This window comes from Micromonospora chokoriensis (genome assembly GCF_900091505.1).
In the GTDB taxonomy this organism is placed as follows: domain Bacteria; phylum Actinomycetota; class Actinomycetes; order Mycobacteriales; family Micromonosporaceae; genus Micromonospora; species Micromonospora chokoriensis.
The window spans coordinates 3,346,513-3,461,286 of record NZ_LT607409.1; the positions used below are offsets into that span (position 1 = coordinate 3,346,513).

General features: G+C 71.4%; 98 protein-coding genes and 2 pseudogenes (2 of these 100 cut by a window edge). 53 read left to right on the top strand and 47 right to left on the bottom strand.

The window, feature by feature from the left end; translation table 11 throughout:
- Positions 1–869 carry the 5' portion of an ATP-binding cassette domain-containing protein gene (locus tag GA0070612_RS15830; RefSeq protein ID WP_088988590.1) on the bottom strand. 52 nt of this gene lie to the left of the window's left edge, so the window shows 869 of its 921 coding nt (coding positions 1–869); it begins with the start codon at positions 867–869; its stop codon lies off the left edge, out of view.
- A 158-nt stretch (positions 870–1,027) separates the two neighbouring features.
- Here GA0070612_RS15830 and GA0070612_RS15835 point away from each other — a divergent pair, with 158 nt between their 5' ends.
- On the top strand, positions 1,028–2,320 hold the full coding sequence (locus GA0070612_RS15835; RefSeq protein WP_088988591.1) for a sensor histidine kinase: 1,293 nt from the start codon (positions 1,028–1,030) through the stop codon (positions 2,318–2,320).
- The gene (locus tag GA0070612_RS15840) at positions 2,311–2,949 is read left to right on the top strand and encodes a response regulator (protein WP_088988592.1); all 639 of its coding nucleotides are present in this window, start codon (positions 2,311–2,313) and stop codon (positions 2,947–2,949) included. Before GA0070612_RS15835 ends, GA0070612_RS15840 begins: the two co-directional genes overlap by 10 nt.
- Before the next feature lie 74 nt (positions 2,950–3,023).
- Here GA0070612_RS15840 and GA0070612_RS15845 read toward each other — a convergent pair whose 3' ends face one another.
- Positions 3,024–3,212 (bottom strand): hypothetical protein, encoded by a 189-nt coding sequence (locus GA0070612_RS15845; RefSeq protein WP_088988593.1) that lies wholly within the window; start codon positions 3,210–3,212, stop codon positions 3,024–3,026.
- A gap of 19 nt (positions 3,213–3,231) precedes the next feature.
- On the opposite strand from GA0070612_RS15845, the gene GA0070612_RS15850 reads away from it, so the two are divergent.
- From GA0070612_RS15850 to pulA, 5 genes and pseudogenes are all read left to right on the top strand, one after another.
- Complete coding sequence (locus tag GA0070612_RS15850; RefSeq protein WP_088988594.1) at positions 3,232–4,035, top strand: hypothetical protein; 804 nt, start codon at positions 3,232–3,234, stop codon at positions 4,033–4,035.
- Positions 4,036–4,072: 37 nt separating this feature from the next.
- On the top strand, positions 4,073–4,462 hold the full coding sequence (locus tag GA0070612_RS15855; RefSeq protein ID WP_088991536.1) for a hypothetical protein: 390 nt from the start codon (positions 4,073–4,075) through the stop codon (positions 4,460–4,462).
- A 192-nt stretch (positions 4,463–4,654) separates the two neighbouring features.
- Positions 4,655–5,278: a hypothetical protein gene (locus GA0070612_RS31460; protein WP_157742486.1), complete on the top strand. Its 624-nt coding sequence runs from the start codon at positions 4,655–4,657 to the stop codon at positions 5,276–5,278.
- 79 nt (positions 5,279–5,357) lie between these two features.
- A complete protein-coding gene (locus GA0070612_RS15870; protein ID WP_231924576.1) occupies positions 5,358–6,050 on the top strand; it encodes a cellulose binding domain-containing protein in 693 nt (230 codons plus the stop codon).
- Positions 6,051–6,218: 168 nt separating this feature from the next.
- Positions 6,219–8,803: pseudogene (gene pulA, locus GA0070612_RS15875) on the top strand (pullulanase-type alpha-1,6-glucosidase); the annotation flags it as partial.
- A 164-nt stretch (positions 8,804–8,967) separates the two neighbouring features.
- Here the strand turns inward: pulA and GA0070612_RS15880 are convergent.
- The 3 genes from GA0070612_RS15880 to GA0070612_RS15895 all read right to left on the bottom strand — a co-directional run bounded on the left by GA0070612_RS15880 (position 8,968) and on the right by GA0070612_RS15895 (position 14,463).
- Positions 8,968–10,317 carry a hypothetical protein gene (locus GA0070612_RS15880; protein WP_088988598.1) on the bottom strand — a complete coding sequence of 450 codons (1,350 nt, stop codon included), beginning with the start codon at positions 10,315–10,317 and terminating at the stop codon, positions 8,968–8,970.
- Positions 10,318–10,774: 457 nt separating this feature from the next.
- Positions 10,775–12,058, bottom strand: coding sequence for a right-handed parallel beta-helix repeat-containing protein (locus GA0070612_RS15885; protein ID WP_167393633.1), 1,284 nt, complete (start codon positions 12,056–12,058; stop codon positions 10,775–10,777).
- Between the two features lie 923 nt (positions 12,059–12,981).
- Positions 12,982–14,463 (bottom strand): aminopeptidase P family protein, encoded by a 1,482-nt coding sequence (locus tag GA0070612_RS15895; protein ID WP_088988601.1) that lies wholly within the window; start codon positions 14,461–14,463, stop codon positions 12,982–12,984.
- A gap of 132 nt (positions 14,464–14,595) precedes the next feature.
- Between GA0070612_RS15895 and asnB the strand changes: the two genes are divergently transcribed.
- Positions 14,596–16,557: an asparagine synthase (glutamine-hydrolyzing) gene (gene asnB / locus GA0070612_RS15900; protein WP_088991537.1), complete on the top strand. Its 1,962-nt coding sequence runs from the start codon at positions 14,596–14,598 to the stop codon at positions 16,555–16,557.
- Between the two features lie 110 nt (positions 16,558–16,667).
- Here asnB and GA0070612_RS15905 read toward each other — a convergent pair whose 3' ends face one another.
- The gene (locus GA0070612_RS15905) at positions 16,668–17,753 is read right to left on the bottom strand and encodes a lytic polysaccharide monooxygenase auxiliary activity family 9 protein (RefSeq protein WP_231924577.1); all 1,086 of its coding nucleotides are present in this window, start codon (positions 17,751–17,753) and stop codon (positions 16,668–16,670) included.
- 351 nt (positions 17,754–18,104) lie between these two features.
- On the opposite strand from GA0070612_RS15905, the gene GA0070612_RS15910 reads away from it, so the two are divergent.
- The 3 genes from GA0070612_RS15910 (at position 18,105) to GA0070612_RS15920 (ending at position 22,228) form a co-directional block, all read left to right on the top strand.
- Positions 18,105–19,256: an XdhC family protein gene (locus GA0070612_RS15910; protein ID WP_088988603.1), complete on the top strand. Its 1,152-nt coding sequence runs from the start codon at positions 18,105–18,107 to the stop codon at positions 19,254–19,256.
- A gap of 112 nt (positions 19,257–19,368) precedes the next feature.
- On the top strand, positions 19,369–20,301 hold the full coding sequence (locus GA0070612_RS15915) for a PfkB family carbohydrate kinase (RefSeq protein WP_088988604.1): 933 nt from the start codon (positions 19,369–19,371) through the stop codon (positions 20,299–20,301).
- Between the two features lie 100 nt (positions 20,302–20,401).
- Entirely contained in the window at positions 20,402–22,228 is a 1,827-nt protein-coding gene (locus GA0070612_RS15920; RefSeq protein ID WP_088988605.1) for an alpha-galactosidase, read from the top strand.
- Positions 22,229–22,266: 38 nt separating this feature from the next.
- On the opposite strand, the gene GA0070612_RS15925 is transcribed toward GA0070612_RS15920, so the two are convergent.
- Positions 22,267–23,097, bottom strand: coding sequence for an MBL fold metallo-hydrolase (locus GA0070612_RS15925; protein ID WP_088988606.1), 831 nt, complete (start codon positions 23,095–23,097; stop codon positions 22,267–22,269).
- A complete protein-coding gene (locus GA0070612_RS15930; RefSeq protein ID WP_088988607.1) occupies positions 23,094–23,498 on the bottom strand; it encodes a thioesterase family protein in 405 nt (134 codons plus the stop codon). The genes GA0070612_RS15925 and GA0070612_RS15930 overlap by 4 nt, the downstream gene beginning before the upstream one ends.
- 138 nt (positions 23,499–23,636) lie before the next feature.
- On the opposite strand from GA0070612_RS15930, the gene GA0070612_RS15935 reads away from it, so the two are divergent.
- Complete coding sequence (locus GA0070612_RS15935; protein WP_088988608.1) at positions 23,637–24,716, top strand: phosphatase PAP2 family protein; 1,080 nt, start codon at positions 23,637–23,639, stop codon at positions 24,714–24,716.
- Positions 24,717–25,067: 351 nt separating this feature from the next.
- Here the strand turns inward: GA0070612_RS15935 and GA0070612_RS15945 are convergent, their stop codons facing one another.
- The 3 genes from GA0070612_RS15945 to GA0070612_RS15955 all read right to left on the bottom strand — a co-directional run bounded on the left by GA0070612_RS15945 (position 25,068) and on the right by GA0070612_RS15955 (position 27,569).
- The gene (locus GA0070612_RS15945; RefSeq protein ID WP_197699439.1) at positions 25,068–26,444 is read right to left on the bottom strand and encodes a PH domain-containing protein; all 1,377 of its coding nucleotides are present in this window, start codon (positions 26,442–26,444) and stop codon (positions 25,068–25,070) included.
- 130 nt (positions 26,445–26,574) lie between these two features.
- Positions 26,575–27,111 carry a PH domain-containing protein gene (locus GA0070612_RS15950; RefSeq protein WP_088991538.1) on the bottom strand — a complete coding sequence of 179 codons (537 nt, stop codon included), beginning with the start codon at positions 27,109–27,111 and terminating at the stop codon, positions 26,575–26,577.
- Positions 27,112–27,338: 227 nt separating this feature from the next.
- A complete protein-coding gene (locus GA0070612_RS15955; RefSeq protein ID WP_088988610.1) occupies positions 27,339–27,569 on the bottom strand; it encodes a hypothetical protein in 231 nt (76 codons plus the stop codon).
- A gap of 240 nt (positions 27,570–27,809) precedes the next feature.
- Between GA0070612_RS15955 and GA0070612_RS15960 the strand changes: the two genes are divergently transcribed.
- The 3 genes from GA0070612_RS15960 to GA0070612_RS15970 are packed head-to-tail and all read left to right on the top strand — an operon-like array spanning position 27,810 to position 30,843.
- Positions 27,810–28,916: an AAA family ATPase gene (locus GA0070612_RS15960; RefSeq protein WP_088988611.1), complete on the top strand. Its 1,107-nt coding sequence runs from the start codon at positions 27,810–27,812 to the stop codon at positions 28,914–28,916.
- Complete coding sequence (locus GA0070612_RS15965) at positions 28,895–29,896, top strand: DUF58 domain-containing protein (protein WP_088991539.1); 1,002 nt, start codon at positions 28,895–28,897, stop codon at positions 29,894–29,896. Before GA0070612_RS15960 ends, GA0070612_RS15965 begins: the two co-directional genes overlap by 22 nt.
- Positions 29,893–30,843, top strand: coding sequence for a VWA domain-containing protein (locus GA0070612_RS15970; RefSeq protein WP_088988612.1), 951 nt, complete (start codon positions 29,893–29,895; stop codon positions 30,841–30,843). Before GA0070612_RS15965 ends, GA0070612_RS15970 begins: the two co-directional genes overlap by 4 nt.
- Before the next feature lie 90 nt (positions 30,844–30,933).
- Here GA0070612_RS15970 and GA0070612_RS31860 read toward each other — a convergent pair whose 3' ends face one another.
- The 5 genes from GA0070612_RS31860 to GA0070612_RS15990 form a co-directional block, all read right to left on the bottom strand.
- A complete protein-coding gene (locus GA0070612_RS31860; RefSeq protein ID WP_167393634.1) occupies positions 30,934–31,089 on the bottom strand; it encodes a hypothetical protein in 156 nt (51 codons plus the stop codon).
- 122 nt (positions 31,090–31,211) lie between these two features.
- Positions 31,212–32,444: an acyltransferase family protein gene (locus tag GA0070612_RS15975; protein WP_088988613.1), complete on the bottom strand. Its 1,233-nt coding sequence runs from the start codon at positions 32,442–32,444 to the stop codon at positions 31,212–31,214.
- Positions 32,441–33,367, bottom strand: a complete 927-nt coding sequence (locus GA0070612_RS15980) for an alpha/beta hydrolase (RefSeq protein WP_088988614.1) — start codon at positions 33,365–33,367, stop codon at positions 32,441–32,443. The genes GA0070612_RS15975 and GA0070612_RS15980 overlap by 4 nt, the downstream gene beginning before the upstream one ends.
- 98 nt (positions 33,368–33,465) lie before the next feature.
- Positions 33,466–34,128, bottom strand: a complete 663-nt coding sequence (locus GA0070612_RS15985; RefSeq protein WP_088988615.1) for a response regulator — start codon at positions 34,126–34,128, stop codon at positions 33,466–33,468.
- Positions 34,125–35,354: a sensor histidine kinase gene (locus GA0070612_RS15990; protein ID WP_157742489.1), complete on the bottom strand. Its 1,230-nt coding sequence runs from the start codon at positions 35,352–35,354 to the stop codon at positions 34,125–34,127. Before GA0070612_RS15990 ends, GA0070612_RS15985 begins: the two co-directional genes overlap by 4 nt.
- A 156-nt stretch (positions 35,355–35,510) precedes the next feature.
- On the opposite strand from GA0070612_RS15990, the gene fabG reads away from it, so the two are divergent.
- The 4 genes from fabG (at position 35,511) to GA0070612_RS16010 (ending at position 38,937) form a co-directional block, all read left to right on the top strand.
- A complete protein-coding gene (gene fabG, locus GA0070612_RS15995; protein WP_088988617.1) occupies positions 35,511–36,215 on the top strand; it encodes a 3-oxoacyl-ACP reductase FabG in 705 nt (234 codons plus the stop codon).
- A gap of 30 nt (positions 36,216–36,245) precedes the next feature.
- Positions 36,246–37,013 carry an enoyl-ACP reductase FabI gene (fabI, locus tag GA0070612_RS16000; RefSeq protein ID WP_088988618.1) on the top strand — a complete coding sequence of 256 codons (768 nt, stop codon included), beginning with the start codon at positions 36,246–36,248 and terminating at the stop codon, positions 37,011–37,013.
- Positions 37,014–37,112: 99 nt separating this feature from the next.
- Complete coding sequence (locus tag GA0070612_RS16005) at positions 37,113–38,165, top strand: ferrochelatase (protein ID WP_088988619.1); 1,053 nt, start codon at positions 37,113–37,115, stop codon at positions 38,163–38,165.
- Entirely contained in the window at positions 38,158–38,937 is a 780-nt protein-coding gene (locus tag GA0070612_RS16010) for an HAD-IIA family hydrolase (protein ID WP_088988620.1), read from the top strand. The genes GA0070612_RS16005 and GA0070612_RS16010 overlap by 8 nt, the downstream gene beginning before the upstream one ends.
- Positions 38,938–39,247: 310 nt before the next feature.
- On the opposite strand, the gene GA0070612_RS16015 is transcribed toward GA0070612_RS16010, so the two are convergent.
- The gene (locus GA0070612_RS16015) at positions 39,248–40,042 is read right to left on the bottom strand and encodes a hypothetical protein (protein ID WP_088991540.1); all 795 of its coding nucleotides are present in this window, start codon (positions 40,040–40,042) and stop codon (positions 39,248–39,250) included.
- 375 nt (positions 40,043–40,417) lie between these two features.
- On the opposite strand from GA0070612_RS16015, the gene GA0070612_RS16025 reads away from it, so the two are divergent.
- Positions 40,418–41,230 carry a DUF3097 domain-containing protein gene (locus tag GA0070612_RS16025; protein ID WP_088991541.1) on the top strand — a complete coding sequence of 271 codons (813 nt, stop codon included), beginning with the start codon at positions 40,418–40,420 and terminating at the stop codon, positions 41,228–41,230.
- 337 nt (positions 41,231–41,567) lie between these two features.
- Here GA0070612_RS16025 and GA0070612_RS16030 read toward each other — a convergent pair whose 3' ends face one another.
- Entirely contained in the window at positions 41,568–42,881 is a 1,314-nt protein-coding gene (locus GA0070612_RS16030; RefSeq protein ID WP_088991542.1) for a serine hydrolase domain-containing protein, read from the bottom strand.
- A gap of 109 nt (positions 42,882–42,990) precedes the next feature.
- Here GA0070612_RS16030 and GA0070612_RS16035 point away from each other — a divergent pair, with 109 nt between their 5' ends.
- The 4 genes from GA0070612_RS16035 to GA0070612_RS16050 all read left to right on the top strand — a co-directional run bounded on the left by GA0070612_RS16035 (position 42,991) and on the right by GA0070612_RS16050 (position 47,900).
- Positions 42,991–43,464 carry an NfeD family protein gene (locus GA0070612_RS16035; protein ID WP_088988621.1) on the top strand — a complete coding sequence of 158 codons (474 nt, stop codon included), beginning with the start codon at positions 42,991–42,993 and terminating at the stop codon, positions 43,462–43,464.
- Between the two features lie 5 nt (positions 43,465–43,469).
- On the top strand, positions 43,470–44,576 hold the full coding sequence (locus tag GA0070612_RS16040; RefSeq protein ID WP_088991543.1) for an SPFH domain-containing protein: 1,107 nt from the start codon (positions 43,470–43,472) through the stop codon (positions 44,574–44,576).
- A gap of 153 nt (positions 44,577–44,729) precedes the next feature.
- Positions 44,730–45,497, top strand: a complete 768-nt coding sequence (locus tag GA0070612_RS16045) for a hypothetical protein (RefSeq protein WP_088988622.1) — start codon at positions 44,730–44,732, stop codon at positions 45,495–45,497.
- Between the two features lie 204 nt (positions 45,498–45,701).
- The gene (locus tag GA0070612_RS16050; RefSeq protein ID WP_231924578.1) at positions 45,702–47,900 is read left to right on the top strand and encodes a transglycosylase domain-containing protein; all 2,199 of its coding nucleotides are present in this window, start codon (positions 45,702–45,704) and stop codon (positions 47,898–47,900) included.
- Between the two features lie 280 nt (positions 47,901–48,180).
- On the opposite strand, the gene GA0070612_RS16055 is transcribed toward GA0070612_RS16050, so the two are convergent.
- Positions 48,181–50,028 carry a thiamine pyrophosphate-requiring protein gene (locus GA0070612_RS16055; protein ID WP_088988624.1) on the bottom strand — a complete coding sequence of 616 codons (1,848 nt, stop codon included), beginning with the start codon at positions 50,026–50,028 and terminating at the stop codon, positions 48,181–48,183.
- A 28-nt stretch (positions 50,029–50,056) separates the two neighbouring features.
- Here GA0070612_RS16055 and GA0070612_RS16060 point away from each other — a divergent pair, with 28 nt between their 5' ends.
- From GA0070612_RS16060 to GA0070612_RS16070, 3 genes are all read left to right on the top strand, one after another.
- Positions 50,057–50,968 carry a TrmH family RNA methyltransferase gene (locus tag GA0070612_RS16060; protein WP_408630571.1) on the top strand — a complete coding sequence of 304 codons (912 nt, stop codon included), beginning with the start codon at positions 50,057–50,059 and terminating at the stop codon, positions 50,966–50,968.
- Positions 50,969–51,014: 46 nt separating this feature from the next.
- A complete protein-coding gene (gene argG / locus GA0070612_RS16065) occupies positions 51,015–52,466 on the top strand; it encodes an argininosuccinate synthase (protein WP_088988626.1) in 1,452 nt (483 codons plus the stop codon).
- A gap of 107 nt (positions 52,467–52,573) precedes the next feature.
- Positions 52,574–54,289, top strand: coding sequence for a PucR family transcriptional regulator (locus tag GA0070612_RS16070; protein ID WP_456299243.1), 1,716 nt, complete (start codon positions 52,574–52,576; stop codon positions 54,287–54,289).
- Between the two features lie 85 nt (positions 54,290–54,374).
- Here GA0070612_RS16070 and GA0070612_RS16075 read toward each other — a convergent pair whose 3' ends face one another.
- Positions 54,375–55,718 carry a hypothetical protein gene (locus GA0070612_RS16075; RefSeq protein ID WP_088988628.1) on the bottom strand — a complete coding sequence of 448 codons (1,344 nt, stop codon included), beginning with the start codon at positions 55,716–55,718 and terminating at the stop codon, positions 54,375–54,377.
- Positions 55,719–55,800: 82 nt separating this feature from the next.
- Between GA0070612_RS16075 and murD the strand changes: the two genes are divergently transcribed.
- Positions 55,801–57,147, top strand: a complete 1,347-nt coding sequence (gene murD / locus GA0070612_RS16080; RefSeq protein ID WP_088988629.1) for a UDP-N-acetylmuramoyl-L-alanine--D-glutamate ligase — start codon at positions 55,801–55,803, stop codon at positions 57,145–57,147.
- A gap of 31 nt (positions 57,148–57,178) precedes the next feature.
- On the opposite strand, the gene GA0070612_RS16085 is transcribed toward murD, so the two are convergent.
- Positions 57,179–58,138, bottom strand: a complete 960-nt coding sequence (locus tag GA0070612_RS16085) for a hypothetical protein (RefSeq protein WP_088988630.1) — start codon at positions 58,136–58,138, stop codon at positions 57,179–57,181.
- Between the two features lie 82 nt (positions 58,139–58,220).
- Here GA0070612_RS16085 and GA0070612_RS16090 point away from each other — a divergent pair, with 82 nt between their 5' ends.
- The 5 genes from GA0070612_RS16090 to GA0070612_RS16110 all read left to right on the top strand — a co-directional run bounded on the left by GA0070612_RS16090 (position 58,221) and on the right by GA0070612_RS16110 (position 63,494).
- Positions 58,221–59,090, top strand: coding sequence for a hypothetical protein (locus tag GA0070612_RS16090; RefSeq protein ID WP_157742490.1), 870 nt, complete (start codon positions 58,221–58,223; stop codon positions 59,088–59,090).
- A 30-nt stretch (positions 59,091–59,120) separates the two neighbouring features.
- Positions 59,121–59,903 (top strand): hypothetical protein, encoded by a 783-nt coding sequence (locus GA0070612_RS16095; protein WP_088988632.1) that lies wholly within the window; start codon positions 59,121–59,123, stop codon positions 59,901–59,903.
- Positions 59,904–60,199: 296 nt separating this feature from the next.
- Positions 60,200–61,615, top strand: a complete 1,416-nt coding sequence (gene ngcE, locus GA0070612_RS16100; protein WP_088988633.1) for an N-acetylglucosamine/diacetylchitobiose ABC transporter substrate-binding protein — start codon at positions 60,200–60,202, stop codon at positions 61,613–61,615.
- Between the two features lie 68 nt (positions 61,616–61,683).
- Positions 61,684–62,592, top strand: coding sequence for a carbohydrate ABC transporter permease (locus tag GA0070612_RS16105; RefSeq protein WP_088988634.1), 909 nt, complete (start codon positions 61,684–61,686; stop codon positions 62,590–62,592).
- On the top strand, positions 62,589–63,494 hold the full coding sequence (locus tag GA0070612_RS16110) for a carbohydrate ABC transporter permease (protein WP_088988635.1): 906 nt from the start codon (positions 62,589–62,591) through the stop codon (positions 63,492–63,494). The genes GA0070612_RS16105 and GA0070612_RS16110 overlap by 4 nt, the downstream gene beginning before the upstream one ends.
- Positions 63,495–63,603: 109 nt before the next feature.
- On the opposite strand, the gene GA0070612_RS16115 is transcribed toward GA0070612_RS16110, so the two are convergent.
- Positions 63,604–64,356, bottom strand: a complete 753-nt coding sequence (locus GA0070612_RS16115) for an SDR family NAD(P)-dependent oxidoreductase (RefSeq protein ID WP_088988636.1) — start codon at positions 64,354–64,356, stop codon at positions 63,604–63,606.
- Positions 64,357–64,623: 267 nt separating this feature from the next.
- A complete protein-coding gene (locus GA0070612_RS16120; protein ID WP_088988637.1) occupies positions 64,624–65,613 on the bottom strand; it encodes an N-acetylglucosamine kinase in 990 nt (329 codons plus the stop codon).
- Between the two features lie 206 nt (positions 65,614–65,819).
- Between GA0070612_RS16120 and GA0070612_RS16125 the strand changes: the two genes are divergently transcribed.
- The 5 genes from GA0070612_RS16125 to GA0070612_RS16145 all read left to right on the top strand — a co-directional run bounded on the left by GA0070612_RS16125 (position 65,820) and on the right by GA0070612_RS16145 (position 70,900).
- Complete coding sequence (locus tag GA0070612_RS16125) at positions 65,820–66,773, top strand: MurR/RpiR family transcriptional regulator (protein ID WP_088988638.1); 954 nt, start codon at positions 65,820–65,822, stop codon at positions 66,771–66,773.
- The gene (locus tag GA0070612_RS16130) at positions 66,770–67,519 is read left to right on the top strand and encodes a sugar isomerase domain-containing protein (RefSeq protein WP_088988639.1); all 750 of its coding nucleotides are present in this window, start codon (positions 66,770–66,772) and stop codon (positions 67,517–67,519) included. The genes GA0070612_RS16125 and GA0070612_RS16130 overlap by 4 nt, the downstream gene beginning before the upstream one ends.
- A 25-nt stretch (positions 67,520–67,544) precedes the next feature.
- Positions 67,545–68,957, top strand: a complete 1,413-nt coding sequence (ngcE, locus tag GA0070612_RS16135) for an N-acetylglucosamine/diacetylchitobiose ABC transporter substrate-binding protein (protein WP_088988640.1) — start codon at positions 67,545–67,547, stop codon at positions 68,955–68,957.
- A gap of 32 nt (positions 68,958–68,989) precedes the next feature.
- Positions 68,990–69,931, top strand: coding sequence for a carbohydrate ABC transporter permease (locus tag GA0070612_RS16140; RefSeq protein WP_088991544.1), 942 nt, complete (start codon positions 68,990–68,992; stop codon positions 69,929–69,931).
- Positions 69,932–70,096: 165 nt separating this feature from the next.
- On the top strand, positions 70,097–70,900 hold the full coding sequence (locus GA0070612_RS16145) for a carbohydrate ABC transporter permease (RefSeq protein WP_231924645.1): 804 nt from the start codon (positions 70,097–70,099) through the stop codon (positions 70,898–70,900).
- Positions 70,901–70,946: 46 nt separating this feature from the next.
- On the opposite strand, the gene GA0070612_RS16150 is transcribed toward GA0070612_RS16145, so the two are convergent.
- Both GA0070612_RS16150 and GA0070612_RS16155 read right to left on the bottom strand, forming a co-directional pair.
- A complete protein-coding gene (locus GA0070612_RS16150) occupies positions 70,947–72,644 on the bottom strand; it encodes an ABC transporter ATP-binding protein (RefSeq protein ID WP_231924647.1) in 1,698 nt (565 codons plus the stop codon).
- A gap of 50 nt (positions 72,645–72,694) precedes the next feature.
- The gene (locus GA0070612_RS16155) at positions 72,695–74,425 is read right to left on the bottom strand and encodes an ABC transporter transmembrane domain-containing protein (protein WP_167393705.1); all 1,731 of its coding nucleotides are present in this window, start codon (positions 74,423–74,425) and stop codon (positions 72,695–72,697) included.
- Between the two features lie 120 nt (positions 74,426–74,545).
- On the opposite strand from GA0070612_RS16155, the gene GA0070612_RS16160 reads away from it, so the two are divergent.
- From GA0070612_RS16160 to GA0070612_RS16175, 4 genes are all read left to right on the top strand, one after another.
- Positions 74,546–76,255, top strand: a complete 1,710-nt coding sequence (locus GA0070612_RS16160; protein ID WP_088988643.1) for a bifunctional 3'-5' exonuclease/DNA polymerase — start codon at positions 74,546–74,548, stop codon at positions 76,253–76,255.
- Between the two features lie 218 nt (positions 76,256–76,473).
- Positions 76,474–77,067, top strand: a complete 594-nt coding sequence (locus GA0070612_RS16165) for a nucleotidyltransferase family protein (RefSeq protein ID WP_088988644.1) — start codon at positions 76,474–76,476, stop codon at positions 77,065–77,067.
- Between the two features lie 96 nt (positions 77,068–77,163).
- Entirely contained in the window at positions 77,164–77,643 is a 480-nt protein-coding gene (locus tag GA0070612_RS16170) for a hypothetical protein (RefSeq protein ID WP_088988645.1), read from the top strand.
- Between the two features lie 476 nt (positions 77,644–78,119).
- Complete coding sequence (locus GA0070612_RS16175; protein ID WP_157742491.1) at positions 78,120–79,559, top strand: S1 family peptidase; 1,440 nt, start codon at positions 78,120–78,122, stop codon at positions 79,557–79,559.
- An 84-nt stretch (positions 79,560–79,643) separates the two neighbouring features.
- Here the strand turns inward: GA0070612_RS16175 and GA0070612_RS16180 are convergent, their stop codons facing one another.
- The 12 genes and pseudogenes from GA0070612_RS16180 to GA0070612_RS16235 all read right to left on the bottom strand — a co-directional run bounded on the left by GA0070612_RS16180 (position 79,644) and on the right by GA0070612_RS16235 (position 96,260).
- Positions 79,644–81,047, bottom strand: coding sequence for a GH1 family beta-glucosidase (locus GA0070612_RS16180; RefSeq protein WP_088988647.1), 1,404 nt, complete (start codon positions 81,045–81,047; stop codon positions 79,644–79,646).
- Positions 81,044–83,275 (bottom strand): alpha-xylosidase, encoded by a 2,232-nt coding sequence (gene yicI / locus GA0070612_RS16185; RefSeq protein WP_088988648.1) that lies wholly within the window; start codon positions 83,273–83,275, stop codon positions 81,044–81,046. The genes GA0070612_RS16180 and yicI overlap by 4 nt, the downstream gene beginning before the upstream one ends.
- A complete protein-coding gene (locus tag GA0070612_RS16190; protein WP_088988649.1) occupies positions 83,272–84,150 on the bottom strand; it encodes a carbohydrate ABC transporter permease in 879 nt (292 codons plus the stop codon). The genes yicI and GA0070612_RS16190 overlap by 4 nt, the downstream gene beginning before the upstream one ends.
- 1 nt (position 84,151) lies before the next feature.
- Positions 84,152–85,120 (bottom strand): carbohydrate ABC transporter permease, encoded by a 969-nt coding sequence (locus GA0070612_RS16195; protein WP_088988650.1) that lies wholly within the window; start codon positions 85,118–85,120, stop codon positions 84,152–84,154.
- Between the two features lie 67 nt (positions 85,121–85,187).
- Positions 85,188–86,492: an ABC transporter substrate-binding protein gene (locus GA0070612_RS16200; RefSeq protein ID WP_088988651.1), complete on the bottom strand. Its 1,305-nt coding sequence runs from the start codon at positions 86,490–86,492 to the stop codon at positions 85,188–85,190.
- A 76-nt stretch (positions 86,493–86,568) separates the two neighbouring features.
- Positions 86,569–87,627 carry a LacI family DNA-binding transcriptional regulator gene (locus tag GA0070612_RS16205; RefSeq protein ID WP_231924649.1) on the bottom strand — a complete coding sequence of 353 codons (1,059 nt, stop codon included), beginning with the start codon at positions 87,625–87,627 and terminating at the stop codon, positions 86,569–86,571.
- 479 nt (positions 87,628–88,106) lie between these two features.
- A pseudogene (locus tag GA0070612_RS16210) lies at positions 88,107–88,364 on the bottom strand (amidohydrolase family protein); the annotation flags it as partial.
- Positions 88,361–89,170: a metal-dependent hydrolase gene (locus GA0070612_RS16215; protein WP_088988653.1), complete on the bottom strand. Its 810-nt coding sequence runs from the start codon at positions 89,168–89,170 to the stop codon at positions 88,361–88,363. The gene GA0070612_RS16215 and the pseudogene GA0070612_RS16210, both read right to left, overlap by 4 nt.
- Before the next feature lie 103 nt (positions 89,171–89,273).
- The gene (locus GA0070612_RS16220; RefSeq protein ID WP_088988654.1) at positions 89,274–90,911 is read right to left on the bottom strand and encodes a serine/threonine-protein kinase; all 1,638 of its coding nucleotides are present in this window, start codon (positions 90,909–90,911) and stop codon (positions 89,274–89,276) included.
- A 119-nt stretch (positions 90,912–91,030) separates the two neighbouring features.
- Positions 91,031–92,761: a serine/threonine-protein kinase gene (locus GA0070612_RS16225; protein WP_231924579.1), complete on the bottom strand. Its 1,731-nt coding sequence runs from the start codon at positions 92,759–92,761 to the stop codon at positions 91,031–91,033.
- Positions 92,762–92,844: 83 nt separating this feature from the next.
- On the bottom strand, positions 92,845–94,179 hold the full coding sequence (locus tag GA0070612_RS16230; RefSeq protein WP_197699387.1) for a glycosyltransferase family 4 protein: 1,335 nt from the start codon (positions 94,177–94,179) through the stop codon (positions 92,845–92,847).
- 137 nt (positions 94,180–94,316) lie between these two features.
- Entirely contained in the window at positions 94,317–96,260 is a 1,944-nt protein-coding gene (locus tag GA0070612_RS16235) for an amylo-alpha-1,6-glucosidase (RefSeq protein ID WP_088988655.1), read from the bottom strand.
- Between the two features lie 42 nt (positions 96,261–96,302).
- Between GA0070612_RS16235 and GA0070612_RS16240 the strand changes: the two genes are divergently transcribed.
- Complete coding sequence (locus tag GA0070612_RS16240; protein WP_088988656.1) at positions 96,303–99,008, top strand: MGH1-like glycoside hydrolase domain-containing protein; 2,706 nt, start codon at positions 96,303–96,305, stop codon at positions 99,006–99,008.
- Between the two features lie 280 nt (positions 99,009–99,288).
- Here the strand turns inward: GA0070612_RS16240 and GA0070612_RS16245 are convergent, their stop codons facing one another.
- The 4 genes from GA0070612_RS16245 to GA0070612_RS16260 form a co-directional block, all read right to left on the bottom strand.
- The gene (locus GA0070612_RS16245) at positions 99,289–100,341 is read right to left on the bottom strand and encodes an NAD-dependent epimerase/dehydratase family protein (RefSeq protein ID WP_088988657.1); all 1,053 of its coding nucleotides are present in this window, start codon (positions 100,339–100,341) and stop codon (positions 99,289–99,291) included.
- Between the two features lie 18 nt (positions 100,342–100,359).
- Complete coding sequence (locus GA0070612_RS16250; RefSeq protein ID WP_088988658.1) at positions 100,360–100,821, bottom strand: MerR family transcriptional regulator; 462 nt, start codon at positions 100,819–100,821, stop codon at positions 100,360–100,362.
- A gap of 234 nt (positions 100,822–101,055) precedes the next feature.
- Positions 101,056–101,358, bottom strand: coding sequence for a hypothetical protein (locus GA0070612_RS16255; RefSeq protein ID WP_157742492.1), 303 nt, complete (start codon positions 101,356–101,358; stop codon positions 101,056–101,058).
- 20 nt (positions 101,359–101,378) lie between these two features.
- A complete protein-coding gene (locus GA0070612_RS16260; RefSeq protein ID WP_088988660.1) occupies positions 101,379–101,762 on the bottom strand; it encodes a DoxX family protein in 384 nt (127 codons plus the stop codon).
- A gap of 196 nt (positions 101,763–101,958) precedes the next feature.
- Here GA0070612_RS16260 and GA0070612_RS16265 point away from each other — a divergent pair, with 196 nt between their 5' ends.
- Complete coding sequence (locus tag GA0070612_RS16265; protein ID WP_088988661.1) at positions 101,959–102,852, top strand: RNA polymerase sigma-70 factor; 894 nt, start codon at positions 101,959–101,961, stop codon at positions 102,850–102,852.
- 9 nt (positions 102,853–102,861) lie between these two features.
- Here GA0070612_RS16265 and GA0070612_RS16270 read toward each other — a convergent pair whose 3' ends face one another.
- Complete coding sequence (locus GA0070612_RS16270; protein ID WP_088988662.1) at positions 102,862–104,061, bottom strand: low temperature requirement protein A; 1,200 nt, start codon at positions 104,059–104,061, stop codon at positions 102,862–102,864.
- A gap of 177 nt (positions 104,062–104,238) precedes the next feature.
- Between GA0070612_RS16270 and GA0070612_RS16275 the strand changes: the two genes are divergently transcribed.
- Both GA0070612_RS16275 and GA0070612_RS16280 read left to right on the top strand, forming a co-directional pair.
- A complete protein-coding gene (locus GA0070612_RS16275; RefSeq protein WP_231924198.1) occupies positions 104,239–104,862 on the top strand; it encodes a TetR/AcrR family transcriptional regulator in 624 nt (207 codons plus the stop codon).
- A gap of 38 nt (positions 104,863–104,900) precedes the next feature.
- On the top strand, positions 104,901–105,614 hold the full coding sequence (locus GA0070612_RS16280) for an HAD family hydrolase (protein WP_088988664.1): 714 nt from the start codon (positions 104,901–104,903) through the stop codon (positions 105,612–105,614).
- Between the two features lie 312 nt (positions 105,615–105,926).
- On the opposite strand, the gene GA0070612_RS16285 is transcribed toward GA0070612_RS16280, so the two are convergent.
- The 5 genes from GA0070612_RS16285 to GA0070612_RS16305 form a co-directional block, all read right to left on the bottom strand.
- On the bottom strand, positions 105,927–106,202 hold the full coding sequence (locus GA0070612_RS16285; RefSeq protein ID WP_088988665.1) for a hypothetical protein: 276 nt from the start codon (positions 106,200–106,202) through the stop codon (positions 105,927–105,929).
- Positions 106,203–106,249: 47 nt separating this feature from the next.
- The gene (locus GA0070612_RS16290; RefSeq protein WP_088988666.1) at positions 106,250–106,681 is read right to left on the bottom strand and encodes a RusA family crossover junction endodeoxyribonuclease; all 432 of its coding nucleotides are present in this window, start codon (positions 106,679–106,681) and stop codon (positions 106,250–106,252) included.
- 184 nt (positions 106,682–106,865) lie between these two features.
- Positions 106,866–107,567, bottom strand: coding sequence for a VOC family protein (locus GA0070612_RS16295; RefSeq protein ID WP_157742493.1), 702 nt, complete (start codon positions 107,565–107,567; stop codon positions 106,866–106,868).
- 180 nt (positions 107,568–107,747) lie between these two features.
- The gene (locus GA0070612_RS16300) at positions 107,748–107,936 is read right to left on the bottom strand and encodes a DUF397 domain-containing protein (protein ID WP_408630503.1); all 189 of its coding nucleotides are present in this window, start codon (positions 107,934–107,936) and stop codon (positions 107,748–107,750) included.
- On the bottom strand, positions 107,924–108,724 hold the full coding sequence (locus GA0070612_RS16305) for a helix-turn-helix domain-containing protein (protein ID WP_088988668.1): 801 nt from the start codon (positions 108,722–108,724) through the stop codon (positions 107,924–107,926). The genes GA0070612_RS16300 and GA0070612_RS16305 overlap by 13 nt, the downstream gene beginning before the upstream one ends.
- Positions 108,725–108,897: 173 nt before the next feature.
- On the opposite strand from GA0070612_RS16305, the gene GA0070612_RS16310 reads away from it, so the two are divergent.
- The 7 genes from GA0070612_RS16310 to malQ form a co-directional block, all read left to right on the top strand.
- A complete protein-coding gene (locus GA0070612_RS16310) occupies positions 108,898–109,185 on the top strand; it encodes a hypothetical protein (protein ID WP_157742494.1) in 288 nt (95 codons plus the stop codon).
- Positions 109,185–109,439: a flavin reductase gene (locus GA0070612_RS16315; RefSeq protein ID WP_088988670.1), complete on the top strand. Its 255-nt coding sequence runs from the start codon at positions 109,185–109,187 to the stop codon at positions 109,437–109,439. Before GA0070612_RS16310 ends, GA0070612_RS16315 begins: the two co-directional genes overlap by 1 nt.
- Positions 109,440–109,748: 309 nt before the next feature.
- On the top strand, positions 109,749–111,038 hold the full coding sequence (locus GA0070612_RS16320) for an ABC transporter substrate-binding protein (protein WP_088988671.1): 1,290 nt from the start codon (positions 109,749–109,751) through the stop codon (positions 111,036–111,038).
- The gene (locus GA0070612_RS16325) at positions 111,035–111,991 is read left to right on the top strand and encodes a carbohydrate ABC transporter permease (protein WP_088988672.1); all 957 of its coding nucleotides are present in this window, start codon (positions 111,035–111,037) and stop codon (positions 111,989–111,991) included. The genes GA0070612_RS16320 and GA0070612_RS16325 overlap by 4 nt, the downstream gene beginning before the upstream one ends.
- 1 nt (position 111,992) lies before the next feature.
- Entirely contained in the window at positions 111,993–112,829 is an 837-nt protein-coding gene (locus GA0070612_RS16330) for a carbohydrate ABC transporter permease (RefSeq protein WP_088988673.1), read from the top strand.
- Between the two features lie 10 nt (positions 112,830–112,839).
- Positions 112,840–114,048: an ABC transporter ATP-binding protein gene (locus GA0070612_RS16335; RefSeq protein WP_088988674.1), complete on the top strand. Its 1,209-nt coding sequence runs from the start codon at positions 112,840–112,842 to the stop codon at positions 114,046–114,048.
- Positions 114,049–114,162: 114 nt separating this feature from the next.
- On the top strand, positions 114,163–114,774 hold the 5' end (the start) of the coding sequence (malQ, locus tag GA0070612_RS16340; protein ID WP_088988675.1) for a 4-alpha-glucanotransferase. 1,347 nt of this gene lie beyond the right edge of the window; 612 of the gene's 1,959 nt are visible here — the first part of the coding sequence; its start codon is at positions 114,163–114,165; the stop codon falls past the right edge of the window.

A 114,774-nucleotide genomic window follows, 5' to 3' on the forward strand; every position in this document is an offset into this window, starting at 1 on the left:
AGATCGATGAAGACTTCCTCCAGCGAGGCCTGCTGGGCGGTGAGCTCAAGCAGTGTGATGCCGGCGGCACCGGCGGCCGTACCGATCTGGTCGGTCGTCAACCCCGACACCGTCAGCGTGTTGTCCCGGTCGAACGAGACCTCGGTGTCAGGCCCGGACAAGCGGGCCGCGAGCGCGTCCGGATGGGTGGTGCGCACCCGGACCACGCTGCGGCTACCTGCCCGGACGAGCTCCGCCACACTGGTATCGGCGATCAGCCGGCCCCTGCCGATGACGACGAGGTGCTGGGCGGTGAGCGCCATTTCGCTCATCAGGTGCGATGAGACGAAAACCGTTCGGCCTTCGGCGGCGAGGCCCTGCAACAGCGCGCGCACCCAACGGATGCCGTCGGTGTCGAGCCCGTTGAGCGGCTCGTCGAGGATGACCGTGTGCGGGTCGCCCAGCATGGCCGTCGCGATGCCGAGCCGCTGCCCCATCCCGAGTGAGAACGTGCCGGCCCGCCGCCGCGCCACGCCGGCCAAGCCGACCGCCTCGATCACCTCGTCGACGCGTGAGCGGCGGATGCCGCTTGTGCGGGCCAGCGCCAACAGGTGGTGGTACGCGCTGCGGCCCGGGTGGATCGAGCGGGCCTCCAGCAGCGCGCCGACCTCACGCAGCGGCGAGGTGTGCGCCCGGTACGGCTCTCCGTTCACCAGCGCCGAACCGCTCGTCGGCGCGTCCAGCCCGAGGAGCATCCGCATCGTGGTGGACTTGCCGGCGCCGTTCGGTCCGAGGAAACCGGTCACCATCCCCGGGTTGACGGTAAAAGTCAGCCCGTCGACGGCGAGTTTGTCGCCGTACCGTTTCGTCAGCTCCCGTACCTCGATCATCGTCTTTGCTCCTCACCTCGTCCGACTGGCGTTTACGCTGCCAGCGCACGACGGCGCGGTAAGTGTGGCGGCCAGCCGGACCGCCCTGGGGTTTTCCCCACCCCTGACGGTGGGTCTGCCCGATGGTCGGCCGACGCCGGGATATCTAGCGTGAAGACATGACCTCAGCGGGAGCGGGAGCGATGCCGGACGAGCGGGCCACCGGACCGCTCGCCGTGCTGCGCCCGCTGTCGTCGGCGCGCACCTGGCAGGCGACCTTCCACGTGCTGGCGGGGATGGTCCTCGCAGCCACCACGGGCACGGTGGTATGGCTCGTGGGCGTGCTGTGGTGGGCCGCCGTGGACAGCCTCGTCGAAGGTCCGACCGGTCACCGGCTGCTCCCAGTGGTGTACGTGGTCGTCGCCGTCCTGAGCCCGCTGGCGCTGCCGGCGTGCGCGCGGTTCGTCAGCGCGCTGCAACGGGAACGGTTCCGTGCCCTCCTCGGTGTCGAGATAGCCGCGCCGAAACACGACCCTGGCACCGGCTGGCACCGGATCTACCAGCCGTGGACCCTCGGAACCACCTGGCGCCAACTCGCCTACCACCTGCTCGCCCCACTGCTGGGCGGCCTCGGCGGGGTGATCGTCGTGCTCTGCTGGTCGGCGCTCCCGCTCGCCGCCCTGTTGGCCGAGCGTGTGTCCGGGGTGGGGTACGGCCTGTGGTTCGGCGGCGCCACAGCCCTGCTGCTCGCCGCGCCGTGGGTCGCGCGCGGCATCGCCAGGGCCGACACGGCCGCGGCTCGACGCCTGCTCGGGCGCAGCCACGCCGAGGAACTTGCCGAGCGGGTCGAGTCGCTGGCGCTCAGCCGAGCCGACCTGGTCGAGGCCGCCGATACCGAACGGCGCCGGATCGAGAGGGACCTGCACGACGGTGTGCAACAGCGCCTCGTCTCCCTGGCGATGAACCTGGGCATGGCCCGCGCCGCCTTCGTCGACCAGCCGCCGGAGATTCTGGGGGTCGTCGCCGCGGCCCACGACGAGGCCACCGCCGCGCTGGCCGAACTGCGCGACTTCGTTCGCGGCCTGCATCCGGCCGTCCTCAACGACCGAGGGCTCGACGCGGCGCTCTCGGGCATCGTCGCGAGGGCGCCCCTGCCGGTGAAACTGCACGTGGACGTCGCGCCACGCTGCTCACCGAGCGTCGAAGCGATCGCGTATTTCGCCGTGTCCGAAGCGCTGACGAACGTTGCCAAACACGCGGACGCGAGCCGGGCCGAGGTCGTGGCGGAGCGCGTCGGCGACCGGTTGATCGTCACGATCACCGACGACGGCCGCGGCGGCGCGTCGGTCGACGGCGCCGGCACCGGCCTGCGCGGCCTGGCGCAGCGGGCAGCGGCGTTCGACGGCAGCCTGACCGTGGTGAGCCCGCCCAGCGGGCCCACAACCGTTACCGTTTATCTCCCATGCGAATAGTGTTAGCCGAAGACTCGGTCCTGCTGCGGGCCGGTCTCACCAAGCTGCTCACCGACGGTGGCTTCGAGGTTGTCGCCGCGGTGCCCGACGCCGACCAGCTGCTGACCGCCGTCGACACGCACCGGCCCGACGTCGTGGTGGTCGACGTGCGGATGCCCCCGACCCACACCGACGAGGGCATCCGGGCCGCGCTCGTCATCCGGCGGCAACACCCGACGATCGCTGTGTGCGTGCTCTCGCAGTACGTGGAGGAACGGTACGCCACCGATCTTCTCTCGGTCGCGACCAGCGGGGTCGGTTACCTGCTCAAAGACCGGGTGGCGCAGGTGTCGGACTTTCTCGACGCCCTGCGGCGGGTGGCCGCCGGCGGCACCGTGCTGGACCCCGAGGTTGTCGCCCAACTGCTGGTGCGTCGCAACGACCCGATGCAGCGCCTCACACCGCGCGAGCAGCACGTGCTGCGGCTCATGGCGGAGGGTCGGTCCAACACCGGCATCACTGAGGCACTGAAGGTCAGCCACAGCGCTGTCGAGAAGTACGTGGGCAACATCTTCACCAAACTCGACCTACCGCCCACCGACACGGACCACCGCCGGGTGCTGGCCGTGCTCAAGTACCTCGGCACCTAGGCCGACGTTGACCCAGCGCTCTTCTGTCTTCGACCTGCCCGGCCGCTGCGTCCATTGTCGCCAGGGACGGCTGGTCAGGCCGGGTCGGCGGGTTTTGCGGCGTCGCTGGCCTGGGCGTGCCGTTCCAGCAGTCGCTGCCGGATCTCCTCGGGGGTGTACGCGCGTCGGCGTCGTTCGGCCCGCGCGATGACCACGCCGGAGGCTGCGACGCCGGCGAGGCCGGCCAACCCGAGAACCTTCCACCACCGCATTCGTTGCGCCATCGGCCTAGGCTAGACCCTCATGAGCATCAGCCTGGATGAGGCCGTGGAGTTGACCCGCACCGGCGACGTGTGGGTGTTCCGGGGTCGCAGCGTGCCGGACCGGGCGATCCAGTTCACCACCAACAGCCCGGTCAACCACGTTGGCATGGCGGTGGTGCTGGACGACATGCCGCCGTTGATGTGGCATGCGGAGTTGGGCAGGTCGTTGCCGGACCTGTGGTCGGGTACGCACCAGCGTGGCGTCCAGTTGCACGACCTGCGGGACGCGGTCTGCGTCTGGGCCAACAGGTACGGGCAGCGGGCCTGGCTGCGGCAGCTCGATCCGCCGGCCGACGGGGAGATGGAGCGGGCGGTGCTGCGGACGATCGCCCGGTTGGACGGCACCCCGTTCCCGTCCACCGCTCAGTTGGCGTGGCGGTGGGTGCGTGGTCGGGTGCCGGCGCTGCCGCGCCCCGGCCGGCTGACCGCCCTGGCCCGTCCGATCAGGCTGCCCGCGCTGCCGCGCCCCGGCTGGCCGGCGCTGGCACCCCGGCCGATCCCCACCACCCCCGCCGACCCGAACGGCTCCGCGGGCGCCACCAGCCCTGCCAGCCAGGCCGGCCCGGCAAGCCCGGTCGGATCGGCGGGGGAGCGGGACCGGGCGCTGGAGACGGCGTACTGCGCCGAGGTCGTCGCGGTGACCTACGAGGCAATGGGTTTGCTGCCGGCGGGCCGGCGCCCCAACTGGTACGACCCGGGGCGGTTCTGGAGTGGGGACGACCTGGGTCTGGCCGCCGATGCCCGGCTGGGTTCGGAGATCGAGGTACGGGTGCCGCCTCGTTGAGGTTTGACCCGGGTGGTGACCGGCAATTGCTGTGGCCGTGAACGCCTCCACGGATCTTGACACGCTGGCCGACTTCTTCGACCGGTACGGCGTGGCGCTGACGTCCGGTGACCTGCCGGCCATCGCGGGCTGCTACGCCCTCCCGGGTCTGGTGGTGGCCGACACCTACAGTTTCTCGTTCACGTCACCGGCGGCGGTGGCGTTGTCCTTCGTGGGTGCCGCACCGGACTATCAGGACCGGGAGCTGATCGCGGCGAACGCCCGGATCGAGGATGTGCAGCCGGTGTCCGCGCTGTTGACGATGGTCGCGGTGGAGTGGGAGTTCCTGGACAGCCAGGGGCGGGCGGTGCCGGGGGAGCGGTACCGCTACCTGCTGCGGATCTCGGACGAGGGGCCGGTCATCTGCACCGTCGTCCGGACGGGCTGATCGAGCGGGACCGTCCACCAGGTCGGGCCGTTTTCCGTAGCGCGTCGGCTGCTCGGTCCGAACCGTACCCGCCCGATTCCCGAACGGGGCGGTGCTGGCTACGCTGTCGCGTCGGTGGGGACGAGGGGAGACCTGATGGCGGTGCGGCCGGATGGTGCGGCAGGGTCGCGGGCGGCTCGAATGTTGGCGTCGGTGCCGTGGATCGTGGTGCTGCTCGGTGTGTGTGCGCTGGTGGTGCTGCTGGTGGTCGCGTTGCTGTCGTTCCGGACCAGGGAGCGGGAGTCCGTACCGCAGGGTGCTCCTCCGGTTGTCGTGCCGACCGCGCCGGCAGCCGCGTCGGCGACGGGTGGGCCGACTCCGGCCGGCGTGGAGCGGCGCTCGGTGTCGCCTCGGCCGTCGCGTAGCAGTCGGACGCCGTCGCCACGGGCCACCGTGACCAGCTCTGCGACGCCGGGGCGGACGGCCGCTCCGTTGGTGTCGACGCCGTCGGCGGGGGCCACGGTCACCGCCCGCTACCAGGTCGGTTCGAACGGCTGGGACGGGGACGCGGCGGTGTTGTCGATCGCGAACGAGACGAGCCGGTCGGTGGACTGGTCGGTGGAGTTGACGTTCGACGACGACCTCTGGGCGTTGCGCCTCAGCGACGACTCGGGGATCTCGCTGCGGGGACGCGGGAACGGTGAGTTCGTGTTGCGGGGAACCCGTTCGCTGGAGCCGGGTGCTTCGCGGACGCTGCGTTTGCGGGTGGGCTGGGGTGAGTCGGCGCAACGGCCGCAGCGGTGCACCATCAACGGGGTCGACTGTCGGCTCGGTTGAGTGGACGGTGTGCGTGCCGGCGCTTCCCGGTCCGGCCGCTGATCGCTACGCTGCCCGGACGGTCCGCTGAGGGAGGTTCATGTCCGGCATGCGTCGTGCCCCGCGACTGACGCCCGGTCCGGCCGCGATCGTGTCGTCGCCCTGGGTCGTGGTGGGCGCTGGTGTGGTCGTGATGGTGGTCCTGCTCGTCATGACCCTGGGTGCGTACCGGGGGCGTAGTCCGGCGCCGGACGGGGCGTCGGCGCCGCCGGTGTTGCCGCTGCCGTCGGAGGTGACGCCGGGTCGATCCACGTCGGTGGCGTCGCCGGTCCCGGTGATGCCGGGGTTGTCCGGGCGTGCGAGCGGGTTGCCGCCGAGCGCCGTGACCGGTTCGCCGTCGCCGTCGGTCGCCCCGCCGGTCAGTCCGCCCGGTTCGCCGGTGGTGACGCGGTCGCCGACTCGTGCTCCGCAGGGGCAGCCGGCGTTCAGTGGGCGGTACCGGGTGGTGCAGAGCTTCGACGGGGGCTTCATCGGTGAGGTGACGATGGTCAACGTGTCCGCGCGGAGCCGTGGGTGGACGGCGCGGTTGGAGTTCTCCGGTGGGCGGTTCGTGACCGCCTGGGTGGAGGGTGTGCCCCAGGGGACGGTCCGGCAGTTCGACGGCGGCTTCACGTACGTCAGTGGGGTGGACGTGCGTCCCGGCGGGTCGGTGTCGTTGCGGTTCCACATGGAGCGGACGTCCAGTACACCGCGGTTGTGCACTGTCGACGGGGTGCGCTGCGGAGGCTTCTGAGTCGCGCTTGCGTGAGGATGCTGCTCCGGCGGGCCGGCGCGAGTACGTGGTGGCGGTGAACACCGTCCCACCGGTGCAGACTGTCACGGTGGACACCTGGTCGACCGCCACCGTGGGCACGCCGCCGCAGGGCGGGTCCCGGGAGTGGGCGGTGGTGCACTACCAGCGACTGTGGTGTGGCAGACCCCGCCGACCGACGGCAGGACGTGCGCGCTGGTCGTCGCCCCGGAGGGCGGCGTCGCTGTGGCCGACCGGGAGCTGACCGGGGCGTACACCAGCCTGCCGTTGCGGGCGCAGCGCAACGGGCTCACCGAGGCCCAGCGCACGCGGTTTCCGCACCTGTGGTCGTACCGCAGCTTCACGCTGGACCGCCGCGACCTGGCCGAGGTCCCGGCGGCGCTGCGGGGGCAGGTGCTGGTGACCGAGCGCGACGCGTCGGGGCCCTGCTCGCGGCGACCGGTGTGCAGATCCCCGGCGTGCTCGACGACGTGTACTCCCGGGCCACCGACGCCACCCTCGGGCCGACCTTCGCCGGACGGACGCCGAGCCTCGCGGTGTGGGCGCCGACCGCGCGGACGGTGACGGTGCAGGTGTTCGACTCGCCGACCGCCGCGCCGACGGCCGTGCCGATGCGCCGCGACGACCGCACCGGTGTCTGGTCGGCGCGCGGCGACCAGAGCTGGACGGGCAGGTACTACCGCTACCAGGTGCGGGCGTGGCAGCCGGCGGCGCAGAAGGTGGTCACCGCGTCGGTGACCGACCCGTACTCGGTGGCCCTCGCCGCGGACTCCACGCACAGCCTGCTGGTCGACCTGACCGACGCGGCGCTGGCCCCGGCGGGCTGGCGGACGCTGCGCAAACCTCCGCCGGTGCCGCCGGCGAAGGCGCAGGTCTCCGAACTGTCGGTGCGGGACTTCTCCATCGCCGACGAGACCGTGCCGGCCGAGCGGCGGGGGACGTTCCTCGCCTTCACCGACCCGGGAACCGCCGGGATGACCCACCTGAAGGCGCTCGGTGACGCCGGCGTCACCCACCTGCACCTGCTGCCGGCGTTCGACTTCGCGACGATCCCGGAGAAGCGGGCCGACCAGCGGCAGCCGGCCTGCGATCTGGCGGCGCTCCCGCCGGACTCCGCCGACCAGCAGCAGTGCGTGGCGGCGGTCGCCGAGACCGACGGCTACAACTGGGGGTACGACCCGCTGCACTACACGGTGCCCGAGGGCGGCTACGCCGTCGACCCGGTCGGCGCGGCGCGGACCACCGAGTTCCGGCGCATGGTCGCCGGGATCAACGGCGCCGGTCTGCGGGTGGTCATGGACGTGGTCTACAAGCACACGGCGGCGGCCGGCACGGACGACGCCTCGGTGCTCGACCAGGTGGTGCCCGGCTACTACCACCGGCTGGTGGACGACGGTACGGTGGCCGACTCCACCTGCTGCGCCAACACCGCCCCCGAGCACGCCATGATGGGCAGACTCGTCGTCGACTCGGTGGTCACCTGGGCGCGGCAGTACAAGGTGGACGGTTTCCGGTTCGACCTGATGGGTCACCACCCGAAGGCGAACATCCTGGCCGTACGCGACGCGCTGGACCGGCTGACCGTCGCCCGTGACGGTGTGGACGGCAGGTCGATCCTGCTCTACGGCGAGGGCTGGAACTTCGGCGAGGTCGCGGGCGACGCCCGTTTCGTGCAGGCCACCCAGGCCAACATGGCCGGCACCGGCATCGGCACCTTCAACGACCGGCTCCGCGACGCGGTGCGCGGCGGCGGACCGTTCGACAGCAACCCTCGCGCGCAGGGCTTCGCGTCCGGGCTCTACACCGACCCGAACGGCGACGATGTCAACGGGTCGCCGGCCGAGCAGAAGGCGGGCCTGCTGCGCGCCCACGACCTGATCAAGGTGGGGCTGACCGGCAACCTGCGCGACTACCGCTTCACCGACACCACCGGGCGGCAGGTCACCGGGGCGCAGGTGGACTACAACGGCTCCCCGGCCGGCTACACCGACGCGCCGGGGGAGGCCGTCACCTACGTCGACGCGCACGACAACGAGATCCTGTACGACGCGCTGGCGTACAAGCTGCCGCAGGCCACCTCGGCGGCGGACCGCTCCCGGATGCAGGTGCTGGCCCTGGGCACTGTGGTGTTGGGGCAGGGCACCGGGTTCGTCACCGCCGGCAGCGAACGGTTGCGGTCGAAGTCGCTGGACCGCAACTCGTACAACTCCGGTGACTGGTTCAACCAGATCCGGTGGGGCTGCGAACGGGGCAACGGGTTCGGCGCCGGCCTGCCGCCCGCGGCGGACAACGAGGACAAGTGGCCGTACGCGAAGCCGCTGCTGGCCGACCCGGCGCTGGTGCCCGACTGCGCGGCGATCAACACCACCGACGCCCGGTACGCCGAGCTGCTGCGTATCCGGGCGTCGTCGCCGGTGTTCGGGCTGGCCACCGCCGAGCAGGTGCAGCGGCGGGTGGCGTTTCCGCTGTCCGGGGCGCAGGAGACGCCGGGAGTGCTGACGATGACGCTGGACGCCCGCGGGCTGGGCGGGCGGTGGACGTCGGTGACCGTCGTCTTCAACGCCACCCCGGAGACGACCACGCCGACGGTGACCGGTCTGCGCGGGGCGGACGTGGCGTTGCACCCGGTGCTGGTCGACTCGGCCGACCCGGTGCTGCGTACCGCCTCGTTCGACCGGGCCGCCGGGACGTTCACCGTGCCGGCGCGCAGCGTGGCGGTGTTCGTCCAGCGGTGACACGTGAACCGGCCCCCTTCCGCTGGTGCGGAAGGGGGCCGGTTCACGTGTCGGCCGGCGGAGGTGTGCGGCGGCCCCGCCGGATCCGGTTCTTCGACCGTTCCCGACGGGGCCGCTTGTCTCTCCTTCTGTGTTGCTTACTCCCTGAGCCGGTGGTAATCCCGTCAGCCGAAGCAGTTGGGGACGGGGTTGCCGACGCAGTTGGTGGGTCGGTTGCCGACGATCACGGTGTGTGGGTCGGTGGTGACCGCTCCGGTGTTGAGGATGCCGCCTGCGCCGCCGGGTGCGGGGGCGAGGGCGGTGTTGTTGGTGATCTTTGTGGTGGTGAGGCGGAGGATCGCGGTGTTGAGGATGCCGCCGCCGTTGGTGGACTGGTTGCCGTTGACCTCGGTGTTGCGCAGTGTCACGGTGCTGTCGAGGATGGTGTTGAGGATGCCGCCGCCGCCCGCGCCGTTGCTGGTGTTGCCGACGATCTTGCTGTCCTCGACGGTGGTGGTGCTGGCGGTGGTGTTGGTCAGGCCGCCTCCGCCGCCGGCGGCGGCGTTGTTGGCCACGGTGACGTTGCGCAGGTTGGTGCGGGCGCCGGCTGCGGTGAAGATGCCGCCGCCGAACCCGACTGCGTTGTTGCCGGTGACCTGGCTGTCGTGCAGGTCGATGATGCCGCCGGTGGTGGCGATGGCGCCGCCGCCGCCGATGGCGCGGTTGCTCTTGAATTCGACCTTGTAGCCCTGGACGGTGCCGCCGAAGTTGTTGATCGCGCCGCCGGCAGCGCCCGCGCTGTTGCTGTCGAAGCGGGATTCCTTGAGCTTGAGCAGGCCGGTGTTGTTGATACCACCGCCGGCGACCACGGAGATGTTGCGGTCCACGGTGCTCTTCTCCAACTCAGTGGTCCCACGGTTGTCGATCGCGCCGCCAGCGTTGACGCCAGTGGTGGAGTTGTCGACCAGGTGGGTGTCCTTGAGGCGGGCGGTGCCGCCGGGGGCGACGAAGATCGCGCCGCCACCCTGGTTGAACAGAGTGGCCTGGCCGCCCTTGACGGTGACGTCCTCCAGTCGCAGGTCACCGCCGCCGTCGACACGGAAGATGCCGAACTGGGCGGCGGCGGCCGCCCGGACGATCGTGGACTTCTCACCCTTGATGGTGATCTGCTGGGTGATCGGCGGCAGGCCGAGACCGCTCTGGGTGGTGGTCAGGCTGTAGGTGCAGCCGGCGGCCAGCTTCAGCGTCGCGCCCTGCTCGGCGTTGGCCAGCGTGATCGCCGCGATCAACCGGTTCGGGTCACACGGCACCTCCCGCACCCGACCGTGCTCGCGACCGTCCTTGTCCCGGTCCTCCTTGCCACGGTCGTCCTTGCGATCATCCCGGCCGTGCTCCCGCTCGTACTGGTCGCCGCGGGCGTCGTCCTGCGTGACCTGCTCGGCTGACGACCACTTCAGGTGAGTGAGGCCGGCGGCCCCGGCCGAGGTGGCCACGCCGACCCCCGCGAGGCTGACCACGCCGGTCAGACCGGCCACGCCGGAAGCGAGCCACACCTTGCGAAGGCGCCTGCGCTTTGCGGTGCCCTCGCCATCGTTCTTCCGAAGGTAGTTGGACATCGGAGTTTCTGCCCTCTCCTCGTATGAAAGTCCGCTCCGCCAGGGCGAGGCGCACTTCGCTACAAATCGGTTGTAGCTCCTGAAGAACACCGTATGAGAAGCATCTTCACTATGGGGCGTTATCCGAAGAAGCCCCACATTCGGTGCAGGGGATGCCTTGCGCGCCCTGTCCGGGACTGAGAGACCTGGGTGTGGCCAGCCGGACACGGAACGCGCGGCCGCGCCGCAACGGGCCAAGAAGGCCGATAGGGCGCTTCGTCGGACTGGGGCCTGACGGTGAACGGGCCGTGGAGCTCCGCCGCGGAGCCCTGATGGTCGAGCACGCGAACAGGGGCTCCTCCCGATCGGGGGAGGAGCCCCTGTTCATCTATGTGTTTCAGCCGAAGCAGTTGGGGACGGGGTTGCCGACGCAGTTGGTGGGTCGGTTGCCGACGATCACGGTGTGTGGGTCGGTGGTGACCGCTCCGGTGTTGAGGATGCCGCCTGCGCCGCCGGGTGCGGGGGCGAGGGCGGTGTTGTTGGTGATCTTTGTGGTGGTGAGGCGGAGGATCGCGGTGTTGAGGATGCCGCCGCCGTTGGTGGACTGGTTGCCGTTGACCTCGGTGTTGCGCAGTGTCACGGTGCTGTCGAGGATGGTGTTGAGGATGCCGCCGCCGCCCGCGCCGTTGCTGGTGTTGCCGACGATCTTGCTGTCCTCGACGGTGGTGGTGCTGGCGGTGGTGTTGGTCAGGCCGCCTCCGCCGCCGGCGGCGGCGTTGTTGGCCACGGTGACGTTGCGCAGGTTGGTGCGGGCGCCGGCTGCGGTGAAGATGCCGCCGCCGAACCCGACTGCGTTGTTGCCGGTGACCTGGCTGTCGTGCAGGTCGATGATGCCGCCGGTGGTGGCGATGGCGCCGCCGCCGCCGATGGCGCGGTTGCTCTTGAATTCGACCTTGTAGCCCTGGACGGTGCCGCCGAAGTTGTTGATCGCGCCGCCGGCAGCGCCCGCGCTGTTGCTGTCGAAGCGGGATTCCTTGAGCTTGAGCAGGCCGGTGTTGTTGATACCACCGCCGGCGACCACGGAGATGTTGCGGTCCACGGTGCTCTTCTCCAACTCAGTGGTCCCACGGTTGTCGATCGCGCCGCCAGCGTTGACGCCAGTGGTGGAGTTGTCGACCAGGTGGGTGTCCTTGAGGCGGGCGGTGCCGCCGGGGGCGACGAAGATCGCGCCGCCACCCTGGTTGAACAGAGTGGCCTGGCCGCCCTTGACGGTGACGTCCTCCAGTCGCAGGTCACCGCCGCCGTCGACACGGAAGATGCCGAACTGGGCGGCGGCGGCCGCCCGGACGATCGTGGACTTCTCACCCTTGATGGTGATCTGCTGGGTGATCGGCGGCAGGCCGAGACCGCTCTGGGTGGTGGTCAGGCTGTAGGTGCAGCCGGCGGCCAGCTTCAGCGTCGCGCCCTGCTCGGCGTTGGCCAGCGTGATCGCCGCGATCAACCGGTTCGGGTCACACGGCACCTCCCGCACCCGACCGTGCTCGCGACCGTCCTTGTCCCGGTCCTCCTTGCCACGGTCGTCCTTGCGATCATCCCGGCCGTATCCGCTCCCACTGCTCCAGTCGCTGGACCACTCGTCCTCGTCCCTGCCCTCGGCGCTTTCGGGGCCGTCGTCGCCCATGCTGGCATCGCTGACGTTTTGCTTCGGAGTCGACGCCTGGGCGTCCGCCAGGCGATCCGTGCCGCCGTGCTTGTCGTCCCGAGCTGCGATGCCGCCCAGGGCCGCCAAACCGACCATGCCAGTCAACCCGGCGACGCTTGCGGCTACCCAAAGTTTCCGCCGCCCTGTTCTCGGTGGGGCCGGCGCAGCCCCGCCCTCGGTACTCGTTACGTCGTTGGACATCAGAGCCTTCCGCCCTTTCCTGCTACAGACGGGATCGCACCGCCCGAGGCGCCACGACCAGCTACAAATGGCTTGTAGCCAACTGATACCCACCGTATGAGAACCATCTTCACACTGCGGACGTATCCGAAATATCCACGCATACGGCGTAGCACGGACAGGGGCGATCAACCGCTCCGGGTCGATAGGAGAAGGGCTCTACCAGCACAAACGTCGACGGAGGGCGGGGTTGGTTCACCCCAGACGCTGCTGCGCCCACGTCGTTCACTCGGCTTGCTGACACTGCGGTGTCGGAGCGTGGGGGACAGCGCGACTTCGAGGAAAGCGAGTGGATCACCACAGTGACCCGTGGCCGGAAGGGTCTGACCGAGGGGCGCTGCCGGCGGACGCGGCCCGTAGCGGGCTGGCCCGAGGTCGATGCCGAGGCGAGAGGGCTGGTGGCGACAGCGGGTCGCATGACGACGACGTCAGGGGACGGCGGCGCGGCTGTCGCTGTCGCCGTCGCGGACGCGGACGCGGACGCGGACGTTTCAGTGTGCGGATACGACATAACGCTCGCCTCGGGAGCGTGATCCACTCGGCTTTCCTAATAACGCGGCATCCGGGTGATGCGGATAGCACGAATTCCAGAAAGCCGAGTGGATCATGGCCGAAGCTCAACCAGCCAGCCCCCGGGCGAGAGCCAGGCGGGCCAGGGCGGGTCAGCCGGGCAGGCGGGGGCCGGCCTCGCGCTGCTCGGCCAGCCAGGTCTCCACCTCGTCGGAGGTACGCGGCAACCCGGCCGAGAGGTTCGTCGCGCCGGACGCGGTGACCAGCACGTCGTCCTCGATCCGGATGCCGACGCCGCGCAGCTCGGCGGGGACCAGCTCGTCCTCGGGCTGGAAGTACAACCCGGGCTCGACGGTGAGCACATAGCCCTCGCCCAGCGCGCCGTCGCGGTACGTCTCCTTGCGGGCGTTCGAGCAGTCGTGCACGTCGATGCCGAGCATGTGGCCGAAGCCGTGCAGCGTCCACCGCCGGTAGACGGTCGACTTCTCGTCCATCGCCTCGTCGACGCTCACCGGCAGCAGACCCAGGTCGGACAGGCCCTCGGCGAGGACCCGCATGCAGGTCAGGTGGACGTCCTTGAACGTCACGCCGGGGCGGATGGCCTCGATGCCCGCCTGCTGCGAGGCGTACACGATGTCGTAGACCTGGCGTTGCAGGGCGGTGAACCGGCCGTTGACCGGGAGTACCCGGGTGACGTCGGCGGTGTAGAGGTTGCGGCCCTCGACGCCCATGTCCATCAGCAGCAGGTCACCCGGTCGGGTGGCGCCGTGGTTGTGCACCCAGTGCAGGATCGTGGCGTGTTCGCCGGCGCCGACGATGGAGCTGTACCCGACGTCGTTGCCGTCGTGACGGGCCCGCAGCGCGAAGACACCTTCCAGGAGCCGCTCGGAGACGGCGCGGTCCGCCGGGAGGATCCGGGCTACGTCCTCGAAGCCGCGCACTGTGGCGTCGATGGCGTCCTGGAGCTGGCCGATCTCCCACTCGTCCTTGACCAGCTTCATCTCCGAGATGGCGATGGCCAGCTCCCGGTCGCGGGCGGGCTGGCCCTCGGCGCGGGGCCCGTCGTACTGGCGCACGGCCGCGTCCACCTGGGCGTCGAAACCGCGCAGCACCCGGGTACGCCCCGGCGCCAGGTCGGCGAGCGTCGCCTCCAGGCCGGTGAGGTCGGCGGTGGGCAGGCCCAGCTCGGTCGACTTCTCGGCGAGGGTGTGCCGCCGGCCCACCCACAGCTCGCCGTTGCGGCTGCGGAAGAACTCGTCGGTTTGCCGGGAGGACCGGGGCCGCATGTACAGCGTCGCGTCGTGCCCTGAGCCGTTCGGGCGTAGCACCAGCACGCTGTCGGCGTCGTGGTCGCCGGTCAGGTAGGCGAAGTCGCTGCCGGGCCGGAACGGGTAGTCGGTGTCGTTGGCCCGGACCTTCTCGGTGCCGGTGGGGATGACGAGCGTCTCGCCGGGGAACGCCGCCGAGAGCGCGGCCCGCCGCTTGGCGTAGTTGGGTGTCTCCGGGCGGGGCGTCACGGGGAGCGCGGTGTCGCGCCAGCCCTGCCGCATGAAGGACAGGAACGCCTCCGGGAAGTCCGGATCGTGTGATTCCGTACCGTCCGTCGGCGTACCGTCGGTGCGTCCCTCGGTCATTGCGCCGCTCCCTCCGCTTCGTTGCTGGTCCCGACGGTACCGCGCGTCCGGTTCGCGGTGACGCCCACCGGGAGTGGGCGGATCGACGGACGGCTGCGACGGGTCGACGGGGCGCGTGGAAAGATGGCCACCATGTGCGGACTTCTGGCCTTCTTCAGCGCGAACGGTAACGCCGCCGCGCATCGCGACCACATCGCCGGAGCGTTGGAATGCCTGCACCACCGCGGCCCCGACGAGACCGGGGTCGAGGTGGTCGGCGACGCTTCCGGCCGGTACGCGGACGGCGTGTTCGCCCACAAGCGGCTGGCCATCATCGACGTCGCGTCGAGCCACGAGCCGCTGCCCTACGCGAACGGTCGTTACCTGCTCACCTTCAACGGTGAGATCTACAACTACATCGAGTTGCGCGAGGAGTTGATCAGGAACTTCGGCGCGCAGTTCGCCACCGCCGGCGACGGCGAGGTGATCGTGGCGGGCTACCACTTCTGGGGCGAGCAGGTGCTCACCCGACTGCGGGGCATGTTCGCCTTCGTCATCTGGGACCGGCAGGAGCGGCGCGCCTTCGGCGCCCGCGACTACTTCGGCATCAAGCCGATGCACTACCTGGAGACCGCCGACGGCCTCTACCTGGCCTCAGAGAAGAAGGCGCTGCTGCCGTTCGCGCACAGCAACTACCAGGGCGACGCGGGTGTCGACCCGGCCAACCTGAGCCACTACCTGACTCTGCAGTACGTCCCGGAGCCGGGCACGCTGCACAAGGGCATCAGCCGGATCGGGTCGGGGGAGTACCTGAACTGGACCCCGGGCGGGCGGATCGACGTGCGCCGGTGGTACCGGCCGGTGTTCCGGCCGGCGCCGGTCGACGACGAGCAGAAGCTGTACCACGAGATCCGGGAGACGCTGCGGGAGAGCGTGCGCATGCACATGCGCTCCGACGTGCCGGTCGGCTCGTTCCTGTCCAGCGGCATCGACTCCACGGCGGTGGTGGCGTTGGCGCGGGAGTTCAACCCGAACATCCTGACCTTCACGGTGGGCTACGACGTGCCGGGTTACTCGGAGATCGACGTCGCCCAGGAGTCGGCGCGGCACCTGGACGTCACCACGATCCCCACCAAGATCGGTCCGCAGGACATGATCGATGCGCTGCCGAAGATCGTCTGGCACCTGGACGACCCGGTGGCCGACCCGGCGCTGGTGCCGCTCTACTTCGTGGCCAAGAAGGCCGCCGAGCACGTCACGGTGGTGCTGTCCGGCGAGGGCGCGGACGAGTTCTTCGGCGGCTACACGATCTACCGGGAGCCGCTGTCGTTGGGCACCGTCAACGGTCTGCCCGGCGGGGTGCAGAAGGGCCTGCGCGCGGTCTCCAAGGCGATCCCGCAGGGGGTCAAGGGCAAGAGCTTCCTGGAGCGCGGCACGACTCCGATCGAGGAGCGTTACTACGGCAACGCGCGGATGTTCACCGAAGAGGAGAAGCGGCACCTGATGCGCCGCTACGACCCCTCGGTGCGCTACACGGACGTCACCGCCCCGATCTACGCCGAGTGCACCGAGCTGGACGACGTCACCAAGATGCAGTACGTCGACCTCTACACCTGGCTGCGCGGCGACATCCTGGTCAAGGCCGACCGGATTTCGATGTCGCACTCGCTGGAGGTGCGGGTGCCGTTCCTCGACCGTGAGGTCTTCGACGTCGCGGCGACGATCCCGGTCGACCTGAAGCTGCCGCCGCGCTCCGACGCGACGAAGTACGCCATGCGCCAGGCGTTGCAGGGGGTCGTGCCGCCGGCCATCGTCAACCGCAAGAAGCTGGGTTTCCCGACCCCGACCCGGGTCTGGCTGCGCGGCGAGATGTACGAGTGGGCCCGGCACGTGCTGAGCACGTCGGGTGCGGGTGACCTGCTCGACCTGTCGTACGCGCTGCGGCTGCTCGACGAGCACAAGCGGGAGGAGGCCGACCACTCCCGCAAGGTGTGGACGGTGCTGATCTTCTGCATCTGGCACGCGATCTTCGTGTCGAAGACGCTCGACCCGGGCATCCAGCGCAACCAGTCGGCCCTGCTGACGAAGCCGGTCGTGGGTTCCATGGTCCGCTGACCACGACTCTGCCCCTGTCAATGGCTCCATCCCTGTTGATCAAGAGGTTTGCGTCACCGGAATGACTCCGGATGACGCAAACCTCTTGATCAACTATTCACGGGAGGGGCTCAGCGAGCGGCGCAGGTCACCGCGGGGACGCCGTTGGTTCCTGTGTAGCTGCCCAGGAAGCCGAACGTCGCGGTGCCCGACGGTGCGACGGTGCCGTTGTAGTTGACGTTCGTCGCTGTCACCGACGAGCCGGACGACGTCTGGGTGGCACCCCAGATCTGGCTGATCGACTGCCCGTTGGGCCAGGTCCAGCTGGCGGTCCAGCCGGACAACGCCGAACTGCTGCTGTTCGTGATCGTGACCTCGCCCTGGAAGCCACCCTGCCAGGAGCTGGTCACCTTGTAGCTGGCCGTGCAGGCGCCACCGGCCGGCGGCGGGGTGGTCGCCGGCGGCGGGTCGGTCGGCCCGGGCGGCGGCGTGGTCGGCGACGTCGTGCCGCCCCGGATGCCGGTCACCTGTCCGTTACCACCGTCGAAGACCACGTCGGAGCAGCCGAAGAAGTTCTCCTGCGAGTCCGACCGCACCCAGCGCGAGTAGATGATGTGCTGGCCGCTCTTGCCCGACGGCAGGTTGCCACTGAAGTAGTAGTGACCGTCGTTGGTGCCGACGCCTCCGCGCTGCGGCGGGTTGGTCACCGTGAGGAACGGCTGCTCCTCCAGGTCACTCCAGGCCAGCGCCCGGTTCGGGCTCCAACTGTTCTTGGTGATGTAGAAGTAGAACGTGCCCGGGTGGTGTGCCCAGTTGCTGTACTTGAAGTCCAACCGCGCGCCGGCGGTCAGGTGGGTCAGCGGCCAGTCGGTACGCGGCAGGTCGTACCCGCGGAAGCCGGTGGCGCCACCGCTGCACAGCTGGCCGTCCGGGATGAAGCCGGTGGTCCGACCCCCGGCGTCGGAGCGGAGCACGCTGAACCAGTTGTAGAGCGAGTTCGCGCCACTCGTCGCGACGGCGGCGGAGCACGCGGGGTTGGTCGGCCGGATCTCGCCGGTCTGGCTGAGGCCGTCCTGCCAGCACAGGTAGGTGCGGCTGCCGGGCGTCATCGCCGCACCGTGCGCCTCGGCGGGCTGCGGATTGGACGCCAGGGCGACGCCGCCCAGTGCGAGTGTCACGGACGCGATGAGCAACGCGGCCGTACGGGAACGATTCACAGGTTCTCCTGACTCGCGAGGCGCGCCGCCCGCGCCGCCCCGCTGACATCGGGTGGGATGTGGCATGATCGCCCGCCTCGGTGAGCGGTGCGACGATCACGGCGACGTGCCCGGCGAAGAATCAGCCGGTGGACACGCGCCATCGTCGGTCCAGCCCTGGACCGGTGCCCTCGCGTCGAACGAACCCGGCAACCGGCGGCACGGCAGCCCTCGCACCGCCCGGTACGCGTCATCCCACCATGCCGAGCGGCTCCACCGCAATAGCCGATCCTCGATGCGTCAATTGACCCGTCGACCGCCGCTCGACGCCATATCCTGCCTGGGGGTGAGGAAGCCGAAAGGTGGCGGTCGGTGCCGGACGTGTTCGACGAGGCACACCGCCGTTGCCGCGGTGGCGAGCCGGTCGCCCTCGCCACCGTCGTGGCCACCTGGCGGTCCGCGCCGCAGCCGCCCGGCGCGACCATGCTCGTCGCGGCCGACGGCACGGTCACCGGCAGTGTCTCCGGCGGCTGCGTCGAGGCGGACCTCTACGAACGGGCCCGCCGTGTGCTGGACACCGGCGTACCCGAGCTGACCAGGTACGGAATCAGCGACGACGACGCGTACACCGTGGGCCTGACCTGTGGTGGTGTCCTCGACGTGTTCGTGGAGCGCGTCGACGCCGACGCCCTGGCCGGGCTGGACGCGATCGCCGCCGCCCGCCGAGACGGCCGACCGGCGGCGGTGGTCACCTGCGTGGCGGCGGACGCCGGTGACCCGCCGGGTCCGGTGCCGGTCGACCCGGCCGGGCGGCTGGGTCGGCGGCTCGTGCTGACCGGCCGGCAGCCGACCGGCTCGCTCGGCGACGACCGCCTCGACGCCGCCGCCAGCGCCGACGCTCTCGGGCTGCTCGCCGCCGGACACAGTGGAATGCTCCGGTACGGGTACCACGGGCAGCGCCGCGGCTGCGGCGTGAGCCTCTTCGTGACGGCGTACGCCACACCGCCCCGGATGATCGTCTTCGGGGCCATCGACTTCGCCGCCGCGGTGGCCCGGATCGGCGCGTTCCTCGGCTACCGGGTCACCGTCTGCGACGCCCGGCCGGTCTTCACCACCGCGCGACGCTTCCCCGAGGCGGACGAGGTGGTGGTGCAGTGGCCGCACCGCTACCTGCGTACGGAGGTGGACGCCGGTCGGGTCGACGAGCGGACGGTGGTGTGCGTCCTCACCCACGACCCGAGGTTCGACGTGCCGTTGCTGGAGGTGGCGCTGCGCCACCCGCTGGCGTACGTCGGCGCGATGGGCTCGCGACGCACCCACGACGAACGGCTCAAGCTGCTACGCGAGGCGGGGGTCGGCGCGGCGCAGCTCGCCCGGCTCGCCTCCCCGATCGGGCTGGACCTCGGTGGGCGTACCCCGGAGGAGACCGCGGTGAGTGTGGCCGCGCAGATCGTCGCGGCCCGCTGGGGCGGCACGGGTCGGCCGCTGGTGGCGCTCGACGGGCCGATCCACCAGCCGGGGTAGCGGTTGCGCGGCTTCGGTGCCTGCCGGACGGCCCGCTGTGCCAGCCTGGTGCCACGGCGATCGGTTCGGCGTACGTGGGTCGGTGGCGGGTGGCGAGGACGAGAGGACCGGCATGGGATACGCGGTGGTGCTCGGCGAGGCGCTGGTCGACCTGCTCGACAGCGAGCGCGACGGTGAGCGGGTCTACCGGCAGGCGATCGGCGGTGGGCCACTCAACGTGGCCGTCGGTGTGGCGCGCCTCGGCGGCGCGGCGCAGTTTGTCGGCTCGCTCGGCGACGACGTGCTGGGTGGTCGGATCCGCGCCTTCCTGAGCGCTGTGGACGTCGGAGTGGCCGGTGCGGTCACGGTGCCGGCGCCGACCACGCTCGCGGTGGTCACGTACGCCGGACCGGAACCGGACTTCCGCTTCTACGGCGAGCCGGCCTCCTACGGGCTGCTCGGCCCCGACGACCTGGATCTCGCGTTGCTGGAGGGCGCGGACGTGCTCTACTGCGGCTCGATCGTGCTCCTGCAACCCGGCGCGCTCGCCGCCGCCCGACGCGCCTGGTCGCTCGCCACGGGTCTGCGGGTCTTCGACCCGAACGTGCGCCCCCGGCTGTTGGACGGGCCGACCGCGCTGGAGGGGCTGCGCGAGGTGGTGGCCGAGTTCGCCGCCGGCGCGCACCTGGTCAAGCTGAGCGCCGCCGACGCCGGGCTGCTCTACCCGGGTGAACCGGTCGAGGGGGTCGCGGCGTACCTGCGCGAGCTGGGTGCCTCCACGGTGGTGCTGACGCTCGGCGCGGCCGGTGCGGTGCTGGCTGCCGCCGACGCCGACCCGGTCCGGGTGCCGGCCCCGACTGTCGAGGCGATCGACGCCACCGGCGCGGGTGACTCGGTGATGGCCGCGTTGATCGCCGATCTGCTCGTCGCCGGGGAGCCGGTCACCCCGGACGGGTGGGTGGAGCGGGTCGGGTTCGCGCTGCGGGTCGCCGGCCTGGTCTGTGAGTCACCGGGTGGCGCCACCGCCATGCCCACGCGTGCCGACGTGGAGCGCCGCTTCGGCTGAGTCCTCAGCGGGAGCGCGCCGTCTTGACGCCTCCTTCATGTGAGCGTTAACATCGAGGCCTTGCGATGGAAACATCCCTGCGCTCTCGCCGGAGGCTTCGATGTCACCAGTCCTGGTACCTCCGTCGTTCCGCCCCGTCGCGGCCCTGCTGATCATGCTGCTCGTGGCCGTGGGAGGCATCTTCGTCAGCCCGCCCGAACGGGCGCTCGCCTGGGACAACGACGTGGCCGACACCCCACCGATGGGCTGGAACAGCTACGACTCGTTCAACTGGAGGGTCACCGAGGCCGACGTCCGGGCCAACGCCGACTACATGGCCACCAACCTGCGGCAGTTCGGCTGGCAGTACGTGGTGATCGACTGGGCGTGGTACTACCCCGGTCAACACAACAACAGCCCCAACCAGGACGCCAACCTGCAACCCCGGCTCCGGATGGACGCCAACGGGCGGCTGCTACCGGACACCACCCGGTTCCCCTCCGCCGCCGGTGACAACGGGTTCAAGCCCCTCGCCGACTACGTCCACGCGCAGGGGCTGAAGTTCGGCGTCCACCTGATGCGCGGCATCCCCCGCCAGGCCGTCGCCGACAACGTCCCGATCCTCGGCACGAACTGCCGCGCCAACCAGATCAACAACAGCACCACGGCGAACTGGCTCAACCTGATGTGGGGCCTCAACATGTCCAACCCCTGCGCCCAGAGCTACCTGGACTCGGTGTTCCAGCTGCTGGCGTCCTGGGGGGTCGACTTCGTGAAGGTGGACGACATCGCCGCGCCGACGTACCGGCAGTCGGAGGTCGAGGGGTACCGCACCGCCATCCAGCGCAGCGGCCGGCCGATGGTGCTGAGCCTGTCGCCCGGCGCGACCCCGCTGGCCAGCGGGCCACACGTGCAGAACAACGCGCACATGTGGCGCATCGTCAACGACCTGTGGGACAACTGGTCGTCGGTGGACGCCCTCTTCGACCAACTCCGCAACTGGACCCCGTACCGCGCCACCGGCGCCTGGCCCGACCCGGACATGATCCCGATCGGTCGGCTCTCCAAGTACGGACCGGTCGGATCGCCGCGCTACTCCAACCTGACGGCGGACGAACAACGCACCCTGATGTCGCTGTGGGTGATCAACCGGGCGCCGTTGATGTGGGGCGGCAACCTGGTCGAGAACCGCGCCTCCGAGTTGGCGTTGATGACCAACGCGGCGGTGCTGGCCGTCGACCAGAACAGCACGAACAACCGTCAACTCACCGGCGGTACCCGGCAGGTGTGGACCGCCGACGTGCCCGGCAGCGACCACCGGTACGTCGCCCTCTTCAACCGGGAGAGCAGCGCGGCCCCCGTGTCGGTCAACCTGGCCGACCTGGGCATCGGATCCGCCGGCGCGACAGACCTCTGGTCCGGTGCGGCCCTCGGCACGACGAGTGGCACCTTCACCCGCACGCTTCCGGCCCACGGCGCCGGGCTCTACCGGCTCGCGCCGGAGACCACGGTGCCGGTGCCGACCACGTCCACCCTCACGGCACGGCACAGCGGCAAACTGCTGGACGTGTCGAACAACGCGACCACCGACGGCGCCGACGTGGTCCAGTGGGCCGCGAACGGCCAGGCCAACCAGCGGTGGCGGTTCCAGGACGTGGGCGGCGGCTACCAGACGGTGGTCAGCGTGCACAGCGGCAAGTGCCTCGACGTGTACGGCGGCGCGGGCGCCACCGCCGACGGGGTCCGGGTGACCCAGTGGACCTGCAACGGCGGCACCAACCAACAGTGGCGCGTGCAGGACCTCGGCACGGGCTACGTGCAGCTCGTCGCCCGACACAGCGGCAAGTGCCTGGACGTCCTCAACGCCGCCACCACCGACGGTGCCCGCGTCGTGCAGTGGACGTGCGGCACCGGCAACCAGCAGCAGTGGCGGCGTACCTCGGCATAGGCAGGTGAGCTGACCCGCCGCTCCGGGCGGGCCGCGGGTCAGCTCTCGCCGTCGAGTTCCAGGTAGCCGCGCCGGGCGGCGATCAGGGCGGCGCGCGCACCGAAGGGCGCCTCGGCGGCCACCCGCTCCGCCGGGGCGCTGCCGGTGTGCGCGGCCCGGATCAGCCAGGCCAACCTGGCCAGCTCGGCGTGCTGGGCGCGGACGAAGTCGACGTCCACCGGGTCACCGTGACCCGGCACCACCGTCGTGTGCGCGGTGGTCAGCCGCAACAGGTCCGCGACCGCGTCCGGCCACTTCAGGGGGTACGAGTCCTCGAAGGCGGGCGGGCCGCTCTGCTCCACGAGGTCACCGGCCACCAGCACGTCGGCGTCCGGCACGTGCACCACCAGATCGGCCTCGGTGTGCCCCCGGCCCGGGTGCCGCAGCAGCACCCGCCGGCCACCCAGGTCGAGCGTCGTCTCCGTCTGCACGGCGTGCGTCGGGGCGAGCAGGGGCGTGTCGGCCAGCTGGGCGGCGAGCGTCGGGTGCTCCGTGCGCACCTCCTCGTACGCCTCCCGGCGCAGCCGCTCCGGCTCGTCGCGCAGGGCCGCGACGGCCAGCTCGTGCGCGTACACCGGGCGGGGTGGCTCGCCCGCCAGGACGGCGTTGCCGAAGCAGTGGTCGTAGTGGTGGTGGGTGTTGACGAGCGTCAACGGTCGGTCGGTGACCGCCCGGACGGCGGCGGCCAGGTCGCTGGCCTGCGCGGCCGACGAGAGCGTGTCCACCAGCAGGGCCTCGTCGTCGCCCACGACCAGGGTGACGTTGACCCGCAGCATCGGCTCGCGTCGCACGTACACCCGGTCGGCGACCTCGACGAAACCGGCGGTCACGACACCCGCCCGGCGCGTTCGACGAAACGGTGCCGGTCCACCATGATCCGGTCGACCCGGCCCCGAGCCACCGTCTGGTCCCCGTCGCTGACCGTGACCTCGAACGACAGCCGCCGACCGTCGACAGTCGCCAGCAGGGCCTGCGCCCGGACCGTCCGGCCGACCACGGTCGGCGCCAGGTGTTCCAACTCGACCCGGGTGCCCACGCTCGTCGACCCGGGCGGCATCCCGGTCGCCGTCGCCGCGACGGTCGCCGCCTCGACGAGCGCGAGGACCCGGGGAGTGCCCAGCACCGGTACGTCCCCCGAACCCACCGCCCGGGCGGTGTCCGCGTCGGTGACTGTCAACTCGACCTGGGCGGTCAGACCCGGCGCGAAGGCCGGCTCGGGCTGCTCCTGCATGGTCGTCAGCCTAGGTGCTCACCGAGCCCGTCGAGCACGCCCCCGGGGATCCCGACGCCCACCGTCTCCCACCTGTGCGCGGCCCCGCCGGGTGGTCCCCGTCGGTCGATGCCGTACCCGTCGTTAACCTTGACGGCGATGGCCGTCGTGACTGACCCCCAGCCCCCCGCCCGGACCGACCCGCCCGCGTCCCCGGACGGTGGTCGTCGGCGCGTCGTCGCCATGACCGTCTGGGCGGTCACCTTCGTCGCCGCGTGGCTGGCCATCGGGCTGCCCACCGACCCCGCGTACGCCTTCGTCTGGATCTGGGCGGCGACGATCGCCTGGAACAGCGAGCGGCCGTGGCGCAGCCACCTGCGCTTCGCCCGAGACTGGGTGCCGGTGGTGCTGCTGTTCGTCGTCTACAACCTCTCCCGGGGGTTCGCCGACAACGGGGCCACCCCGCACGCGATGGAGTTGATCGTCGCCGACCGGTTCATGTTCGGCTGGGCCACCGGCGGGGAGGTGCCCACCGTCTGGTTGCAGCAGCACCTCTACCACCCGCAGGTGCACTGGTGGGACATCGCGGCGAGCTGGGTGTACTTCTCCCACTTCGTGGTGGCGCTCGCCGCCGCCGCGGTGCTCTGGCTGCGCGACCGGCACCGCTGGGCCGCGTACATGCGGCGCTGGGGTTTCCTCTGCGCCGCCGGCCTGGTCACCTACTTCCTCTACCCGGCCGCCCCGCCCTGGTGGGCCGCGCAGAACGGGCTGCTCACCGAGGTCGCCCGGATCTCCACCCGGGGCTGGAAGGCGTTCGGCATGCACGGCGCCGGCAACGTCCTCAACGCCGGTCAGATCGCCTCCAACCCGGTCGCCGCGATGCCGTCGCTGCACACCGCGTGGGCGCTGTTCGTGGTCCTGTTCTTCCTCGCCGGCACCCGCCGCCGCTGGTGGCCGCTGCTGCTCGCGTACCCGTTGGCGATGACCTTCACCCTGGTCTACTCGGGTGAGCACTACGTGATCGACGTGCTGGTCGGCTGGGCGTACGTGGGGTTGACCTTCCTGGTGGTCGGCCTGGCCGAGCGGGGCTGGGCCGCCTGGCGGGCCCGTCACCCGAAGGCCGGAACCCCACCGCCCCCCGAGCTGACGGACGACCCCGAGACACCACCCACCGAACCCCCGTCCCCCCGCACACCCACCACCCCCAGCACAACCCCCCAAGTCCCCGCCGACCACTGACCCCCGGCGCCCCCGCCCTGCCCCCGCCCCTGCTGCCCCCGCCCCCGCCCCCGCCCCCGCCCCCGCCCATGTCCCTGCCCCTGTCCCTGCGCCCGGCCCCGCCCCCGTGCCCGTGTTGATCAAGACGTTTGCGTCACCCCACCCCCGATCCCTGACGCAAACCTCTTGATCAACACCGGTAGCGCGGGGGTGCCGGGTGCGGCGTCGCGTTGATCATGACGTTGTCGGCCTTCCGGTCGGCTGTCGGGGGGGACAACGTCATGATCAACCCGGGTGGGCGGGTGGGCGGGTGGATGGGCGGTTGGGTGGGGGTGGGTGGGTGGGTGGGTGGGTGGGGGGGGAGGGGTGGGTTTAGGGGCGGTGGTGGGCTTGGTGGGCTCGGTGGGTCAGGTCGGCGGCCAGGGCCCAGGCTTCGGCCAGGTCGCGGTCCTGGGCCGTGGCACCGGAACCGCCGGCGGTGTCCGCGTGCACCGAGGCCAACCCGAGGCGGCGCTGGATCGGCCCCTGCACCACCCGCACGCTCTGGATACGGGCGTACGGCACGATCACCAACTGGCGGGTGAGCCGCCCGGAGCGAGTGGCGAACACCTCCTCGAACAACCCCGCACCGAGGGCGCGACGGCCCAGCGGGTGCAACCACCGCGTCCGGGCCGGCGGAGGGCTCAGCGTCAGGGCGTCGAGGCGTACCCCCGGAAGCACCTCCGCGACGATCATCGTCGCGGTCGGCAGGTCACCGACCGGCAGCAGCCGGTCGGGTCGGTTGCGATCGTCGGCCTCCGCGACGGAGAACCCGGCCACCTCCAGGCGCAGCCGCAGCCAACCGTTGACCCGCCACAGCAGCGGCCAGGTGGCGCGCACGGTCTGCACCCGGGCCAGCGGTACGGTCTGCGAGCGCGTCTCCAGCAGGCCGTTGTGCACCCGCAACGTGCCGCCGTCGCGGGCCAGCCGGAAGTTCCAGTCGTCGAGCACCCGGCGCACCGGTTGCAGCAGCACACCGGCCATCGCGGTCAGCGTGCTCGCCACCGCGACGAACGACCACGACCCCGCGGTGAGGAACTGGATCACGACGAACGCCACACCGAACGGGAGCAGGAACGCCTGCGGTGTGAGTAGTTGACTGATCAGCAGACTCTCGTTGCGTACCGCGTGCAGTGGCCGGCCCGGCGCGGCGACCGTCGGCGCGGGCGCTCCCGGGGTCACCGCGGACGTCGCGTCCGCCGGCTCCGGTGCCGGTGCCTGCGCCACCCGCCCGGCCAACGCCAGCAGCCGGTCGCGCAGCCGGGCCGCGTCGGCCACCCCGAGGTACGCCAGGGGCGCCTCCGTCTTGCCGCCACCGACCACCTCCAGCCGCAGCTCGGCCAGGCCGGTGAGCTGGGCGAGCAGTGGCCGCACCACCTCGACGGCCTGCAGACGCTCCAACGGAATGGCCCGGGTACGACGCCAGAGCAGGCCCTCGTGCACCCGGAGTTCGCGGCCGACCACGTGGTAGCCGGTGTTGTACCAACTCACCACCGACAACACCGTCGCGCCCAGCGCCAGCACCGCCACCATGGCGGCGAACCAACCGAAGCCCACACGGGACAGCGTCGACCAGGACAACCCGGCGATCACCACGACCAGTGACTTGGCACCGTGCAGGACCGGACTGAGCGGGTGCAGCCGCTGCCGGGGCTCGCCGTCGCCACCGCCCGCCGGCACCGGCCACGGGGCCGACGCGTCCGGTGGCATCGGCACGTGCGGCGTCGGGCTGGCCGGCGGCACGGTGCTCGGCTCGGCGGGCCCGTCGCTCATCGCGCCGGTCCTCGCGACTGCGGCCCTAGCGACTGCGGGGCTCGCAACCCCGGCTCACTCCTCGCGCTCACAGGCCCTCCGCCCGGTCCTCGCCGAGCGCGGTGAGCCGGTCGCGCAGCCGGGACGCCTCCGCCGGCCGCAGCCCGGGCACCCGGGCGTCGCTCGCCGCCGCAGCCGTGTGCAACTGCACGGTGGCCAGGTCGAAGGCGCGCTCCAACGGCCCGGCGCTGACGTCGACGAACTGCATTCGCGAGTACGGAACGATGGAGAGCCGCCGGACCAGGAGCCCGTGCCGGACCAGCAGGTCGTTCTCCCGTTCGGCGTACCCCCAGGCGCGCACCGCCCGGACGATCGCGATGGCTCGCCAGCCGCCGAGCAGCGCGACGACGGCGACGGCGAGCCCGAACAACCAGTGGCCGCTGAGGGCCCAGCCCACCGCCGTCACGGCCAGCCCGATGGCGACCACGACCGCCAACCGGATCAGCTCCACCCAGATCAGGTCGGTGGAGATCGGCTGCCAGTTGACGGTGCTCGGCCAGGGATCCAGCGGCCCCCGCCCCAACGGCGGCAGAGGAGCGGCCGGCAGGAGCCCGGGTGCGGGCAGGTCGGGTGCGCGCTGGTCGGCGTCGGGCGTCGGGCGGTGACCAGGCGGCGGCAGCGCGCCCGGCGGCAGCGGCGCGGGCCACGAGGCGTCGGGCGCGACGGGCTCCGGGCCGAGCGTGCCCGGTGCCGGGAACGCGCCGGGCGGTGGGTCGACACCGGGTGGTGCGGAGGCCGGGGTGGGCGGCCGGGACGGGGAGGTGGGGCCGGGGGAAGCCGGTGGGTCGCCGCTCACGTGTCGAGCGTAGGCGATCCGGGCACCGGAGTGACGGCACGCAGGAAGCCCCGGGCGTCCAGGAAGTCACCGAGGCTGCCCCGGTGCTCGGCGCAGGCCAGCCAGGTCTTGCGCCGGTCGGCGTCGTGCAGCCGGGGATTGTTCCACTTCAGGGCCCAGACCGCGGCGGCCCGGCAACCCCGGGCCGAACAGACCAGGGCTTCGTCGGCGGGGGAGGGGATGCTCATCCCGGCCAGTCTAGGGCGCGGGACGGGAAGTTTGAGCGCCGGGCGACCACGGGGGGAGCCGCCCGGCGACGGGATGAATCGTACACGCGGCGGGCCGATCCGTGCACACCCGCGTTGCGCGGTTCGGCCGCCGGGGACGGCGCGGCGAAAATCGGGTTCTCCCCACCTCGACACTCAGCAAGGCATGCGAGTCTTGATACCGCACCAGCCGCGACGACCGAATGATGCTGTGGAGGACCGGTGGCCCAGCCGACCATGCCCGACGCCCCGACGCCGAACGGGGCGGCACCACAGACGCCCGCGCCGGTGACCACACCCGCGCAGGACGCCACCCTGCTGGAGAAGGCGCTGTTCGAGATCAAACGCGTGATCGTCGGGCAGGACCGGATGGTCGAGCGGATGTTCGTCGCGCTGCTCGCCCGTGGTCACTGCCTGCTCGAAGGGGTGCCCGGGGTCGCCAAGACCCTGGCCGTGGAGACCCTCGCCACCGTCGTCGGCGGGTCCTTCGCCCGCGTGCAGTTCACCCCGGACCTGGTGCCGGCCGACATCATGGGCACCCGGATCTACCGGCAGTCGAGCGAGAAGTTCGACGTCGAGCTGGGCCCGGTCTTCGTCAACTTCCTGCTCGCCGACGAAATCAACCGGGCCCCGGCGAAGGTGCAGTCCGCGCTGCTCGAGGTGATGAGCGAGCGGCAGGTGTCCATCGGTGGGGAGAGCCACCGGGTGCCCGACCCGTTCCTGGTCATGGCCACCCAGAACCCGATCGAGCAGGAGGGCGTCTACCCGCTGCCGGAGGCGCAGCGCGACCGGTTCCTCATGAAGATCGTGGTGGGTTACCCGACCGACGCGGAGGAACGGGAGATCGTCTACCGGATGGGCGTGGCACCGCCGGAGCCGGTCGCGGTGTTCGACACCCCGGAGCTGATGGCCCTGCAACGCAAGGCCGACCAGGTCTTCGTGCACAACGCCCTGGTCGACTACGCGGTGCGGCTGGTGTTGGCCACCCGCGCCCCGGCCGAGCACGGCATGCCCGACGTCGCGCAGTTGATCCAGTACGGTGCCAGCCCGCGCGCCTCCCTGGGCCTGGTCCGGGCCACCCGCGCGTTGGCGCTGCTGCGGGGGCGCGACTACGCGTTGCCGCAGGACGTGCAGGACATCGCGCCGGACATCCTGCGGCACCGGTTGGTGCTCAGCTACGACGCGCTCGCCGACGACGTGCCCGCCGACCACATCGTGCACCGGGTGATGTCGACGATTCCCCTGCCGGCTGTCGCGCCCCGGCAGCAGGCCACCCCGACGTCGAGCGTGCCCCCGCCGGGCGCCGGCTGGCCCGGGCAGCGCCCGTGACCTCACCCACCCCTCGTCCCGCCCCCCTCGCCGACCGGAGTGAGGCCGTGCTGTCCCGGCTTCAACTGCTGGTCACCCGCAAGCTCGACGGTCTGCTGCAGGGCGACTACGCCGGTCTGCTCCCCGGGCCGGGCAGCGAGGCGGGGGAGTCCCGGGAGTACCGCCCCGGCGACGACGTGCGCCGGATGGACTGGCCGGTCACCGCCCGGACCACCACCCCGCACGTGCGGCGTACGGTGGCCGACCGGGAGTTGGAGACCTGGCTGGCGCTGGACCTCTCCGCCAGCCTGGACTTCGGCACCGGGCAGTGGCTCAAACGCGAGGTGGTGGTCGCCGCGGCGGCGGCCATCACCCACCTGACCGTACGCGGTGGCAACCGGATCGGCGCCGTGATCGGCACCGGTGGCGGCGCTCCCGTGCCGGCCCGACGCCGGCGGAGCGCACCGCCGCCGGCCGGGCCGGGAGTGCTCACCCGTCTGCCGGCCCGCTCGGGTCGCAAGGAGGCGCAGGGTCTGCTGCGTACCGTCGCCGGCACCACCATCCAACCCGGCCGTGGTGACCTGGGTGCCCTGATCGAGATGCTCAACCGCCCGCCTCGACGGCGCGGGGTGGTAGTGGTGGTCTCGGACTTCCTCGCGCCGCCCGAGCAGTGGGCCCGGCCGTTGCGCAAACTGCGGGTCCGCCACGACGTGCTGGCGATCGAGGTGGTCGACCCGCGTGAGCTGGAACTGCCCGACGTGGGCGTGCTGCCCGTGGTCGACCCGGAGAGCGGCGAGCTGCACGAGGTGCAGACCGGCGACCCTCGGCTGCGGCAGCGCTACGCCGACGCCGCCGCCGCCCAACGCGCCACGATCGCCGCCGCCCTGCGCGGCGCCGGCGCGGCCCACCTGCGCCTGCGTACCGACCGAGACTGGCTGCTGGACATGGTGCGATTCGTGGCCGCGCAGCGGCACGCCCGCACCAGGGGGACGACACGATGATCCGTTTCATGCAACCGTGGTGGCTGCTGGCCGTGCTGCCGGTGCTCGCGCTCGCCGCGTTCTACATCTGGCGGCAGCTGCACCGCCGGGCGTACGCGATGCGGTTCACCAACGTGGACCTGCTGCGGACGGTGGCGCCGAAGGGGCTGGGCTGGCGTCGGCACGTCCCGGCGACCGCGTTCCTGCTCTGCCTGCTGGTGCTGGCCACCGCGTTGGCCCGGCCGGCGGTGGACACCAAGGAGCCGCTGGAGCGGGCCACCGTGATGCTCGCCATCGACGTGTCGTTGTCGATGCAGGCCGACGACGTGGCGCCGAACCGGTTGGAGGCGGCCCAGGAGGCGGCCAAGCAGTTCGTCGGGGAGCTGCCGGAGAGCTACAACCTGGGCCTGGTGTCGTTCGCCAAGGCGGCGAACGTGCTGGTGCCGCCGGGTAAGGACCGGGACGCGGTGACGAGTGCCATCGACGGGCTGGTGCTGGCCGAGGCGACGGCGACCGGCGAGGCGGTGTTCACCTGCCTGGAGGCGATCCGATCGGTGCCGGCCGACGGCGCGGCGGGCATCCCGCCGGCCCGGATCGTGCTGCTCTCGGACGGTTTCCGCACCTCCGGGCGTGCGGTGGAGGAGGCGGCGGCAGCCGCGCAGGCCGCCAACGTCCCGGTCTCCACCATCGCGTTCGGCACCGACACCGGTCAGGTCGACATCGGCGGGCAGTTGCAGCGGGTGCCGGTGGACCGGTTGGCGCTCGCCGACCTGGCCGAGACCACCGAGGGCTACTTCTACGAGGCGGCGACGGTGAGTGAGCTGAAGCAGGTCTACCAGGACATGGGCAGCTCGATCGGGTTCCGCACGGAGCCGCGCGAGGTGACCCAGTGGTACGCGGGGATAGCGCTGCTGCTGGCGCTCTGCGCCGGTGCCCTCAGCCTGCTCTGGTCGTCCCGGATGCTCTGAGCGGTGGGCTGGCGGCGGGCAGCGGTGGGCCGGCGGCGGGCAGCGCCGCCGGCCGTCCGTAGCGGACGACCGACACGAGTGAACAGCCGGTCAGTGACCGCCGCCGGCCAGGACGAAGACGACGGCCACCCAGACGGCGGCGAGGGTGAAGCCCAGCGGGGCGACGTAGCGGCTCATGGACGGCTCCGGGTGGCGGCAGGACGGTCCGCGATGCGGGGGCGGACCGCAGGGGGTGGGGACGCGCACACGAAGTCGTGACCGGGCAGCTCCCGGCGACCACCCGGAGTCGGGCGGCGCGGCACACACCTCGGCGTGGACCGAGGTGGTCGGGAGCGAAGCGGGGTCAGCTCACCGGACTGAGTCGTGGCTCAGCGGGACTGACCATCGGCCCGGCCACGACTGGGAGGATCGCTATCTCGCACAGCGATCACCTCCTGCAAGTCGGGCCGGCCGGAACGTCGATGATCGTACACCGGCGACGCCGCCGGGGCGTACTCGGCCGACCGGCCAGAAACCCCTCCACCACCCGGGCGTCGCGGTGCCCGTGGTCGGCCGGTCCGCACCACGGTCACCAGCACCGCGGCCAGCAGCGGAAGCCAGCCGAACCGCGCCAACACCCAGCCCGTGCTGTCCGGTGCGGTGTGCAGCCCCGGCAGGGTCAGCCCGCCGCGCGCGGTGAGCGCGGTCACCGTCACCAGGACCGGCTGATGCCACAGGTAGATCCGGACCGCCTGCCGGTTCACCCTTGACACCGCTCGGCCCGGTAGCGGCCGGGTCAGCAGCCGCTCCAGCGTCGGCCGCTCCAGCAGACCCAACCCGACCTGGGTGACCGCCAGCGCCACCGCCAGCAGCGACGGCGGGTTCAGGTTGGACACCCCGGCCCCGGGCACCCCGACCGCGCTCACCGGATATCCCAGCGCCAGCAACGCCCCGAGCGCGGCGGCCCCACCCGCCGCCAGCGTGCCGGCCACCCGCCCGTCGCCCAACCGCCCGTCGGCGTGCGCCACCCCGAGCAGGTACGGCACCGACCAGGCCGCCAGCACGGTGACCGGTGGCAGGTCGGTGCCGGCCGGTAGCAGGCGCACGGCCAGGTCGACCGCCGCGACCACCGCCACCGCCGGGGCGACGACCCGGGCCACCCCCCAACGTTGTACGGCGGCGCGCAGTGGGCTGGTCACCGCCACCAGGAACACCAGCGGCACCAGAAACCACAGTGGACTGACCGCGAGTCGGAGCGCGACGGAGAGCATGTCGTCCGAGGTCCCGGCGACGGTGGCGGCGAGCAGCACCGCCGCGCCCACCCCGAGCAGCGCCACCGTCGGCAACAGCAGCCGGCGCAGCCGACGGGCCAGCCAGCCGCCCGCGCGTCCCCGATGGCTCGCCAACGACCGGGTCGACCCGAAACCGGCGGTGAAGAAGAACAGCCCGAGCGTCTGCAACACCCAGGTCACCGGGGCCAGGCCGGGTAGGGCCGTCAGAGGGCTGGCCTGGTGCAGCCCACCGTCATCGGTCAGCACCAGTCCGGTCACCAACCAGTGCCCCAGCACCACCCCGCCGATCGCGTACGCCCGCAACGCGTCGACGGCACGGTCCCGGCTCACCGGGCGTCCCCGCCCCGACCGGCAACGGTGCCGAGCACCCCCGCGTCGGAGCCGCCGAGCACCACCGTCGCCGCCGCGACCAGCGTGGCGCTGCCGGACACGAGGTAACCGTCGTGCCCGGCCACCCCGCCCACCGGCAGGGGGCGCGCGCCGAACGCCTCGTCACCCGGACGGCGGCCGAAACCCAGGCCGAGCAGTCGCACCGACGGCACCCGGCGGATCCAGTCGGTCGGCGCCTCCGCCGCCCAGAACCGCCGCCGACCGGGCAGATCGTCCGCGTGCTGCACCCCGGCACCGACACCGCCGAGGGTGACCACATCGGTGACCTGGGCGGGGGCGTCGGCCGCCGCCAGCGACACCACCAGCGCCCCGTAGCTGTGCCCGACCAGCGTGATCGTCGCCGCCGGACGTCGAGCGGCCAGTTTCCGCAGCAGCACGACCAACCCGGCCGCGCCGCGCCGGGCGCTGCCGCCACCGGCGGCGGTCAGCACCCCGTCCGGCGGGTCGTAACCCAGCCAGGCCAGCACCGCCACCCGCGCCGTCGGCGCGGTCGCCACCAGCTCCCGGTAGAGCCGCCCGGCCTGCACCGCCGGCGCGCGGCGAGCCACCCCGCCCAACCCCCTGTCGAAGTCGGCCAGGGTGCTCCCCACCCCCGGCACCAGCACCGCGATCCGATCCGCGCCGGCCAGGTCGCCGAACACCTCCACCGCGCGGCCGTCGCCACGCGTGTCGAACGTCAAGAACCGGCGTCCGTCGGCCGCCCAGTCCGCGTACGGGGGGCCGGCCGCGCGCATCGCCGCCGCCGTGACGGGGTACGCCTCGACGAACCCCGCCGCCGCGACCGGCTCGGGTCGGGTCGGCAGGACCAGGTTCACGCCCAGCAGCGCGGCCACCGCCACCCGACCGGCACCTCGTCGTCGCATCAGTTCTCCCTCCGGAATGTCGTCCGGAGGGAGAGTGCGTGCACGGCCGGCGCTCGGTCGTCATCCCGGGGAGCCGTCTGTGGACTGGCTCCCCGGGGCTACTCCCCGGCGGCCACCAGACCCGTCTCGTACGCCAGCACCACCGCCTGGGCCCGGTCGCGCAGCCCCAGCTTCGCCAGGATCCGCCCGACGTGCGTCTTCACCGTCTGTTCGGCCACCACCAGGTCGGCGGCGATCTCCGTGTTGTTGCGGCCCCGGGCGATCAACCGCAGCACCTCGGTCTCGCGCGGAGTGAGCCCGGCCAGGTCGGTGGGGCGCGGACGGCGGCGCTCCGGTCGGGCCGCGAACTCGGCGATCAACCGGCGGGTCACCGCCGGGGCGAGCAGCGCGTCCCCGGCCGCCACCACCCGCACCGCCTGCACCAGATCGGCCGCCGGAGCGTCCTTGAGCAGGAACCCGCTGGCCCCGGCGCGCAGCGCCTCGTACACGTAGTCGTCCAGGTCGAACGTGGTGAGGATGAGCACCCGGGGTCGCTGCGCCGAGCGGTCACCGAGCAGCTTGCGGGTGGCCTCCAGCCCGTCCATGACCGGCATCCGCACGTCCATCAGCACCACGTCCGGGTCGAGGTGGCGGGCGGCGGTGACGGCCTGCGCGCCGTCGGCGGCGTCCCCCACCACCAGCAGGTCCGGTTGGGCGGCGAGCAGCGCGCCGAAACCCTGTCGAACCATCGCCTGGTCGTCGGCGATCAACACCCGGATCATCGGTCCCCGCTCTCCGCGTCGTACGGCAACTCGGCTGCCACCGCGTAACCTCCGTCGGGCAGCGGCCCGGCGGTGAACGTACCGCCCAGTGAGGTGGCCCGCTCCCGCATACCGGTCAGACCGTGTCCGGGATCGCCGGCGGCAGTCGGCGGGGCGTCGGCCGGGGAGTTCTCGACGCGTACCGTCAGACCGCAAGGACCGACGCGGACGGTGACCCGCACCGCGGCGCCGGGCGCGTGCCGGGCCGCGTTGGCCAGCCCTTCCTGCACGATGCGGTAGGCAGCCAGCCCGACCGGCGCGGGCACCCGCCCGTCGTCCGCCGGCCCGGCGTCCACTGTGACCGGCAGCCCGGCCCGGCGTGCCGTGTCGACCATCGTGCCCAGGTCGGTCAGGTCCGGCTGCGGCGCGGTCTCCGGCCCGGTCGTCTCGCTGCGCAGCACCCCCAACAGTCGCCGCATGTCGGTCAGCGCGTCGCGGGCCGAGGCGGCGATGGCCACGAACTCGTCAGCCGTCGGGGCCGGCACGCCCGTCAGCCGGTACGGGGCCGTCTCCGCCTGCACCGCGATCAGCGACATGTGGTGGGCCACCACGTCGTGCATCTCCCGGGCGATCCGGGTGCGTTCCTCCAGCACCGCCCGGCGTTCCTGCTCCCGCTCGTTGCGCTCGGTCTGCACGGCCAGCTCCCGGCGGGACAGCCGGTTGCGCCGGATCAGGTCCCCGACGATCGCCAACGCGCCGATCAGCAGCAGGACAGGCACCCGGTTGTCGGGGTGGACCAGCGTGAACACCGGCACCGTGCTGATCGCCACCACCCAGGCCAGCACCGGCCGGTCGACCCGCGTGACGACCACCGCCAGCACCGCCACCGACCCGAGCGCCAGCGGTGGTGTCCACGGCCAGGACCGGTCGGCGGGCGCGTTGAACGTGCAGGTCAGCAGGGCCAGCACCGTCAGCCGCCACGCCAGCAGCGGACGCCGGGGCAGCGCCAGCAGTGGCGCCACGGTCATCGCCGAGAACAGCAGCGCGACCGGCAGCGGCAGGCCCCACTCGCTCTCCACGGTCAACGTGATCAGGAAGAGGCCGAGGGCGGCCAGCAGGCCGACCGGGGCGGCGTACCGGGCCGGGCCGGGCCACCGCGCCAACAGGTGCCGACCGGGCGGGGCGTCGCGGCCCCACAGGGTCTGCCGGAGGCCTACGAGGGCCAGGGTGATCGGTCGCCGGTTCACCACCCGGAGGCTACGTGCCGACCTCGCCACGAGGCGTGCCACCAGGGGTTGATCCCGGTGTCGTACCCCGGTGTGACACGCGACTCCCGTTAGCGCTTACCTGTGGGTAACGCCTAGGCTCGCCTGCGACTGAGATCAGCTGAGCAAGGGGGAACAGTGGCCCGTACCGTGCTGGTGACCGGGGGCAACCGGGGGATCGGCCTCGCCGTCGCGCAGGCCTTCGCCAAGCAGGGCGACCGGGTGGCGGTCACCCACCGCAGCGGCGACGCACCCGAGGGGCTGTTCGGCGTACGCGCCGACGTCACCGACGCCGCCTCCGTCGACGCCGCGTTCGACGCCGTCGAGGCCGAGCTGGGCCCGGTCGAGGTACTGGTCGCCAACGCCGGCATGACCGCCGACACGCTGCTGCTGCGGATGACCGAGGAGCAGTTCACCGGTGTGGTCGACACCAACCTCACCGGCGCGTTCCGGGTGGCCAAGCGCGCCTCCGGCAAGATGCTCCGCGCCAAGTGGGGCCGTATGATCTTCATCTCGTCGGTGGTCGGTCTCGCCGGTGGTGCCGGGCAGGTCAACTACGCCGCCAGCAAGGCCGGCCTGGTCGGCGTGGCCCGCTCGATCACCCGGGAACTGGGCAGCCGCAACATCACCGCGAACGTGGTGGCGCCCGGCTTCATCGACACCGACATGACCTCGGGCCTGTCCGAGGACCGCAAGGCGGAGATCCGCAAGTCGATCCCGGCCGGCCGGATGGCCAGTCCGGACGAGGTCGCCGGGGTGGTCACCTGGCTGGCGTCCGACAGCGCCGGGTACGTCTCCGGCGCCGTGATCCCGGTCGACGGCGGCCTCGGCATGGGCCACTGACCCCCCATCTACGTACGGAGGAACCCCCGGATGTCCGGACTGCTCGCCGGTAAGCGGCTGCTCGTCACCGGTGTCATCACCGACGCCTCGATCGCCTTCTCGGTGGCGAAGCTCGCCCAGGAGAACGGTGCGCAGGTCGTGCTCACCGGCTTCGGTCGGCTCTCCCTGGTCGAGCGGATCGCCAAGCGGCTGCCCGAGCCGGCCCCGGTGATCGAGGTCGACGTCACCAACACCGAGCACCTGGCCAGCCTCGCCGACCGGGTCCGCGAGCACGTCGACGGCCTCGACGGTGTCGTGCACTCGATCGGTTTCGCCCCGCAGAGCTGCCTCGGCGGCGGCTTCCTCGACGCGCCGTGGGAGGACGTGGCCACCGCCCTGCACGTCTCCACCTTCTCGTACAAGTCCCTCGCGATGGCGGCGCTGCCGCTGATGTCGCCGGGCGGCGCGGTGGTCGGCCTGACCTTCGACGCGACGAAGGCGTGGCCGGTCTACGACTGGATGGGCGTGGCCAAGGCCGGCCTGGAGTCGGCGTCCCGCTACCTGGCGCTGCACCTGGGCAAGCAGGGCATCCGCAGCAACCTGGTCGCCGCCGGGCCGCTGCGCACCATCGCCGCGAAGTCGATCCCCGGCTTCGACCAGTTCGAGGACGCCTGGACCGAGCGTGCCCCGCTGGGCTGGAGCCTCACCGACCAGGAGCCCGCCGCGAAGGCCTGCCTGGCGCTGCTCTCCGACTGGTTCCCCGCCACCACCGGTGAGATCGTGCACGTCGACGGCGGCTACCACGCCATCGGCGCCTGACGCTCCCCGCGACGCCCCCTGGTCGCCGTCCGCGTGATCCACGCGTCCGGACCAGGGGGCGTCGCCGGCACGTCCGGGCCGAGGGGCGAGAATGACACCATGTCGTACGACGCGGTGGTGCTGGTGTCCTTCGGTGGGCCGGAGCGGCCCGAGGACGTGATGCCGTTCCTGCAGAACGTGACCCGCGGCCGAGGTGTGCCGCCCGAGCGGCTGGCCGAGGTCGCCGAGCACTACCAGCACTTCGGTGGGGTGTCCCCGATCAACCAGCAGTGCCGGGACCTGCTGGCCGCCGTCCGGGCCGACTTCGCCGCGAACGGCATCGACCTGCCGGTCTACTGGGGCAACCGCAACTGGGACCCGATGCTCGCCGACACCGTCACCCGGATGCGCGACGACGGGGTCACCCGGGCGTTGGCCTTCGTCACCAGCGCGTACGGCGGCTACTCGTCCTGCCGGCAGTACCAGGAGGACATCGCCGCCGCCCGCGCCGCCGTCGGCCCGGACGCCCCGGTGATCGAGAAACTGCGTCAGTTCTGGGACCACCCCGGCTTCGTCGAGCCGCACGTCGACGCGGTCCGGGCGGCCCTGGGCCAGCTCGACCCGGCGTTGCGGGCCACCACCCGGCTCGTCTTCACCGCCCACTCCATCCCCACCTCGATGGCGGCCAACGCCGGGCCGCACGGCGGCCGGTACGAGGCGCAGCTCCGCGAGACCGCCCGGCTCGTGGCCGAGGCCGCCGCACCGGACCTGGAGTACGACCTCGTCTGGCAGAGCCGCTCCGGCCCACCGCAGGTGCCGTGGCTGGAGCCGGACGTGAACGACCACCTCGCCACCCTCGCCCAGGGCGGCACCACCGGCGTGGTGGTCAGCCCGATCGGGTTCGTCTCCGACCACCTCGAGGTCGTGTGGGACCTGGACACCGAGGCACTGGAGACGGCCAAGCAACTCGGCCTGGACTTCGTCCGGGCCGCCACCCCCGGCGTCGACCCGCGCTTCGTGGCCATGGTGCGGGAACTGGTCACCGAACGGACCGACCCGGACGGCGCGCAACTGCGCCGCCGCCTCGGCGAGCTGCCGATGTGGGACACCTGCCCGACCGTCTGCTGCGTACCGACCCGTCGCCCGACGCCTGCTGGGGGCACCGATGCATGACCGTAAGCCCGTGCAGAGTTGGCTGACCGACATGGACGGCGTGCTGGTGCACGAGGGCCAGCCGGTGCCCGGCGCGCCGGAGTTCATCAACCGGATGCGCGCCTCCGGCAAGCCGTTCCTGGTGCTGACCAACAACTCCATCTACACCCCACGCGACCTGACCGCCCGGCTCAGCCGGATGGGACTGGACGTGCCGGAGGAGTCGATCTGGTCGTCCGCCCTGGCCACCGGCCAGTTCCTCGCCGACCAGCGGCCGGGCGGCACCGCGTACGTCATCGGTGAGGCCGGTCTGACCACGGCCCTGCACGCCGTCGGCTACGTGCTCACCGACTTCGCCCCGGACTACGTGGTGCTCGGCGAGACGCGCACCTACAGCTTCGAGGCGATCACCAAGGCGGTCCGCCTGATCAACGACGGGGCCCGGTTCATCTGCACCAACCCCGACGTGACCGGCCCGTCCGTGGAGGGCGCCCTGCCCGCCGCCGGCTCGGTCGCCGCCATGATCTCCAAGGCCACCGGGGTGGAGCCGTACTTCGTCGGCAAGCCCAACCCGATGATGATGCGCTCGGCCCTCAACACGATCAACGCGCACTCGGAGAGCACCGCGATGATCGGGGACCGGATGGACACCGACATCCTGTGTGGCCTGGAGGCCGGGCTGGAGACGATCCTGGTGCTGACCGGGATCAGCAGCCGTACCGAGGCGGAGCGCTACCCGTACCGCCCGTCTCGGATCGTCAACTCCGTCGCGGACCTGCTCGACGAGATCTGACCGGTCGGCCGCGCTGCCCCCGCCGAGCGTGATCATGCAAGGCGGGCGCGCGGGGGCCCGTCGGCGGTGTGGTGCGCCGGGGCCGCCGCACTCGTGCTGGGTCCGATCGCCGCCGTGAACACGGGCGTACCGCACGAATCTGCCGGTGGAGCTGCGGTCCGCGACGGTTGACGCCTTCGAGCGATATACCTCTGAGTCAATATAAATACCTCTGAGGTGTGTCGCTCGCGAGCAACCGGCCGTCGACCCGGAGCGTCACCCCGGCGAACGCCGGTACGGTGCTCGGCAAGCGGCCCGCGCGGGTGACCGGTCAGGGGCGGAGTGGGGCGTTGCAGGCTGCCACCAGCGCCTGCCGGCAGGCCGCGGTGAGCGGACGCAACGCGGCGTCGCGTTGCTGGGCCTCGTAGTTGTTGATCGCACCACCGGGGGCGGCGTGCCCGGCCAGCGCGAGCACCCGGTCGAGCACCGCAGCCCGGGCGAAGAGCCGACGGGCCCGCGGGTCGAAGCCCGGCGGCAGGTCGGTCGCGCCGTCGGGGCGGCGCAGCGCGGCCAGCGCGCCGGCCAGCTCGGGCCGCCACTGGGCCACGTCGAGGCGGGTCAACGCGGCGGTCGTCTCGGCGAGCGCGGCGGCCAGCTCGGCCTCCGCCTCGGCGGCGCCGGGCAACGAGAGTGACGCGGCGGGGGCGTTGGCGGGCAGCGGGTACACCCGCCACAGCACCGTCTCGAAGCAGTCCCCCGAACCGGAGGTGTGCGAGCGGACCTCCGGGATCAACCCGAGCCCGCCGGCCACCACCGCCTCGCCCGCGACCAGCGCCGCACCGGCGAAGTCGCCGGGCCCGGGCAAGCCCCGAGGGTCACCGGGCGCGGGCAGCACCAGGCGGATCTCGTCCGGGGAGAGCTTGGCCAGGGTGGGCAGCGCGGCGCCCAGCGGGACGTCGGTCCAGGTGCCGGGGGCGTCCGCGACGAGGTGCTCCTCGTCGCCGGCGATGGCGTCGGCGACTTCGTCGTACGGCACCAACCCGGCGCGCCACGCGCGCACCCAGGCAACGAACCGGCTCGACCGGCGCGGCGCGAGTGTGGCCGCGCCCGTTGCGGGGGTGGACATGCCGAAAGGGTACGTGGTCACCACCGGCCCTGTCTCGACTGCCGCTCGGGCCGCCCGCCCTGCCCCGAACTGCTCCCTTCACCCCATTCCCCACCCCGGGCCCCGCGCCCCCGCCCCGCCCCCCGCCCCCGCCCCGCGCCCCCGCCCCGGCCCCGCTCCCCGCCCCGGCCCCGGCCCCTGCCCGCCCCGCCGTCCGCCCCCCGTTTGCGTCGATCATGGAGTTGTGGTGGGCGATACTCGGCTCTTGCGGGGGTTTGTGGGGCACCACAACTCCATGATCGACGAGGCCAGGGCTCGCGGGGTCGGGTGTGGTGGGGAAGCTGGGGGCGGTGTGTCGGGAGGTGGGGTGGAGGTCGGGGAGTTAGCGTGATCGACATGGCGGGGCGATACGGCGAAGACGTGTTGGCGGGGGACTGGCGGCGACGGAAGGTCACCCCCGAGGTGGACGCCGAACCGGACCTCGTGGTCGAGGACGCCGACTCGGGGTTCTGCGGCGCGGTGATCGGCTTCGAGGCCGGCGCGGTCGTGTTGGAGGACCGGCACGGCAAACGGCGCAACTTTCCGTTGCTACCCGCGGCGTTCCTGCTGGACGGTCGCCCGGTCACCCTGCGCCGGCCCGCCCGCGCGCCGGTGCCGGCGGCCCGTCGACGCACGGCGTCCGGCTCGGTGGCGGTGGACAACGTCTGGGCGCAGGTCGCCAAGGCGAGCCGGATCTGGGTGGAGGGCATCCACGACGCCGCGCTGGTCGAGCGCATCTGGGGCGACGACCTGCGCATCGAGGGCGTCGTCGTGGAGCCGCTGGACGGCATCGACGCCCTCGACGCCGACGTACGCGACTTCGGCCCCGCCCCGACCCGACGACTCGGCGTCCTCGTCGACCACCTGGTGCCGGGCAGCAAGGAGAGCCGCATCGTGGCCCGGGTGACCTCGCCGTACGTGCTGGTGACCGGCCATCCCTACGTGGACATCTGGCAAGCGGTCAAGCCGACGGCGCTGGGCATCGCGGCGTGGCCGGTGGTGCCGCCGGGACGACCGTGGAAGGAGGGGGTCTGCGCGGCCCTCGGGGTGGCCGAGCCAGCCGACATGTGGCGGCACATCCTGTCCCGGGTGAACAGCTTCGCCGACGTGGAGACCCCACTGATCAACGCCATGGAACGCCTCATCGACTTCGTCACCGAACCAGCCTGACCCACCGCCCCGCCCCGCCCCGCCCCGCCGCCGCCCGCCGCCGCCGCCCGCCTCCCGCCGCCCGCTCGCCCGCCCTGATGTTGCTGTCTCATCGCGCGCGGAGGCAGCAACGTCCCTGATGTTGTGCGGATCTTGCAGGCAAGGCGCGCCAGGGCAAGGCGCGCCAGGGCAAGGCGCGCCAGGGCAAGGCGCGCCAGGGCAAGGCGCGCCAGGGCAAGGCGCGCCAGAGCAAGGCGCGGCGGGTCGGGCCAGGGCGGGTCGGGCCGGGGCGCGGTGGGTCGGGCGTGGTTCGGATCGGGGTGGACGCGGGCGAGGCGCGGGCCAGGGCGGCTCGTGCTCAGGGCTCCTGGTCGGGGGTGCGGGTGTAGACGAAGGTGGCGATGTCCAGCGCGACCGCCCGGCCCTGCTCGTCGCGGCGCACGGTGAGGATCTCGCCGTCCTGTCCACCGGCTCGTCCACGCCAGCGGTCGGGGCCCTCGGCGACGAAGTGGAGGTTCGGTGCGCCGACCGGGCCGGCGCGCAGATCGCCGTCGGCGTCCGCGTACACCTCGATGGTGGTGCCCATCCACCACCAGCGGCCGGTCAGCTCGGCGAGTTCGGCGGGCGGCGGGGTGGTGGCCGGCCGCCACGGGGCGACCGGCGCGGGTTCGGTGTCCACCACCATCGTGAGCAGCCGCCGTCCGAGCGCGCCGAGGTGCACGTTGCGCAGGGTGTACGCGTTGACCAGGCCGACCACTGCGGTACGGCTGGGCCGGTGCACGGCCAGCGAGGCGCCGTAGCCGGGCATCGATCCGCCGTGTCCGACGTACACCCGGTTGCCTTCCCGGAACAGCTCCAGGCCGAGGCCGTGCCCGTGGGTCCAGGCCTCGTGGTCGCTGATGACGACGGGGGAGCACATCTCGGTCAGTGTGTCGGCGGCCAGCACCGACGGGTCGGGGTCGGCCAGGAACGCGGCCCACCGGCCCAGGTCCTCGATCGTGGACCAGAGTTGCCCGGCGGGGGCCATCGCGCCGGTGTCGGTGCGCGGCTCCTCGCGCAGGGTGTCGTGCCAGGGGTGGACGACGTAGCCGCGCGCGTACGGCTCGGTCGCGTCGTACGTGGTGCGACCCATGCCCAGCGGAGTGAGGATCCGCTGGGCGAGCAGGTCGACCCAGGGAGTTCCGGTGAGCGCTTCGAGCACTCCGCCGAGCAGACCGTACGCCAGGTTGGAGTAGTGGTACGTGGCGTGCGGCGGGTAAGCGATCTTGTCGGCGGTGACCCCGGCGAGCAGGGTGGGCAGGTCGACGCCTTCGGTCCGCTCCCACCAGTCGCCGTCGGGTTCGCGTTGCAGGCCGCTGGCGTGCCCGAGGAGTTGGCGCACGGTGAGCGTGCCGAGGCCGGTGCCCGGTAGGTGCCTCTCCAGCGGGTCGTCGAGGGCGAGCCGGCCGGCGTCGCGCAGCTGCATGATCAGGGTCGCGGTCATCGTCTTGCTGATCGAGCCCAGCCGGTACTGCAGGTCGACGTCCGGGCGGGGGTGCTCGCCGGCGGTGGCCACGTGCGTCAGGGTGCCGTCGCGGACGACGCCCACCACCAGCGACGGGGCGTGCCCGTCGCGCTGTGCCTGGGCGACCTGGTCGTCGATCTGTCGGGCGGTCTCGGGCAGCAGTGACAACGGTGTCTCCTCGGGGTCGGGCGCCCGGATCACGGTCAGAGAGGGCCCCGCCGAGCCTACTGATCTTCGCGGGGAGGCCGCGCGTGCATGTGCGTGTCACGATCGTGGGGTGGACGCGGTGGTGTGGATCGTATTGGGTGTGTTGCTGGCGGTCGCCGAGATCTTCACGACGACGCTATTTCTGATCATGTTCGGGGTCGGTGCGTTCGCCGCCGCCGGGGCTGCCGCTCTGGGCGCGCCGGTGGCGGTGCAGGCGCTGGTCTTCGCTGTGGTGTCGGCGTTGAGCCTGGTGGTGGCCCGGCCGGTCATCCGGCGGCACCAACGTTCCGCGCTGGACAGCGGCGAGCAGCCGTTCGGCGTGGAGGCGATCGAGGGCTCCACGGCGTTGGTGCTGGAACGGGTGGACGCCGAGCACGGTCTCGTCAAGATCGACGGCGAGCTGTGGACCGCCCGGTCGTACGACACGACGCAGGTTCACGACCCCGGCCAACGGGTTCGGGTGATAAAGGTCCGGGGCGCGACCGCCCTGGTGTGGCAGGACGATGTTTCTTCCCCCGGCGAGCTGCCGGAAGCGAGAGGGTGAACGGGATGACAGTCATTGGGGTGCTGATCATCGCGGTGGCGTTGATCGCCGTGATAACGCTGGCGAAGGCGGTGCGGATCGTGCCGCAGCAGCGCCAGGACGTGGTGGAACGGCTCGGTAAGTACAAGCGCACCCTCAGCCCCGGCCTCAACCTGCTGGTGCCGTTCATCGACGCGGTTCGTACCAAGGTCGACATGCGGGAGCAGGTGGTCAGCTTCCCGCCGCAGCCGGTGATCACCTCGGACAACCTGGTGGTCTCGATCGACACGGTCCTCTACTTCAAGGTGGTCGACTCGGTTCGCGCGACCTACGAGATCTCCAGCTTCCTGCAGGCCATCGAGCAGCTCACCGTCACCACGCTGCGTAACGTGATCGGTTCGCTGGACCTGGAGCGGGCGCTGACCAGCCGCGACGAGATCAACCGGCACCTGTCCGGGGTGCTGGACGAGACCACCGGCCGCTGGGGCATCAAGGTGACCCGTGTGGAGATCAAGGCGATCGAGCCGCCGGCCAGCATCCGCGACTCCATGGAGAAGCAGATGCGCGCCGAGCGGGACCGCCGCGCGGCGATCCTGACCGCCGAGGGGCACAAGCAGTCGCAGATCCTCACCGCCGAGGGTGAGAAGCAGTCGGCGGTGCTGCGGGCCGACGGTGACCGGCAGGCCCGCATCCTGCAGGCCGAGGGTCAGGCGAAGGCGATCCGCACGGTCTTCGACGCGATCCACCAGGCGAACCCGAGCCAGAAGGTGCTCGCCTACCAGTACCTCCAGGCCCTTCCGCAGATCGCCCAGGGCAGCGCCAACAAGGTCTGGATCGTCCCGGCCGAGCTGACCAAGGCCCTGGAGGGGATGGGCGGTGCCCTCGGTGGGTTGAGCCAGATGGTGGGGGACCTGCCGGCGCCGGAGGCCGCGGACCACGCGAGCCAGGTGGAGCGCGAGGCCGCGGAGGCCGCCGAGGCCGCAGCCGCGGCGGCCCAGCAGATCCACGACGAGGTACGCGTCGCCGAGGCGCAGGCCACCGGCGCAAGCAAGCCGCAGGGGCTGCCGGCACCGGAGCCGGTGTCTCCGCTGAGTCTGGTCGAGGACCCGGCCGACGAGCGTGAGCGCGGCTGATCCTGGTACACAGGCCGGCAATCCGGCGTTAATACGAGAAATGCTCATGGGGCGCTCCGACGCCTGCCACGATCGGTCCTAGGACGGGTGGTGACCAGGCAATCGGGGCGCCCCGGCGCGTCTCGCACCGCTCGTGGACGAGCGAGGTGACGCATGAAGGATCCGGCGAATCGGATGTGGTCCTCGGCCCGGGTGCGGGGCGCGCACGACCCGGTCGCCCCGCTGGGGTCCCGCCGCACCGGTGGCGGTTTCGGCGTACTGCCCTTCGTCGGCGAGCCGACCCCGGGCGCTCCGGCCACGAACGCCAGTTGGGCCTGGTCGGTGCGGAAGTTCGCGCGCGCCGCCGTGTGGCTGCTGCCCGCGTACGCCATCCTCTACGGCGCGGTGGCGATGGCCAGCGACGGCGGGGTGGGCAACGACCCCTATCCGGCCGACGGCCGGGCGGTGTACCTGATCGGTTGGGTGGCCGCGGTGTGGCTCGGCCTGCTCGCGCTGCTGGCCCTCGCCGGGCTGCTCGCCGCGACCCGCAGCCGCCGGGTGGCGGCTGCCGGGCTGCTGGTCAGCATCGCCGGTACGGTGCTGATGCTGCCCTTCGCCGGGCTCGCCGAGCAGACACCGGTCTTCGGCACCACCGCACGCTCGCTGGTCCTGCTCGGGGCGACCTTCTACAGCGTGGGCTGGTTCCTCACCGGGTGGGCGGTAGCCCGCTCGGGCACGTTCAGCCTCGGCGACGGCATCATGTTGATCATCGCTGCTCCGCTTCTCGGCCTCGGTGGCGCCCTGATCGGTTCGCTCCAGACGTTCGGCGCGATCTTCGTGCTGATCGCCGGCATCGGCATCGGCTACCGCTCCGGCCGCCTGATGCCCCGCGAAACCGCACGAGACGCCGCCAGCGCCAGCCTGAGCACCCCGGCCCCCTGACCGGTCCCCCTGACCGGTCCCCCTGACCTGTCCCCGGTGATCAAGAGGTTTGCGTCAAGAATCGGCCCTCATCTGACGCGAACCTCTTGATCACCGAGCTGAGGGTGGGGGCGTTGGGGATTGGCTGGTGGGGGGCCGTGAAGTTGCTGACAATCGTTCTGCTCGGCTGGTCGGTTAGCGGTTTTTGTGGCAATGCTGGGGAGCATGGCCGCCTCCCGCTCGCCGCTGTCGCGGCTGTTCACCGTGCTGCTCGCCGGCGTGCTGGCCGGGCTCGTCCTGGCCGTCGCCGCGCTCCCGGGCAACCTGCTGCTCGGGCTCAGCGCCCGTGCCGCCCTCGGTTCGTACGCCGCGTTGCCGGCATCGCTGAAGACCCCGGCCACCCCGCAGCGCTCGTACCTCTACGCCAACGACGGCAAGACGCTGCTCACCACGTTCTACGACGTGAACCGTACCGACGTCCCGTTGGCGGACATCGCCCCGGTGATGCGGCAGGCGATCGTGGCGGCCGAGGATCGGCGCTTCTACGACCACGGTGGCGCTGACCTGCGCGGCCTCGCCCGGGCGCTGGTGGCCAACGTCAAGGGCGGCGGCACCGAGCAGGGCGGCTCGACGCTGACCATGCAGTACGTCCGCAACGTGCTCAAGACCGACCCCACCCGCACCGCCGAGGAGCGCGCCGCCGCCACCGACCCCACCGTCGGCCGCAAGATCCAGGAGATCAGGTACGCGAGCGCGTTGGACAAGAACCTCGGCAAGGACGAGATCCTCGACCGGTACCTGAACATCGCCTACTTCGGCTCCGGCGCGTACGGGATCGCGGCGGCCAGCCAGCGGTACTTCGGCAAACCGCCGGCACAGCTGACCCTCGCCGAGTCGGCCCTGCTCGCCGGCCTGGTGCAGTCCCCGGACGCGTACAGCCCGATCGACGGGGACAAGAACGAGGCGCTGGCCCGCCGGTCGTACGTACTGGACTCGATGGTCGCCACCAACGCGATCACCGCGGCGCAGGCCGCCCAGGCCAAGACGGAGCCGCTGACCCTGCACCCGACCGCCCAGCCCAACGGCTGCACGGCTGTCGCCCAGGGTCACGACGACTGGGGATTCTTCTGCGACTACCTGCGGCAGTGGTGGCGGAGCCAGCCGGCGTTCGGCGCCACCGTCGCGGAGCGCGAGCAGGCCCTGCGCTCGGGCGGCTACACCGTGATCACCACGCTGGACCCGAAGATCCAGGCCACCGCGCAGCAGCAGGCCACCAAGGTGTACGGGTACGACAACAAGCGCGCCCTGCCGATCGCGGCGGTCCAGCCGGGCACCGGACAGGTGCTGGCGATGGCGGTCAACCGGCACTACAGCCTGGCCGACAACCCGGCCGGGCAGGCGAACCACCCGAACACCGTGAACCCGTTGATCTCCGGTGGGGCCAGCGTCGACGGGTACCAGGCGGGTTCGACGTTCAAGCTGTTCACCATGCTCGCCGCGTTGGAGTCGGGCCGTACCCTCTCCACCGGCTTCGACGCGCCGGCCAAGCTGCCCACCCGGTACGCCGCCGAGGGCCCGGGCAGTTGCGACGGCCGCTGGTGCCCGGCGAACGCCAACCCGGACTGGATGGACGGGTACCGGATGATGTGGGACGGCTTCGGCCGCTCGGTGAACACCTACTTCGTCTGGTTGGCCGAGCAGGTCGGCCAGGACAAGGTGGTCGAGATGGCGCAGCGGCTGGGCATCACCCTCCGCGCCGACTCGGACGCGGCCTTCGCGAAGAACAACGCCGCGAACTGGGGTTCGTTCACCCTCGGCGTAGCCGCCACCACCCCGCTGGACCTGGCCAACGCGTACGCCACGGTGGCCGCCGAGGGCACCTACTGCACCCCGGTGCCGGTGGTATCGGTGAAGGACGCGAGCGGTGCGACGGTGCCGGTCGGTCAGCCGTCCTGCAAGCGGGTCCTCTACCCCGACGTCGCCCGGGCCGCGACCGACGCCGCTCGCTGCCCGGTGGGTCAGCAGTCCGCGTTCGGGCAGTGCAACGGTGGCACCGCCACCGGTGTGAACGGCATCCTCGACGGCCGGCCGGTGGCGGGTAAGACGGGCAGCTCGGAGCAGAACTCCACCGAGACGTTCGTCGGTTTCACCCCGCAGGTCGCGGTGGCCGGCATCGCCGCCAACCCGGACGACCCGGCCGACTCGGTGGGTTCCGCGGTGCAGACCAAGGTGATCGACGCGGTCGCCCGGGTCATCGCCACCGCCGTCAAGGGCCAGCCGGAGAAGGCGTTCGCAGCGCCCAGCAAGAAGCTGGCCGGCGACCCCCACCGCCCGGTCGAGCGGCCGACGGTCCCGCAGACCCCGCAGAACCAGGACGAGGACCGCCTGTCCCCGCTGGAACGCTGGCTGAACCGCCGAGGCTAACCCCACCCCCCACCCCGCCCCGCCCCGCCCCACCCACGCCGCCCCACCCACGCCGCCGCCCACGCCGCCCCACCCCGCCCCACCCCGCCCCGCCCCACCCCGCCCCGCCCACGCCGCCCCGCCCCGCCCCCGCCCCCGCCGCCCCGCCCCGTCGATCATGGACTTGTGGTGCCCGTCGTGCACCTAATTGCGGCCTTCATCCACCACCACAACTCCATGATCGACGGCCTGGGGGGCGGGGGGTGGCGGGGGCGGGGGGCGGGGGTGGGGCGGGGGCGGGTTAGCGGTCGCGGCGGCGGGGGCGGTAGCTGGCCAGGGTGGCCGGTAGGCCGCGGCGGATGATTCCGGCCCAGTCGGTGTCGCCCCGCAGCACCGCCGCCGCGGTCTTGCGGGCCTGCTCGGCGGTGAAGTGCGGCGGGAGCATCAACTCGGCCGGGTCGACCAGGGCGTTGATCACCACCGGCCGGTCGGCGGACAGCGCCCGGTCCCACACGCCGGGCACCTGCTCCGGTGAGTCGACCAGCTCGCCGCGCAGCCCGAGCACCTCCGCCCACTGGTGGTAGGCGATGTCCGGTAGCTGCTGGCTGTCCGGGAACATCGGCGTCCCCTCGGTGGAGCGTTGTTCCCAGCTGACGAACGCCAGGTCCCGGTTGTTGAGCACCAGCACCACGAACCGGGGGTCGGCCCAGCTACGCCAGTACTTGGCCACGGTGATCAGCTCGTTGACCCCGTTCATCTGCATCGCCCCGTCGCCGATCATCGCCACCAGCGGCCGGTCCGGGTGGGCGAACTTGGCGCTCAGCGCGTACGGCATGGCGCCGCCCATGGACAGCAGCGTGCCGGACAGGCTGGCCAGCATCCCGGGACGGACCTGGATGTGCCGGGCGTACCAGGCGGTGGTGGTGCCGCAGTCGACGGCGAGCAGCACGTCGTCGGGCAGCCGTTCGTTGAGGGTGTGGAAGAGCAACTGCGGGTTGACCGGGTCGGCGGACTGCTCGGCAAGGTCGCGTTGCACCCGACGCCAGGCCGAGGTCGCCTCGGCGATCTCCACCCGCCAGGCGGTCGGTGCGGGGCCGGGGCCCAGCTCGTTCAGCAGTGCCCGCACTGTGGGTCGGGCGTCGCCGGTGAGGTTCACCTCGGTCGGGTACCGCAGCCCGAGCTGGGTGCCGTCCAGGTCGATCTGCACCGCGCGGGCCTGCCCGGGTTTCGGGTAGAACTCCGAGTACGGCATGTTGCTGCCCACGATCAGCAGCCGGTCGCAGTCGCTCATGAGCTGCCAGCTGGGTCGGGTGCCGAGCAGCCCGATCGCGCCGGTCACCCACGGCTCGCGGTGGTCGACAGCGGTGAAGCCGAGCAGGGCAGTGGCCACCCCGGCACCGAGCCGGTCGGCGATCTCGCGGACCTCGTCACGCGCGCCGAGCGCGCCCTGCCCGACCAGCATCGCCACCCGTTGCCCGCCGCGCAGCACCTCGGCGGCCCGGCGTACGTCCGCCTCCGGCGGCACTGTCGGCGTGCTGCTCGGCGCGTTGCTGGTCTGGTAGTAGCCGTGCGCGTGCGGCGGGTCCACGACTGCCGGCTCGTCCTGGATGTCGAGGGGAAGGATGAGGGCGGTGACGGTGCGTCGGGCCAGCGCCGTGCGGCACGCGCGGTCGACCAGGTGCCGGACCTGCGCGGGGTGGTCGAGCTGGGCCAGGAACGCCGCTGCCACGTCCTTGTAGAGGGCGAGCAGGTCGACCTCCTGGTAGTAGCCGCCACCCTCGGCGGTGGTCGCGGTGTGTCCGACCAGGGCGATCACGGGCTGGTGGTCGAGTTTCGCGTCGTACAGGCCGTTGAGCAGGTGGATCGCACCGGGTCCGCTGGTGACCAGGGCGCAGCCGAGTGGCCCGCCACCGTACTTGACGTGGGCGGAGGCGGCGAAACCGGCGGTCTCCTCGTGGCGTACCTGGATGAACTGGGCGCGCTCGCTGGTGCGCTGCAGGGCGGAGGTCATGCCGTTGATGCCGTCGCCGGGGTAGCCGAAGTAGCGGTGCACACCCCAGCTGAACAGTCGCGACACGATGTGGTCGGCGACCGTCGGGTGCCGGGGCAGAGCGCCCGGTTGGTGTGGTGCCGTCTGGTCGGTGCTCACCTGACTGGTCCTTCCCGTCGGATCACTACTGCGCCGGTCATTCCCCTTCTTATCCGGACAAAACAACGCACCTGAGAGGTGTCGGAGTGCGGGTCTCGGCGTCCGGCAGAATCGTCGGGTGCCCGTCCACCAGATCACCGACCCTGACGACGACCGGATCGCCGACTACCGAGCGCTCACCGACGTCGAGCTGCGCACCCGCTGGGAACCGCCGCACGGACTGTTCATCGCCGAGGGGGAGCTGGTGCTGCGCCGGGCGCTGCGCGCGGGCTACCCGGCCCGGTCGTACCTCGTCGACGCCAAGCGGATCGACCAGCTCGCCGACCTGGACACCGGCGACGCGCCGGTCTACGCCGCCACGCCCGACGTGTTGCAACAGGCCACCGGTTTCCACGTACACCGTGGGGTGTTGGCGTCGTTCCACCGCCGGTCGCTGCCGACGGCGGCCGAGGTGCTCGCCGCCGCGCGCCGGATCGTGATCCTGGAGGACGTCAACAACCACACCAACCTCGGGGCGATCTTCCGGGGTGCCGCCGCGCTCGGCGTCGACGCGGTGCTGCTGTCGCCGACCTGCGCGGACCCGCTGTACCGGCGCAGTGTGCGGGTCAGCATGGGGGAGGTGTTCGCGGTGCCGTACGCCAAGCTCGATCGCTGGCCGGCGGGCCTGGACCAGGTGCGCGAGGCGGGCTTCACGGTGCTCGCCATGACGCCCGCGCCGGACGCCGTACCCATGCAGCGGTTGACCCCGGCGCAGCGCGAGCGGGCGGCGTTGCTGCTCGGGGCCGAGGGGCCCGGTCTGACCGCGGCGGCTCAGGCGGCCAGCGACGTGCGGGTGGTCCTCCCGATGCGGCGCGGGGTGGACTCGTTGAACGTGGCCGCCGCGGCGGCGGTGGCGTTCTGGGAGTTGGGCCGCGACGACGCGCCGAGCGACAGCGAGTAACCCCTTCGACTTGCATGGCCATGCGTTCTATTGCATAATTTTCCCCGTGTCCAAGGTTCTCACCTCCCTGCCCACCGGCGAACGTGTCGGCATCGCCTTCTCCGGCGGCCTCGACACCTCTGTAGCTGTCGCGTGGATGCGCGACAAGGGCGCGATTCCCTGCGCCTACACCGCCGACATCGGCCAGTACGACGAGCCCGACATCGCGTCGGTGCCCGGTCGCGCGCTCAGCTACGGTGCCGAGTTGGGCCGCCTGGTCGACTGCCGCGCCGCCCTGGTCGAGGAGGGCCTCGCGGCGCTGACCTGCGGCGCGTTCCACATCCGTTCCGGCGGGCGGGCGTACTTCAACACGACCCCGCTGGGCCGCGCCGTCACCGGAACGCTGCTGGTGCGGGCGATGATCTCCGACGACGTCCAGATCTGGGGCGACGGCTCGACGTTCAAGGGCAACGACATCGAGCGGTTCTACCGGTACGGCCTGCTGGCCAACCCGATGCTGCGGATCTACAAGCCGTGGCTCGACACCGCCTTCGTCACCGAACTGGGTGGCCGTAAGGAGATGTCGGAGTGGCTGCAGGAGCGCGGCCTGCCCTACCGGGACAGCACCGAGAAGGCCTACTCCACCGACGCCAACATCTGGGGCGCCACGCACGAGGCGAAGACCCTGGAGCACCTCGACACCGGCATCGAGACGGTCAACCCGATCATGGGTGTCCGTTTCTGGGACCCGGCGGTGGAGATCCCGACCGAGGACGTCACCATCGGCTTCGACCAGGGCCGCCCGGTGACGATCAACGGCAAGGAGTTCGGCAGCGCCGTCGACCTGGTGCTGGAGGCCAACGCCATCGGCGGCCGGCACGGCCTGGGCATGTCCGACCAGATCGAGAACCGGATCATCGAGGCCAAGAGCCGGGGCATCTACGAGGCGCCCGGCATGGCGCTGCTGCACTACGCGTACGAGCGGCTGGTCAACGCCATCCACAACGAGGACACCCTGGCCAACTACCACAACGAGGGTCGCCGTCTCGGCCGACTCATGTACGAGGGTCGCTGGCTGGACCCGCAGGCGCTGATGCTGCGCGAGTCGTTGCAGCGCTGGGTCGGCACCGCCGTCACCGGCGAGGTGACGATGCGGCTGCGCCGGGGTGAGGACTACTCGATCCTGGACACCACCGGTCCCGCGTTCAGCTACCACCCCGACAAGCTGTCCATGGAACGCACCGAGGACTCGGCGTTCGGCCCGTCCGACCGGATCGGCCAGCTCACCATGCGCAACCTGGACATCGCCGACTCGCGGGCGAAGCTGGAGCAGTACGCCTCCCTGGGCATGGTCGGCGGCGCGGCCCCGCAGCGGGTGATCGGCGCCGCGCAGGCGGCCTCGACCGGGCTGATCGGCGCGATGCCGGAGGGCGGCGCGGAAGCCATCGCCTCCCGGGGTGTCGCCTCCGCCGAGGACGAGGCGCTCGACCGCGCCGCGATGGAGTTCGGCGTCGACTGAGTTCGTCCCACCACGCCGCCGAGCCGGGGCAGCCCACGCCGCCGCCCCGGCTCGCGTCGCCGGCCGCTGTTTCGAGATCCGGCGTCACGGACGGTAGCGTGGCGGCCGTGTTCCCTACCGTCCGTGAGGTCCTCGCCCTGGACCCCGTCCGCCACGGCGCGCCGCGCGTGGTCGCCGGAGACGCGGAGCTGGACCGGCCGGTCCGGTGGATACACATCGCCGAGGTGCCGGACATCGCCACCCTGCTGGGCGGCGGCGAGCTGGTGCTCACCACCGGCATCGGCCTTCCCGGCGACGACGCGGGGCTGCGCGCGTTCATCGGCGACCTCGCCGACGTCGGCGTCTCCGGACTCGTCGTCGAGCTGGGCCGCCGCTACCTCACCGGGGTGCCCCGGGTGATGGTCGCCGCCGCCGAGCGGCGCGGGCTTCCCCTGGTGGAGCTGCGTCGGGCCACCCCGTTCGTGCGGATCACCGAGGCGGTGCACGCGCTGATCGTCGACGCGCAGCTCACCGAGCTGCGCGCCACCGAGGAGATCCACCAGCGCTTCAACGACCTGTCCGTCGAGGGCGCCGACACCGCCGAGGTCATCCGACAGGCCGCCGAACTGTCCGGGTGCCCGGTGGTCCTGGAGAACCTCTCCCGGCAGGTGCTCGGGTACGACCCGGCGGGCGAGAGCGCCGAACTGCTGCTCGACGGCTGGGAGCAACACTCCCGGCGGATCCCCCTGGCCGGGCGTACCGCGTACGACAGGGACAGCGGTTGGCTGGTCACCGCCGTCGGCGCGCGGGGTCAGGACTGGGGGCGGCTGCTGCTGCGCTGGCCGGCCAGCGGCGACGTTCCCAGCGCCCAGGCCGGCGAGCCGACCGCCGGCCCGCCCACCCGGCTCACCATCCTCCTCGAACGGGCCGCGTCCACCCTCGCGTTGGGTCGGCTGATCCGCCGCGACGCCGAAGGGCTGGAACGGCAGATCCACCGCACCCTGCTCACCGCGCTGCTCGACCACTCCCGGCCGGTGGACGAGGTCGCGCTGCGGGCCAAGGCGCTCGGTGTGGTGCTCGACCGTCGGCACCTGGTCGGAGTGATGGTCCGACACCGGGCCGAGGACCTGGTCGGGGAGAACGGCCCGGAGGCGGGGCAGGCCCGGCTGCGGGACCTCTCCGAGGCGGTCGGTCAGGCGCTGCGGGAGGCGAAGCTGACCGCGCTGACCAGCGCGGTCGACGACAACTCGGTGGGCGTGCTGCTGGCTCTGACCGACCCGGCCGCCGAGGACCGCGCGCTGTCCGCGTTCGCCACCGCACTCCGTCGGGTACGCCTCGACTCCGGCACGGGCCGGGCGGCATCCGGTGCCGATCCGGCCCGGGGTGTCGGGGCGGGCGCGGTGATCGTGGCCGCCGGTTCCGGGGTGGCGAGCGTGCGGGAGGCCCGACGCTCGCTGGTCGAGGCACGGCAGATCGCCGAAGCCGCCCGCCGGGACCGGCGGGACCTGCCGGTCTTCCGTCTACCGCACGTCGGACTGGCCGGGCTGCTGCACCTGCTGCGCGACGAGCCCCGCCTGCAGACCTTCGTGGAACGTGAACTCGGCGCACTGTTGGAGTACGACGCCCGGCACCCCCGGGAGCAGTTGCTCGACACCCTGCGCGCGTACCTCGAACAGGGCCGCAACAAGACCGCCGGCGCCGCCGCCGCCCACCTGTCCCGCCCCGCGTTCTACGAACGCCTGGCCCGCATCGCCCGCATCCTCGACGTCGACCTGGATTCGGTAGAGGCCAGCCTCTCCCTCCACGTGGCCCTGCTGGCCCTAGAAGCAGTCCGCACCCCCTGACCCCGGCCTTCTCGTGGTGATCAAGAGGTTTGCGTCACCAGAAGCGCGATTTCTGACGCAAACCTCTTGATCACCACGGTGGGGGTTAGAGGTTCAGGGTTTTTGCGTAGGTCGGGGGGATGTGGTGGGGGCCGCCGGGGGTGAAGACGTCAGTCGACGCGACCGCGGACCAGGCTGTTGCGGGGACGGCCTCCACCAGGGCGCGGATCACCGGGGCGTCGCGCCACTGGTCCTGCTCGGCGAGCAGGCCGAGGGCCACCACCGACTCCTCGACCTCGCCCACGCACTCGAACGGCTTGTGCCCGTCCACGCCCAGCAGCTCCCGGTAGCCGGGGATCTGCTCCGGGTCGGCGAGCAGGTCACCGCCGAAGATGTGCGTGACCCGCTCCCGCGACATGAACGGCGCCATGGCCAGGAAGACGAAACGGCACTTCGGGCAGTCGCGGCACCAGCGCTCGCTCGCGTCGTGCAGCTTGAACGCGGCGTTGCAACTGGTCACCACGTCGTCGTACCGGGTGGTCTCGGCGAACAGCCGGGCGATGTGCAGCTCCGACAGCGACCGCAGCAGCGAGAAGTACGGGTCGGTCAGGCCGGCGTGCTCGGCCAGCGCCGACCGCAGCAGCCCTTCCGCCTCGACGCCCTTGGACCACTGGTGGTTGATCTCGTGGCCGTCCCAGACCAGGTTCGGGTCGGACGCCGAACGCTCGTTGGACATCACCACCGGGCCCAGCCCGTGCAGCACGGCGGTGGCCACCGCGATCAGCGAGTTGATCGCCGTGACCGGGATGTGCCCGTTCAGCGCGCCGGCCTTGTTCAGGTCGAACAACACCGGGTCGATCCGCCGCCGGGCGGCCAGCGGGGTCAGCCCGGACGCCTCGTTGACCGCCACGATCACGTGGTTCGGGTTGACCGAGAACGGCACCGGGTCCAGTTCGGCGCGACGCAGCGCCTCCAGGCTGACGATCGAGTCCTTGCCACCACCCACCGCCGAGAGCGGGCGACGGTCGGAGTCGTCGTACACCCGGGGCGGCTCCGGCGAGCCGGCCGGCACCTCCGGGCGCAGCTGGAGCACGTGCGGCAGCTGGTTGCGGTACGCGTACTCGGCGAGGCCCTTGGTGTAGATGGCCGTGACGTAGTCGACGACGGCCGCGCCCAGCGGCGCCGGCAACACCAGCCGGGGCGGCGCTGCGGCCTTGTAGTAGCTGACGCCGGCGACGAGGTGCAGCACCTCCAGCACCCGGTTGAGGGTCGCCACGGTCTCGTCCGAGGGCGGCTCCGCCGGCAGCGGAAGGGTGATCACCTCGGTGAACCGCTGCTCACCGGCCGGACCGGTCAGGGCGTAGTCGAACAACACCTCGCCGGTGGCGAAGTCGATCGAGTAGGACGGAAAGGTGAAGGCGTCCATCCGCCGTAGCTGCTCGTTAGGCACACGCCATACTAGGCCCTGGTTCGTCCGGCCGTGTCCGGACCGGGCCTGCCCCGCCGCCACCGTAACCCCCGAGGAGAACCCCGTGCGCCTGTCTGACCTGCGCGGACGTACCGTCGCCGTCTGGGGCGCCGGTCGGGAGGGTCGGGCCGCTGTGACCGCGATCGCCGCCCACGGCCCGGCCGACCTGGTCGCCGTCGACGACAGCGCGAACTTCCTGTCGCTGCCCTGGGAAGGCCCGCTGGCCGAGGCGGCGCCGCTGGTGACCGGCGAGGCGGGCTTCGAACGGCTGGCCGCCGCGGACGTGGTGGTCCGCTCCCCGGGCGTGCCCCAGACCCACCCGTGGCTCGTCGAACTGCGTCGACGCGGGGTCATGGTGACCCAGGGCACCGCGCTGTGGATGGCCGACCACGCGGCCCGCACCGTCGGGGTCACCGGCAGCAAGGGCAAGAGCACCACCTCCAGCCTGATCAGTCACCTGCTCACCGCGATGGGCCGGCCGAACGTCTTCGGTGGCAACATCGGGGTGCCGACCCTGGACCTGCCCGAGGCGGAGCTGTACGTGCTGGAGCTGTCCAGCTACCAGTGCAGCGATCTCGCCGACTCGCCGCGGGTGGCGGTGGTCACCGCGCTCTTCCCCGAACACCTGGACGCGCACGGTGGGGAGCGGGAGTACTACCGGGACAAGCTGAACCTGCTCGCCCACGACCCGCAGACGATCGTCGTCAACGGTGGCGACCCGAGGCTCGCCGCCGAGTTGGGGGAGATGCCGGCGGTACGGGCAGGTCGCCCCGACAGCACCCACGTCGCCACCGGCGCCGACGGCACTCCGTGGTTCCACCTCGGTGACCAGCCACTCTTCCCGCGTGCCGTGCTCCCGCTGGTCGGCCGGCACAACGAGGGCAACCTGTGCGTCGCGCTCGCCGTCCTCGACGCGCTCGGCGTCGACGTGGTGGCCGGCAAGGACCACCTCGCCATCGCGGTCGCCGAGTTCCAGGGGTTGGCCCACCGGCTCACCGAGATCACCGACCCGTCCGGGCTGACCTTCGTCGACGACACGCTCGCCACCAGCCCGTACGCGGCGATGCACGCGATCGACGCGTACGACGGGCGGCCGTTGACGGTGATCGTCGGAGGCAACGACCGAGGGCTGGACTACACGCCGTTGGCCGAGCACCTGGCCGAGCGGGAGCTGACCGTGATCGGGATCCCGGACAGCGGCGTACGCATCGTCGAGGCGCTCGCCAACCTGCCGAAGGTACGGACCGAGGTGGTCGACGACCTGGTGGACGCGGTACGGCTGTCCCGGGAGGTGACCCCGGTCGGCGGGGTGGTGCTGCTGTCGCCGGCCGCGCCCAGCTACGGCCGGTTCCGCAACTTCGAGCACCGCTCCGAGGTCTTCGCCCAGGCGGTCGCCGACACGGCCGGCTGAGCCAGGCGAGCCGATCCGGCCGGCTGATGCCTCAGTCGGATCGCAGCCCGCTGTGCAGGGCACGCATCGAGCGGATCGCCGAGCGGATCTCCTGGAGGTAACGGCCCGGGGTGAGCGTCTGCTCGGGTAGGACGGCCAGGTCCGCCACCGCCGGGTCCACCCCGACCGTTTCGATGTCGCAGCCGTAGGGCACGGCCAGGGTGCGCAGCGCGTCGCAGTGCTGGAACGGCACGTAGATCGGCGCGGTGACCGTCAGCACCTCGTCGCCCGGGGCGAGTCGGACGTGCCCGGCCCAGAAGCGTTGCGTGTCGGCGGTGTGCGCCCGGCGGCGGTCCGGTTCGCTGGACGGCGCGGCCAGCACCCGCACCGGTGGGAGGCCTGCCGGTCGGTAGGTCCGCGACGACCAGGAGTGGTGCGGGTGACCGGCGTCGACGCCGGCCTGCTCGGCCGGGCCAGCCACCTCGAACACCCGCCGGACGGCGGTGTCCAGCACGTCGACCTCGGTGGCGTCGGCGGGCAGGCCCGCGTCGGCCAGGATCCGGCGTTCTGCGTCCGACAGCGGCCGGAAGCTGCCCAACACGGCGACCTCGCCGGTCACCGTGAGGCCGGCGCGGAGCAGGTGCGCGGCGTACCCGACGCGGCGGACACACGCGTGCGCCAGGCCGCCGAGCACCACCAGGTGGGCGTACGCCGGGCGGGCCGGCGGCGCCGGGTGGATCAGCCCGAGCGCGGCGGCCGTGTCGAGGACCAGGGCCGTGGTGGCGGGATCGAGGTCGGGCTCGCGAGCGTCGGGTCGTTCCCGACCGCCCCGGAAATCCCAGTGTCGGGCGGAGAAGTCGTCCAGGAACCGCAGCACCTCGGCCAGATCGCCGGCGGGCCAGTCGCCGCCGAAGTGGCGGACCAGACCGCGCAGCGCGGTGGAGCAGACCCAGGCCCGGACGTCCTGCGTGATCCGCTCGGTGACCGTCGGGGAAGCGTCCGCTCTGTGCACCCGCCGGATGCTACCGGTGCGCCACCTCGGGCTGTTGTTGCCGGTGTTTACGCTGGTGGCAGCCGGTGATTGGGGGAGTTCGATGACCCGTGACGTGGTCCATCCACGCCGACGAGGCGGCACGTCGTCCGGCGGGTTCCTCCGCCTGGTGGCGCACACCGACCCGGTGGCCCTGGTCGGCATCACGCTGTCGATCACCCTCAGCATCGCGCTCGACCTCAGCAACGCCGCCTCCGGTGTGGAGTCGCTGCTGGCCGGTCTGATGGGCATCACCATCTCGCTGTTGGTGGATTCGCTGGCCCGCGCGGAGCGCCGGTTCCACCTCCGCACCCTGCTGGAGGGGCCGCCCTGGATCGCGCAGACCACGACGGAGCTGGCCGGGGCCATCCGGGACGCGACCGAGCAGCACGCGGGCACCCGGGTCGCGGTGGAGGCGCAGCGGCGCTACGAGCAGTTCCGGTTGGAGGCCGAGCAACTCGCGTACGGGCGGATCATCCGGCGGGGCGACGAGGACGAGGACCTGGCCGGCGCGACGCGTGCCTGCCTGCACCGGTTGGACGGCCTGACCAACGTGATGCCCCGGGTCAGCGGGGAGCTGAGCTGGTGGCGCAGTGAGATCGGCCGGCGCTACTGGGAGGCCAACGTGGAGGCCCTGCAACGGGGCGTCCAGGTCACCCGGGTCTTCGTCTACGCCAACCTGACCGACGAGCTGACCGCCCTGGTCGAGGAGCAGCGCGCGGCCGGAGCCCGGGTGGGCCTCCTGCCCCTCGGCGTGGTCAGCCCTCACCTGCACGTCAATCTGACGCTGTGGGACCTGTCGAGCTGTTGGGAGGCCCGCATGACCGCCCACGGTGAGATCGGCGAGAACCAGTTCTCCGTCAACCGGACGGACGTCGCCCGGCTCACCCGTGTGTTCGACCTCTGCGCGAGCGCCGCGACCTTCCAGGACTGACGGCCCCGACGGGGCGGAGGCGGGTGCGCCGTGACGTGGAGTGGGGTCCTGCTGGTGACGGCAGTGGTCTGGGCGGTCAGCCTGATCCGTTCGGTCCGGCTCCGAGCGCTGGTCTACAGCCTGCCTCTGCCGATGACTCTCGCCCTGGTCAGCAGCGGTCACCGGGTGGAGGGCGCGCAGGTGGTCGGCGTCCTCGGGCTCAACCTCTTCTTCGTCACCGTGGCGTTCACCCATCAGCGGCTGCGGTGGCCGATCCTGCTCGCCGACGGGGCGGGGATCGTCGTCTACGTGGCGCTCAGCGCCGGCCTGCTGGCCGTCGACATTCCGTTCGGGGTGGCGCTCACCGGCACGCTCGTGCTGTGGCTGGCGGCACTGCTGGCGCTGCGCCGACGTGCCCCCGCGCGACCCGCCCCCGTGGATGCGCGGCCCGTCGCCGACGCCCGCCGGGACGGGCTGCCGGCGCTGCTCAAGCTGATGGTGATCTTCGTTGGGGCGGTGCTGACCACCCTCCTCGGTGCCGTGCTGCGCGGCATGGTGGTGACCTTCCCGTACTCGGGGGTGCTGGTCGCTGTCGAGGCCCGCCGTCAGTTGGTCGAGTTCAGCCGGCACTTCGCCCGCAACAGCCTCGCGCTCGTCGGTTTCCTCACCGCGTACCACTACCTCCAGGACGTCTCCTCGACCGTGGCGCTGGGCGCCGGTTGGGCGGCCTTCGCGGTGGTCGTCGCCGCGCTGCACCTGCCGTTGCGCCTTGGCCGACCGGTCCGGGCCGTTGACCCTGACGTGCGGGCGGACGGGGTACGAGAGTCCCCGTGAACGGTCGCGGCGGTGTCCGATAACGACCATTGCGGTGATGGACGTACGGAGCGCGTCGACGCGCTGCTTGCGGCCGGCCGGGGTGCGGCTGACCGGCCGGCGTGCGAGGGCGCGTCGGCACCTCGGTGGCCGCTGGTGGCGATAACGGTTCGGCAGTCAGGACTTGAAGTCCGGGCCCGGCTGTCGTAGAAATTCTTCAGCAACAGAGCATGAACTGAAGAGAATCAACGCGCCTCGCGCGGCGGTCGCCTCCCCCTGACACCGGCGGCCCGCCCGACCCGACCCGAGGAGACCCCATGAACAGGCGTGACATCCTGCGGCGTACCGCTGCCGCCGGCGTGCTGGCCACCCCCGCCGCCGGTCTGCTGGCCGGCTGCGCCACCAGCGGCGGTGGTGACAAGAGCGGTGCCGACACCTACCAGGGCACCAAGAGCGCCGAGAACCCGCTCGGCGTGAAGGAGGACGCCCCACTCGACGTGGTGATCTTCGGCGGCGGGTTCGGCGAGGAGTACGCCAAGGCCCACGAGGCCATGTACACCGAGAAGTACCCGAAGGCGAAGGTCAAGCACACCGCCACTCAGGAGATCAGCAAGACCCTCCAGCCCCGATTCGTCGACGGCACCCCTCCGGACGTGGTCAACAACTCCGGCGCGGGCCAGATCGACTTCAACGGCCTGGTCAGCCAGAACGCTCTCGCCGACCTTGGTGAGCTGCTCGACGCGCCGAGCCTCGACGTCCCCGGCAAGACGGTCCGGGACACCCTGCTGCCCGGCGCTGTCGAGGTCGGCTCCTACGACGGCGCCTTCCTGGTCCTGAACTACACGTACACCGCCTACGGCATCTGGCACTCCGACAAGCTGTTCGCCGACCGCTCCTGGGAGTACGCGAAGACCTGGGACCAGCACATCGCGCTCTGCAAGCAGATCAAGGCCGCCGGGATCGCCCCGTGGACGTACGCCGGTCTGCACCCGCGTTACATGAGCTGGCCGGTGATCGCCACCGCGATCAAGCTCGGCGGCCCGTCGGTCGCGACCGCCATCGACAACCTGGAGCCGAACGCCTGGAAGTCCGACTCGATGCGGACCGCCGCTGACGCCTGGTACCAGATCGTCAAGGACCGGTACATCCTGGACGGCTCGTCCGGTTTGGATCACAAGCAGTCGCAGACCGCCTGGTGTCAGGGCAAGGCGGCGTTCATCTCCTGCGGTTCCTGGTTGGAGAGCGAGCAGAAGGACGTCACGCCGGCCGGGTTCAACATGACCATCGCGCCGACGCCGAGCCTGGGCAGTGGTGACAAGTTGCCGTTCGAGGCGATCCGGGGCACCGCCGGTGAACCGTTCATGGTGCCCGCCAAGGCCCGCAACCGCGCCGGTGGCCTGGAGTACTTCCGGACCATGCTGTCCAGGAAGGGCGCCCAGGACTTCACGAGGAAGGTCGCCAGCCTCACCGTGGTCGCCGGCTCCACCGAGGGCGTCGAACTGCCGTACGGGCTGAACAGCGTGGTCAAGGCCCTCGACGCGTCCGGCGTCAACGGCTTCAACTGGGTCTACAACAACTACTACCGCAAGTTGGAACGCAACCTCGTCGACGCCGCGTGCGGCGAGTTCTTCAGCGGCCGGACGAGCCCCGCGGAATTCCTGGACCAGTGCCAGAAGGGTGCCGACTCGATCGCCCAGGACAGCTCGATCAAGAAGTACAAGCGAGCGGTCTGACGGTCCGACCGGCCGGTGGGGGAACTGTCGACCCCACCGGCCGCACCCCAACGGAAGAGGTCCTCCTCGTGAGACATGGCAAGTGGCCGCTGATCGTCGTGTTCCTGGTGCCACCGGTGCTGCTGTACGTGTTCTTCGTCGTCTCGCCGTACCTGCAGGCGTTCCAGATCTCCACCACCGACTGGCTGGGCTACTCCGCCGAGGCCAACCCGGTGGGCCTGGCGAACTTCAGGACGCTGTGGCACGACGGCTACGTGTGGAACGCGCTGAAGAACAACGCGATCCTGCTGGGCCTGGTGCCGGTGCTGACCATCCTGCTCGGGCTCTTCTTCGCCAGCATGCTCGCCCTCGGTGGGCGCAAGGGCCGTGCCGGCGTGACCGGGGTACGCGGTGGAGCGCTCTACCGCACCGTGTACTTCTTCCCGCAGGTGCTCTCCGTGGTGATCATCGCGCTGCTGTGGAAGGAGGTGTACCACCCCAACCAGGGGCTGCTCAGCGGAGTCATGCACGCGGTGGGGCTACCCGCGCCGACCTGGCTCGGCGACCCCGCGACCGCGTTCTGGTGCGTGCTGGCGGTGATGGTCTGGAGCAACGTCGGCTTCTACGTGGTGCTGTTCGGGGCCGCGATGTCCGCCGTGCCGAGGGAGATCTACGAGGCGGTCCTGCTCGACGGAGCGTCCCGCTTCACCACGCTGCGCCGCGTCACCCTGCCCCTGCTCTGGGACACCATCCAGGTGGCCTGGGTCTACCTGGCCATCTTCGCCCTGGACGGGTTCATCCTCGTGCAGTTGATGACCAACGGAGGCCCGAACTTCTCCACCGACGTGATCGGCGTGCGGATGTACGACACCGCCTTCGGCAGCGAGACCAAGTTCGGCTACGCCTCGGCGATCGGCGTGGTGATGTTCTTCCTGACCCTCACCGTGGCAGTGCTGTCGCTGCGGGTCGGCCGGCGCGATCGGATCGAGTACTCGTGACCACTCTTGATCAGCCCACCAAGCCCAGCCCCACGCCCACGACGGTCGCCGCTCGGGACCGCCCGGTGCGCCGGGAACTCGGCATCGGAAACACCCTCTCGCACGGGTTCCTGCTGCTCTGGGGCCTGCTGACCGTACTGCCGCTGCTGTGGATGTTCGTCAGCTCGTTCAAGTCGAACGGTGAGATCCTGGCCGACCCCTGGGGGCTGCCCGCCACGTTGCACCTGGACAACTGGGCGCGGGCCTGGACGGGCGCGCACATCGGCCGGTACTTCCTCAACAGCCTGGTGGTGGTCACCGGCTCGGTGACCCTGACCATGCTGATGGGCGCGACCGCCGCGTACGTCTTCGCCCGCTACGAGTTCCGTGGCCGGCAGGTCGTCTACTACCTGTTCGTCGGCGGCCTGATGTTCCCGGTGTTCCTCGCCCTGGTGCCGCTCTTCTTCGTGGTCCGCAACGCCGGCCTCTTCGGCACCTGGAAAGGGCTCATCCTGGTGTACGCGGCGTACTCGCTGCCGTTCACGGTGTTCTTCCTGACCGCGTTCTTCCGAACCCTGCCGACCGCCGTGGCCGAGGCCGCCATGGTCGACGGCTGTGGGCACTTCCGGCTCTTCTTCCGGGTGATGCTGCCGATGGCGCGTCCGGGATTGATCAGCGTCGCGATCTTCAACTTCCTCAGTCACTGGAACCAGTTCCTGCTGCCGCAGGTGCTGATGCAGGGCGACGACTCCAAGTGGATGCTGGCGCAGGGGCTCTTCGCGCTGTCGGTGAGCCAGGGCTACGCGGGTGACTACGCCCGGCTCTTCGCCGGGCTGAGCATCGCGGTGCTGCCGGTGCTGGCGGTCTATGTGGCGTTCCAGCGTCAGGTGCAGGCGGGCCTCACCGCGGGGCAGCTCAAGTAGGGCCTGTCCCCGCCGCCCACTCTCGCGGTCGGTGTCGACCCTGGCGGCGGATTCCGGGTGCGGTAGTGCCCGGTCCGCCGCCACGGGTCTCACTGTGACCGGCCCGTCCTCAGATCGCGAGCGCCCCGCCGTCGACGGGGAGGAGCACCCCGTGGATGTGTGACGCTTCGTTGCTGGCAAGGAAGATCACGGCTGCGGCGGTGTCCTGCACGCTACCCGTGTGCCGATCGGGGTTGTTCTGGGCGAGCTTCTCCAGGAGAGGGCGGAGGTCTTCGTTGCTCTCCGTGATGGTGGGTCCGGGGGCGACGGTGTTCACCCGCACGCCGTCGGCGGCCAGCTCCGCAGCCCACGACCTCGTCAGCGAGTGCAGGGCCGCCTTGCTGGCACCGTACAGCGAGGTGAACGTGATGCCGTCGACGCCGCCGATCGAGCCGATGTTGATCACCGAGCCGCCGCCGTGCTCCACCATGCCGGGCACCAGGGCCGCCGTCAGGAGGAACGGGGCCTTGATGTTGACCTCCAGCACCTTGTCGATCTGTTCCTCGGTCGACTCCGTCATGGGGTGCGGCGGCACGAGGAAGGCGGCGTTGTTGACCAGGATGTCGATCGGCCGCCCCGCGAGGGCGGTCGCCTCCTGCGCAAGGCGGCGGACCTCGGTGCCACCTGCGGAGAGGTCTGCCTCGACGAAGTGGGCGATGCCGCCCTCCGCGACGATTCCGTCGACGACCTGAGCCCCCTGTTCCGGGCCAAGTCCGGTCACGACGACGATGGCGCCCTCGCGGGCCATCGCCTCCGCCACGCCGCGCCCGATTCCGCTCGTCGAGCCGGTGACCAGTGCAGCGCGCCCTTCGAGGCGATTCATGGCAATACCTCCGGTTGTTGCGGTGCTGTCAATGGACGCGTACGGCTGACCCTCTCGTCGAACTCATCCATACTTGCTTGAGCAAGCAAGCACTTCCGATGGTAGCGCGACATCCGGCGGGCCCGAGCGCCATGCCACCGCCGCAGACGTGGGCTTCGACACCGCATCCCCCGGGATCGGCCGTCCACGCCGGCCCGACGGGTATGGCTGTCGACCCGGACGCCGGGGTGGGGGAGTGGGTAGGGCGTGGGGTGGCGGCGTCGGGCTTCAGCGGGTGGTCGGGAAGAGGTGGGCGTGCAGGGCGCCCGGGTCGGTGACCTCGGGGAGTTCGCGGGCGGCCAGCCAGGCTGCGGCGACCGCCCCGTCGCCGGCGGTACGGAGTGGCGCCTCGGGCCAGTGTCGGCCGACCTCGGCCCGGACGGCGGTGGCCAGCGGGGTGTCGCCGGTGAGCAGCCCGCCGCCGAGGACGACCGGTGTCCTCGCCTCGGCCGGGCGGATCCGGCGCACGCTCGCGGCCAGGTGCGTCGCCGCCTCGGCGATCAGCGCGGTGGCGACCGGCTCGCCCTCGGCGGCGGCGGTGCTGACCAGTGGAGCCAGGCGGGCCAGCTCGATCGGAGGCCGGCGGGTCACGGCCTGGATCGCGGCGTCGACGGTGTCCCGTGGGCGGGCGGCGATCTCGGTGCCGCCCATCAGCTCGGCGAGGACGGCCGTGGTCAGCGGGCCGAGGGCGTGGCCGGAATCCAGGTCGGCGAGCAGTCGGCGTACCGCTTCGCGACCGAGCCAGAAGCCGGACCCCGCGTCGCCGAGGAGCCAGCCGTGCCCGTCGGCGACCCGGTCGAGGCGCAGGTCGTGGACCTGCGCGGTGATCGCCCCGGTGCCGGCGATGAGCACCGTGCCGTCCGGTTCGGCGGTGCCGGAAGCGTACGCGACGAGGGCGTCGCCGTGCACGGCGTACGCGCAGCGCAGGCCGGCGTCGTGCCAGGCCTTGTCGAAGGCGGCGCGCCCGGCGGGATCGGCGAGTAGTCGGGCCGCGCCGGCCAGGCCGATCGTGCCGGCGACCACCCGGGCGGGGTCGAGGTCGACGAGGGCGGCGCGGAGTGCGGTCAGCAGTTCGACGGCGGCGCGTTCTGCGCCGTGACTGGTCGGGTTTCCGCCGCCGGCGCGGCCGGAGCCGACGCGTCGTCCGGTGAGGGTCAGGGCGGTCGCCCGGGTGGACGTACCGCCGATGTCGAGGCCGACCACGACGGTGTCGGACATCGGCACGGTTCTCCTTGCGCTGGACGACGTTCGGGACTGTTCATGCTGGTCGGCCCCGTCGCGCGGGGCAAGATCCGACGGGCCCGGCGGCTTGTGCGCCAGGTAACAGTTTGAAAACTTCGCCCACAGTCTTGACACAGAGGGGCCTTCAGTAAGAACTTTTACCACTAACAGTTAACAGTCTTTTCGGAAAGGCGAGGCGACCCATGGTTGATCACGAGGTGGACACCGCCGCGGGGACCGCGGTGGTCGACGCCGACGTGGTCGACCGCAGGAGCTCCGCCTCCGACGGGGTGCTGGCCCGCGTCCGCAACGGACTCGGCGAGCTGACCGGCGCGCTCCGCCGGGTCGCCGAGCACGTGCTGAGCGACCCGGAGGCCGCCGCCCGATCCACCATCGTGGAGCTCGCCGAGCGGAGCGGCACCTCACCGGCGACCATCACCCGGTTCTGCCGGGCGATGGGCTTCGAGGGGTACGCCGACCTGCGGCTGGGCATCGCCTCCGAGACCGGTCGGGCCCGCTCGGCCGGCTGGACCGTCGACATCGGACGCGAGATCCAGCCGAGCGACCCGCTCGGCCGGGTGCTCGACCAGATCATGGCGGCCGACACCCGCGCCATGCACGACACCGCCACCCTGCTCGACCTCGCCGAGGTGGAGCGGGCCGCGGTGGCCATCGCGCGTGCCAACCGGGTGAACATCTTCGGCGCCAGCGGCAGCGCGTTGGTCGGCGAGGAGATGCAGTTCAGCCTGCACCGCATCGGCGTGGCCGCGTGGGCGTGGAACGACGTGCACGAGGGCCTCGCCAGCGCCGCGTTGTTGCGGTCCGGGGACGTGGCGCTCGGCATCTCGCACACCGGGCAGACCCGGGAGACGATCGAGATGCTCGCCGAGGCCGGCAGCCGGGGGGCCACCACGCTCGCGCTCACCGGCTTCCCCCGCTCACCGTTGGCCGAGCTGGCCGACATCGTGCTGCTCACCGCCAGCCAGGCGACGACGTTCCGACCGGACGCGCTCTCCGCCCGGCACCCGCAGCTCGTCGTGCTCGACCTGCTCTACATCGCCGTCGCCCAACGGACGCACGACCGGGCGCACGCGGCCTTCCGGCGTACCGCGCAGGCCGTCGACGGGCACAAGGCAGCGAAGGGAAGCGTGTCATGATCAGCGCCCAGGGGTACGCGGACGCCGTCCGCCCGGTGCTCGACCGGCTGCTCGACTCGGAGGCCGACGGGATCACCCGGGCCGCCGACCTGATCGCCGACAGCCTGCGCGACGGTGGTGTGCTCCAGGCGTTCGGGGCCGGGCACTCCGAGGCGTTCGCCGCCGAGTTGGTGGCCCGGGCCGGTGGGTTGGTCCCCACCAACCGGCTGTCGGTACGGGACCTGGTGATGCACGGCGACGCCCCGCGTGACGTGCTCGCCGATCCCAAGCTGGAACGCGACCCCTCCATCGCCCACCAGATCTACGCGCTCGCGGCGCCCCAGCCGCGGGACGTGTTCGTGGTGGCATCCCAATCCGGCATCAACGGCTCGGTGGTCGAGCTGGCGGCGCTGGTCACCGAGCGCGGTCACCCGTTGATCGCGGTCACCTCGGTCGAGCACACCGCACGGGTCGCACCACGGCACCCGTCCGGGCAGCGGCTCGCCGACCTCGCCGACGTCGTGCTGGACAACGGCGCGCCGTACGGCGATGCACTGCTGCCGCTCGAGGGCGGCGGCGCGGTCTGTGCGGTCTCCTCGGTCACCACGGCGCTGCTGGCGCAGCTGTTGACCGCTGAGGTCGTACGACGGTTCCACCAGGCCGGGGAGGTACCCCCTATCTACCTCTCCGCCAACGTCCCCGGCGGGGACGAGCACAACCTCGCCCTCGAGTCGCGGTACGCCGGGCGTCTCCGGCGAACCGCCTGACCCGACACCACAAGGAGAGTCGAAGATGTCGGATTCCCCCGAGAACATCGGTGACCTGAGCCGTCGGACCCTGCTGCAGCGCGCCGCGGCTGCCGGTCTGCTCGCCGTTCCGGCGGCGGGCATGTTGAGTGCCTGTGCCGGCAGCGAGCCGTCCAAGTCGGAGGACAGCGGTGCCGCGAAGAGCAAGGACAACCCGTTCGGTGTCAAGGACGGCAGCGCCGTCAAGGTGGTCGTCTTCAACGGCGGTCTGGGCGACCAGTGGGCCAAGGAGGACAAGGTCCTCTTCAACGCCAAGCACCCGAACATCACCGTCAACATGAGCTCCACCCAGAAGATCAAGACCGAAGAACAGCCGAAGATGGCGACCCAACCGAGCGACCTGGTGATGAACTCGGGCGCGGACATCATGGATCGCAGCACGCTGATCAACGAGGGTGCGATCGAGCCGCTCGACGACCTGCTCACCGCCCCCGCGTGGGACAGCGAGGGCACGGTTGCCGACTCGCTGCTGCCGGGCACGGTCACCGACGGCACCCAGAACGGCAAGTTCTACGTGGTGAACGTGGCCTACACGGTCTGGGGCAACTGGTACAACGCGGCCCTGTTCAAGCGTGAGGGCTGGCAGGCGCCGACCACCTGGGACGACTTCTTCGCTCTCGCCCCGAAGATCAAGGCCAAGGGCATGGCGCCGTACGTGCACGACGCCGCGCACGGTTACTACCCGCGCTGGGCGCTCTTCGCCAGCATCTGGAAGGCCGTCGGCAAGCAGCCGATCATCGACATCGACAACCTGAAGGACAACGCCTGGAAGGCCGACGGCATCGTCGCGGCGCTGGAGCCGTGGGAGAAGCTGGTCAAGGACAAGCTGCTGCTGCCGGGCAAGCTCGACCACACCCAGTCGCAGCAGGCCTGGCTCGACGGCAAGGCGGCCTTCATCCAGGTCGGCACCTGGCTCAAGAACGAGATGTCGGCGACCATCCCGCCGGGCTTCGAGATGACCCTGTCGGACTACTGGTCCAAGCCGGGCGACAAGGCCGCCAAGGACGTCTTCGCCTCGTCCGGCGAAGGCTTCGTGGTGCCGAGCAAGGCGCCGAACAAGGCGGCCGCGAAGGAGTTCCTGCGGGCCATCCTCTCCAAGGCCGGCTCGGCGAAGTTCGCGGAGCTGACCAAGTCGCTCGCCTCGACCAAGGGCTCCGGCGACAACGTCCAGGACACCGCGCTGGCCTCGGCCAACACGCTCATGAAGAGCGGCAGCACGGACCTGATCTCGGTCAAGTTCCCGGACTTCTACGCCGACCTGGACAAGGAGAGCCAGAACCTGTCCGAGGAGCTGATGGCGGGGCGCCTCACCGCGCAGCAGTTCGTCGACAAGATGCAGGCGGCCGCGGACAAGGTCGCGAAGGACTCCTCCGTCAAGAAGCAGACCCGTACCGCCTGACAGGCCCTGATCAGCTAGAGAAGTGAGTGACCATGCGGCACGGTGTTGCGCGTTTCGTCACGGGTTTCCTGGCTCTGCCGCTTGCGCTGTACCTCTTCTACGTGGTGTGGCCCTTCGTGCAGGCGGCGGGATACTCGTTGACCGACTGGGGTGGTTACTCGGACACCCAGAACTTCGTCGGTCTGGACAACTACGTCCGGCTGTTGTCGGATGAGTTGATCAGGAAGGCCTTCTGGCACAACGTCTTCTTCCTGGTCACCGTGCCGCTGTTCACCATCGCGCTGGCCCTGTTCCTCGCGTTCCTGCTCAATGTGGGCGGACGCGAGGACAGGGCCGGCATCCGAGGGGTGTTCGGCTCCGGGATCTACAAGATCATCTTCTTCTTCCCGCAGGTGCTGTCGCTGGTGGTCATCGCCGTCATGTGGCAGCAGATCTACCGCAGCGACGGCCAGGGCCTGATCAACGGGCTGTTGATCAAGATCGGTCTGGTCGACGCGGACAACCCGATCGCGTTCACCGCCGACCCGGAGCCCTTCCTCGGCGTGCCCGCGGTGCTCTGGTGGCTGCTGCTGATCGCAGTCTGGAGCGGCGCCGGCTTCTACATGGTGCTCTTCTCGGCGGCGATGCAGTCCATCCCGAAGGACATCTACGAGGCGGCCCTCCTGGACGGGGCCAGCCGGTTCCACACCTTCTTCAAGATCACGCTGCCCCTGCTGCGGGACACCGTCTCGGTCGCCTGGGTCTACCTGGGCTTCATCGCGCTGGACATGTACGCCCTGGTCTTCGTCATGACGCCCAGCCAGGGTGGCCCGAACCACGCCAGTGAGATCTTCGCGTCGGTGCTCAACTTCACCGCGTTCCAGAAGGGCCAGTTCGGTTACGCCTGCGCGATGGGTGTAGCCCTGGCGATCTTCACGATCCTGCTCGCCGCGGCGCAGCTCAGGATCACCCGTCGCGACCGTATCGAGTACTGAGGAGGCTGGCCGATGAGCACGGCGACTCACGATGGTCTGACCCGGCCCGATCAGAACCCGGCCACCGCACCCAAGGGTGGGAAGGGCGACACGTCCGTCTCGGACGGGATCGGCGGCAAGTTCTTCAACGGCTTCTCCCACCTCTTCCTGCTGGTCTGGGCCGTGATGGTGATCTACCCGCTGCTGTGGGTGGTGATGTCGGCGCTCAAGACCGACTCGGAGGTCATCCGCCAGCCCCTGTCCCTGATCCCCGCCAAGCTCAACTGGGACAACTTCAGCCGGGCCTGGGGAGCGGGGCACCTCGGGTCGTTCTTCCTCAACACCGTGCTGGTGTTGGCCGGGAGCGTCACCCTGACCATGTTGCTCGGCTCGATGGCCGCGTACGCGCTGGCCCGCTACGAGTTCCGGGGCAACCGGCTGATCTACTACGTGTTCCTCTCCGGCCTGACGCTGCCGGTCTACCTGGCCGCGGTGCCGCTGTTCAAGGGCGTCTACAACACCAGCGTCCACTTCCCGCTGCTGGGCCCGAACAAGCACCTCATGCTGATCCTCGTCTACGTGGCATGGTCGCTGTCGTTCACCGTCTTCTTCATGCACTCGTTCTTCCGGACACTGCCCAACACCATCGCCGAGGCGGCCATGGTGGACGGCGCGTCGCACAGCCGGCTCTTCTTCAGCGTCATGCTGCCGATGTCCAAGCCCGGTCTGATCAGCATCGGCATCTTCAACGTGCTGGGTCAGTGGAACCAGTGGTACCTGCCGACCCTGCTCATGCAGTCGGTCGCCGGGGAGCCGAAGAACCAGGTGATCGCCCAGGGCCTGATCGAACTCTCGGTCAACCAGGGCTACAAATCGGACTGGTCCGGTCTGTTCGCCGGGGTGACCATGGCGATGCTCCCGGTGCTCGTGGTCTACATCATCTTCCAGCGGCAGGTGCAGTCCGGCCTCACCGCGGGGGTCGGCAAGTAACCACCCGGACGAAAAGGGGCCCCTCGCCTGCCGAGGGGCCCCTTCGTCATGTCCGGGGCTCGTCGGCCGGGGTGTGCCAGGAGCGCCACAGGTCGGCGTAGGCCCCGCCGGCCGCTACCAGGTCGTCGTGGCTGCCGATCTCGGTGATCCGGCCGCCCGCCAGCACGGCCACCCGGTCGGCGTCGTGCGCGGTGTTGAGCCGGTGCGCGATCGCGATGACGGTGCGCCCGACCAGCACGGCGGCCAGAGCCCGCTCGGTGCGCCGCGCCGTGGTCGGATCGAGCGCGGCGGTCGCCTCGTCGAGGATCAGCGTGTGCGGGTCGGCCAGCACCAGTCGAGCCAGCGCGAGTTGCTGGGCCTCCGCCGCGCCGAGCTGACGACCACCGTCGCCGAGCGTGGCGTCCAGTCCCTCCGGCAGGCCCGCGAACCAGTCGGCGCCCACGGTGCCGAGCGCGGCCCGCATCTGCTCGTCGGAGGCGTCCGGCGCGGCGAACGCCAGATTGTCCCGTACCGAGCCGATGAAGACGTGGTGCTCCTGGGTGACCAGGGCGATCCGGCGGCGCCGCTCGGCCGGGTCGAGGTCGGTGACCGGGCAGCCACCGATGCTGACCACGCCCTGTCGGGGCGCGTCGATCCCGGCCAGCAGCCGGGCCAGGGTGGACTTGCCGGCGCCCGACGGACCGACGACCGCCAGCCGCTCGCCGGGCTGCACCTCCAGGTCGATGCCGTGCAGCACGTCCGCTCCACCGGAGTAGGAGAACCGCGCACCCCGGACGACGAGCTGCTCACCCCGTGACGTGGTCGTCCGGCCCGGCGGCTCCGCCGGGACCAGACCGACGCCGAGCACCCGGGCGTACGACGCGAAGCCCCGCTGCGCCTGCTCCGTCCACTGCAACAGCCGGTCCAACGGGTCGATCGCCTGTTGCAGGTAGAGCGCGGCGGCGACCACCGCGCCGAGCGACACCATGTCCCGGGAGAGCAGATAGCCGCCAACGAGCAGCACCAGCGCGATCGGCAGCGGGTAGCTGGCCTCCACGACCGAGAAGAACACCGTACGCAGCGCGAGGGTGGCCCGTCGGGCCCGCCACACACGGGTGATCCGGTCGGTGCCGTGCCGGATCCGGTCGTCGGTCAGCCGCAGCGCCTCCACCGTGCGGGCGCCCTCGGCGGTCGTGGTGAGCGTCTCGGTCAGCTCGGCTGCCGCCGCGCCCTCGATCAGGTAAGCGGAGCTGGCCCGCCGCAGGTACCAGCGGGTCACCGCGACGATCGACGGAAGCCCGGCCAACGCCGCGAGCCCGAGCAGCGGGTGCAGCAGGAAGACCGCACCGAACAACAACGTCAACTGCACCGAGGCGATGACGATGGTGGGCACCACGTCCCGGAAGGTGGTGCCGACCGTCGCCACGTCGACCGAGCTGCGGGTGGCCAGGTCCCCGGAGCCGGCGCGCTCGACGACCGAGACCGGCAGCCCGAGTGTCCGGGAGACGAACTCCTCGCGCAGCTCCGCGACCGCTCGTTCGCCGAAACGGTGACCGGCGTACTGCGCGTACCGGGAGAGCAGCGCGCTGACCACGACGCAGCCGGCGATGGCCAGCGCCAGCCGGTCCACTGTGGCCACGCCCGCGCCGGCGGTGACCCGGTCGACGATGGTGCCCAGCAGCCACGGTGGGGCGAGCCCGGCGACCGCGGCGGCGCCGTGCAGCGCCAGCACGATCCCTACCGCGCGCCGGTGCCGACTGATCATGTCGCGCAACGCCCGGCGGACGGTGACCCGGTCGGCCACCGGCAGTCGGCTCACCGGTACGCCCCCTCGGCGTCGGCGGGGTCGGGATCGTCGCTGCCCCGGGCCACCAGGTGCCGGTAGTCGGCGTCCGAGTCGAGCAGGTCGGCGTGGCTGCCGGTGGCGGTGATCCGGCCGCCGTTCAGGTGCGCGACCACGTCGGCTCGGCCGAGCAGCAGCGGTGACGTGGCGATCAGCACCGTCGTGCGGTCGGCCCGCGCGACCCGTAACCGTTCGGCGATCCGGGCCTCGGTGTGCGCGTCCACCGCCGACGTCGGGTCGACGAGGATCAGCACCTCCGGCTCGGCGAGGACGGCGCGCGCGAGGCGGACCCGTTGGCGTTGACCGCCGGAGAGGGTCCGGGCCCGGGAGTCGATCGGGGTGTCCAGCCCTGCCGGCAGGGCATCGACCACGTCCTCGGCCGAGGCCGTCCGCACTGCCGCGTCGACCCGGTCGTCACCGTCGGCGGCCCCGGCGCGCAGGATGTCGCGCAGTGTCCCGGCGAAGAGGTACGAGTCGTGGTCGGCGACGAGGATCCGGGTGCGGACCTCGTCCAGGGCGATACCGGCCAGCGGCACGCCACCCCAGGTGGTGTCGCTGACCACGTACCGGCCGAGCCGGTCGGCCAGTGCCACGGCCGCCGCCGGGTCGTCGGCGGCCACCCCGGTCAGCCGGCCGGCGCGGACGGTCAGCCCGGTCACCGGGTCGTACAGGTCGGCGGGGTCGGCCGGCGCCGCCAGGGCTTCCGGCTGGCGTGCCCCGGGCACCGGGCCCGACCACCGGCGACCCGGGCCGCCCACGTCGTCCGCGGTCACGGTGAGCAGGCCGATGATCCGTCGGGCGGCGACCCGCCCCCGGATCAGCTGGTGACTGCCCTCCAGCAGGAACCAGACCGGCACGATCAGGGTCGCCACGTAGCCGTAGACGGCGACCAGTTCCCCGATCGTGACGTCGCCCGTCACCGCCATCCGAGCCGTCAGCCACACGACCGCCGCCAGGAACAGCCCGGGGATGGCGACCGTCGCCGCGTCGATCCAGCTGATGACGGCGCCCACCCGGTAGCCCTCGGCGCGCAGCTCCTGGGATCGGGCCGCGTACCGGCTGGCGAACAGGCCCCGACCGCCCACCCCGGCGAGCACCCGCAGCCCGGCCACGATGTCACCGGACCGGGCGGTGAGCGCGCCCTGCTGCCGGCGGTAGATCGACTCGGCCCGTTCGAGGCGGCGTAGCAGCGGCCCGACGACCAGCCCGACCGCCGGCACCCCCACCAGCACGCACACCGCGAGCATCGGGGAGATCGACCAGAGCACCACGGCGATGACCCCGTAGGCGACGACCGCTCCGACACCCGGCCCGGTCAGCGTCAGCACCTGTGCCGTCCAGTCGATGTCGGAGCCGCCGATGGTGGACACCTCACCGGAGGCGACCCGGCGGGGCAGCACCGAGCCGATCCGGGACAGATGGCGCAGCAGGACCTCGGCGGAACGGGCCTTGGCGTCCTCCCGGATGAAGGTCATCGTGCGGTGCCGCATGGTGCCCAGGAACGACAGGGCCACCCCCGCGACGACGACGGCCGCGACCCAGAACGCCAGCGCCCCTGTGTCGCGGGTGCGCAGACCGTCGTCGACGGCGCGGGCGATCAGGTAGGGCCGGGCCGACAGCCCGATCATCCAGGCCGTGCCGAGCAGGCTGCCGCGCAGCACCCGCCAGGGTTGGCGGCGGGTGAGCCACCACAGGTATCGCATCGGACCGCGGGTGTCCGGAGTGCCCGGATCGGGATGCGGGATCTGCGGAGGCACCACGTCACGCTACCGAGCGCCCCCGACACCTCGACGGCCCGAAACGGGTGAGGTGCGCCTCGGTTCCTGTCAGAGGGGGGAGGCAGAATCGCGTTCGTGCTGGTGGCGGTGGTGGCTGACGATCGGGGCGGGGGAGTGCTGTGCCCGCTCGACCCCGCCGGTCGCCCGGCCGGCCCGACCCAGGTCGTCACCGACCTGACGGCCGCCGTCGCCGCCCACGAGGCCGCCGAGCACCCGCGTTGGGTCTGGTCCGGCTCCGCGTCGGTCTACCCGGCGCTGCTGCGCGCCGGCGTCCGGGTCGACAGGTGTCACGACGTGGAGCTGACCGAGGCGTTGCTGCTGGGGCACGCGGGCCGCTGGGGCGAGCCCCGCTCGCTGGCCGCCGCCTGGGCCCGGCTGACCGGTGCGGTGGTGCCGCCCGACCCGCCGCCGCGCACCGCCGCGCCACCCGGGCACGGCCAGGGCGCGCTCTTCGACACGCTGCCCGGCCCGCCGGGCCCGGGCATCGAGGCACTGACCCAGGTGTACGCCGACCAGCTCGCCCGCATCGCGAGGACCGAGCACCCGGGTCGGTTCCGGTTGCTGGTGGCCGCCGAGTCCGCCGGCGCGTTGATCGCGGTGGAGATGGGGGTCGCCGGGCTGCCCTGGCGGGCCGACGTGCACGACGAGATACTGCACGAGCTGCTGGGTGAGCCGTCTCCGGTGGGTGGCCCACCACGCCGTCTCGCCGACCTGGCCGCCCGGATCGCCGACGCGCTCGGCGTACGCCACCTGCACGCCGACTCCCCGGCGGAGCTGCTGAAGGCGTTCGCTCGGGCCGGGGTGGAGCTGCCGAACACCCGGGCCTGGGTGTTGCGCGGCGTCGATCACCCGGCGGTGCCGTTGGTGCTGGAATACAAGGAGCTCTACCGGATCTGGACGGCGCACGGCTGGGCCTGGCGTGAGCAGTGGGTGCAGGGCGGCCGGTTCCAACCGGAGTACGTGCCGGGTGGCGTCGTCTCCGGCCGGTGGGCCACCCGGGGTGGTGGCGCGTTGCAGATCCCGAAGGTGATCCGACGGGCGGTGGTGGCCGATCCGGGCTGGCGGCTGGTGGTCGCCGACGCCGGCCAGTTGGAGCCTCGGGTGCTCGCCGCGGTGTCCGGCGACTCCCGGTTGGCGGCGGCGGGTGGTGCCGGCGACCTCTACGCCGCGTTGGCCCGCGACTCGTTCGGCGGTGACCGGGCCAAGGCCAAGGTGGCCCTGCTCGGCGCGATGTACGGGCAGACCGGGGGTGCCGCGGTGCCCGCCCTGGCGGTGCTGAAGCGCAGTTACCCGACCGCGTTCGGCTACGTCGAGGCGGCGGCCCGTACCGGTGAGACGGGTGGGCTGGTGCGGTCGTGGCTGGGGCGGACGTGCCCGCCCGGCTCGGCCGGGTTCGGCGATCTCGACGACGCGGGTTCCGATCCGGAAGGGGCGGCCGATCCACAGAGTCCACGGGCTCGTGCGGCACGGTCCCGGGGGCGTTTCACCCGCAACTTCGTCATCCAGGCGACCGCCGCCGAGTGGGCTTCCACGTTGCTGGCCACGCTGCGGACGGAGTTGGCCGGCACCGATGCCGAACTGGTCTTCTTCCAGCACGACGAGGTGATGGTGCACGCTCCCGCCGCGCAGGCGGCGGCGGTCGCCGAGGCCGTCACGCGGTCCGGCGAGCGGGCCTCCGCGCTGCTCTTCGGTGCGACGCCGGTGCGGTTTCCGCTGGACCTGTCGGTCGTCGACTGCTACGCCGACGCGACCTGACCGCCGCCGCGCTCGCCCCCGCGTGCCGGCGCCCCCGGGCGGTGCCCGCGTGCCGGCGCCCACCCACGCGGGTGCTCCAATGTGTAACGGTTGTGCTATTTCTCCTTTTCGCCCCGCCACCCTCGGCTGGCCCTCCTCGTTGCAGTGTCCGTAGGAAGGGGCGGATCGGTCACGGTCGTCCCGTGCCAGAGGGGGCGCAGCTGAACGGGATCGCAGGAATGATCATCGCAGCGGGTGGGGGACGACGGATCGGTGGTCCCGAGGCGCTGCTGTGCCAGGGGGACAAGCCCCTGGTCAATCAGATGATCGACACGATGACCGAGGCGGGCTGCGAGCAGATCGTGGTCGTCCTGGGCGCCGCCGCCGAGCAGGTCCAGGAAACTGCCGACCTGAGCAGGGCCACCGTTGTGATCAACAAGGCGTGGGGCACCGGAGTCGGCTCGTCCATCCGGGCCGGACTGGCCGCGATGGAGGACGAGGGGATCGAGGCGGTGGTCGTGGTCCCGGTCGACATGCCGGGTCTGACCGCCGCGGCGATCAGCCGGGTGGCCGCGTTGCCGTACCCGGACGTGCTGGTCTGCGCCACCTACGACGGGTTGCGCGGCTACCCGATGCTCTTCGGTCGCCGGCACTGGCCCGGCATCGCCACGCTGGCCAGCGCCGACGTCGGCGCGCGGCCCTACCTGCTGGCGCACAAGGACCAGATCGTCGACATCGCCTGCGACTCGGTGGCCGACGGCAGCCGGGTCGACACGCCGGAGCTGATGGAGCTCTACGGGCTCACCGTTCCGCCGCAGCGCGTGGGCGTCTGAGGGGATCCGACGGGGCGGGCCACCCGGAAGTGTGACCTCACGTAGCCTCCGACCGTGGACAGCCGCGCCGCTGTCGGAATCGGGAGGGCGGACCCCATGGTTGTTCGTATCGCTCGCCACCTGGCGGGCATGGCAGCCGCCTGGCTGACCTTCGTCGCCCAGTCGGTAGTGGTCTACTTCGGTCTGCTGGTGTTCGCGGTCGTCACCGGGTCCGGTCTGGGCGGTCCGCTGGGCGGGCCGGTGCTCGCGCTGGCAGCCGCGGTGACCGGCGTGGCCCTGCTTCCCCTGCTCTTCCTGCCGGCCGTGGCGCTCGGGCAGGCAGTCGGCCGGCGGCGGGGGACCGGCCGGGTGGTGGCGCTGTCCACGATCGCCGCTGTCGTCCTGGCCATCGGGTACGCAGTGGTCGGCGCCGTCCTCACGGAGGTGTCCGCCGGCTACGTGCCGGTGGTGGCGGGCGTCGCCGCGCTCCTCGTCCTCGCCCCGGTCGTCCTGTACGCGCTCAGCGCGGAAGGGGTCGGCTGGATGGCCCGGCGTCGGCGCGGCCCCGCGGTCGGGCTGGCACCAGGGGCGGGCTGACCGTCGGTCGGTCACGCCCGCAGCCGGGCCGCCCGGCATCGTGAAGGGCCGGAGTTGCTCGCCCGCTGGGCAGACGAGCAACTCCGGTGACCGTCAGGCGTCCGGCAGCTCGCCGGCGCAGGTAGTCGATCCGCCGGTCGTCGTTGATGCGGCCGTCGGCTGACACCGACGTTCACATCGCGACCACCACGAACGCCGAGACACCGGCGACAAACAAGGCGAAGACCATTAATCCCCGACCGCGCCGCACAGGTTGAACATCAAGCTAGACGCGATTCCCGGCCCCTGGCTGCGCCCACTGTCGAAATCGTTCTCGTACATTCGATCTGGTGTTGGAAGCTGCCGCCCACTAGCCTTTGGCTGCGCGGTCTCGCTTCCACGGGGGTTGATGTGGCATCGCTGTTGTCGTCCACCCTTGCGCGCCTGTCTGTCCATTTGGGCAGCCATTTCCAGGTATGTGCCAAGGGAGGACATGCATGAGATTTGTCAAGGTCGGCTGGCGGGCGGGGTTAACGCTCGTCCTGGTGGCGGCGGGTCTGACGTCGTCCGGGCTACCGGCACAAGCAGCTACCAGCGTCGCAGCCGCTGACGGCACATACCGATTCGTCGCGAAACTGACGATCGGGGAGCCGGGCCAGGCCGGAAGCACCACCTGTTCCGGTGCGCTTGTCGCGCCGCAATGGGTGATTACCGCCAAGGATTGTTTCGGACCGTCCGGTGTGGCCTCGGGGCCACCGCCACGTCCCACGACGGCTACGGTCGGCCGCACGAGTCTGAGCACGTCCACCGGCACGGTCTCGGCCGTCGACAGGCTGGTGTCGCATCCGGGGCGCAACGTGGTCCTGGCCCGGTTGACGAGTCCGGCCAGTAACATCACCCCGATCAGGCTCGCCCGGGACGTGCCGCGATACGGGCAGGTGCTCCGCGTCGCGGGCTACGGCCGGACCGCTACCGAGTGGGTGCCCGACCGCCTGCACACCGCCCAGTTCACTGTGGGCTGGTGGGCCGACCAGACGGCGACGACCTTTGACGTGGCGGCCCGTGTTCCGGCGACCGCGAGCATCTGCAAGGGTGACGCCGGTGGGCCGGCCTTCCGGGAGTTGGAATCCGGCCCGCAGTTGGTGGCGATCAACGGCTCCTCGTGGCAGGCCGGATGCATCGCTGAGACCCAGACCCGGCAGGGCGCCGTCGAGGTCCGTGTCGACGACCTCCTCGACTGGGTCCGTGGGACCATCGTCGACTTCCCTCTCGCAGACGGGTCGCTGTACCGCGAGCCGGCGGGGGCGATCGCGGTCATCACTGGTGGAGCACCCGTCTGGTTCGACAGCGTCGAGGAGATCTCGGCAACTGGCTACCCCCAGTCCTGGGCAGCCGTTCCGGACGGCACGTTCGGGTTGCTGCCGGCCGTTCCGCGCAACGGCACGCTCGTGGCGGCGCCGAACCACGGCATCTATGTGGTCGCGGGTGGGGCGAAGATCTGGTTCAACAGCCCGCAGGAGATCATCGATACCGGGTACGGCGGGACAGCGCCGACCATCGTGCCGACCCGTCACCTCGACACCTTCCCCGACGTCCCACGTGACGGCACAGTGGTGTCCGGTCCTGGTCACGGCATCTACGTGGTCGCGGGTGGCGCCCTGGTGTGGTTCGCCAGCCCACAGGAGATGGTCGATTCCGGTTACGGTGGAGTGGCGCCGGCTATCCTGCCCGCTCGTTACCTGAGCGGCCTCTCCGGCACTCCCCGTGACGGCACGATGGTGACGACTCCCAGCGGCGACGTCTTCCTGACCGTCGGCGGGGCCAAGAAACACTTCCGCTCATGGGACGAGATCGTGGAGAGTGGGTACGTCGACGCGCCGCTCACGGTGCTGCCGACCCGCTATCTCGAAGGGCTGCCGACGGCACCCTCCGATTGACGACCGCTGAACCGGTGACCCTCGAATGACTGGATGCGCTCGGCTCTGGCCGAGCGCATCCAGCGCGTCGAGGTCTCCTGTCCGTCAGGCGTCCGGCAGTTGGCCGGTCGCGGCGAGGCGCTGGTACCAGTGGGCGCTGTCCTTCCAGGTGCGTACCTGGGTGTCGTAGTCGACCCGGATGATGCCGAAGCGGCGGTCGTAGCCGTAGCCCCACTCGAAGTTGTCCAGCAGCGACCAGACGAAGTAGCCGCGCACGTCGGCGCCCTGCGCCCGGGCGTCACCCACCGCACCGATGTGCCGGCGCAGGTAGTCGATCCGCCGGTCGTCGTGGATCCGGCCGTCGGCCGACACCTCGTCGTCGAACGCCGCGCCGTTCTCCGTGATCATCATCGGCTGGTTCGGGTATTCACGGTGCAGACGCAGCAGCAGCTCGGTCAGCGCCGGCGGGTCGATGTTCCACCCCATCGCCGTGTACGGGCCGGGCTGCGGCAGGAAGTCCACGTCGTCCGCCGCGACCCACGGCGTCGAGGTCGACGCCCCGTGCCCGTCGGCGTCGGAGCGGGCCGACACCCCGTCCCACGCCCGCACGAGGGTGCTGGAGTAGTAGTTGACCCCGAGCACGTCCAGCGGCACCGCGATCTGCTTCTCGTCACCGTCGTGGACGAACGACCAGTCGGTCACGGCCGCGGTGTCGGCCAGCAGGTCGGCCGGGTACGCCCCGTCGAGCATCGGGCCGAGGAACGCCCGGTTGGCCAGCGCGTCGATCCGGCGTACCGCGTCCTGGTCGGCGGCGGAGTCGGACGCCCCCCGGATGACGTGCAGGTTCAGCGTCACCGACAGCTCGGCGGCCGGGGCCAGCTCCCGGACCACCCGCCCGGCCAGGCCGTGCGCGAGGTTCAGGTGGTGCACCGCGGCCAGCGCCGCCGCCGGCTCGGTGCGGCCGGGCGCGTGCACGCCGGAGGCGTAGCCAAGGTACGCCGAGCACCACGGCTCGTTGAGCGTCGTCCAGGTGTGCACCCGGTCGCCCAGCGCGCCGACGATGCCCGCGGCGTACTCCTGGAAGCGCAGCGCGGTCTCCCGCACCGCCCAGCCGCCGGCGTTCTCCAACTCCTGCGGCAGGTCCCAGTGGTACATGGTCGCCACCGGCCGGACGCCCCGCTCCAACAGCCCGTCGACCAGCCGCGAGTAGAAGTCGATGCCGGCCTGGTTGAACCGGCCCGAGCCGCCGGGCTGCACCCGTGGCCACGCGATGGAGAACCGGTACGCGTCGAGCCCGAGGTCGGCGATGTGCCCGAGGTCGTCGGCCCACCGGTGGTAGTGGTCGGCGGCCACGTCGCCGGTGTCGCCGTTCAGCGTCCGACCCGGTGTGTGGCTGTAGGTGTCCCAGATCGACGGCCCGCGCCCGTCCTCGTTGGCCGCGCCCTCGATCTGGTACGCCGCCGTCGCCGATCCCCAGACGAAGCTCTCCGGGAAGTGGTGTTGCGTCATCGTTCAGTCCCCTGGATCTCGCAGATGTAGCCCGTCGAGGTACCGGCGACCAGTGCGGCACCGGCCGTCCCGTCCTCGTAGCGCACGTCGAACTCGGCGCCCGGCCCGTGCCCGGGTGACGGTACCCGTACCCGGGTCCGTTGCCCCTCGGCCGGTGCGTACAGCCGTAGCCGCACATCGTCCGCCCACTCGTAGTCCGGGCGGTCATCGCGTGCGCCGAACGGGATGACCGCGCCGGGGCGGGCCAGCACCGGAAGGCTGTCGAACGCGTGCTTCTCGGTGACCCAGGCGGGGCCGGTGACCTGCGCCCCGCTGACCAGGTGCGTCCAGGTGCCGGCGGGCACGTAGTAGGTGACGTCGCCGTCGGCGCTGAGCACCGGGGCGACCAGCACGTCGGGGCCGAGCATGTACTGCCGGTCCAGGTACGCGGTGGCCGGGTCGTCCGGGAACTCCACGACCATCGGCCGCATCATCGGCGTACCGTCGCGGTGCGCCTCCTCGGCGGCGGCCGCGAGGTACGGCATCAGGCGGAGCTTGAGCTGGGTGAAGTGCCGCAGGACGTCGACGGCCTCGTCGTCGAACGCCCACGGCACCCGGTAGGACCCGGAGCCGTGCAGCCGGGAGTGCGAGGAGAGCAACCCGAAGGCGACCCACCGCTTGAACACCACCGGATCGGGGGTGCCCTCGAAGCCGCCGATGTCGTGGCTCCAGTAACCGAAGCCGGACGACGCCAGGGACAGCCCGCCGCGCAGCGACTCGGCCATCGCGGCGAACGTCGCCTCGCAGTCACCGCCCCAGTGCACCGGGAACTGCTGCCCACCGGTGGTGGCCGAGCGGGCGAACAGCACCGCCTCGCCCGTGCCGCGCTCCGCCTCCAGCAGCTCGAAGACCGCCTTGTTGTAGAGGTAGGAGTAGTAGTTGTGCATGCGCTGCGGGTCCGAACCGTCGTGCCACACCACATCGGTGGGGATGCGCTCGCCGAAGTCGGTCTTGAAGCAGTCCACGCCCATGTCGAGCAGCACCCTGAGCTTGCCGGTGAACCAGCGGACCGCGTCCGGGTTGGTGAAGTCGACGAGCGCCATGCCGGCCTGCCACTTGTCCCACTGCCAGATCGAACCGTCGGGCCTGCGCACCAGGTAGCCGGCCTGCCGGCCCTCCTCGAAGAGGTACGAGCGCTGCGCGATGTACGGGTTGATCCACACGCACACCTTCAGGTCGCGCTCGCGTAGCCGGCGCAGCATCCCCTCCGGGTCCGGGAACGTCGCCGGGTCCCAGACGAAGTCAACCCAGTGGAACTGGCGCATCCAGAAGCAGTCGAAGTGGAACACCGACAGCGGCAGCCCGCGTTCGGCCATGCCGTCGACGAACTCGGTGACTGTCTTCTCGTCGTACGAGGTGGTGAAGGAGGTGGACAGCCACAACCCGTACGACCAGGCGGGGATGCGGGCCGGGCGGCCGGTGAGCGCCGTGTAGCGACGCAGCACGTCCTTCGGGGTGGGCCCGTCGATCACGTAGTAGGTGAGCGACTGGCCCTCGACGCTGAACTGGGTCTGGGTGACGATCTCGGAGCCGACCTCGAACGACACGTGCTCCGGATGGTCCACGAACACCCCGTAGCCGGCGCTGCTGAGGTAGAACGGCACGTTCTTGTACGCCTGCTCGCTGGCGGTGCCGCCGTCGGCGTTCCAGATGTCGACGGTCTGCCCGTTCTTCACGAACGGGCCGAAGCGCTCGCCCAACCCGTACACCGTCTCGCCGACACCCAGCGCGAGCCGCTCGTGCACGTGCTGCCGGCCCTCGGCGTCGGTGACGAGGCCGATGCTGCGTTCGGTGGAGGCGGTGAGCAGCCGGTCGCCGTGCCGGAAGTCGACGCGCCACCCGTCGACGAGCGCGACCCGCGCGGTCAGCTCACCGGTGGTCAGCGTCGCGCTGAGCCCGCTGACGTCGACGGCGACGGGATGCGTGTCGTCGGTGCTCAGCCCGAAGTGCGGTTCGCGGGGCAGCCCGCCGCTGTGGTGGGCGATCGTCACCCCGACGACGCCCGGGGCGGGGGAGAAGAACCGGGCGGTGACCAGGGGCCGGTTGAGGGTGTCGCCGCGTCCGGTGATCCGACCGGTCGGTGCGAAGACGGTGAACCCGCGCTGGTCCGGCTCGACCGACTCCACGGTGCCGGGGCGCAGGACACTGACACCGGGGCGCAGTTGCCAGTACCCGTCGGTGAACTTCACTTCTCGGCTCCTGCCGTGATGCCGCGCGCCAGGGTGCGCTGGAAGATGAGGAAGAAGACGACGGCCGGCACCAGGCTGATCAGCGAGCCGGCATTGGTGGTCGGAGCGTCCATCAGCCGGTCGCCCTGCAACGACGCGAGCGCGACCGGGATGGTCTGCGTCTGGTTGTCGATGAGCATGACCAGCGGAATGAGGAACTCGTTCCAGGTCCAGATGAAGAAGAAGATGAGCAGCACCGCGAGGGTGGGCCGCAGGTTGGGGAAGACCACCCGCCACAGCACCGTCCACGTGCCGGCGCCGTCCAGCGCGGCGGCTTCGAGCAGCGAGCGCGGGAACGTGCCCAGCACCGAGGCCAGCAGGTAGGTGCCGAACGCGCTCTGGATCACGGTGAAGATGATGATCACCGCGAGTCGGGTGTTGTAGAGCCCGACCTCCTTGGCCACGTAGTACAGCGGGTAGATCAGCGCCTCCTGCGGCAGCATGTTGGCCAGCAGGAAGAGACCGACGATCCACAGCCGGCCACGGACCCGACCGACACCCAGGGCGTACGCGTTGAGCAGCGACACGGCGACGCCGAGCACCGCCACGGAGCCGGCGATGAGCGCCGAGTTCCAGAGCTTGAGCGGGAAGTCGACAGCGTTCCAGTACGTCCGCAGACCCTTGGTGTAGAACTCCGTCGGCCAGCTCAGCGGCCCGCCGGACGAGTAGTCACCGGGCGACTTGAACGCGTTGAGCAGCATGAACGCGAACGGCACCAACATGACGAGCGCGCCGAGCGTGACCAGGGTGAGCACCACCCAGCGGCCGACGCCCCGGTGGTGGCGGTCGCGTACGGGCCGGCGGACCGGCGCGGAGGTTCCAGTGATCAAGGCCATCTCAGAACCCCCGGTCCCGGCGCTCGCTGCGAGCCTGCGTCCAGATGAAGACCACGGCCACCACGATGATGATCAGTGTCAGCACCGTGGAGATCGCCGAGCCGTAGCCGACCTGGAGCTTCTTGAAGTACGTGTAGTACGCGAAGTAGGACGGCACGTTCGTGGCGTTCTCCGGGCCGCCCCGGGTCAGGGCGAAGATCGGCCCGAACACCTTCAGCGCGGCGATGGTGCAGGTCAGCGCCACCACGAAGGTTTCCGGCCGGATCTGCGGGAGGGTGATCGCCCGGAACCGGTGCAGCCAGTTCGCGCCGTCGACCTCGGCCGCCTCGTACAACTCGGGGTCGACCCGTTGCAGCGCCGCCATGAAGACGACCACCGGATAGCCGATCTGCACCCAGATCATCACCGCCATCACGGCGGGCAGCGCGGTGTCGGGGTCACCCAGCCAGTCGTGGCGTAACGCGCCGAGACCCACCGCGTCGAGCAGGCTGTTGAACGCGCCGTCCGGGCGGAGGATCCAACCCCAGACGATGCCGGCCACCACGACGGGCAGCACCTGCGGCAGGTAGAACGCGGCCCGCAGCGCGGCGGCGGTGCGGGGCCTGAACCGCCGGCCGATGACGTCGAAGAGCACCGCCGCGAGCAGCAGCCCCAGCGCGGTGGGCACCATTACCATCGCCACGATCATCGCGACGGTGTTGCGGAACGACGCCCAGAACACGTCGTCCTGGAGCAGTTGCCGGTAGTTGTCCAGGCCGACCCATCGGGGGTCGCCGACGCCGGACCACTTGGTCAACGACAGGTAGCCAGTGCCGACCAGTGGTGCGCCGATGACCAGGACGAAGAGCGTCGCCCCGGGGAGCAGGTAGAGCCAGTACGCCGCGTCGCGTCCGCGTCGTCGGCGGCTGGGCGCGGGCGGGGTGGGCGTCGCGGCCGGTGGTGCGGCGGCGACGGTCTCGGAGACTGCCATGGAAGATCCTTCCCGGCGGAGCGGGCGGGCGCGTCGGTGGTGCCGATCGCGCCCGCCGCTCGCCGTGTCACTTGCCGGTGATCTCCTTGACGCCATCGGCGTACGGCTTGGCGATCGTGTCGAGAACCTGGTCGGGCGACTTGGAGCCGTTGATCAGGCCCTGGAAGCCGGAGACCAGCACGTCGTAGTAGCCGGGGACCGGCCAGTCCGGGTAGAAGGCGAGCCCGTCGGACTTGCTGACCGTGTTGAAGTCCTCGATCAGCTTGCGGTCCTTGGGGTCGGTGATCTTCGAGGCGTCAGCGGCGACCGGCACACCACCGTTGTTGCCGATCAGGTCCTGGATCTCCGGGCGCAGGGTGATGTCGATGAAGTCGTACGCCAGGCTCTTGGCCTTGCTGTTCTCCGGGACGACCCAGAGGTTGCCGGAGGAGCCGGCGTTCAGGGTGTTGCCGGGGAAGAGGAAGGTGTCCCAGTTGGCCTTCATCTCGGTCTTGAAGCGGCCGTACCACCAGCTGCCCGAGACGATCATCGGAACCTTGCCGGCGATGAAGGCGGTGCCCATGTCCTCGGCCTTGAGGCTGGCCGAGTCCTTGGCGACGTAGCCCTTCTTCACCCACTCGGCGAAGGTCTCCGCGCCGTACTTGAGCGGGTCGGCAGTGAAGTCGACAGGGTTCTTGTAGAGCTGGTAGTTGTCCACGAACTGCCGGTCGCCCTTGGCGAGGGCGAGCTGGTAGAAGAGCTGCCCGGCCGGGTATTCGGCACCGGCCATGCCCAGCGGGGTGACGCCCTTGCCGACGAACGTGTCCATCGCGGCGGTCATCTCGGCCATGCTGGTCGGCACCGCGACGCCGTTGGCCTGGAACATGTCCTTGTTGTAGTAGACGGTGACGTACTCGCCGTAGTTCGGCACACCGAACCACTTGCCCGACCCCATCACGCCCTTGTCGCTGTAGCGGGCGGTGGTCTGGAGGCTGGGGCTGAGCTTGCCGGCCCAGCCGCGCTTGTCGGCCTCCGCGCTCAGGTCGGTGAGCAGCCCCTGCGAGGAGAGCAGACCGGCCGTCGCGTTGCCCTTGTTGTACTCCATGATGTCCGGGCCCTCGGACGAGTTGATGATCATGCCCGCGTTCTGCTGGATCTGCTCGAACGCCTTGCGCTCGAAGCGCACCTCGACGCCCGGGTGTTCGGACTTGAACAACTCGATCGCCCGGTCCCAGCCGACCCCCATCGCGCTGTTCTCGCTCTCGTAGTGCCAGAGCTTGAGGACCTTGGCGTCGCTGTCGTCCGCGTTGTCACCACCACCGCACGCGGCAACGGTGGTCGTCGCGGTCGCCGCCAGGGCGAGCGCGGCGACGAGCCGGTGGAATCGCTGCATTAGCATCCTCCTCGTTGAGTATCTAGCCGGTACTTCACGAGGCCCGTCGTCGCGTTGCAGCGCGGCGGCGGGCCGTTTACTGATCAGCCCCCACGGGTCGGCGGCTTCGTGGCGGGGCGGTGGACCCCCGGACCTCCAACGCGCACGGCAGCAGTTGCTGGTGGCGCTCGACGGCAGGGCCGTCCAGATGACGCTCGACGGCAGGGCCGTCCAGATGGCGTACTAGCGCCTCGATCGCGATCCGACCGAGCGCCGACCCCGGTGACGTCATCGCGGTCAGCGCCGGGGTGGCCAGTTCGGCGACCTGCGGCGAGGTGACCATCGAGACGACCGAGACATCGCCGGGCACCGACAGGCCACGGCCGGTCAGCTCACCGAGGATGCCGAAGATCGCGGTCTCGTTCATGGCCAGCACCGCGGTCAGCTCCGGCGCCCGCGCGAACGCGGCCGCCAGCGCGGCCCGCCCGCCCGCCGCGCTGTCCTCGGCCGCGATCATCACCGGGTCGAGGCCGTGCCCGGTCATCGCCGCGACAAAGGCATCCCGGGTACGCAACGCGGGCCCGTAACCACTGGCCAGCGTGGCCGCCGAGTGGTTGACGTAGACGATCCGCCGGTGCCCCAGGCCGACCAGGTGCGCGACCGCCTCCCGCACCGTCTGGTCGAAGTCGATGTCGACGTAGGAGAGGGTGCTGGTGTCGGCGGTACGGCCGATCAACACCAGCGGAACCCCGGTCTCCTGAAGCACGGTGACCCGCTCGTCGGCCAGCTGGACCTCCATCAGCACGACACCGTCGAGCATCCGCTGACTGGCCAGCCGGCGCAGGTCGTCGAGGTCGCCGCCGCCGACCGGCGAGAGCACCAGGTGGTAGCCGGCCGAGCTGGCCGCCGCGGCCGCACCGGTGACGAACGCCGTCTCGGTGGCGCCGAGCCCACGCTCGTCCATCGGCATCAGCAGGCCGAGGATCCGGCTACGACGGCTGGCCAGGCCGCGGGCCATCGCGTTGGGCTGGTAGTCGAGCTCGGCCATCGCGGCGAGCACCTTGTCGCGGGTGGCCTGCGAGATCGGCCGGGTGCCGGTGAGCACGTACGAGACGGTGCTGACCGAGACCTGCGCGAGGCGGGCGACGTCGTGCATGGTGGCCACCCGTGCACCTCCTTCGGCCAGGCCCGGGATCGCTCCCACCGCCGCGTCGAAGCGTTTCGACTAAGCGGTTCGACAGGACGCTAGGCCACCCGTTACGAGGGCGTCAATAGAAGATGTCGAAAAGCTTTCGGACCGTCAAGGACGCCCGCGCCGCTCCCGCGTGCCTCACGCGCCGGGGGCGCTGAGCTGGCGTCCGCCACGCGCGCCACGCAGACGCGTTTCGCGCATTCCACGCATTTCACCCCGGCCCGACCCCGGTGCAAGTCCAAGATCGTGCTCGATCCTTGATGTAGTGGCCTCCATGACGACCTGAGGGGACTACATCCAGGATTGAGCACGATCTTCGCGGCGGGGCACGGCGGAGGAGGCGCCGGGCGGGTGCCGGGCAGTGGTGGCGCGGGTTGCGCGGCGGGAGTCAGGTCAGGTCGAAGAGGGTGGCGGCGTTGCCCCAGCAGACCGCGCGCAGCCTACGCCAACGCGCTGAAGGCCCGGACCCCGAGGCGGTGCAGGTGCGCGACCCGCTCGGCGTCGCTCCACCGGTAGCGGATCGGCCGCTCGGTGCCGACCAGCGGTCCGGCGGCGTCGAAGTACTCCCAGATGCGGCGCAGCAGGCGCGGCGGCAGGAAGTGCACGTGCACGTCGGCGAGACCGGGCAGGCCGAGCGCGCGCCAGAACTCCGGCACGCGTGCGTCCTCGGTCGGTGGCAGCTTCGCTGCCGGGTCGGTCATATCTCGATGTCGAACCGGCTCAGCACCGACGGCGCGACCAGGCCGAGGGTCGCGAGCGCCGAGATGACGGTCAGGGCGATGCGCATCCCGACGACCTCGGCCTTGCTGCCGACCCGCAGGGCGATCTTGTTCGGCAGCCCGATCATCATCCACATGCGCCGCTTGATCGGGATCGGCCAGAGGATCGGCACCCCGGCCCGGGTGATCATGTCGCCGAGGATGTGCACGAAGCAGCCGACCCCCAGCGCCGTGCCGATCAGCGGATATCCGCGACCACCGGGGAGGTTGGCGAAGGTGAACCAGGCCGCTCCGGCGGAGGCGAGGGTGATGATGACCCAGCCGGCGCGCTCCGCCCACTCGTCGAACAGCCCGCGCAGCGCGAGGCCGAACATGAAGAACAGGATGGTGATGACGGCCCACTTGCCGTACGCGGCGCAGAGCGCTGTGGTGCCCCAGCCGACCAGAAGGGTGAACGGCAACGTGTGGGTCAGTGTGCGGTGCCCGTTGTTGCGGCGGGGGTCCTTGCTGAGTTTCGTGGCGTAGTAGACCCCGAGCGAGATCTTCTCCATCACCTCGGCGGCGAAGAGCGAGAAGACCCCGAAGGTGCGGGCCACGGTGGCCCCACCCTGGTTCTTGGTCACCTTGCCCGACATGTCGAGGTCCGGAAAGAGTGCGCCACCGGCGCACACCGCAGTGCCCACCGCCAACGCGAGCGGCGACTGGTGGTAGTCGGCGAACTGCTGCAACGCCCAGGACCCGGCCAACCACACCGCCGCGCCGGACAGCGCGTGCTGCGGACCCATCATCTCGGCTCACCCTCCCCAGGGATCTTGAGCGCCCAAAACTACGCCACTGTAGTCAGCGTGGGTGTCGCAGGGGCATCACCCGGACAGTCCACATCGGACGCCGTCAGAGGGCGGGGGTGAAGCTCTGCCGGATCATCGGCAAGTATGCCGCGTTGACCTGCCAGTCGAACTCTTTTGTCAACCACGAGACGGTGTAGGAGCGCTCGGCCGAGGTGTTGGCCAGCAGCCGGAAGCTGTGCACCTGCTCACCAGCGGCGTTCTCCCACCCGCACTCCCAGACGGCGCCGCCCTCGAAGATGTCCATCGCGGAGATGTCCACCTTGCGGTACGCGGGCAGCAACCCGTCGCCGGTGGTGAGTCGCGCCTCCTCGGCCGTCCAGTACGCCACCGGGTCGGGTCGCGCCGGCCCCGACTCGACACTGAGCACCCGAGCCCCGCCCGGCTCCCGGAAGCAGGTCACCGGCCCCTCGGTCCAGCGCGCCCAACCGACCGGCGCGGCGATCCGGAAGCCGGTCGGGTCGTCGTGCCAGGTCCAGCCTTCGCGCAGCCGGTACCGGGCCTCGGCGGGCGGCGCGACCGACGCCACCGGAGTCGAGGCGGGCGGGGGCGGCGGTGGTGTGGAGCAGGCGAAGGCGGCCGGTCGGGAGGGCGACCCGCCCCCGCCGGAGCCGGACGGCGGCGTCCGTGGGTCGTTACGGTTGACCAGGGCAACCGCGACGCCTCCGGCGACGAGCAGAGCCGTGGCGGCGCCCCCCAGGGCGAGCAGGCGCCGCCGGGATCGGCGGACCCAACTCGTCGGTTGGGCCGCCGACGTCGTCCGAGGGCCGGGGTGGCCGGCCGTGTCCACCGGGGCGGGTGCGTGGGCGCGGCCCGCGCCGCGTACCGCCGCCACCGCCGAGGACAGGGGCGGCCCTGGGGGATCGTCGCTCTGGGCCGCCGCCTCGTGCAGCAGGGATTCCGCCTCGGCGGCGGTCAGCCGCCGCCACGGGTCGCGCTGGAGGAGGCCGGCGAGGACGGGACCCAGCGCTCCGGCCCGCCGCATCGGGTCCGGTGGCTCGGTGGCCAGCGCGCTGAGCGTCGCCATCGCGCTCGACCGGGCGTACGGTGACTGCCCCTCGACCGTCGCGTAGAGCGTCGCGCCCAGCGACCACAGGTCGGTGCGCTGATCCGACACGCCTTCGCGGGCCCGCTCGGGGGCGACGAACTGCGGTGAGCCGAGCACCGTGCCCGGCCCGGTCATCGCTCCCTCGCCACCGTCGAAAGTGGCCAGCCCGAAGTCGGTGAGCACCACCCGACCGTCGTCGGCCACCAGCACGTTGTGCGGTTTCACGTCGCGGTGCAGCACCCCGGCGGCGTGGGCGGCGCGCAGCGCGGCGAGCACCGCCAGCCCGATCCGGGCGGTGCGCTGCGGGCTCAGTGGCCCCTCGGCGCTGATGATCTGCTGCACCGACCGGGACGGCACGTACTCCATCACGATCCAGGGGCTCTCCCGGTCGTGCACGACGTCGTAGATGCGGACCACGTTGGGGTGGCTGAGCCGAGCCGCCGTGCGGGCCTCCCGCAGGGTCCGCAGCCGCAACTCCTCGCGTTCGGATTCGGCCAGCCAGGACGGTGGCACGACCTCCTTCACCGCCACGTCGCGATGCAGCATCTCGTCGCGCGCAAGCCACACCCGGCCCATTCCGCCGGTGCCGACCAGGTCGAGCAGCCGGTACCGACCCGCGATCAGCAACTGCTGCACGGTCGCTCCCCCTCGGTCACCCCGAGTTACACGATAGCCACCGTGGCGGCATTTCTCATCCGCTGAGCGGCCTCGATCCACGCCGGACGGTGGTCCGGATCATGACCATACGGTGCAGGTCAGGGGGGTGGTCGGAAACTATTTCGGACGTGCTCCCAGTCGGCTGTGCCCCCGGCCCAGTCGTCGTCGTGGGTGATCCAGCCGAGGGTCCAGCGGCCGGCTCCGACCACCTGGTGCCGAGCGTGCAGCCACCGGCCACCGAAGGGCGCCATCCAGCGGCACTCCCACTCCGCGCCGTCGTCGGTCGCGGCGAGCCGGATCTCGTCGTACTGCGGAAGTGCCCCGGCTGAGATCGCCGCGTCGCGGGCGGCGCGTAGCTGGACCAGCGCGTCGGCCCTGTCGCCCCCGGCGACGCTGAAGGCCCGACCGGTCGCCGGGTCCTGGAAGCAGCTCACCTCACCGTCGCGGGAGTGGTACCAGGTCGCCGGCACGGAGACCCGGAAGCCACCGCTGCCGGCGTACCAGACCCAGCCGGGTGGAGGCCGGAACCGTTCGCCCGACATGGGCGTGCCGGCCCGTACCGGCGCACCGGCGATGTGCGGGCGGACACAGGCGAACGGCGGCGGAGGGACGTCCCGGCCACCGGGTGGCGGGCCGGGCCGGTCGGGGCCGGGGCCCGGCCCGGGGCCGCCTGGTCCGCCACCGTCGAACGGACCGTTCTGCGGCTGCGGGGAGGACCAGCCCCCGGTGTCGGCGGGCTTGTCATCGGTGAGGGCCAGCGTGGTGCCGACGCCGGCGGCGGCGGCCACCAGCAGCGCTACGGCGACCAACGCCAGCCGACGGGTGGTGCGCCCCCCACCCGCCCGCTCCGGTGTCGGCGCGGTGGTGGTCGGGTCGCTCGGGCGCTGATCCGCGTCGGGCAGCGGAACCGTCGGATCCTGCTCGTCGTCGCCCTGAACGACGGCGGGCACCCCCACCAGGCCCGGTGCGGTGGCCGGCCGGTCCGGCACCGGCGGTCGGTCGGACACCGGCGGCGGTTCGGGGCGGCCGGTCGCCGCGGCGGTGAGCAGCCGGCGTGCCGTGTCGTGGTCGAGGCGGTCGCGTGGGTCGCGGCGCAGCAACCCGTCGAGTACCGGCGCGAGCTGCCCGGCGTGCGGCGCCGGGTCCGGCGGGCCGGCGGCCAGCGCGCTCAGGGTGGCCATCGCGGTGCTGCGGGCGTACGGGGAGCGGCCCTCCACCGCCGCGTGCAGGGTCGCCCCGAGTGACCACAGGTCGGCGGCGACCGTGGACACCCCCTCGGCGGCCCGCTCGGGGGCGACGTACTGCGGGGACCCGAAGACCATGCCGGGGCGGGTCAGCACGCCGTCGCCGCCGTCGAAGGTGGCCAACCCGAAGTCGGTGAGCATCACCCGCCCGTCGTGGGCCACGAGCACGTTCTGCGGTTTGATGTCGCGGTGCAGCACCCCCGCGGTGTGCGCGGCGTGCAGCGCGTCGAGCACCGCCAGGCCGATCCGTGCCGCCCGGGCCGGCTCCAACGGCCCTTCGGCGTCGAGCACGTCCTGCAGGGTGCGCGACGGGACGTACTCCATCACGATCCACGGGCTGCCCTCGAACGGGACGACGTCGTAGAGCCGGACCACGGCGGGGTGGTTGAGCCGGGCGGCGGCGCGTGCCTCCCGCAGGGTGCGCGAGCGCAGCTCGTCCCGTTCGTGGTCGGCCAACCAGCTCGGGGGGACGATCTCCTTGACCGCTACCTCACGATGCAGCATCTCGTCGTGGGCGCGCCACACCCGACCCATACCCCCGCGGCCGACCAGGTCGAGCAGCCGGTACCGACCAGCGATCAGCACCTGCGCACGCTCCTCCTCAGCCGCTGTCCGGGCTACACCCTAACCAGCGGATCGGAAGCTACCTATAGCTCGTCCGACGTTTCTCAGCAGGCGGCGGGGCCGAGGCGGGCGAGCAGATTGCCCTCGGGGATGGCGATCCGGGAGCTCCCGCCCGCCAGTCGGGCGGCGGCCCGGCGGGCCTGTAGTGGGCCGTGTTCGCGTCGGGCGGCGGTGTAACTCGCGGCGGTACGGGCGGCGATGCTGGCCCAGCCGTACCGCCGGCCGACCATGGTGCGGGCCCGGCGCGCCACCCGCCGGGCGAAGACCTCGTCACCGAGCAGTTGGCCGACCGCGCCGGCGAGCGCGTCCGGGTCGCTGTGCGGGAACGTCACACCGGTGACGCCGGGCTCGACGATCTCGGCGAGCCCGCCGGTACGGGCCACCGCGAGCGGTGCGCCGGCGGCCGCCGCCTCCAGCGCCACCATGCCGAACGGCTCGTAGAGGCTGGGCACGACCGTCGCGTCGGTGGCCCCGAGCATCGCCGGCAGCTGGGTGGAGTCGAGGAAACCGGTGAACCGCACCGTCGAACTGAGCGCCAGTCGTCGGGCCTCGGCCTCCAACTCGGCGCGGTACGGGCCGTCCCCGGCGATCACCACGCGCAGCCCCGGGTGTTCCTTGCGGAGGCGGGGCACCGCGTGCATCAGGTGCTGGACGCCCTTCTCGTAGACCAGTCGCCCGGCGTACCCGACCAGGGGGCCGTCCCCGGCGAACCGTGCGCGGGCCGACGCGACGGCCCGTGGCCGGGCCCGCCAGGCCCGGTCGTCCACCCCGTTGGGCACCACGTCGACCTGCGTGGCCGGTACGTCGAACAGTGTGCTGACCTGCTCGCGCATGTACCCCGAGCAGGCGATGACCCGGATGGAGGCGCCGCTGAGCCAGTGCTCGACGCCGTGGATCGTGCGGTTCATCTCCTCCGGCAGCCAACCCTGGTGCCGGCCCGCCTCGGTGGCGTGCATGGTGGTGACCAGGGGCAGGTCCAGGTGCTCGGCGAGGGTGACGGCGGTGTGGGCGACGAGCCAGTCGTGGGCGTGGATGACGTCGTAGGCGCCGGCCTCGGTGGCGCGCAGCGCGGCGCGGGTGAGGGTGTGGTTGAACGCCATCGTCCAGGCCAGCAGGCTGTTGGTGGCGAGGGGGAAGGTGACCGGGTCCTCGGGGGCGCGCAGGATGCGCACGCCGTCGGCGTACTCCTCCAGGGGTGCGCCCTCGGCGTGGCGGGTGACGACGGTGACCTCGTGGCCGGCGGCGGCGAGGGCGACGGAGAGGGCGTGCACGTGGCGGCCGAGGCCACCGACGAGCACCGGCGGGTACTCCCAGGAGAGCATCAGCACCCGCAGTTGCCGGGCGGGGTGGATGTCGATCACGTGGGCGTCGGGTGACATGCGGCCCCCTTTGAGTTGTCCCCGGGCGCGCGCCGACCGACACCGGAGCCGGTGTCGCCGTCGCGTCTGGATCGGGGCCAATCCTGCCGGGATCGAGATAACCAGCGGAGACACTGCCGTTGCGGTCGTGTAAAGCGCTACTGGCTCTTTCGGCGCACCCGCAGCAGCTCGGCCACCGACCACGCCTGGAAGGGGCAGCCGGTCGCGGCGTGCGGCGCGAGGCCGTCGGCCGTCTCGCTTACCGAGCCTAGCCCATATTCGGTCAGATGGGCCTCGATACTAACGAACACGTCATCGACCGACATCTTGCCCTTGCGGCGCGCGTCCACGTACGGTCCGAGCAACCACGGCCAAACCGTGCCCTGGTGGTAGCCGCCGTCGCGCTCGGCGGGACCACCCCGGTGCCGGCCCACGAACTCCGCCGCGTCGGGGGCGAGACTGCGCGGCCCGAGCGGCGTGAGCAACCCGTCGCCGATACGCCGCACCGTGGTCTCGTCCGGATCCATCGGCGCGTACGGCAGCGACCAGGCCAGCAGCTGGTTGGGGCGCAGCGCGTCGTCGTCGTGCAGGGCGGCCCCGCCCAGCGGGTACGCGGGCGCGGGCGCGTCCAGCACGTCGTGCAACCAGCCGGTCGGCGCGGGGAAGCGCTCCCGGAACGAGGCGCTGGCCTGCCCGTGCCGTCGCCACAGCTCGTCCGCGTTCCGCCCCGCCAGCTCGGTCAGCTCCGCGAGCCCGGCCAGCCCGTTGATCCACAACGCGTTGACCTCCACCGGCTTGCCGGTACGCGGGGTGACCGGCACCCCGTAGACCCGGGCGTCCATCCAGGTCAGCGCGGTGCCGGGGGCACCCTGGGTGAGCAGCCCGTCGGCCGGATCGACGGAGATCCCGTACCGGGTGCCGGCCACGTGGGCGTCGACCACCGACCGCAACGCGGGCAGCAGCTCGTCACCCAGGTCGGTGTCACCCGTGACGGTGACGTGCCGACTCACCGCGTGCAGGAACCACAGCGTGCCGTCGACGGTGTTGTACTCCACCCGACCGGTGTCGGCCGTGTTGGCGAGCATCCCCTCGGACAGCGTCGCCGCGTACGCCCGCAGCAGCGCCCGGCCCTCGTCGGCGCGACCCGTGCAGAGGAACAACCCCTCGTAGGAGATCATCGTGTCCCGCGACCAGGCGCCGAACCACGGGTAGCCGGCCACCACGTCGACGGCCCGCCCGCCGGGGCGTACCACGAACGCGTCAGCGGCCAGCGTGAGCGTCGCCTCGACCGGGTCGGCCGGCTTCGCCGCCGCCACCACCTGCCGGTTGCGCCGTCGGGCCGTCTCCACGATCTCGGTGGCCGGCGGCGGCTCCTCGTCGAGTCGACCGGCCCACGCCCGCACCGACACCGTGTCGCCCGGGCGTTCCAGGGCCCCGACGAACCGCCCCGCGTACCACAGGTCCTCGTCCGGGTTCAGGCCCCGATTGGCCTCCTCGCGGTGGTGTACGCCCAGCCACCACTGCCCCTCGGGCGACCAGCCCGGCCCGGACAGGCGGTACGCGCCCTCCACCACCGCACCGTCGGCCACCGCCTCGACCTGCGGAACCGGGCCGTCGGCCCGCCGTTCGCCGTGCGCGTCACGCCAGGTGCAGGCGGCCGACAGCTCCAGCCGCACGGGCCCGCCGGCGACCAGCCGGTGCACCACCGACACGCAGGAGCGGCCGGGAAGCATGGCCACCTCCCGCTCGATCACCACGGCGCCGATCCGCCACCGCCACCGGGGCAGCCCGTCGGCCAGGTCGAAACGCTCCAGCAGCTCGAAGCCACGCGGGTCGACGTCCCCGGAGGACCACTCGTGCGCGCCGAGGCGCACCCGCACGCCGGACGGCAGGGTGACCGCCGGGTCGAGGCTGACCAGTCCCACCTGGCGGGACGCCGGCGTTTCGCCGGGAACCACCAGCAAGCCGTGATACCGGCGCGTCCGGAGTCCACCGACGGTGCCCATCGCATAACCGCCGAGGCCGTCCGGGACCAGCCACTCCCGGCTGGCCGCGCTGGTCAGATCGCCGCAGACCTGCGGGCCGAACCGAATGTCGATCACGTTTCCTCCACCTGCGGCAAGGTGTAACACGCCACGACGACAATGGCTGCTGTGGTCAAGTACCCCGGCGACGTCAAAGATGTTGACGTGATCACTGACGGATCGTCCTCCGACGCCTCGCCACCCGACGCTGAGCGGCTCCGGCTCGCCCAGGCCGACTCGGGGGAGCAGGACTGGCGTGCATGGGGTCCCTATCTGTCCGAACGGGCGTGGGGGACGGTGCGGGAGGACTACAGCGAGCACGGTACGGCGTGGGACTACTTCCCGCACGACCACGCGCGGTCCAGAGCCTACCGGTGGAACGAAGACGGAATGGCCGGCGTCTGCGACGACCGGCAGACCTTCGCCTTCGCCCTCGCGCTCTGGAACGGCAAGGACCCGATCCTCAAGGAGCGGATGTTCGGCCTCGGCGGCGACAGCGGCAACCACGGTGAGGACGCCAAGGAGTACTGGTGGTACCTCGACAGCACCCCGACGCACTCCTGGATGCGCTGGCGCTACCACTACCCGCAGGCCGCCTTCCCGTACGACGAACTCGTCGCGGTGAACGCGTTGCGCGGCCGTGACGACACCGAGTACGAGCTGGTGGACACCGGGATCTTCGACGACGACAGGTACTGGGCGGTGACCGTCGACTACGCCAAGGCGTCCCCGACCGACCTGTGCATGGTGGTGACCGTCGAGAATCGGGGCGACCGGGCGGCCACCCTGCACGTGCTGCCGACCCTGTGGTTCCGCAACACCTGGGCCTGGGGGCTGCCCGGCGGCGACCGGATCCCCCGGCTCACCGGTCAGGGCACCCGGCTCGTCGGCGAACACCGGGTGCTCGGCCAACTGCTGCTCGAAGGCGACGGCGGCCCGGTGCCGCTGCTCTGCGACAACGACACCAACGCCGAACGTCTCTGGGGCCTGGCCGGCCGCTCGAAATATCCCAAGGACGGCATCAACGACCACGTCGTCAACGGCGCGGCCACTGTCAACCCCGACCGGGAGGGCACCAAGGGCGCGCTGCACTACGTGCTCGACGTGCCCGCCGGTGGGCAGCGTCAGATCCGGCTGCGGTTGACCCGCACCGCGTCACCCCCGGCCACCGCGCCGCCGCCCCCCGCCGACCTCAGCGCCGGCTTCGAGGCCGTGGTGTGGGCGCGCCGGGCCGAGGCGAACAGGTACTTCGCCGGGGTGATCCCGCCGACCGCCACCCCCGACGAGGCGCTGGTGGCACGGCAGGCCATCGCCGGGCTGATGTGGGGCAAGCAGTTCTACCACTTCGACGTCAAACGCTGGCTCGACGGCGACCCCGGCTCCACCCCGCCGGCCGGCCGCCGACACGGGCGCAACAGCGCCTGGTGGCACATGACCAGCTTCGACGTCATCTCCATGCCCGACCCCTGGGAATACCCGTGGTACGCGGCCTGGGACCTGGCCTTCCACTGCGTCACCATCGCCCGCGTCGACCCCGGCTTCGCCAAGGAACAGATCCTGCTCCTGCTGCGCGAGTGGTACCTGCACCCCAACGGGCAGATCCCGGCGTACGAGTGGGCGTTCGGTGACGTGAACCCGCCGGTGCACGCGTGGGCGGCGCTGAAGGTGTTCGAGATCGACGGCGGGCGCGACTACGAGTTCCTGGCCCGGGTGATGCACAAGCTGCTGCTCAACTTCACCTGGTGGGTCAACCGCAAGGACACCGGCGGCAACAACGTCTTCGAGGGTGGCTTCCTCGGGCTGGACAACGTCGGGCCGTTCGACCGTTCGGCGGCGCTGCCGGTCGCCGGTGTGCTGGAGCAGTCCGACGGCACCGGCTGGATGGGCATGTACGCCCTGAACATGCTCGACATGGCCATCGTGCTCGCCGAACACGACCGGACCTGGGTGGACACCGCCACCAAGTTCTTCGAGCACTTCGCGTACATCGCCGCCGCCGCGTACGAGCAGGGGCTGTGGGACGACGAGGACGCGTTCTTCTACGACGTGCTGCGCCTCGCCGACGGTACGAAGGTGCCGCTCAAAGTCCGCTCGGTCGTCGGGCTGCTGCCGCTGGCCGCCACCACCCGGCTCACCGCGAGGACCCTGCACCACCTGCCCGAGCTGGGCGCGCGGTTGCGCTGGTTCCTGACCAACCGCCCGGAGTACGCCCAGGTGATCGGCACCCGCCGGCTGGGCCCCGACGGCCGGCAGCAACGGCTGCTGTCCATGGTCGGCCCGGAGCAGGTGGTCCGGCTCCTCGCCCGGATGCTCGACCCCGACGAGTTCCTCTCCGACTTCGGCCTGCGTACGCTGTCCCGCGCGCACCTGGACAAACCGTTCTCGGTCACCCTCGGCGGGCAGGAGTTCTCCGTCGGCTACGAGCCGGCCGAGTCGACGAGCGGTCTGTTCGGCGGCAACTCGAACTGGCGTGGGCCGATCTGGATGCCGACGAACTTCCTGCTGATCAGCGCGCTCCGCGACTACGCGGCGTTCTTCGGCGACGACCTGCAGGTGGAGTACCCGACCCGCTCCGGGGTCAAGCGCACCCTGGACGAGATCGCCGACGACCTCTCCGCCCGGCTGATCGCGCTGTTCACCCAGGACGACTGGGGTCGACGGCCGATCTATGGTGCCGCGCAGATGTTCCAGACCCACCCGGACTGGCGCGACCTGATCGCCTTCCCCGAGTACTTCCACGGCGACAACGGCGCCGGCCTGGGCGCCTGGCACCAGACCGGCTGGACGGCCCTGGTAGCCGACCTGATCCTCACCCTGCGCCGCTAAGGTCCCGCGCTCCGCCCCGCGTGGGCCCTGCCCCGCGTGGGCCCTGCCCCGCCCAAGATCCGCGCAACATCGGTGATGGTGCGGCCTGCGGCGTCCGTGAGACAGCACCATCACCGAAAGTGCGCGGATCTTGCGGGCGGAGGGCGGCATGATCGCGCTCGATCCTTGTTGTAGTGGTGTGGACCGGAGCAGGAGGCCACTACTTCCTGGATCGAGCACGGTCATGCCGGGGTGCGGGGTGCGGGGTGCGGGGCGCGGGGGCGCGGGGCGCGGGGTGGGGTCAGGCGGTGACCAGGCCGAGCTTGATCAGGCTGTCCGCGGTCTCGGTGATGGTCGTCTCCACCGGGCGGGGGCGCCAGCCGAGGACGTCCCGCGCCTTGTCGTTGCTGATCACCGGGACCTGTCCGCGCAGGGCGGCGGCTTCGCGCAGGGCCGGTTCGGTCGCGGCGGCCCGTAGGACCTCCTCGTCGGTGAGTTCCCGCGCGGGCACCCGATCGGCCAGGCCCGGCAGGTGCCGCGCCAGCATCTGTGCCATGTCGAGGAAGCTGATCGACGGACCGCCGACGCCGATGAACCGCTCACCGGCAGCGTCCGGGTGCACCATCGCGCGCAGGTGCAGGTCGACCACGTCCCGGACGTCGACGACACCGAAGTACATCCGGGGTACGACCGGCATCGCTCCGGTGAGGAACGCCTGCACCAAGCCGGTCGACGCGGAGACCCGTGGCCCCAGCAGCGGCCCGAAGATGCCGGTCGGGTTGACGACGCTCAGCTCGACCCCGCCGTTGTCCCGGACGTCGTCCCAAGCCGCGCGCTCGGCGAGCGTCTTCGACCGGTGGTACGCCGGGATGTCGTCGTCCACGTTGGTCCAGTCCGCTTCGCTGTACCGACCGTCGGGCTTCACCGTGTATCCCACCGCCGCGTACGACGAGGTCAGCACCACCCGTCGTACCCCGGTCTTCCGTGCGGCGCGCAGGACGCGCAGCGCTCCGTCGCGGGCGGGCCGGATCACCTCGTCGTCGTCCTCTGGCGGGGTGAATGGAAACGGCGACGCGTGGTGCAGCACGTACCGGGCCCCGTCGGTGGCCTCGGCCCATCCCTCGTCGGCGGACAGGGCTGCGGTCCGGAACTCGACCCGGTCGTCCGGGTTCGCGCCGGCCTGCCGAACCCGGTCGAGCACCACGTCGCGCTGGTCCGCCTCGCGGACACTGACCCGCACCCGGTAGCCCTCGTCGAGCAGTCGGGCGACGGAGTACCCGCCGACGTGGCCGGTGGCACCGGTCACCAGAACCAGGGCGTCGTCGGTGGCGCGAAGCTGAATGTCGTTCAACATTGTTTGTCCCATCGTTGCTCAGAAACGTCGAAGAGCGTGCTCGACCTGCTCGATTGCGCGCTCCTCGGCATCCGCGTCGCCCCGGTACCGTGCGTCCCACATGTCCGCCTTGCCGCGCATGTAGGCCTGGCGTACCCGTAGGCGTTCGATTTCCCCGGACAGCCGGTCGGCGTGCCGGGCGAAGAGGTCACGTTGTTCGGCAGCCGCAGCGCGGTCGCCCTCGTCGAGCAGCGTCAGGTAGCGGCGCATCTCCGCGACGCTCATCCCGGACGACCGAAGGCAGGCCAGGGCGTCGACGCGTTCGGCGAGCGCGGCGTGGTAGCGGCGGTGGCCGCTGCTGTCGTCGCGCGGGACCGGGCCGAGCAGGCCGATCTTTTCGTAGTAGCGCAGCGTCGGCTCACTGAAGCCCGACCGTTGGGCCATCTCCTGGATGGTCAGGGGCGGTTCTGTCCGCTCCCGATCCGCCTTCGTCGCTGCCATGACTGAAGCGTCCCCAACTTCAAGCGCTTCACGTCAAACGAGGTGATCGGATCTTGCGGGGCGGGGCGGTGGTGCGGCTGGGTGCGGCGGCGTGCCAGGGCCCAACGCGTCGACGAACGTGGGACGCATCTGGCGGCCCCGGCGGCGGCATCTCGCCGACCCGATGCCCGCGCTGCTCAAGACCCACGGCATCAAGGCGCTCGGACCGCTGAATGCCGAGCCGCCCGGGGCGCGTCAGCCGTCTGCCTCGCGTTGCCTGGCCTTCCACCGGTGACGGCGGACTGCCGCGACGACGACGGCCACGGTGAGGAGCAGCGCCATGACGCCCTTCCAGGTCCGCTCGACCCATGACCGATCGTCGCCGATCGCCGCCTCACCAGCCAGGCCCAGCCACAGAGCCGCCCAGACCCAGTGCCAGCCGCGCGGCCGGGAGAACGTCTCGGGCCGGTCGGCGAACACGCCGACGAACACGAATCCGGCCCAGAGGACGAGAAGCACCGGCACGACGACGCGTGTGACAACTTCCCATGGGGACATCGACAGATCATGACATCTGGTCAGCCGCCGAAGGGCTCCGGTCCGAGCCGGCCCCAGGCGACGAAGGCGGCCACCGCGAGGTAGAGCAGGTTCAGCACGATGAACGTCGCCTCGTGGTAGCGCAGGTGGGTGATCATGGCGCCGACCATCAGCAGGACCCAGCAGAGCGCGGTGACCGGCACCAGCACCGGTGCGATGTCGAGCACTGCGGGCAGGATCAGGCCGATCGCGGCCAGGATTTCGAGGACCCCGAGGGTCTTGACGAAGCGCACGCTAGCGTCGGCGGTCCACCCACCGCCGTTGGCGGCGGCCAACCTCTCCTTGGGTACGAACGTCTTGGTGACGCCGCCGGCCAGGGCGACTGCGGCCAGCAGTCCGGCCGCGATCCACAGTGCCAGGTTCATAAGGTTCCTTCCGTCTCGGGTCGACCACGAGACACCGCCGGTCGGCTCGCTGTGACAGGGGTGCCGCGGTGACACGGCCCACGCCTGGCCGGTGTCACAGACGGCACGGGACCGGTGTCTGGTGGGCGATGCCATCGGGATCGACGAGACTGGAGCCAGCCGTGGTGGGCGTATTGCGGACCGGGGGAGCGGAGCCATGACCGAGGACGGCCGGGCGGGCCCCGCCGTCGACGCGTTCGTCGCCCACCGGAACCTGCTCTTCACCGTCGCCTACGAGATGCTCGGCTCGGCTGCCGACGCTGAGGACGTACTCCAGGAGACCTGGCTGCGGTGGGCGGACGCGGATCTGTCGGCGGTGCGGGACCAGCGCGCGTACCTGGTCCGAATCACCACCCGCCAGTCGCTGAACCGGCTGCGGACGGTCGGGCGGCGCAGGGAGTCGTACGTCGGCTCCTGGTTGCCCGAGCCGTTGCTGACCGCGCCCGACGTCGCCGACGACGTCGAACTCGCGGAGAGTGTCTCGATGGCGATGCTGCTGGTGCTGGAGACGCTCGCGCCGACCGAGCGGGCGGTGTTCGTCCTGCGCGAGGTCTTCGACCTTGGCTACGACGAGATCGCCGACGCTGTCGGCAAGAGTGCGGCCGCCGTCCGCCAGATCGCCCACCGGGCGCGGGCGCACGTCGCCGCGCGTCGACCTCGCGGGTCGGTCTCCCCGGCCGAGACCCGGCGTGCGCTCGACGCGTTCCAGCGGGCAGTCGAGACCGGCGACGTGCAGGGCCTGCTCGACGTTCTCGCACCGGATGCCGTGTTGCTGGGCGACGGTGGCGGGATCAAGCAGGCGGTGCTGCGGCCGGTCGTCGGGGCCGACAAGGTCGCCCGGCTGCTGGCCAGCACGAAGGCCAGGGCCGCCGCCATGTCGTTGCGGCCGGCCCAGGTCAATGGCTACCCGGCGCTGGTACTCCGGTTCGACGGCGAGATCGACACGGTGGTCACGCTGCGCATCGACGACGGTCTCGTCAGCGCGCTCTACGCGGTGCGCAACCCGGAGAAGTTGTCGCACATGCGGTGCGAGAGGACCCTGTCCCGCTGAGGCCGCTGTCTAGAACGGCGGTGTCGGTGTCTCCGGTGGGTGCCGCCGGGAGCGCCGCGCGTCCGCGCCCGCGACGCCGAGCAGCACCACGGCGGCGGCTGCCCCGGCGGTGAGCGGGTCGAGGTGCACGGCGACCGGCACCAGCAGGCCGAGGGTGAGGAGGCCGGCCAGTCGGGAGCGGGAGACCCGGGCGAACACCTGGTATTCGAGGGCCGATCGTCCGGCGAGGAACAACGCCGGACCGCCGAGGATGGCGATGAGCCAGGCCGCCGGGAGGTGCCCGAGGGGTTCGGTGATGAACAGTTCGAAGCCGACGCCGGTGAGGACGATCCCCGCGATCATGACCATGTGGGCGAACGCCATCTCGGTCGCGAGCCGGGCCGGATTGCGGGAGCGGTCGACGGCAGTGCCCAGAATCCCGCCCGCCACGTGGAAGTAGATCCGCCAGAGCAGGACGGTGCTCGCCAACGCCAGGACGAATCCACCCGTCTGGTCGGTGTGGAACCCGCTGCCGCTGAAGGCGAGCCCGATGACGAAGATCGCCTCGCCGAGCGCGATGAGGAGGAACTGTTGGTACCGCTCGGCCAGGTGCTCGGCCGCGATCATCTGGACGCCGAGTCGTTGCGCGCCGAGTCGGGGGGTCGGCCAGCCGAGGAACAGCCCGGTGTAGTCGATCAGCACGGCGAGGGTCCAGAGCGCCCCGCGGGCCGTCCCGTCGTGGACCAGCCCACCGACGACCCAGAGCGGTGCGCTCAGGCCGAACCAGAACAGGATCCGGATCGACTGTTGGGGGTCCGGCCGGCCGTGCCCGGCGAGGTAGAAGAACACCACTCGGCCGATCTGGAGGGTCACCAGGGTGATGGCGAAGAGTGCGGCCCGTGCGCCGAAGCCGTTCGGCACCGCGACGGCCATCGTCATGGCACCGACCAACGTCATGATGATGACGGTCTGGACGATCGGAGCGTCCGGGTCCAGCCAACTTGTCGACCAGACCGTCACCGACCAGATCGCCCACAGCGCCAGGAACAGCAGCAGGGCCTGGCCGAGACCCGCGTACACGCCGCGCTGGCCGTCGGTGAAGTCGGCGATCAGCCGCGCGGAGATCCGGGTGAGGGCGAAGACGAAGACCAGGTCGAGGAAGAGTTCCAGGAAGGTGGCCCGCTGGCGGGTGGCTTCGCTGCGCAACAGCCCGTCCGGGGTGTTCCTCATCGGCTCGCCACGCGCCGGTGTCGCCGAACGAGCACGTGCCCTCCCGTCGCGGTGATCTCCTTGCCCAACGAGCCAGGGGCTGCTGTGGCACGTGGGGGAAGGGGGCGCGCCCACCACAACAGTCACCAATCTGTCACCGGGCGGCTACGGGAGGGGCGCGGGCTTACGCTCGTGGGCGTGCCCGGACCTGCCGAGAAGGCCACCGAACAGGACCGGCGTGACCTTCTCGTCACGGTCGCGCGTGAGTTGGCTGAGGCGGAGGGCTGGGCGGGCGTCAGCACCCGCCGGCTCGCCGAACGGGCCGAGATCGACATCGGTGACGTCTACCGACACTTCGCCGACCTGGAGGCGGTGCTCGCCGCCGTCGCCGTGTGCGCGTTCGCCGACCTGGCCGCCGATCTGGCGGAGGCGCACGCCGAAGCCGTGGACAGCCCCGACGGTGCCTGGCCGGCGGTCGCGACCGCGTACCTCGACTTCGCGTACACGAATCCGGAGGTCTACGACGCGATGCTCGCGCTGACCCCCGACCTGGCGCTCGGCGCGGATGGTGTGCCGGCCGCGCCACGGGCGGTCTTCGCCGAGCTGCGGGCGGCCCTGACACCCCTGGCGGAGGGACGCGACCCGGACACCCTCGCCGAGGTGGGCTGGAGCCTGCTGCACGGCGTGGTGATGCTGACCCGCGGCGGGCGGCTCCGACCCGACGGGCAGGAGGAGCGGGAGTCGTTGATCGCACAACGGCTGCTGCGGTGGCCGTGCCCGTCGAGCAGGAACTCGGTGGGCGTGACGGGCGACATGCCCTAAAGTTCCGGACCGCATCAGCGTGATCGCGAGGGGGCGGCATGACGGCGGACGGCACGGTGGCGCGGCGGCAGGCGAAGGTGTTGATCTTCGATGCGGACGACACCCTGTGGGAGAACAACGTCGTCTTCGAGCGGGTGATCGACGACTTCCTGTCCTGGCTGGACCACCCCACCCTGGACCGGGTCGCGCTGCGCGCCGTCCTCGACGACATCGAGCGGGCCAACGCGGTGGCGCACGGCTACGGCAGCAAGGTCTTCCTGCGCAGCCTGGGGGAGTGTCTGGAGCGACTGCGCGCACGGCCGGCCACCGAGGCCGAGCGCCTGGAGATCGACCGGTTGGCCGTGGCGCTCGTGGAACACCGTGTCGAGCTGATGCCGGGGGTGGCCGAGGCGCTCGACGACCTGGCCAGCCGGCACGAGCTGCTGTTGCTGACCAAGGGCGACCGGGAGGAACAGCAACGCAAGCTGGACGCCTGCGGGGTGCTGCACCACTTCGGGGCCGCGCACATCGTGCGGGAGAAGAACGCCGAGACGTACCGGTGGCTGGTCCGGGAGCACGGCTTCGACCCGTCCACCGCGTGGATGATCGGTAACTCCCCGAAGTCCGACATCCTGCCGGCGCGGGCGGCCGGGCTGAACGTGGTGTTCATTCCGAACGAGAACACCTGGGTGCTGGAGGACGACGAACTGGATCCGACCGACGGCGGTGTCCTGCGGCTGGCCGCGTTCCGCGACCTGCTCCGCCACTTCTGACGACCCGACCCGACCAGCGCGGCGACCGAACCCGGCGTGGCGGTGCGAACAGCGTCCACGATCAGGGTCGTGTTACGGCGACATGCCGGTTTTCCAGCGTGGGATCAGTCATGCCGACGACGGCCCGGATCGGCTTGTCCGGCCCGTCGGGGGCCCCTAGCCTGGGCCGGCGTCTTCTGGCTCTGGGGTTTTGCCGGGACGCACCTGGCGTCCGGAGGGTGGGCACCGCGGAGCTGAGTGACCGCAGTCGGACGCCACGGTCAGGGCCGGGTAGTTGCGGACCCGGCCCTGACCACCACGACTGTCGCCGACTCAGGACACCTCACGTCGGACGATCGCCACCGCCACCCGGCAGAACTCGTCCATGTCCGGGTTGAACCCGGCCGCGATGTCGGGATGCAACCCGGAGCGGGTCTCCTCCAACAGGCGTTGGCAGACCTGCTCGACCGGCTCGCCGGCGTAGTCGGCGCGGACCCGGTCGGTGGCGGCCTGAAGCGCCGAGGTCAGCTGTTCCTCCAGCGGGCCGCGCAGCTTCTGCTGCACAGGGTCGAGCCCGCGGGGGTCGAGCGTGACATGTGGCTCCGACATCGGTGCTCCCTTCGTCGGCGTCCGCGGTACCCCACCGCGGACGTCGGTCAAACCCCGTTCGGTGCGGCGGCGACCCGCACCTGGTATGAGAAGTCCTCCGCCGGCTCCTCGTGGTACGACAGGCGGCGGATCTGCCGGTCGTCGTCGTAGAGGGCGACGTCCACCAGGACGCCGAGGTGGCTGAGGCCGATGGACTGCACCCGCTTCTTGTCCTGCAACACCGCGCAGACGCCGCCGAGCAGGGTGCTGGCGTCGGCCGTACGGTGCCCGGGCGGGCATCGCAGGACCAGGTCGACCTCGACCGGCCCGGGCAACGGCGTCCAGCCGGTGCGCTGGGCCGCGGTGAGAGCGGCCTGGAGCAGGGTGCGGACCCTCGTCGCCTGGCGATGCCCGGCGGCGAAGATGGACAACGCTTCGGTCTTGACCGGTGGCAGGCCGCTCACCTCGAATGTCAGGGCGAGAGCGCGGGTGTCCTGCACGACGGCACCTCCTCGTTGGGACGATCCTGCCGAACCGGGGGAGCGGCGGTGCGACGTTCCCGCGATTACCAACCGATCGGGCAGGTGGGGGTCGGCCGAGGCGTGTCGACGGCGGCGGCGAACGCGCTGGCTGCGGCGTTAGGAAAACGCTAGTCGACGGTGCCCGCGCTGGGTAGTCGGTCGTTCACCCGGTTGGCCGCGGTGCGAAGGCGCAGAACTCGTTGCCCTCGGGGTCGGCCAGCACCCACCAGCGGCTGCGCTCGGTCGGCTCCGCGAGCATCGTCGCACCGGCCTGGACCAGCGCGTCGGGTCGCGGGTCGACCAGTTCGACGTCCCAGTGCATGCGGTTCTTGACCGTCTTGGGCTCGGTGACCCCGTCGAACACCCAGCTCTCCCAGGGGAGGCCGGCGGCACCGAGCACCGACGCTTCGGTGGGCCCGTACTCGACGGTGCCGCCGAGCACGCCGGCCCACCAGGCCGCCTGTGCGGTCGGGTCGATCGTGTCCACCACCAGGTGGACCGGGCCGGGCCTGGTGCCCTCGCAGGGGGGCAACGCGCAGAACTCGTTGCCCTCCGGGTCGGCCAGCACCCACCGGTCGACGCCACCGCCCGGTTCGCTGACCAGCCGGGCGCCGTCCGCGAGCAACGCCGCCGGGTCCGCGTCGGCCAACCGCAGATCCAGGTGTACGCGGGTACGGCCAACCCTCGGCTCGGGCACCTTGTTCACCCAGATCGACTCGGCATCCGATCGGGCCGAGCGGGGGTCCACCCGGGTGTCGCCGTCACCGGCGTCGGCCACGTCGGCGTCCAGCATGCGGGCCCAGAAGCCGCCCAGGGCGAGCGGGTCGGCGGCGTCCAGGCAGAGGTCCTTGAAGCGCGCGATCATGACCCCCAGCATGCCTGGTCCAGGCGCACGGCGGAGCAAGCGACGCGTAGCGGAGTCCCCGCCCCCCGCCCCCCGCCCCGCCGCCCCCCGCCCCGGTCGATCATGGAGTTGTGGTGGGTGACAAACTCCCCGTGAGACCGCAAACCGGGCACCACAACTCCATGATCGACTCGGGTGGGGTCAGTGCTTCTTGGCGTAGGCGATGAAGGCCTTCCAGGCTGCCGGGTCGACGTGCAGGGTGCCGCCGTCGCGGTCCTTGGTGTCGCGCACCAGCACCACGTGCGCGAGGTTGTCGGCGACCTCGACACAGGCCCCGCCGTTGCCGCCGGACCTGGTCGACTTGCGCCACTGCGGGTTCAGAATGTCCATGACTTCGCCACTTCCCTGATCAGCTCGATGCTCTGCCGGCGGGGGAGTGCCTCGTTGCGCACGATCTCCCACGTCTTCGCCAGCTTAGCGACGTCGGGCGATGCGTCGACGATCTGCGCGGTGAGCTGGTTGTCGGCATAAGTCACCCGTTCGCCGTCCGGCATCTCGGCGATGATGAACTGACCGCCCATCCCCAGATACATCCCCGCATCCGCCGGGACGACGTGCACCTGGATGTGCTCCGCCGTCGCCACCTGGGCCAGGTGCTCGCACTGCTCGACCATCAGGCCCGGTTGGTCGAGCACCGGCCGCCGGAGCACCGCCTCGTCCAGGACGGCGATGAGCTGCGGCGGGCGCGGGCGGTGCAGGATCGCCTGCCGCTCCAACCGGGACGCGACGATCCGGTCGACGTCCTCGGCGTCGAACCGCCCACCCGCCAGCGTGGCCCGGGCGTACCGCTCGGTCTGCAACAGGCCCGGCACGTACGACAGCTCGAACCAGCGCAGCGTGGTCGCCTCCCGCTCGAACTCGATCCATTCGCGGAGCCAGGCCGGTTCGGCATCCAGCCGGCCCAACCGGTCCAACATCCGCTGGAATCGGTCGCCGGTCTCGTGGTGGGTGTCGACCGCCCGCATGTACTCCTTCGTGGGAGGCCGTCCGCCGGTCTCCACCGAGCTGACGTGCGAGCCCGAATAGCCGATGCCCCGACCGAAGTCGTCCTGACTGAGCCCGAGCGTGGCCCGGAGAAGGCGAAGCTCCTCCAACACGTAGTCGGTGACGGTCCCCATCGATTCCCCAATCTCTGCCCACAGCGCGTCGGCGTGTCCGCCGCCGTTGCTCGCCTGGGTCGCTGAGCTGCGCGGATCACCCGAGTCCGTATCGACGGTAGTCGTCTGGTGGCCAAGCTGTCACTGATGGTGAGGTCGCCGCCGGGGCGGCGAGGCGAGTGGAGGTGGTGACGATGGTCCTGAACGTGCGGAACTACGCGCAGGGGCACCTGGGTGTTGCTCCCGAGTGGAACTGCGAGGTGTGCGGGCAGCCCTGGCCCTGCGCGACCTTCCAGGAGATCCCACCGCCGGGCGTCCAGACGGCCACCCTCGTACACCTGCTGCTCCTGATGGCCGGCGCGGCGATCCGCGACCTGGCCACGCGGTCGGACGGCCCACCCGCTCACGCCGTGCTGAAGCGTTTCGCCTGGTTCATGGAGTTGGACGACCGGCACGCGCGGCACGCGACGCGGTGGCTGTGATGGTGGTCCGCCCGCCCGTCCCACACGTCGCCATGCGCCCGCTGTGGCGGTGCCGCAACTGTGGCCGGGAGTGGCCCTGCCAGCCCGCGAAACTCGCGCTGCTCACCGAGTACCGGACCAGTCGCACCGCCCTGCTCGTCTACCTCGGCACCCTGATGCACGAGGCGACGAACCAGCTCACCCAACTCCACCCCGACCACCCGCCGGCTCGGATGACCGAACGCTTCCTCTCCTGGGCCAGAGCCCGCACCTGACCTCGCTCGACCCACCGCTTGATCGACTCGGGTTCAAGGAAGTCGGGGCATCCCAAGCACAGTGACAGCCCGATTCTCTGAAAGCCGAGTCGATCGTGCACATGGCGTCCGCGCCGCCCCGCAGGCAGCTCGTCGCTGCCCGCACGCTCGGTGTGACGGCCATGTTTCGCGCACTCGCGAGTGGGGCAGTGTAGCCGCACGGAGCATCTGAGCCGTCGTGTTTCCGCAGTTCACGGGGCTCGGGATGACTCGCCGTGCGCCGGGGCACGGATGCCCCTCCCCGGTTTCGCCGAAGAGAGGGGGAGGGCGATGACGGACCCCGAAGCGGCTCGACACCGACGCCGGCCAATTGTGCGGCTCGGGGCGGCGGCCGCCGCGCTGGCGCTCGTCGCACCGCTGGCCGCGTGCGGCAGCGACGACGGTGGTGGCGGCACGCCGACCATCAACCTGTACTACCCGCCCGAGCAGAACCTGCAGAAGGTCGTCGACGACTGCAACGCGCAGGCCCAGGGGCGGTACGAGATCGCCTACCGGGTGCTGCCCCGGCAGGCCGACGACCAGCGGGTGCAGATGGTGCGCCGGCTCGCCGCCGAGGACACCGGCATGGACGTGCTCGGCCTGGACGTGACCTGGACCCAGGAGTTCGCCAGCGCCAAGTGGATCCGGGAGTGGACCGGCCAGGACAGGGCCCAGGCCGAGCAGGGCACCCTCGCCGGGCCGCTGGAGACCGCCCGCTACGAGGACAAGCTGTACGCGGCCCCGAAGAACACCAACGTCCAACTGCTCTGGTACCGCAAGGACCTGGTGCCGCAGCCGCCGACCACCTGGGACCAGATGATCAGCGCGGCCCAGCAGCTCAAGGACCAGGGCAAGCCGTACCAGGTGCTCACCATGGGCGCCCAGTACGAGGGCCTGGTCGTCCTCTACAACACCCTCGCCGAGAGCGCCGGCGGGAAGATCCTCACCGACGACGGCTCCAAGGCGGCCATGGACGAGGGCGCAGTGCGGGCGTTGGACCAGCTCAAGCGCTTCGCCACGTCGGGCGTGACCTCGCCGTCGTTCAGCAACGCCACCGAGGACCCGGTTCGGCTGGAGTTCCAGTCCGGCGCCGGCGCGTTCCAGGTGAACTGGCCGTTCGTCTACCCGGCGCTGCAGGAGGCGAACCCGGACCTGGCCAAGCAGGTCGGCTGGGCGCGGATCCCCGGCATCGACGAGGGCACCCCCAGCAAGGTCACCATCGGTGGCGTCAACCTGGCGGTCAGCTCCTACTCCAAGCGCCCGGAGCTGTCCTTCGAGGCGGCCCGGTGCATCCGCAGCGCCGAACACCAGAAGTTCTCCGCCATCAACGACGGCGTGCCGCCCACCATCGAGGCCGTCTACGACGAGCCGGAGATGACCGAGGCGTACCCGATGAAGGACACCATCCTGGAGGAGCTGAAGGACCCGGCGACGCGTCCCCTCACCCCCGCCTACCAGAGCATCTCCACAGTGATGTCGGCGATCCTGTCGCCGCCGTCGGGGATCCGCCCGCAGCAGACCGCCGACGAGCTGCGCGAGGCCATCGCCGACGCCCTCGAGTCGAAGGGGGTGCTGCCGTGAGCGCGGACACCGTCGAGAAGACCACGACACCCACAGTGCCCGCCCAACGCGGCAGCCGCCGCACGGCGCCGCTGAGCGCGAACAAGAAGGCCGAACGACGGCTCGGCTGGCTGCTCTGCGCGCCCGCCGCGCTGGTCATGGTCCTGGTGACCGCGTACCCGATCCTCTACTCGGTCTGGTTGTCGTTGCAGCGCTTCGACCTGCGTTTCCCCGACCAGCGGGAGTTCATCGGGCTGGAGAACTACGTCACGGTGCTCACCAACGAGTTCTGGTGGACCGCGTTCGGGGTGACGACGCTGATCACGGTGGTCACCGTGGCCGTCGAACTGGTGCTCGGCATGGGCCTGGCGATCATCATGCACCGCACCCTCATCGGGCGCGGCCTGGTCCGGACCTCGGCGCTCATCCCGTACGGGATCGTCACGGTGGTCGCCGCGTTCTCCTGGCGGTACGCCTGGACGCCCGGCACCGGGTACCTCGCCGACCTGTTCAGCGACGGCGCGCCGCTGACCGAGCGGGCCAGCTCGCTGGCGATCATCATGCTGGCCGAGATCTGGAAGACCACGCCGTTCATGGCGCTGCTGCTGATGGCCGGGCTGGCGTTGGTGCCGGAGGACCTGCTCAAGGCCGCCTCCACCGACGGCGCGACCGCCTGGCAGAAGTTCACGAAGGTGATGCTGCCGGTGATGAAGCCGGCGATCCTGGTCGCCCTGCTCTTCCGCACCCTGGACGCGTTCCGGGTCTTCGACAACATCTACGTGCTCACCGCCGGAGGCAACGAGACGTCGTCGGTGTCGATGCTCGCCTACAACAACCTGCTCCGGGGCCTCAACCTCGGCATCGGCTCGACGATGTCGGTCCTGATCTTCATCACCGTGGCGATCATCGCGTTCGTCTTCGTGAAGCTGTTCGGCACCGCTGCCCCCGGCAGCGACGACGGGGAGAGGCGCTGACATGTCTGTCGAAACCACTGGCAGGGCGAAGCTGCGCTGGGGTCTGCTCGACGTCCTCGTGGTCGTCTTCGCGCTCGTCCCGGTGCTGTGGATCGCGTCGCTGTCGTTCAAGACGCCGGCCACCCTCACCGACGGGAACTTCATTCCCCGGGAGTGGACGCTCGACAACTACCGGACGATCTTCGACACCGACCAGTTCGTCCGGGCCCTCGTCAACTCCATCGGCATCGCCCTGATCGCCACGCTGATCGCTGTGGTGCTCGGTGCGATGGCCGCGTACGCGATCAGTCGGCTGGACTTCCCCGGCAAGAAACTGCTGGTCGGCATCTCCCTGCTGATCGCGATGTTCCCGCAGGTGTCACTGGTGTCGCCGTTGTTCGAGATCGAGCGGCAGCTGGGGATCTTCGACACCTGGCCCGGGCTGATCCTGCCGTACATCACCTTCGCGCTGCCGCTGGCGATCTACACCCTGTCGGCGTTCTTCAAGCAGATCCCGTGGGACCTGGAGAAGGCCGCGAAGATGGACGGCGCCACCCAGGGGCAGGCGTTCCGGAGGGTGATCGCGCCACTGGCCGCGCCCGGGTTGTTCACCACGGCGATCCTGGTCTTCATCTTCTGCTGGAACGACTTCCTGTTCGCCATCTCGCTGACCTCCACCGAGCGGTCCCGCACGGTGCCGGCGGCGTTGTCGTTCTTCACCGGCGCGTCGCAGTTCGAGGACCCCACCGGGGCGATCTGCGCCGCCGCCGTGGTGATCACCGTACCGATCATCCTGTTCGTTCTCTTCTTCCAGCGTCGCATCGTGTCCGGTCTGACCTCCGGCGCAGTCAAGGGATAGGTGGGTAGTCATGGCTGACATCGTGCTGGACAAGGTGAGCAAGAGCTTCCCGGACGGGACCGTCGCCGTGCAGGACGTCGACCTGGAGATCGCCGACGGTGAGTTCGTGATCCTGGTCGGCCCCTCGGGCTGCGGAAAGTCCACCACCCTCAACATGATCGCCGGGTTGGAGGACATCAGCTCCGGTGAGCTGCGCATCGGCGGGCAGCGGGTCAACGACAAAGCTCCCCGGGACCGGGACATCGCCATGGTGTTCCAGTCGTACGCCCTGTACCCGAACATGACGGTGCGGGAGAACATGGCGTTCCCGCTGCGGCTGGCGAAGCTGGACAAGGAGACCATCAACTCCAAGGTCGACGAGGCGGCCAAGGTGCTGGAGCTGACCGCACTGCTGGACCGCAAGCCGGCGAACCTGTCCGGTGGCCAGCGTCAGCGGGTCGCGATGGGCCGCGCGATCGTCCGTCAGCCGAAGGCGTTCCTCATGGACGAGCCGCTGTCCAACCTCGACGCCAAGCTGCGGGTGCAGATGCGCACAGTGGTGTCCCGGTTGCAGAAGCAGCTCGGCACCACCACCGTCTACGTCACCCACGACCAGACCGAGGCGATGACCCTCGGGGACCGCGTGGTGATCATGCGGGGTGGTGCGGTGCAGCAGGTCGGGCCACCGCAGGAGCTGTACGACCACCCTCGCAACCTCTTCGTCGCCGGGTTCATCGGCTCCCCGTCGATGAACTTCCTGCACGCCGCCGTGCAGGACGGCAGCCTGCGCACCGCCCTGGGGGACGTGCCGCTCGGCGACCGGGTCCGCCGGGAGTTGGAGGCCGCCGACGCGCCGCGCGAGCTGATCCTCGGCATCCGCCCCGAGCACTTCGAGGACGCCGAGCTGGTCGACGACGACACCCGCCGCCGGGGCATGGAGTTCGAGGCGCCCGTCGACATCGTCGAGTCGATGGGCTCGGACAAGTACGTCTACTTCACCGTCGAGGGAGAGAAGGCCAGCGCCGCCGAGCTGGAGGAGTTGGCCGCCGACGCCGGTGCCGCCGACTTCGCCGGCGCCGGCGGCAATCTGGTGACCCGACTGTCCGCCGAGTCCGCCGTCGCCGAGGGGCAGTCGCGGCGGGTCTGGTTCAACCTGGAGAAGATTCACCTGTTCGACCCGTCCACCGGCCGGAACCTGACCCTGCGCGAGGGTCGGGCGGCCGGGGCGCTCGGCGACTGACGGCGTCCGGACCGACGGGCCGGCGGGTTCACCCGCCGGCCCTCGCCGTCCCCTGCGCCGCCGGCCCGGTCGTGGCAAGGTGGTCGGAGGTCGCGTCGTGAGGCGGGGGACGGGATGAACCGACGACTGGCCGCGCTGGCGAACGCGCACGGCGTGTCCACCTGGTACGAGGACTGGCGGCACCGCCGCGTCGATGTCGCACCGGAGACCGTGGTGGGTGTGCTCGGCCTGCTCGGCGTGGACGCCACCAGCCCGGCGGCTATCGCGGACGCGCTCGCCGCGGCCCGCGCGGTCGACCGTGGCGCGCTGCCGCCGACGGTGGTGCTCACCCACGGCACGACCCGGGCGCTACCCGGCGCAGGCGTGGTGACCCTTGAGGACGGCGGCCGACGCGCTGTCGACGGCGAGCTGCCGGGGGACCTGCCCCTGGGCTGGCACCGGCTGGCCTGCGCCGACCGGGAGGCGACGCTGGTGGTGGTGCCCCGCCGGTTGCCGGTGCCCCCGCGCACCTGGGGCTGGATGCTCCAGCTCTACGCGCTCACCTCCGACCGTTCCTGGGGCATGGGTGACCTCGGTGACCTCGCCGACGTCACCAGCTGGGCCGGTGCAACCGGTGCGGGGCTGGTGCTGCTCAACCCGCTGCACGCCGTCGGGCCGGCGCACCCGGTCGCCGCCTCGCCCTACTCGCCGGCCAGTCGACGCTTCGTCAACCCGCTCTACCTGCGG

What these genes read in the sequence shown, in the direction of transcription:
- GA0070612_RS15835 (WP_088988591.1), top strand. Translation starts at nt 1,028, where the DNA reads ATGACCTCAGCGGGAGCGGGAGCGATGCCGGACGAGCGGGCCACCGGA.
- GA0070612_RS15840 (WP_088988592.1), top strand. Translation starts at nt 2,311, where the DNA reads ATGCGAATAGTGTTAGCCGAAGACTCGGTCCTGCTGCGGGCCGGTCTC.
- GA0070612_RS15845 (WP_088988593.1), bottom strand. Translation starts at nt 3,212, where the DNA reads ATGGCGCAACGAATGCGGTGGTGGAAGGTTCTCGGGTTGGCCGGCCTC.
- GA0070612_RS15850 (WP_088988594.1), top strand. Translation starts at nt 3,232, where the DNA reads ATGAGCATCAGCCTGGATGAGGCCGTGGAGTTGACCCGCACCGGCGAC.
- GA0070612_RS15870 (WP_231924576.1), top strand. Translation starts at nt 5,358, where the DNA reads ATGTCCGGCATGCGTCGTGCCCCGCGACTGACGCCCGGTCCGGCCGCG.
- GA0070612_RS15885 (WP_167393633.1), bottom strand. Translation starts at nt 12,058, where the DNA reads ATGGGCGACGACGGCCCCGAAAGCGCCGAGGGCAGGGACGAGGACGAG.
- GA0070612_RS15895 (WP_088988601.1), bottom strand. Translation starts at nt 14,463, where the DNA reads ATGACCGAGGGACGCACCGACGGTACGCCGACGGACGGTACGGAATCA.
- asnB (WP_088991537.1), top strand. Translation starts at nt 14,596, where the DNA reads ATGTGCGGACTTCTGGCCTTCTTCAGCGCGAACGGTAACGCCGCCGCG.
- GA0070612_RS15915 (WP_088988604.1), top strand. Translation starts at nt 19,369, where the DNA reads ATGGGATACGCGGTGGTGCTCGGCGAGGCGCTGGTCGACCTGCTCGAC.
- GA0070612_RS15920 (WP_088988605.1), top strand. Translation starts at nt 20,402, where the DNA reads ATGTCACCAGTCCTGGTACCTCCGTCGTTCCGCCCCGTCGCGGCCCTG.
- GA0070612_RS15930 (WP_088988607.1), bottom strand. Translation starts at nt 23,498, where the DNA reads ATGCAGGAGCAGCCCGAGCCGGCCTTCGCGCCGGGTCTGACCGCCCAG.
- GA0070612_RS15935 (WP_088988608.1), top strand. Translation starts at nt 23,637, where the DNA reads ATGGCCGTCGTGACTGACCCCCAGCCCCCCGCCCGGACCGACCCGCCC.
- GA0070612_RS15945 (WP_197699439.1), bottom strand. Translation starts at nt 26,444, where the DNA reads ATGCCACCGGACGCGTCGGCCCCGTGGCCGGTGCCGGCGGGCGGTGGC.
- GA0070612_RS15955 (WP_088988610.1), bottom strand. Translation starts at nt 27,569, where the DNA reads ATGAGCATCCCCTCCCCCGCCGACGAAGCCCTGGTCTGTTCGGCCCGG.
- GA0070612_RS15970 (WP_088988612.1), top strand. Translation starts at nt 29,893, where the DNA reads ATGATCCGTTTCATGCAACCGTGGTGGCTGCTGGCCGTGCTGCCGGTG.
- GA0070612_RS15980 (WP_088988614.1), bottom strand. Translation starts at nt 33,367, where the DNA reads ATGCGACGACGAGGTGCCGGTCGGGTGGCGGTGGCCGCGCTGCTGGGC.
- GA0070612_RS15985 (WP_088988615.1), bottom strand. Translation starts at nt 34,128, where the DNA reads ATGATCCGGGTGTTGATCGCCGACGACCAGGCGATGGTTCGACAGGGT.
- fabI (WP_088988618.1), top strand. Translation starts at nt 36,246, where the DNA reads ATGTCCGGACTGCTCGCCGGTAAGCGGCTGCTCGTCACCGGTGTCATC.
- GA0070612_RS16005 (WP_088988619.1), top strand. Translation starts at nt 37,113, where the DNA reads ATGTCGTACGACGCGGTGGTGCTGGTGTCCTTCGGTGGGCCGGAGCGG.
- GA0070612_RS16010 (WP_088988620.1), top strand. Translation starts at nt 38,158, where the DNA reads ATGCATGACCGTAAGCCCGTGCAGAGTTGGCTGACCGACATGGACGGC.
- GA0070612_RS16015 (WP_088991540.1), bottom strand. Translation starts at nt 40,042, where the DNA reads ATGTCCACCCCCGCAACGGGCGCGGCCACACTCGCGCCGCGCCGGTCG.
- GA0070612_RS16025 (WP_088991541.1), top strand. Translation starts at nt 40,418, where the DNA reads ATGGCGGGGCGATACGGCGAAGACGTGTTGGCGGGGGACTGGCGGCGA.
- GA0070612_RS16040 (WP_088991543.1), top strand. Translation starts at nt 43,470, where the DNA reads ATGACAGTCATTGGGGTGCTGATCATCGCGGTGGCGTTGATCGCCGTG.
- GA0070612_RS16045 (WP_088988622.1), top strand. Translation starts at nt 44,730, where the DNA reads ATGAAGGATCCGGCGAATCGGATGTGGTCCTCGGCCCGGGTGCGGGGC.
- GA0070612_RS16050 (WP_231924578.1), top strand. Translation starts at nt 45,702, where the DNA reads ATGGCCGCCTCCCGCTCGCCGCTGTCGCGGCTGTTCACCGTGCTGCTC.
- GA0070612_RS16090 (WP_157742490.1), top strand. Translation starts at nt 58,221, where the DNA reads ATGACCCGTGACGTGGTCCATCCACGCCGACGAGGCGGCACGTCGTCC.
- ngcE (WP_088988633.1), top strand. Translation starts at nt 60,200, where the DNA reads ATGAACAGGCGTGACATCCTGCGGCGTACCGCTGCCGCCGGCGTGCTG.
- GA0070612_RS16115 (WP_088988636.1), bottom strand. Translation starts at nt 64,356, where the DNA reads ATGAATCGCCTCGAAGGGCGCGCTGCACTGGTCACCGGCTCGACGAGC.
- GA0070612_RS16120 (WP_088988637.1), bottom strand. Translation starts at nt 65,613, where the DNA reads ATGTCCGACACCGTCGTGGTCGGCCTCGACATCGGCGGTACGTCCACC.
- GA0070612_RS16125 (WP_088988638.1), top strand. Translation starts at nt 65,820, where the DNA reads ATGGTTGATCACGAGGTGGACACCGCCGCGGGGACCGCGGTGGTCGAC.
- GA0070612_RS16130 (WP_088988639.1), top strand. Translation starts at nt 66,770, where the DNA reads ATGATCAGCGCCCAGGGGTACGCGGACGCCGTCCGCCCGGTGCTCGAC.
- ngcE (WP_088988640.1), top strand. Translation starts at nt 67,545, where the DNA reads ATGTCGGATTCCCCCGAGAACATCGGTGACCTGAGCCGTCGGACCCTG.
- GA0070612_RS16140 (WP_088991544.1), top strand. Translation starts at nt 68,990, where the DNA reads ATGCGGCACGGTGTTGCGCGTTTCGTCACGGGTTTCCTGGCTCTGCCG.
- GA0070612_RS16145 (WP_231924645.1), top strand. Translation starts at nt 70,097, where the DNA reads ATGGTGATCTACCCGCTGCTGTGGGTGGTGATGTCGGCGCTCAAGACC.
- GA0070612_RS16150 (WP_231924647.1), bottom strand. Translation starts at nt 72,644, where the DNA reads ATGATCAGTCGGCACCGGCGCGCGGTAGGGATCGTGCTGGCGCTGCAC.
- GA0070612_RS16155 (WP_167393705.1), bottom strand. Translation starts at nt 74,425, where the DNA reads ATGCGATACCTGTGGTGGCTCACCCGCCGCCAACCCTGGCGGGTGCTG.
- GA0070612_RS16165 (WP_088988644.1), top strand. Translation starts at nt 76,474, where the DNA reads ATGATCATCGCAGCGGGTGGGGGACGACGGATCGGTGGTCCCGAGGCG.
- GA0070612_RS16170 (WP_088988645.1), top strand. Translation starts at nt 77,164, where the DNA reads ATGGTTGTTCGTATCGCTCGCCACCTGGCGGGCATGGCAGCCGCCTGG.
- GA0070612_RS16175 (WP_157742491.1), top strand. Translation starts at nt 78,120, where the DNA reads ATGAGATTTGTCAAGGTCGGCTGGCGGGCGGGGTTAACGCTCGTCCTG.
- GA0070612_RS16180 (WP_088988647.1), bottom strand. Translation starts at nt 81,047, where the DNA reads ATGACGCAACACCACTTCCCGGAGAGCTTCGTCTGGGGATCGGCGACG.
- GA0070612_RS16190 (WP_088988649.1), bottom strand. Translation starts at nt 84,150, where the DNA reads ATGGCCTTGATCACTGGAACCTCCGCGCCGGTCCGCCGGCCCGTACGC.
- GA0070612_RS16195 (WP_088988650.1), bottom strand. Translation starts at nt 85,120, where the DNA reads ATGGCAGTCTCCGAGACCGTCGCCGCCGCACCACCGGCCGCGACGCCC.
- GA0070612_RS16200 (WP_088988651.1), bottom strand. Translation starts at nt 86,492, where the DNA reads ATGCAGCGATTCCACCGGCTCGTCGCCGCGCTCGCCCTGGCGGCGACC.
- GA0070612_RS16205 (WP_231924649.1), bottom strand. Translation starts at nt 87,627, where the DNA reads ATGCACGACGTCGCCCGCCTCGCGCAGGTCTCGGTCAGCACCGTCTCG.
- GA0070612_RS16215 (WP_088988653.1), bottom strand. Translation starts at nt 89,170, where the DNA reads ATGATGGGTCCGCAGCACGCGCTGTCCGGCGCGGCGGTGTGGTTGGCC.
- GA0070612_RS16230 (WP_197699387.1), bottom strand. Translation starts at nt 94,179, where the DNA reads ATGTCACCCGACGCCCACGTGATCGACATCCACCCCGCCCGGCAACTG.
- GA0070612_RS16240 (WP_088988656.1), top strand. Translation starts at nt 96,303, where the DNA reads ATGGCTGCTGTGGTCAAGTACCCCGGCGACGTCAAAGATGTTGACGTG.
- GA0070612_RS16245 (WP_088988657.1), bottom strand. Translation starts at nt 100,341, where the DNA reads ATGTTGAACGACATTCAGCTTCGCGCCACCGACGACGCCCTGGTTCTG.
- GA0070612_RS16250 (WP_088988658.1), bottom strand. Translation starts at nt 100,821, where the DNA reads ATGGCAGCGACGAAGGCGGATCGGGAGCGGACAGAACCGCCCCTGACC.
- GA0070612_RS16255 (WP_157742492.1), bottom strand. Translation starts at nt 101,358, where the DNA reads ATGTCCCCATGGGAAGTTGTCACACGCGTCGTCGTGCCGGTGCTTCTC.
- GA0070612_RS16260 (WP_088988660.1), bottom strand. Translation starts at nt 101,762, where the DNA reads ATGAACCTGGCACTGTGGATCGCGGCCGGACTGCTGGCCGCAGTCGCC.
- GA0070612_RS16265 (WP_088988661.1), top strand. Translation starts at nt 101,959, where the DNA reads ATGACCGAGGACGGCCGGGCGGGCCCCGCCGTCGACGCGTTCGTCGCC.
- GA0070612_RS16270 (WP_088988662.1), bottom strand. Translation starts at nt 104,061, where the DNA reads ATGAGGAACACCCCGGACGGGCTGTTGCGCAGCGAAGCCACCCGCCAG.
- GA0070612_RS16280 (WP_088988664.1), top strand. Translation starts at nt 104,901, where the DNA reads ATGACGGCGGACGGCACGGTGGCGCGGCGGCAGGCGAAGGTGTTGATC.
- GA0070612_RS16285 (WP_088988665.1), bottom strand. Translation starts at nt 106,202, where the DNA reads ATGTCGGAGCCACATGTCACGCTCGACCCCCGCGGGCTCGACCCTGTG.
- GA0070612_RS16295 (WP_157742493.1), bottom strand. Translation starts at nt 107,567, where the DNA reads ATGATCGCGCGCTTCAAGGACCTCTGCCTGGACGCCGCCGACCCGCTC.
- GA0070612_RS16300 (WP_408630503.1), bottom strand. Translation starts at nt 107,936, where the DNA reads ATGGACATTCTGAACCCGCAGTGGCGCAAGTCGACCAGGTCCGGCGGC.
- GA0070612_RS16305 (WP_088988668.1), bottom strand. Translation starts at nt 108,724, where the DNA reads ATGGGGACCGTCACCGACTACGTGTTGGAGGAGCTTCGCCTTCTCCGG.
- GA0070612_RS16310 (WP_157742494.1), top strand. Translation starts at nt 108,898, where the DNA reads ATGGTCCTGAACGTGCGGAACTACGCGCAGGGGCACCTGGGTGTTGCT.
- GA0070612_RS16315 (WP_088988670.1), top strand. Translation starts at nt 109,185, where the DNA reads ATGGTGGTCCGCCCGCCCGTCCCACACGTCGCCATGCGCCCGCTGTGG.
- GA0070612_RS16320 (WP_088988671.1), top strand. Translation starts at nt 109,749, where the DNA reads ATGACGGACCCCGAAGCGGCTCGACACCGACGCCGGCCAATTGTGCGG.
- GA0070612_RS16330 (WP_088988673.1), top strand. Translation starts at nt 111,993, where the DNA reads ATGTCTGTCGAAACCACTGGCAGGGCGAAGCTGCGCTGGGGTCTGCTC.
- GA0070612_RS16335 (WP_088988674.1), top strand. Translation starts at nt 112,840, where the DNA reads ATGGCTGACATCGTGCTGGACAAGGTGAGCAAGAGCTTCCCGGACGGG.